Annotated in this window: 97 protein-coding genes, 1 pseudogene and 1 CRISPR repeat array (1 of these 99 running past the window's edge); of the genes and pseudogenes, 55 read left to right on the top strand and 43 right to left on the bottom strand. The window is 38.1% G+C overall.

Annotation, left to right across the window (positions count from 1 at the left end; translation table 11 throughout):
* Window positions 1-636: pseudogene (locus ACM03V_RS07165) on the top strand (iron uptake porin); it begins 1,070 nt to the left of the window's first position.
* A 219-nt stretch (window positions 637-855) separates the two neighbouring features.
* Here the strand turns inward: ACM03V_RS07165 and ACM03V_RS07160 are convergent.
* The gene (locus tag ACM03V_RS07160) at window positions 856-3,429 is read right to left on the bottom strand and encodes a penicillin acylase family protein (protein WP_414620075.1); all 2,574 of its coding nucleotides are present in this window, start codon (window positions 3,427-3,429) and stop codon (window positions 856-858) included.
* A 500-nt stretch (window positions 3,430-3,929) separates the two neighbouring features.
* On the bottom strand, window positions 3,930-5,066 hold the full coding sequence (locus ACM03V_RS07155) for a cob(I)yrinic acid a,c-diamide adenosyltransferase (protein ID WP_414620074.1): 1,137 nt from the start codon (window positions 5,064-5,066) through the stop codon (window positions 3,930-3,932).
* Window positions 5,067-5,510: 444 nt separating this feature from the next.
* Between ACM03V_RS07155 and fraC the strand changes: the two genes are divergently transcribed.
* From fraC to ACM03V_RS07140, 3 genes are all read left to right on the top strand, one after another.
* Window positions 5,511-6,089 carry a filament integrity protein FraC gene (gene fraC, locus ACM03V_RS07150; protein WP_414620073.1) on the top strand — a complete coding sequence of 193 codons (579 nt, stop codon included), beginning with the start codon at window positions 5,511-5,513 and terminating at the stop codon, window positions 6,087-6,089.
* A 300-nt stretch (window positions 6,090-6,389) separates the two neighbouring features.
* Window positions 6,390-7,451: a septal junction protein FraD gene (fraD, locus tag ACM03V_RS07145; protein WP_414620072.1), complete on the top strand. Its 1,062-nt coding sequence runs from the start codon at window positions 6,390-6,392 to the stop codon at window positions 7,449-7,451.
* Window positions 7,452-7,522: 71 nt separating this feature from the next.
* A complete protein-coding gene (locus tag ACM03V_RS07140; protein ID WP_414620071.1) occupies window positions 7,523-8,302 on the top strand; it encodes an ABC transporter permease in 780 nt (259 codons plus the stop codon).
* Window positions 8,303-8,605: 303 nt separating this feature from the next.
* Here ACM03V_RS07140 and ACM03V_RS07135 read toward each other — a convergent pair whose 3' ends face one another.
* From ACM03V_RS07135 to ACM03V_RS07115, 5 genes are all read right to left on the bottom strand, one after another.
* Window positions 8,606-8,986: a hypothetical protein gene (locus ACM03V_RS07135; protein WP_414620070.1), complete on the bottom strand. Its 381-nt coding sequence runs from the start codon at window positions 8,984-8,986 to the stop codon at window positions 8,606-8,608.
* A 202-nt stretch (window positions 8,987-9,188) separates the two neighbouring features.
* A complete protein-coding gene (locus tag ACM03V_RS07130; protein WP_414620069.1) occupies window positions 9,189-9,845 on the bottom strand; it encodes a pentapeptide repeat-containing protein in 657 nt (218 codons plus the stop codon).
* 561 nt (window positions 9,846-10,406) lie between these two features.
* Window positions 10,407-11,381, bottom strand: a complete 975-nt coding sequence (locus ACM03V_RS07125; protein WP_414620068.1) for a glycosyltransferase family A protein — start codon at window positions 11,379-11,381, stop codon at window positions 10,407-10,409.
* Between the two features lie 614 nt (window positions 11,382-11,995).
* Window positions 11,996-12,628, bottom strand: a complete 633-nt coding sequence (locus tag ACM03V_RS07120) for a TetR/AcrR family transcriptional regulator (protein WP_414620067.1) — start codon at window positions 12,626-12,628, stop codon at window positions 11,996-11,998.
* A 106-nt stretch (window positions 12,629-12,734) separates the two neighbouring features.
* On the bottom strand, window positions 12,735-13,361 hold the full coding sequence (locus ACM03V_RS07115; protein ID WP_414620066.1) for a TetR/AcrR family transcriptional regulator: 627 nt from the start codon (window positions 13,359-13,361) through the stop codon (window positions 12,735-12,737).
* 85 nt (window positions 13,362-13,446) lie between these two features.
* On the opposite strand from ACM03V_RS07115, the gene ACM03V_RS07110 reads away from it, so the two are divergent.
* From ACM03V_RS07110 to ACM03V_RS07100, 3 genes are all read left to right on the top strand, one after another.
* On the top strand, window positions 13,447-13,854 hold the full coding sequence (locus ACM03V_RS07110) for a (2Fe-2S) ferredoxin domain-containing protein (protein ID WP_414620065.1): 408 nt from the start codon (window positions 13,447-13,449) through the stop codon (window positions 13,852-13,854).
* Window positions 13,855-13,937: 83 nt separating this feature from the next.
* The gene (locus tag ACM03V_RS07105) at window positions 13,938-15,386 is read left to right on the top strand and encodes an efflux RND transporter periplasmic adaptor subunit (RefSeq protein ID WP_414620064.1); all 1,449 of its coding nucleotides are present in this window, start codon (window positions 13,938-13,940) and stop codon (window positions 15,384-15,386) included.
* Window positions 15,387-15,500: 114 nt separating this feature from the next.
* A complete protein-coding gene (locus ACM03V_RS07100) occupies window positions 15,501-18,695 on the top strand; it encodes an efflux RND transporter permease subunit (protein ID WP_414620063.1) in 3,195 nt (1,064 codons plus the stop codon).
* Window positions 18,696-18,894: 199 nt separating this feature from the next.
* Here ACM03V_RS07100 and ACM03V_RS07095 read toward each other — a convergent pair whose 3' ends face one another.
* A complete protein-coding gene (locus ACM03V_RS07095) occupies window positions 18,895-19,779 on the bottom strand; it encodes a LysR family transcriptional regulator (RefSeq protein ID WP_414620163.1) in 885 nt (294 codons plus the stop codon).
* Between the two features lie 119 nt (window positions 19,780-19,898).
* On the opposite strand from ACM03V_RS07095, the gene ACM03V_RS07090 reads away from it, so the two are divergent.
* Entirely contained in the window at window positions 19,899-20,495 is a 597-nt protein-coding gene (locus tag ACM03V_RS07090; RefSeq protein WP_414620062.1) for an SDR family NAD(P)-dependent oxidoreductase, read from the top strand.
* 397 nt (window positions 20,496-20,892) lie between these two features.
* On the top strand, window positions 20,893-21,468 hold the full coding sequence (locus ACM03V_RS07085) for a Uma2 family endonuclease (RefSeq protein ID WP_414620061.1): 576 nt from the start codon (window positions 20,893-20,895) through the stop codon (window positions 21,466-21,468).
* A gap of 60 nt (window positions 21,469-21,528) precedes the next feature.
* Here ACM03V_RS07085 and ACM03V_RS07080 read toward each other — a convergent pair whose 3' ends face one another.
* The gene (locus ACM03V_RS07080; protein ID WP_414620060.1) at window positions 21,529-22,917 is read right to left on the bottom strand and encodes a 1-acyl-sn-glycerol-3-phosphate acyltransferase; all 1,389 of its coding nucleotides are present in this window, start codon (window positions 22,915-22,917) and stop codon (window positions 21,529-21,531) included.
* Window positions 22,918-23,280: 363 nt separating this feature from the next.
* Here ACM03V_RS07080 and ACM03V_RS07075 point away from each other — a divergent pair, with 363 nt between their 5' ends.
* Together ACM03V_RS07075 and ACM03V_RS07070 are read left to right on the top strand one after the other, a co-directional pair.
* Window positions 23,281-25,095 (top strand): proline--tRNA ligase, encoded by a 1,815-nt coding sequence (locus ACM03V_RS07075; RefSeq protein WP_414620059.1) that lies wholly within the window; start codon window positions 23,281-23,283, stop codon window positions 25,093-25,095.
* A gap of 568 nt (window positions 25,096-25,663) precedes the next feature.
* Window positions 25,664-26,269, top strand: a complete 606-nt coding sequence (locus ACM03V_RS07070; RefSeq protein ID WP_414620162.1) for a GerMN domain-containing protein — start codon at window positions 25,664-25,666, stop codon at window positions 26,267-26,269.
* A gap of 269 nt (window positions 26,270-26,538) precedes the next feature.
* Here ACM03V_RS07070 and ACM03V_RS07065 read toward each other — a convergent pair whose 3' ends face one another.
* The 4 genes from ACM03V_RS07065 to purN all read right to left on the bottom strand — a co-directional run bounded on the left by ACM03V_RS07065 (window position 26,539) and on the right by purN (window position 29,005).
* Window positions 26,539-26,886 carry an ArsR/SmtB family transcription factor gene (locus tag ACM03V_RS07065; RefSeq protein ID WP_414620058.1) on the bottom strand — a complete coding sequence of 116 codons (348 nt, stop codon included), beginning with the start codon at window positions 26,884-26,886 and terminating at the stop codon, window positions 26,539-26,541.
* 69 nt (window positions 26,887-26,955) lie between these two features.
* Complete coding sequence (accB, locus tag ACM03V_RS07060; protein WP_414620057.1) at window positions 26,956-27,474, bottom strand: acetyl-CoA carboxylase biotin carboxyl carrier protein; 519 nt, start codon at window positions 27,472-27,474, stop codon at window positions 26,956-26,958.
* 126 nt (window positions 27,475-27,600) lie between these two features.
* A complete protein-coding gene (gene efp, locus ACM03V_RS07055; RefSeq protein WP_414620161.1) occupies window positions 27,601-28,167 on the bottom strand; it encodes an elongation factor P in 567 nt (188 codons plus the stop codon).
* A gap of 199 nt (window positions 28,168-28,366) precedes the next feature.
* Window positions 28,367-29,005, bottom strand: a complete 639-nt coding sequence (purN, locus tag ACM03V_RS07050; RefSeq protein ID WP_414620056.1) for a phosphoribosylglycinamide formyltransferase — start codon at window positions 29,003-29,005, stop codon at window positions 28,367-28,369.
* Between the two features lie 481 nt (window positions 29,006-29,486).
* On the opposite strand from purN, the gene ACM03V_RS07045 reads away from it, so the two are divergent.
* A complete protein-coding gene (locus ACM03V_RS07045) occupies window positions 29,487-30,389 on the top strand; it encodes a carbohydrate ABC transporter permease (protein WP_414620055.1) in 903 nt (300 codons plus the stop codon).
* A gap of 111 nt (window positions 30,390-30,500) precedes the next feature.
* Here ACM03V_RS07045 and ACM03V_RS07040 read toward each other — a convergent pair whose 3' ends face one another.
* Entirely contained in the window at window positions 30,501-31,133 is a 633-nt protein-coding gene (locus ACM03V_RS07040) for an SGNH/GDSL hydrolase family protein (RefSeq protein ID WP_414620054.1), read from the bottom strand.
* Window positions 31,134-31,677: 544 nt separating this feature from the next.
* Here ACM03V_RS07040 and typA point away from each other — a divergent pair.
* The 5 genes from typA (at window position 31,678) to ACM03V_RS07015 (ending at window position 37,081) form a co-directional block, all read left to right on the top strand.
* The gene (gene typA / locus ACM03V_RS07035) at window positions 31,678-33,468 is read left to right on the top strand and encodes a translational GTPase TypA (protein WP_414620053.1); all 1,791 of its coding nucleotides are present in this window, start codon (window positions 31,678-31,680) and stop codon (window positions 33,466-33,468) included.
* A gap of 327 nt (window positions 33,469-33,795) precedes the next feature.
* Window positions 33,796-33,990: a 50S ribosomal protein L33 gene (gene rpmG, locus ACM03V_RS07030; RefSeq protein WP_015116211.1), complete on the top strand. Its 195-nt coding sequence runs from the start codon at window positions 33,796-33,798 to the stop codon at window positions 33,988-33,990.
* Between the two features lie 2 nt (window positions 33,991-33,992).
* Complete coding sequence (gene rpsR / locus ACM03V_RS07025) at window positions 33,993-34,208, top strand: 30S ribosomal protein S18 (protein ID WP_414620052.1); 216 nt, start codon at window positions 33,993-33,995, stop codon at window positions 34,206-34,208.
* Window positions 34,209-34,461: 253 nt separating this feature from the next.
* The gene (locus tag ACM03V_RS07020) at window positions 34,462-36,507 is read left to right on the top strand and encodes a ribonuclease catalytic domain-containing protein (protein ID WP_414620051.1); all 2,046 of its coding nucleotides are present in this window, start codon (window positions 34,462-34,464) and stop codon (window positions 36,505-36,507) included.
* A gap of 226 nt (window positions 36,508-36,733) precedes the next feature.
* Window positions 36,734-37,081, top strand: a complete 348-nt coding sequence (locus tag ACM03V_RS07015; protein ID WP_414620050.1) for a DUF952 domain-containing protein — start codon at window positions 36,734-36,736, stop codon at window positions 37,079-37,081.
* Here the strand turns inward: ACM03V_RS07015 and ACM03V_RS07010 are convergent.
* The gene (locus tag ACM03V_RS07010; protein ID WP_414620049.1) at window positions 37,069-37,842 is read right to left on the bottom strand and encodes a circadian clock KaiB family protein; all 774 of its coding nucleotides are present in this window, start codon (window positions 37,840-37,842) and stop codon (window positions 37,069-37,071) included. The two genes, ACM03V_RS07015 and ACM03V_RS07010, sit on opposite strands and share 13 nt — an antisense overlap.
* Before the next feature lie 85 nt (window positions 37,843-37,927).
* Window positions 37,928-39,217 (bottom strand): type IV pilus twitching motility protein PilT, encoded by a 1,290-nt coding sequence (locus tag ACM03V_RS07005; protein WP_414620048.1) that lies wholly within the window; start codon window positions 39,215-39,217, stop codon window positions 37,928-37,930.
* Window positions 39,218-39,741: 524 nt separating this feature from the next.
* On the opposite strand from ACM03V_RS07005, the gene recQ reads away from it, so the two are divergent.
* Window positions 39,742-41,904 carry a DNA helicase RecQ gene (gene recQ / locus ACM03V_RS07000; RefSeq protein WP_414620047.1) on the top strand — a complete coding sequence of 721 codons (2,163 nt, stop codon included), beginning with the start codon at window positions 39,742-39,744 and terminating at the stop codon, window positions 41,902-41,904.
* A 141-nt stretch (window positions 41,905-42,045) separates the two neighbouring features.
* Here recQ and ACM03V_RS06995 read toward each other — a convergent pair whose 3' ends face one another.
* Genes ACM03V_RS06995 through ACM03V_RS06965 form a run of 7 tightly spaced genes read right to left on the bottom strand, consistent with a single transcriptional unit; the run spans window position 42,046 to window position 51,518 of the window.
* Entirely contained in the window at window positions 42,046-45,201 is a 3,156-nt protein-coding gene (locus tag ACM03V_RS06995; protein ID WP_414620046.1) for an AAA family ATPase, read from the bottom strand.
* Window positions 45,198-46,433, bottom strand: coding sequence for a metallophosphoesterase family protein (locus ACM03V_RS06990; protein WP_414620045.1), 1,236 nt, complete (start codon window positions 46,431-46,433; stop codon window positions 45,198-45,200). The genes ACM03V_RS06995 and ACM03V_RS06990 overlap by 4 nt, the downstream gene beginning before the upstream one ends.
* A gap of 11 nt (window positions 46,434-46,444) precedes the next feature.
* Window positions 46,445-48,310 carry an ATP-binding protein gene (locus ACM03V_RS06985; RefSeq protein ID WP_414620044.1) on the bottom strand — a complete coding sequence of 622 codons (1,866 nt, stop codon included), beginning with the start codon at window positions 48,308-48,310 and terminating at the stop codon, window positions 46,445-46,447.
* Between the two features lie 21 nt (window positions 48,311-48,331).
* The gene (locus tag ACM03V_RS06980) at window positions 48,332-49,390 is read right to left on the bottom strand and encodes a hypothetical protein (RefSeq protein WP_414620043.1); all 1,059 of its coding nucleotides are present in this window, start codon (window positions 49,388-49,390) and stop codon (window positions 48,332-48,334) included.
* 31 nt (window positions 49,391-49,421) lie between these two features.
* Window positions 49,422-50,213 carry an ImmA/IrrE family metallo-endopeptidase gene (locus ACM03V_RS06975; RefSeq protein WP_414620042.1) on the bottom strand — a complete coding sequence of 264 codons (792 nt, stop codon included), beginning with the start codon at window positions 50,211-50,213 and terminating at the stop codon, window positions 49,422-49,424.
* Window positions 50,210-50,863 carry a hypothetical protein gene (locus ACM03V_RS06970; protein ID WP_414620041.1) on the bottom strand — a complete coding sequence of 218 codons (654 nt, stop codon included), beginning with the start codon at window positions 50,861-50,863 and terminating at the stop codon, window positions 50,210-50,212. The genes ACM03V_RS06975 and ACM03V_RS06970 overlap by 4 nt, the downstream gene beginning before the upstream one ends.
* Before the next feature lies 1 nt (window position 50,864).
* Entirely contained in the window at window positions 50,865-51,518 is a 654-nt protein-coding gene (locus tag ACM03V_RS06965) for an RNA polymerase sigma factor (RefSeq protein ID WP_414620040.1), read from the bottom strand.
* Window positions 51,519-52,365: 847 nt separating this feature from the next.
* Here ACM03V_RS06965 and ACM03V_RS06960 point away from each other — a divergent pair.
* The 6 genes from ACM03V_RS06960 to ACM03V_RS06935 all read left to right on the top strand — a co-directional run bounded on the left by ACM03V_RS06960 (window position 52,366) and on the right by ACM03V_RS06935 (window position 60,422).
* The gene (locus ACM03V_RS06960) at window positions 52,366-53,610 is read left to right on the top strand and encodes a DUF4912 domain-containing protein (protein ID WP_414620039.1); all 1,245 of its coding nucleotides are present in this window, start codon (window positions 52,366-52,368) and stop codon (window positions 53,608-53,610) included.
* Between the two features lie 316 nt (window positions 53,611-53,926).
* The gene (locus ACM03V_RS06955; RefSeq protein ID WP_414620038.1) at window positions 53,927-54,928 is read left to right on the top strand and encodes a phosphodiester glycosidase family protein; all 1,002 of its coding nucleotides are present in this window, start codon (window positions 53,927-53,929) and stop codon (window positions 54,926-54,928) included.
* Between the two features lie 243 nt (window positions 54,929-55,171).
* A complete protein-coding gene (locus tag ACM03V_RS06950) occupies window positions 55,172-55,735 on the top strand; it encodes a hypothetical protein (protein WP_414620037.1) in 564 nt (187 codons plus the stop codon).
* Window positions 55,736-55,836: 101 nt separating this feature from the next.
* Window positions 55,837-56,226 (top strand): DUF2358 domain-containing protein, encoded by a 390-nt coding sequence (locus tag ACM03V_RS06945; RefSeq protein WP_414620036.1) that lies wholly within the window; start codon window positions 55,837-55,839, stop codon window positions 56,224-56,226.
* A gap of 54 nt (window positions 56,227-56,280) precedes the next feature.
* On the top strand, window positions 56,281-57,468 hold the full coding sequence (locus ACM03V_RS06940; protein WP_414620035.1) for a TRC40/GET3/ArsA family transport-energizing ATPase: 1,188 nt from the start codon (window positions 56,281-56,283) through the stop codon (window positions 57,466-57,468).
* Window positions 57,469-57,680: 212 nt separating this feature from the next.
* Window positions 57,681-60,422, top strand: a complete 2,742-nt coding sequence (locus tag ACM03V_RS06935) for a GAF domain-containing protein (protein ID WP_414620034.1) — start codon at window positions 57,681-57,683, stop codon at window positions 60,420-60,422.
* A gap of 115 nt (window positions 60,423-60,537) precedes the next feature.
* On the opposite strand, the gene dnaN is transcribed toward ACM03V_RS06935, so the two are convergent.
* Both dnaN and dnaA read right to left on the bottom strand, forming a co-directional pair.
* Window positions 60,538-61,713 carry a DNA polymerase III subunit beta gene (dnaN, locus tag ACM03V_RS06930; protein WP_414620033.1) on the bottom strand — a complete coding sequence of 392 codons (1,176 nt, stop codon included), beginning with the start codon at window positions 61,711-61,713 and terminating at the stop codon, window positions 60,538-60,540.
* Window positions 61,714-62,369: 656 nt separating this feature from the next.
* Complete coding sequence (dnaA, locus tag ACM03V_RS06925) at window positions 62,370-63,737, bottom strand: chromosomal replication initiator protein DnaA (RefSeq protein ID WP_414620032.1); 1,368 nt, start codon at window positions 63,735-63,737, stop codon at window positions 62,370-62,372.
* A gap of 184 nt (window positions 63,738-63,921) precedes the next feature.
* Between dnaA and ACM03V_RS06920 the strand changes: the two genes are divergently transcribed.
* Together ACM03V_RS06920 and def are read left to right on the top strand one after the other, a co-directional pair.
* Window positions 63,922-65,184, top strand: coding sequence for an HhoA/HhoB/HtrA family serine endopeptidase (locus ACM03V_RS06920; protein WP_414620031.1), 1,263 nt, complete (start codon window positions 63,922-63,924; stop codon window positions 65,182-65,184).
* 98 nt (window positions 65,185-65,282) lie between these two features.
* Window positions 65,283-65,816 (top strand): peptide deformylase, encoded by a 534-nt coding sequence (gene def, locus ACM03V_RS06915; RefSeq protein ID WP_414620030.1) that lies wholly within the window; start codon window positions 65,283-65,285, stop codon window positions 65,814-65,816.
* Window positions 65,817-65,955: 139 nt separating this feature from the next.
* Here def and ACM03V_RS06910 read toward each other — a convergent pair whose 3' ends face one another.
* From ACM03V_RS06910 to ACM03V_RS06895, 4 genes are all read right to left on the bottom strand, one after another.
* Complete coding sequence (locus tag ACM03V_RS06910) at window positions 65,956-66,132, bottom strand: hypothetical protein (RefSeq protein WP_414620029.1); 177 nt, start codon at window positions 66,130-66,132, stop codon at window positions 65,956-65,958.
* A 107-nt stretch (window positions 66,133-66,239) separates the two neighbouring features.
* Window positions 66,240-66,551 carry a hypothetical protein gene (locus ACM03V_RS06905; RefSeq protein WP_414620028.1) on the bottom strand — a complete coding sequence of 104 codons (312 nt, stop codon included), beginning with the start codon at window positions 66,549-66,551 and terminating at the stop codon, window positions 66,240-66,242.
* Window positions 66,552-67,059: 508 nt separating this feature from the next.
* Window positions 67,060-68,424 (bottom strand): alkaline phosphatase family protein, encoded by a 1,365-nt coding sequence (locus tag ACM03V_RS06900; protein ID WP_414620027.1) that lies wholly within the window; start codon window positions 68,422-68,424, stop codon window positions 67,060-67,062.
* Window positions 68,425-68,534: 110 nt separating this feature from the next.
* Window positions 68,535-69,416, bottom strand: a complete 882-nt coding sequence (locus tag ACM03V_RS06895) for a DUF5995 family protein (RefSeq protein ID WP_414620026.1) — start codon at window positions 69,414-69,416, stop codon at window positions 68,535-68,537.
* A 132-nt stretch (window positions 69,417-69,548) separates the two neighbouring features.
* On the opposite strand from ACM03V_RS06895, the gene ACM03V_RS06890 reads away from it, so the two are divergent.
* Window positions 69,549-70,310, top strand: coding sequence for a Uma2 family endonuclease (locus tag ACM03V_RS06890; RefSeq protein ID WP_414620025.1), 762 nt, complete (start codon window positions 69,549-69,551; stop codon window positions 70,308-70,310).
* A 199-nt stretch (window positions 70,311-70,509) separates the two neighbouring features.
* Here the strand turns inward: ACM03V_RS06890 and ACM03V_RS06885 are convergent, their stop codons facing one another.
* Window positions 70,510-70,713, bottom strand: a complete 204-nt coding sequence (locus tag ACM03V_RS06885; RefSeq protein WP_414620024.1) for a hypothetical protein — start codon at window positions 70,711-70,713, stop codon at window positions 70,510-70,512.
* A gap of 256 nt (window positions 70,714-70,969) precedes the next feature.
* On the opposite strand from ACM03V_RS06885, the gene mnmE reads away from it, so the two are divergent.
* From mnmE to ACM03V_RS06860, 5 genes are all read left to right on the top strand, one after another.
* On the top strand, window positions 70,970-72,385 hold the full coding sequence (gene mnmE, locus ACM03V_RS06880) for a tRNA uridine-5-carboxymethylaminomethyl(34) synthesis GTPase MnmE (protein WP_414620023.1): 1,416 nt from the start codon (window positions 70,970-70,972) through the stop codon (window positions 72,383-72,385).
* A gap of 418 nt (window positions 72,386-72,803) precedes the next feature.
* Window positions 72,804-73,433 carry a helix-turn-helix domain-containing protein gene (locus ACM03V_RS06875; RefSeq protein ID WP_414620022.1) on the top strand — a complete coding sequence of 210 codons (630 nt, stop codon included), beginning with the start codon at window positions 72,804-72,806 and terminating at the stop codon, window positions 73,431-73,433.
* Window positions 73,420-76,167 carry a peptidase domain-containing ABC transporter gene (locus tag ACM03V_RS06870; protein ID WP_414620021.1) on the top strand — a complete coding sequence of 916 codons (2,748 nt, stop codon included), beginning with the start codon at window positions 73,420-73,422 and terminating at the stop codon, window positions 76,165-76,167. The genes ACM03V_RS06875 and ACM03V_RS06870 overlap by 14 nt, the downstream gene beginning before the upstream one ends.
* Before the next feature lie 142 nt (window positions 76,168-76,309).
* Window positions 76,310-77,851 (top strand): HlyD family efflux transporter periplasmic adaptor subunit, encoded by a 1,542-nt coding sequence (locus ACM03V_RS06865; protein ID WP_414620020.1) that lies wholly within the window; start codon window positions 76,310-76,312, stop codon window positions 77,849-77,851.
* Between the two features lie 196 nt (window positions 77,852-78,047).
* Window positions 78,048-78,785, top strand: coding sequence for a peptidylprolyl isomerase (locus ACM03V_RS06860; RefSeq protein WP_414620019.1), 738 nt, complete (start codon window positions 78,048-78,050; stop codon window positions 78,783-78,785).
* Window positions 78,786-78,914: 129 nt separating this feature from the next.
* On the opposite strand, the gene ACM03V_RS06855 is transcribed toward ACM03V_RS06860, so the two are convergent.
* From ACM03V_RS06855 to ACM03V_RS06840, 4 genes are all read right to left on the bottom strand, one after another.
* Window positions 78,915-79,100, bottom strand: a complete 186-nt coding sequence (locus ACM03V_RS06855) for a hypothetical protein (RefSeq protein WP_414620018.1) — start codon at window positions 79,098-79,100, stop codon at window positions 78,915-78,917.
* A 115-nt stretch (window positions 79,101-79,215) separates the two neighbouring features.
* Window positions 79,216-79,398, bottom strand: a complete 183-nt coding sequence (locus ACM03V_RS06850) for a class IIb bacteriocin, lactobin A/cerein 7B family (protein WP_414620017.1) — start codon at window positions 79,396-79,398, stop codon at window positions 79,216-79,218.
* A gap of 372 nt (window positions 79,399-79,770) precedes the next feature.
* Complete coding sequence (locus ACM03V_RS06845; RefSeq protein WP_414620016.1) at window positions 79,771-80,874, bottom strand: T3SS effector HopA1 family protein; 1,104 nt, start codon at window positions 80,872-80,874, stop codon at window positions 79,771-79,773.
* A 36-nt stretch (window positions 80,875-80,910) separates the two neighbouring features.
* Entirely contained in the window at window positions 80,911-82,086 is a 1,176-nt protein-coding gene (locus ACM03V_RS06840; RefSeq protein ID WP_414620015.1) for a phosphotransferase family protein, read from the bottom strand.
* Window positions 82,087-82,462: 376 nt separating this feature from the next.
* Between ACM03V_RS06840 and ACM03V_RS06835 the strand changes: the two genes are divergently transcribed.
* The 6 genes from ACM03V_RS06835 (at window position 82,463) to nblB (ending at window position 88,303) form a co-directional block, all read left to right on the top strand.
* A complete protein-coding gene (locus tag ACM03V_RS06835; RefSeq protein WP_414620014.1) occupies window positions 82,463-83,782 on the top strand; it encodes an S-layer homology domain-containing protein in 1,320 nt (439 codons plus the stop codon).
* Between the two features lie 338 nt (window positions 83,783-84,120).
* Window positions 84,121-85,095 (top strand): SGNH/GDSL hydrolase family protein, encoded by a 975-nt coding sequence (locus ACM03V_RS06830; RefSeq protein ID WP_414620013.1) that lies wholly within the window; start codon window positions 84,121-84,123, stop codon window positions 85,093-85,095.
* Window positions 85,096-85,436: 341 nt separating this feature from the next.
* On the top strand, window positions 85,437-85,814 hold the full coding sequence (locus ACM03V_RS06825) for a hypothetical protein (protein WP_414620012.1): 378 nt from the start codon (window positions 85,437-85,439) through the stop codon (window positions 85,812-85,814).
* Between the two features lie 114 nt (window positions 85,815-85,928).
* Complete coding sequence (locus ACM03V_RS06820) at window positions 85,929-86,975, top strand: M42 family metallopeptidase (RefSeq protein WP_414620011.1); 1,047 nt, start codon at window positions 85,929-85,931, stop codon at window positions 86,973-86,975.
* Between the two features lie 108 nt (window positions 86,976-87,083).
* Window positions 87,084-87,548 carry a CBS domain-containing protein gene (locus ACM03V_RS06815; protein ID WP_414620010.1) on the top strand — a complete coding sequence of 155 codons (465 nt, stop codon included), beginning with the start codon at window positions 87,084-87,086 and terminating at the stop codon, window positions 87,546-87,548.
* Between the two features lie 98 nt (window positions 87,549-87,646).
* Window positions 87,647-88,303 carry a phycobilisome degradation protein NblB gene (nblB, locus tag ACM03V_RS06810; RefSeq protein WP_414620009.1) on the top strand — a complete coding sequence of 219 codons (657 nt, stop codon included), beginning with the start codon at window positions 87,647-87,649 and terminating at the stop codon, window positions 88,301-88,303.
* A 237-nt stretch (window positions 88,304-88,540) separates the two neighbouring features.
* Here nblB and ACM03V_RS06805 read toward each other — a convergent pair whose 3' ends face one another.
* Window positions 88,541-88,927 carry a hypothetical protein gene (locus tag ACM03V_RS06805; protein ID WP_414620008.1) on the bottom strand — a complete coding sequence of 129 codons (387 nt, stop codon included), beginning with the start codon at window positions 88,925-88,927 and terminating at the stop codon, window positions 88,541-88,543.
* Between the two features lie 275 nt (window positions 88,928-89,202).
* Here ACM03V_RS06805 and hslO point away from each other — a divergent pair, with 275 nt between their 5' ends.
* Window positions 89,203-90,108, top strand: coding sequence for an Hsp33 family molecular chaperone HslO (hslO, locus tag ACM03V_RS06800; RefSeq protein ID WP_414620007.1), 906 nt, complete (start codon window positions 89,203-89,205; stop codon window positions 90,106-90,108).
* Window positions 90,109-90,266: 158 nt separating this feature from the next.
* The gene (locus ACM03V_RS06795; RefSeq protein WP_414620006.1) at window positions 90,267-92,324 is read left to right on the top strand and encodes a chromosome segregation ATPase; all 2,058 of its coding nucleotides are present in this window, start codon (window positions 90,267-90,269) and stop codon (window positions 92,322-92,324) included.
* A gap of 209 nt (window positions 92,325-92,533) precedes the next feature.
* Here ACM03V_RS06795 and crtD read toward each other — a convergent pair whose 3' ends face one another.
* The 4 genes from crtD to ACM03V_RS06775 all read right to left on the bottom strand — a co-directional run bounded on the left by crtD (window position 92,534) and on the right by ACM03V_RS06775 (window position 95,389).
* A complete protein-coding gene (gene crtD / locus ACM03V_RS06790; protein WP_414620005.1) occupies window positions 92,534-94,033 on the bottom strand; it encodes a C-3',4' desaturase CrtD in 1,500 nt (499 codons plus the stop codon).
* A gap of 92 nt (window positions 94,034-94,125) precedes the next feature.
* Window positions 94,126-94,689, bottom strand: a complete 564-nt coding sequence (locus tag ACM03V_RS06785) for a Uma2 family endonuclease (protein WP_414620004.1) — start codon at window positions 94,687-94,689, stop codon at window positions 94,126-94,128.
* Between the two features lie 62 nt (window positions 94,690-94,751).
* Window positions 94,752-95,069 carry a hypothetical protein gene (locus ACM03V_RS06780; protein WP_414620003.1) on the bottom strand — a complete coding sequence of 106 codons (318 nt, stop codon included), beginning with the start codon at window positions 95,067-95,069 and terminating at the stop codon, window positions 94,752-94,754.
* Between the two features lie 11 nt (window positions 95,070-95,080).
* Entirely contained in the window at window positions 95,081-95,389 is a 309-nt protein-coding gene (locus ACM03V_RS06775) for a hypothetical protein (protein ID WP_414620002.1), read from the bottom strand.
* A gap of 436 nt (window positions 95,390-95,825) precedes the next feature.
* Here ACM03V_RS06775 and ACM03V_RS06770 point away from each other — a divergent pair, with 436 nt between their 5' ends.
* Together ACM03V_RS06770 and ACM03V_RS06765 are read left to right on the top strand one after the other, a co-directional pair.
* Window positions 95,826-97,115: a M16 family metallopeptidase gene (locus ACM03V_RS06770; RefSeq protein ID WP_414620001.1), complete on the top strand. Its 1,290-nt coding sequence runs from the start codon at window positions 95,826-95,828 to the stop codon at window positions 97,113-97,115.
* Between the two features lie 237 nt (window positions 97,116-97,352).
* On the top strand, window positions 97,353-98,219 hold the full coding sequence (locus tag ACM03V_RS06765) for a fructosamine kinase family protein (RefSeq protein WP_414620000.1): 867 nt from the start codon (window positions 97,353-97,355) through the stop codon (window positions 98,217-98,219).
* Window positions 98,220-98,308: 89 nt separating this feature from the next.
* Here the strand turns inward: ACM03V_RS06765 and ACM03V_RS06760 are convergent, their stop codons facing one another.
* On the bottom strand, window positions 98,309-99,175 hold the full coding sequence (locus tag ACM03V_RS06760) for a WYL domain-containing protein (RefSeq protein WP_414619999.1): 867 nt from the start codon (window positions 99,173-99,175) through the stop codon (window positions 98,309-98,311).
* Between the two features lie 216 nt (window positions 99,176-99,391).
* Between ACM03V_RS06760 and ACM03V_RS06755 the strand changes: the two genes are divergently transcribed.
* Genes ACM03V_RS06755 through cas3 form a run of 4 tightly spaced genes read left to right on the top strand, consistent with a single transcriptional unit; the run spans window position 99,392 to window position 102,198 of the window.
* A complete protein-coding gene (locus ACM03V_RS06755; RefSeq protein WP_414619998.1) occupies window positions 99,392-99,649 on the top strand; it encodes a DUF433 domain-containing protein in 258 nt (85 codons plus the stop codon).
* Window positions 99,646-99,774: a DUF5615 family PIN-like protein gene (locus tag ACM03V_RS06750; protein ID WP_414619997.1), complete on the top strand. Its 129-nt coding sequence runs from the start codon at window positions 99,646-99,648 to the stop codon at window positions 99,772-99,774. The genes ACM03V_RS06755 and ACM03V_RS06750 overlap by 4 nt, the downstream gene beginning before the upstream one ends.
* Window positions 99,770-100,024: a DUF5615 family PIN-like protein gene (locus ACM03V_RS06745; RefSeq protein WP_414620160.1), complete on the top strand. Its 255-nt coding sequence runs from the start codon at window positions 99,770-99,772 to the stop codon at window positions 100,022-100,024. Before ACM03V_RS06750 ends, ACM03V_RS06745 begins: the two co-directional genes overlap by 5 nt.
* The gene (gene cas3, locus ACM03V_RS06740; protein WP_414619996.1) at window positions 100,024-102,198 is read left to right on the top strand and encodes a type I-D CRISPR-associated helicase Cas3'; all 2,175 of its coding nucleotides are present in this window, start codon (window positions 100,024-100,026) and stop codon (window positions 102,196-102,198) included. The genes ACM03V_RS06745 and cas3 overlap by 1 nt, the downstream gene beginning before the upstream one ends.
* 40 nt (window positions 102,199-102,238) lie before the next feature.
* On the opposite strand, the gene ACM03V_RS06735 is transcribed toward cas3, so the two are convergent.
* Complete coding sequence (locus tag ACM03V_RS06735) at window positions 102,239-102,523, bottom strand: hypothetical protein (RefSeq protein WP_414619995.1); 285 nt, start codon at window positions 102,521-102,523, stop codon at window positions 102,239-102,241.
* A 16-nt stretch (window positions 102,524-102,539) separates the two neighbouring features.
* On the bottom strand, window positions 102,540-103,118 hold the full coding sequence (locus tag ACM03V_RS06730) for a hypothetical protein (protein ID WP_414619994.1): 579 nt from the start codon (window positions 103,116-103,118) through the stop codon (window positions 102,540-102,542).
* A gap of 243 nt (window positions 103,119-103,361) precedes the next feature.
* Here ACM03V_RS06730 and ACM03V_RS06725 point away from each other — a divergent pair, with 243 nt between their 5' ends.
* The 9 genes from ACM03V_RS06725 to cas2 all read left to right on the top strand — a co-directional run bounded on the left by ACM03V_RS06725 (window position 103,362) and on the right by cas2 (window position 112,325).
* Window positions 103,362-103,607, top strand: a complete 246-nt coding sequence (locus ACM03V_RS06725) for a DUF433 domain-containing protein (protein WP_414619993.1) — start codon at window positions 103,362-103,364, stop codon at window positions 103,605-103,607.
* Window positions 103,608-103,609: 2 nt separating this feature from the next.
* Window positions 103,610-103,933, top strand: a complete 324-nt coding sequence (locus ACM03V_RS06720) for a DUF5615 family PIN-like protein (protein ID WP_414619992.1) — start codon at window positions 103,610-103,612, stop codon at window positions 103,931-103,933.
* Window positions 103,934-103,983: 50 nt separating this feature from the next.
* A complete protein-coding gene (gene cas10d / locus ACM03V_RS06715; RefSeq protein ID WP_414619991.1) occupies window positions 103,984-107,373 on the top strand; it encodes a type I-D CRISPR-associated protein Cas10d/Csc3 in 3,390 nt (1,129 codons plus the stop codon).
* A gap of 76 nt (window positions 107,374-107,449) precedes the next feature.
* On the top strand, window positions 107,450-108,475 hold the full coding sequence (gene cas7d / locus ACM03V_RS06710; RefSeq protein WP_414619990.1) for a type I-D CRISPR-associated protein Cas7/Csc2: 1,026 nt from the start codon (window positions 107,450-107,452) through the stop codon (window positions 108,473-108,475).
* 5 nt (window positions 108,476-108,480) lie between these two features.
* On the top strand, window positions 108,481-109,212 hold the full coding sequence (gene cas5d / locus ACM03V_RS06705) for a type I-D CRISPR-associated protein Cas5/Csc1 (protein ID WP_414619989.1): 732 nt from the start codon (window positions 108,481-108,483) through the stop codon (window positions 109,210-109,212).
* 81 nt (window positions 109,213-109,293) lie between these two features.
* Window positions 109,294-110,124 (top strand): CRISPR-associated endoribonuclease Cas6, encoded by an 831-nt coding sequence (cas6, locus tag ACM03V_RS06700; protein WP_414619988.1) that lies wholly within the window; start codon window positions 109,294-109,296, stop codon window positions 110,122-110,124.
* Window positions 110,125-110,367: 243 nt separating this feature from the next.
* Window positions 110,368-110,958 carry a CRISPR-associated protein Cas4 gene (gene cas4, locus ACM03V_RS06695; RefSeq protein WP_414619987.1) on the top strand — a complete coding sequence of 197 codons (591 nt, stop codon included), beginning with the start codon at window positions 110,368-110,370 and terminating at the stop codon, window positions 110,956-110,958.
* A 41-nt stretch (window positions 110,959-110,999) separates the two neighbouring features.
* Window positions 111,000-112,004 (top strand): type I-D CRISPR-associated endonuclease Cas1d, encoded by a 1,005-nt coding sequence (gene cas1d / locus ACM03V_RS06690; RefSeq protein WP_414619986.1) that lies wholly within the window; start codon window positions 111,000-111,002, stop codon window positions 112,002-112,004.
* 45 nt (window positions 112,005-112,049) lie between these two features.
* Window positions 112,050-112,325, top strand: coding sequence for a CRISPR-associated endonuclease Cas2 (gene cas2, locus ACM03V_RS06685; RefSeq protein WP_414619985.1), 276 nt, complete (start codon window positions 112,050-112,052; stop codon window positions 112,323-112,325).
* Window positions 112,326-112,550: 225 nt separating this feature from the next.
* Window positions 112,551-113,509: a CRISPR direct-repeat array (repeat unit 37 nt; unit sequence GTTGAAATCAACTCTAATCCCTATCAGGGATTGAAAC).
* Window positions 113,510-114,044: 535 nt separating this feature from the next.
* Here cas2 and ACM03V_RS06680 read toward each other — a convergent pair.
* Window positions 114,045-115,157, bottom strand: coding sequence for a hybrid sensor histidine kinase/response regulator (locus ACM03V_RS06680; protein ID WP_414619984.1), 1,113 nt, complete (start codon window positions 115,155-115,157; stop codon window positions 114,045-114,047).
* Window positions 115,158-115,343 lie beyond the last annotated feature (186 nt).

The raw sequence follows: 115,343 nt of genomic DNA, 5'->3' as shown, positions 1-115,343 counted from the left end.
GTGAGCTACTTCACAACTTCCGGCGATGATGTGGATGAAGGATTATTTGGGGAGCAATTCAGTTCCTTGTCTCAGTTAACTTATACTCCATCAGATAAACTGGCGATCGCCTTGACTTACGGACGTTACTATGCACCACAACCGGATTCGAGCATCAATGTAACTGGTGGTAAAGGTAGTAGATTTGCTCAATTACCTTTCGGGGATTCAGCAACTTCTACCAACGGTTTTGGTTTGCAGTTTACTTATAAGTTAAGCAAAAAGTTAATTTTAGGAGGTTGGGGTAGCTATCTGAGTGCGAATGCAGAAGCTTCACCAAATGTTAATAGCGTAAATGCTTCTCAAGGTGCCGACGCTGATATTTTGAGTTGGGCTGTTACGGCAGCTTTACCGGATTTAGGTAAAAAAGGTAGTCAGTTAAATTTCGTTTTTGGTATGCCTCCAAAAGTAACCAACAATGATATTTCTGAACGCGAAGATAAAGATACTTCCTTACACTTTGAATTGTCTTACAACTATCCTGTAAATGATAATATTTCTATCACTCCCGGAGTTGTAATGATTACCAACCCGGAACACAATGCAGATAACGATACTATTGTGGTTGGTTTGATGCGGACTACTTTTAAGTTTTAATAAGTTAGGAATTAGGAAAATATTTGGAGTGACAATCAAGTTTGTAGTAAGAGTTTTAACTCTAATGTTGAGGATTAAAATCTTCACTACAAACTAATTAAAATTAATCTGGTTAAATACTAGCATTTTAGAAACCGGGTTTCTCTTTAAATCGTTTCTCACGTCTCAACGTTCGCTTCATAAATAACTTTTAACTCCTAACTCCTAACTCCTAACTCTTTATTCAGGCATCAAAAACAATGTTGATTCACCCCTTTCATCAATTTTTTCATCTTCCCAAAGCATCAAATGATATTTAACATCGCGCCAAGGTTCAATCATATCGGTGTAATGACGGTTGAATGCGTGCCCCGATTGCCCGGTGCTATGCATTGCTTGCGAATTATCGAATTTTGCTAAGTCTACAATCATCCGCAATGAAGGAATATGGGTAACTTCAAAAGAAGATTTATTGGCTTTCCAACGATTGGCATTAATGGTTTCTCCGTCACCTGCTGCTTGATATGTACCCCGATTAAATAATCTTTCAATCGCAGCTACTCCAGATTTTCCTAAAGTGACGTTGCGAAAGTTGATTTTATGCAGCTTTCCCCAAGTCCATTTTTCTGGGCTATTTCCTAAAGTGTTTTCAAGTTGATTAACTGCTTCTACAAAAGCTAGTTTGAACATTTGATCTCGGTTTTCCACCTCCAAGGTATTGCGATTATCCCACCACAAATTATTCGGTTGTTCGACCAAATTTTTCACTACCGCATACCATCTGTCGCTACCACCAGGATAATAATCTTCGGGTAGTTCGTCGTGAAATGTTACCGCCAGTAATTTTTTCCAAAATGTTTCAAATAGGGCGGATGCGGGTGATTCTATTTGCAGTTTAAAATCCCAATCCACTAATAATTGACGAGCATTTTCTATACGGGAATCGTCGAAAGAGATTGACTTTAATATTGGTACCAAATCCCGCGCATTCAAATTAAGATTATCAGCTTGGATCGACTTAATATCGGCTAAAGTTAATGGCCAATCTGCTGATAAAATGATTTCTTCAATACGTTTTGCACGGTACCCGCGAACCCAATCTTTGGTAATAACGTAAGGATAACTTTCATCAACTACGGCATTATTTGCAGTAATAATATATCCCCGCGCTGGATTCAAACTATGAGGTAATTCTTCAAAATCAATATAGCCTTGCCATTCATATTTATTATTCCAACCTGGCACCGGATAACGTCCATCTGCTTTTTGACGTATAGGAGTTTTACCGGGCATTTGATAGCCAATATTTCCATCAACGTCTGCATATATTAAATTCTGAGCCGCAATATCAAATTTACTTGCAGCAACGCGGAATTCCTGCCAATTTTGAGCGCGATTTATTTCTGGAAGAGCCGCAATTAATGTGGAAGGTTCTAAAGCAGTCCAACGCAAGGAAACGGCGTAATTCGTAGTAATTTGAATTGATGAATTTTTCGCTAATTTTTCTAATTGGGGAAGAACATCAGAAAGAATTGGACCATGTTTAGTGTAGCGGATAATTTGAAAAACTGGTTCAGAAGAAGCAACTTGAATTTCTTCTTTTACAAGCTGCATATCTACCCATTTACCATTTATTTCATATTGATTGGGGTTTTCAGGATTAATCTTTTCTATATACAAATCCATCGTATCGGACATGACATTTGTTACACCCCACGCAATGCGGTTATTATGTCCGACAATTACCCCCGGTACTCCTGCGAAGGTAAAGCCCGTGACGTTATAAGGGCATTTTTTATTTATTAAATTGCTTGTTGAATTGCTTGTTGAATTACAGTGCAAACCTAATTCATACCAAATCGAAGGCATTTGCACGGCTAAATGCGGATCATCGGCTACAATCGGTTTACCAGTAATAGTGCGTTTACCCGAAATAGTCCAACTGTTGGAACCTACACCCATTCCTGTCGTACCGAGAATTTCTTCCATCCCAGTTACGTTAGTGGCAATAGATTTCAAGGAAGGAGTAATATCTTTTAGAGCAAGTAAATTTCTATCTTCTTCTGTATTCATTACTTGCTTTCTTGCAAGTTTTTCTGAGACTTTAAAATCGGGTACAATTACGGGGAAATCTTGGGGATAAAGTGGAAAAAGTTCGTCTACTCGCGCTTCAGGAAAAGATTTTAAAAGAATACTACGTTCAATCTCATCACCAAGATTTGTACTTAAATCGTAAGCCATTACTTTACCCCAGAGGATAGAGTGAATTGGCTGCCAAGGTTCGGGATTATAGTTACGATTAAGAAGTTTTAATACGGCATATTCCAAACTTAAAGCACTACCTTGATGATTTGCTAAATAAGCATTTACACCTTCAGCATAAGCCTGTAAATTTTCTTTTGTTTGAGCATCTAAAGTTTCGTCAAACTCTTGCTGAGCTAACTTCTTCCATCCCATCGTTCGCAGGAATTTATCTTTATCTAACTGCGACTCACCAAACATTTCCGACAATCTTCCAGCGCCGATATGTCGCCAAAAATCCATTTGCCAGAAGCGATCTTGAGCGTGGACGTAACCTTCTGCTAAAAACAAATCGTGAGAAGAATCAGCGTAAATTTGCGGGATTCCCCATTTATCCCGCTGGACTTTTACTTGCGAATCAAGTCCCGGAATTACAATAATGCCGCTTGCTTGGGGAAAAGAATTTCTAACCGTGTAAATAGTTAATCCTACTAAAGTTATAAATAATACTAGGACAATTATGCCAATATTCCTCAATACCGCCCCAAGCTTAGCTTCCTTCAAATTATCCATCTATTCCCCACTGGCTGAAATTCCGGTTAAACAAGCGACATTATATACCTTTGTGGGTAGTGTTGAAGGAGAAATTGAGAGGGGTGATCGGGGATGGGGAGATGGGGGGATAGGCTAGATAATTTGTAACTCCTAACTCCTAACTCTTAACTCTTAACTTTTATTTCCCTTTGGTGGTGAAAACTGTGGTGTACATCATTAACATTCCACCTACAAAAATGAATAAGGCGATTCCTGCTGTAACTAAGTCGAGTGTGTTGGTGTTTTCCATAATTAATATTTTGATTTTGCTGATTTTTATTTTGGGTTGTTAGTTAATAGTTTATGGCTGGGAATCTTTTAAATAAACCCGGTTGTTATCAAAATTATGATTTGTTGTTGATAGGTTCGTAGTTGGGACTAAAGTCCTCAACAAGAGCGTTAAAACGCTTACTACGAACCTTCGACAATCTAAAAGCAACTAACTACTAACCACTAACTACTAACCACTAACAACTAATTCAAAAATCAACACCGCGCTTGGGTTCTACTCCATGATTGGCGTAATGTTTATGACAGTAGACTTCTGAGTGAACGCTGGCCAGTTCAAAGTATTCTGGTTGATTTTGGCAGCGCCCGGTGATAATAACTTCTGTATGCCGAGGTTTGCGAAGTAATGCTTCGACTATTGGCTCTACTGGAAGTAATTCTAAATCTACTGTGGGATTGAGTTCGTCAAGAATAATTGTTTTATAGAGTCCCGAAGCTATGGCTGTTTTGGCTATTTCCCAACCTCTTTCGGCTTCTATATAGTCCAATTCTTGCCGAGAGTTTCGCCACACTATGGCATCTCCACCGCAGCGTTGATGGTCTACTACTTCGGGATAAGATTGCTGTAATGCGGCGATCGCTTCATCTTCGGTGTATCCAGTACCACCTTTAAGCCACTGCATAATTAATACGCGAGTGGAACCCGGATGGTTGATTCCTCTACCTATGGCTTTTAAAGCTTTACCTAAAGCGCTGGTAGATTTTCCTTTACCCGAACCAGTGTATATTTCAATACCTGATATACCATGTAGTTCGGCACTGGAATGGTGTTGGGGCTTCATTTCTGAATGTAAATCAGCGATATCTAACAGCTTTTGTGGGGCACCTCTTCCCGTGGCAATAACTTCTAAATCTTCAGGTTTGGATTTTAAGGTTTTTACTACTTCATCAACTTCTAGCAAGCCCAAATCTAATACGGGGTTAATTTCATCCAATACAACTACTGAATATAAGCCAGAAGCTATAGCACCTTTAGCAACATCCCAACCTCTGATAGCTTCCTGTCTATCGAAAGTAGTAATTTCATTCTTGTCAAAAAATTCTGCTCTACCAGTACGTACCTGATCGATTAAATGAGGAAAACCTCTTTGTAAAGCTGCGATCGCACCATCTTCGTCATAATCTCTTTCTGGCCCCTTAAGAAACCGTAGTAGCAAGACACGATTGTAATTATTTGAATTCTTTATACCTAAACCAATTGAACGTAAAACTACTCCTAAAGCCGCTTGCGATTTACCTTTACCTGCACCATCATAAATATGAATTTGACCCTTAAGCCTTACGGGGCGCAATTGTGCTGTGCGAATACCGATGCCGTTCCTTGTCATCTCAACTCAAACCGCTCTAATATGGCAGTCTTTTATCTTACCGAAATCCAGGTACCATCAGGAAGGGGGTATGGGGAGATCGCACAGCCACTCTCGTGGCTTGTCTCCCGCAGTACGAGAGAAGTGGCGCAACCCGTTCACCCGCAAGGGTGCGGCTCAGGGGGAGATGGGGGACAAGGTGAGTATAATTCGTGAAGAATAAATAATTTATTTGCTATTTGCTACTCCTAATTTCTAACTCCTAACTCCTAATTCCCTACCTTTAAGTAGCGATAGCGCGATCGAACATCATAAGCTACCTTACGTTTAAGAATTATTTCCCTTTATGCTGATTCCAGTATAAAAATGGTAAAAGACATAAATTCCGTTTAATATTATTTACTGTTAAAGGCTTTATATTACAAAAGTAGTGCGTAAAAAAACATTGAGTGGAGTAACAAGCAGATGTTAGATGGCTTTGACTTTTCCGCGCCTTTCCGAGTTGTTCCTTTTGGTGTAATCTTATTTGACTTTCTATTTTTATTAGTAGCAATTCCGGTCGAGGCATTCATTCTGAATAGAAGATTGAAGTTCGATAAAAGGACTTGTTCTTTTTACGCTATTGCGATGAATCTCTTTTCTAACGTTATCGGTTGGGTAGTTTTTTTTATTTTGGAGCCAACGAACTTCTTTGTTAGTTACAAATCGCAATTGATTAGTTTTTTGTTATACAATCGCCTAAACAATCAAGTTTATGGTGGTATTGTCATGGCAGGTTTTACTACCTTCTTTGGAACTTTGATGGTAAAGTTTGTCTTATTAAGGCTATTGATTATATCCTTAAGCAACCCTGGAGAAAAAAAGGCAGTACCGGAACCCGAAGATACTATTTTATTGAAGCGAAAATCGCGTCGAGGTAATAGAAAAGGATGGCAAAGTACAAGTTTATTTACTACTACACTAATTGCTAATTCACTTAGCTATAGTGCAATTACTTTGGTTGTATTATTTCGCATATTTGCGAGAACAAACAATGTTTACTAATAGTTTATAATTAGTATCCGAAATGGAAAGTTGCGAAAAAATATGTTCGTGTAAGTAGGTAGGCGTTGAAATTTGTCATTATTAAGAAGGGAGTAGCTAACAGCTAATAAAGTTTTAGGAAGTTATGTTTGTGCTTATTATAAGATGATAATTAATACTCCTATCTGCTTAGAAGTAACTTTTTTATAGGAGGCAAATAAAGAAAAATTATACAGACAATTTGTTTAACGCCTTAGCAGTAATCTTCGTATTCAGCTATTGTATTTAGCTATTAAATAATAGTAATTAATAGGAGGAAAAATGAGTTTAGTAGATGATGCTCTTAGCTTAATTGGTTTCGCAACAATACTTGATTTCTTCAAAGATATTTTCGCAAGGATTAGAGACTTTTTTGTACCGGATAAAGCTTTTAGCTGGCAAACATTAATTTATCTTAGTTTATTTTCTTGGTTGATGTCATCTTTATCCAATGATGGTCCAATCCAAGATATTATTGCATTTTTAGGTTGGGTATTTTTAATAGCTGGAACTTCTTGGTATACCACGGATAAACCTTTATATATTCCCGGTACTATTATGCCTGTTGGAGCAGTAATCACTGGAGGTATAGTCAGTGTTTTTGCTTTTCAGCAAAACGAAGAACTTATAACCAGAACAATTGTTTTTTGGCCAACAATATCGGCTTTAATCAGTGCTATTCCCGAATTTTTTGAAGGAAGCGGTACCGATGTAAAAACTCAGTTACCAGAATTAAAAGACCGCGAAAGTGTGATAATTTTAATTGGCTGCTGTATGTTGTTAAGTTGCTGGTTGAATCTCTACGGAGTTACAGATACATGGTTAAACGAATATCCTAGTGCAAGATATCCGGTTTATCAAGATGAAACTGCTCGGCGCAACGATTTGTTGACGGTAATCGAACCCCAAGATAAAATTCCTCAAAACGGGGTGGTAATTCTTAACAAGCTTCAGTCAGCAGTAGAAACAGCATTAGATGGAAAATCTTGGTCTGAAGTTGAATTATGGTTAAAAAATGCCAATCGAAAAGCTAGTCAGCTTGGTGAAAAAATCATAGAAATTAATCTGGCAAAGTTTGAAGAAAAAGATTTTTGGAAAGCGGAAGCTAATGTGCAGAATATCGATCCAAAAGATTATAATTCCGGATACAGACTAGATTTATATAGTGTTTGGCAAGGTCCAAGTGCTACCGAAAATGGATATTATCTCAAAAGATCCTGTCAAATTGAACCCATCGCAGTGCGTGATGAATCAATTAGCTCTAAAGGTGAAAAAATAACTGTTGCAGAATTAGAGTGTTTGCCAAAAATTTCCTATATTGCAGGACAACCTCCCCGAAATTAAAGTAAAAAATTGACAATCAATAATTGATAAATCATAACTGAGAAGTGATCTTGATCAAGTTTTAAATCAATATGAATGTCAACAGAGTAATTGCGATCGCGAATAATTCTTTTCGAGAAGTAGTGCGCGATCGCATTTTGTATATTATCGGTTTTTACGCAGTTATATTAGCTGCTGCGGCTATGTTGCTACCACAGCTAGCAGCAGCTACCGAAGACAAAATGTTTTTAGACTTGGGTTTAGCGGTGATGAGCATCCTTAGTCTAATTATTGCAGTATTTGTAGGTACGGGATTAGTTAGCAAGGAAATAGAAAAACGCACCATTTTAATGTTAATTGCTAAACCTATAAGCCGTCCGGAGTTTATTCTCGGTAAATATTTAGGCTTATCTACTGTTTTAGCATTACTTGTCGTGGCGATGAGTGCTATTTATCTGATATTTTTACAAGTAAATAATATTAGTTATTCAGCCACAAGTATTGTTATAAATGGAATATTTTTAATTTTGCAGCTATCTTTGATTAGCGCTATAGCTATTGCTTTTGGCGTATTCACGGGTTCTATGTTAGCAACTGCCTTAACATTCGCAGTCTATTTAATGGGAAACATAACCCAAGATTTATTAAAACTTGCTCGTATTAGCGAAAATCCTGGCTTGGAAAGAATAACCCAAGGTTTATATTTACTTTTACCAGATTTATCTCGGTTAGATTTAAAAAACGAAGCTGTATATGGTTTCTCAGCATTACCCGACTCTACAACACTATTTCTAAATGCTGGCTACAGTTTACTTTACAGCGCGATGCTTTTAGCTATAGCTGCTTGGATTTTTTCGCAGAGAGAATTTTGATCGGAGTTAGCAATTAGAAAACCCGACTTAAAAAAAAATCGGGTTTCAAAGGATGTTTTAGAAATTATAAATTAAGACCCCTCCCTATACTTTCTAGATCCCCCTAAATCCCCCTTATAAAGGGGGACTTTAACCCCCCTTTTTAAGGGGGGAAGGGGGGATAAAAGCAATAATAGAGTTAAGAACGATACTTTTCAAACTTCCTATGAGGATTGCTAATTTACTTTTTTATCAAGTTAATTTTCACTATTTCAAAATCAAATAAAGGGTAACATAATAGCAATATTGCTGCTTTGCTTTAATTTATCTATAATTTACAGTTCCTTGCTCTCGAAGTATCAGTTTTTTACCTTTATAAACAAGCAACTCATTTTCTGCTGTGACTCTATAACGATAGTTATAATTACGAAATTCATAGCCAAGAAAGCGACCTGGTGTAACACCATCAGCACCTTTAGAATGAATTGTTTTACCAGTTAAGCGAATCGAGTTGCCAGTTCTTAAATGTTTGCCTACATATGTAACATCATTGCAAGTTACATATCCTTCCGGGCAATTTCTGGTAATTTCAACATTAAAATTTTTGGTCTTTAAGGTTTCTGCATTCGCTGAACTTGCGAATACTGCAATACTAGCAACTGGTAACAAAATAAAGCTAAAAATAGATTTTTTAAGGTTTAACATCTAGACTCACATATTTGATTAAATTTGATGAGAATAGATACACACAGGCTTAGATGCATTCCAGAAAAAGCTTGTATTAATTTCGTTCAGTTGCAATTAATGCTTGTTATAGAGAAACACTGCGGGAACCCAAACCCTCTTCAATGCCTTAAAGAGGGAAAAGGAATTATCTTAAATTTCTATTACGATTGATTCTGAAATATCAACTAAAACAGAAAATTTGAACTAGTTGAATTTTTCCATCAGGCATAATTGCTCTATCTAGATTAGTATTTTGGAAATTTGTTCCCTGTAAATTTGCTTCTTTCAAATTTGCTTGAGTTAAATTAGCCCAGCTTAAATCGGCATTAGTTAAATCTGCTTGATTCAAATTCGCCTCTAATAAATTCGCACCACATAATCTTGCTTGTTGAAGATTCGCTTGAAACAAATTCGCTTCTATCAAAGATGCTTCTATAAACTGGGCTTTTTTTAAATTCGCTTTCCGCAAATCCGTATCGCACAATGAAGCTTCCTGTAAATTGCTACAAGAAAGGTTTGCACCTGCAAATTTTGCGCCACACAGTGAAGCTCTTGTTAAATCGGTATTGCTTAAATTAGCTTTTATCAAAGATGCTTCGTGCATATGTACTTCTCGTAAACTAGCCTGACTTAAATTTGCATTATCCAATCTTGCATTAGTAAGAATCGCTCCCGTAAAGTTCGCATTACTTAAATCTGCTCCAGTAAAGTTGACTCCACTTAAATCAACTTCTCTAAAATCGATTCCACTTAAACTGTATCCGCTAAAGTCTCTCTGCCCAAAACGATCGGTAATTTGACTTAAGACGAATTCTTGCTTCTCAACGCGATCTATCATAATATTTGCCTCAACGGTGTAAAATTTTTAAATCGCCATCCTGACAATTACTGTATTTCGAGGTTACACCCTAAAAGCAAATGATTCTATTAATCAAATTTTAAATTTTTGCAAAAAAATGATTAAAGTAACCATAAATACTATAAAGCAGCTAGTTTACAGCAAAATCAATTGTCAAAACATCCTGATAAAATCATCAAAACCTTATAAAAAAATACATATAAATATAATAAGTCAGAGAATTGTGACTTTTAAATCTTTAAAATTTAACTTCTTTAATTTTTGATTGTGCTATTAATTGAAGGTTGAGATTAAATAAATAAAAGTCTATTGATACTGTTATTTTAATTTATCAAACCTATAATCAAAATTTAATGTTTTTAGGACTTACGCAAAGCCCCCCTTAGTAAGGGGAGCCACTCCGTTGCTCTGGTTCCCAGAGTTGTAGGAAGTGGCGTGGGTTGGGGGGATCTTAATATTGAGAACACTTAATTTTATCTTTCTTGCAAGACACGCTATACGCTTCGTTACCGTTGCGTAAATCCCGATGTAATTTTTGCTTTAATATTTGCGAGTTGATAACATATACTTTGTCATAATCAATGAACTTTTAATTTTGGCAGGTATTTGTAAATTAGAATTCCAAAGTAAATTGAGGTATCCCCGAAAGTCTTTTGAATCGGGCTGGGGTATAGTTTTAAATTCAAATGGGATCAGAGATGTCAGTTCGTTCTTATCAAGATAGTTCATTTGTTGAGAAAATAAGTTGAATAGACGATTCAAAGCCAGCTTCCTCTGATAATGAGCTAATATTTCTTTGCGCTCTTTTGCATCTTCTTGAGTTTTATTAGCATAGTTGTTTCTTGTATGCATTCTGTATTGAACTAAGTTTAAAGATAATGTAAATTTGACTGCCCCAACTAAAGAAGCTCCGTAAACTAAGCAATCATCTGCTCTAATTCTCCAATCTTCTAAGTAAGGGAAAGGTAAGATTTTTTCAGCCGTTTTACGTCGCATTGATAAAGTAGAAGTAGGAGCGCCTATATACCGTTTTGTATGAAGGGTGAAAACAGCTGAACAGCCTCTATTTCTGACATACTTCAAAATATCAATTTGACTTTCTTGCTGCGAAGTTATTTGATCCGAACTCGATGCATCTAAATCTTGAAATTTTTGATATCCACAAAATAAAAAATCACATTCTGGATATAAATTATAAATTTTGAGAATGCTTTCAAGATAATTTTGTTGATATTTATCATCTGAATCAAGAAAACAAATGATGTCGCCATTTGAAGCTGAATGTCCTAGATTAAAACTAGATAATTGACCTTCATTCTGTTCTTTGATAATTAATTTGACTTGAGAATTTTGACCATATTTTTCCTGAAGGATTTGAACAGAATTATCAGTAGAACCGTCATCAACTACAATCACTTCATTGAACTCTACAGTTTGCCCAAGCGCGCTTTCTACTGCTTCTATTATGAAATCACCATAGTTAAAGTTATTAATTAAGCAAGTTGTTTTAAGCATAAATGTTTGCAATATTTAATAATTGTAGTATTCTTTGATTGTTTAAATTAAGTAACTATTGAAAATTTGCAATCTGCGTCAAAATTAGATAATTTCCTATATTCTTGTAGATGGTAGATTATTATTAATCGCAAAACTAAAAAATCAAGCTCAATCGGTTTATTTATCGCATTTTATCAAGACTGCTATCTAAGACGTACCCGTATAAATAACGAAAAGTTTAAAGATTAGCCCAGAAACTAATTTTTATATTAGTTTATATCCCTAAGTTGCCGCAATTATATATAAATCACAATATTCTATAAGAGCTTTTTTTAAACAAAATTCTCTTGACTGCATATAGCATTACAAAATAAAAACTCAATCACAGCTTTGGTATTGAAAAGAAGCAAGCTTTATTCATTGTATATTTATTTATTTGGTTCTTCAGTACCTAGTATGCCAAATTATTAGTTAAAAACTAAAATATTCTTTTTTAGCCTGGGTTTAAAGCTCAAAACTGTAAAAAAGGTAAAAATGTTAGTTAAAAAATCTAAATTTATTACATGGTAAGACTTACAATGTTTCTGCGAGTGTTTTTAGCATAGTAAGTACTGAAGAGCCATTTATTTTGCTCAATCAAAATTTTTCATCCCCTGAGCAACGAATTTCACTAAACGAGAAATCGCAATTTCTACTTCTTCTACGGAACTTCCGGTTATCAACTGCCCTGATTGACCAACTTGATTTAAAGTACGAATTATTATTGCGATCGCCAAATCTAATTTCCACTGTAATTCTGTGCGTGTTTGATTGGGAAGCGCTCGTTGTAAAATATCCAGAAAGCGTTGTTGACTTTCATTAAATTCCTTGTCTGCAAGTTGCTGTATTGGTAAAGGCTCCGCACGACAACGCCCCATAAATTGAGCGCGAATCAATCCGGGTTCCCCCATCTGGGTTATTACTCTCAAAGGAGGAGCATAAAATGCTTCTAAAATATTCTCTACTGATGGCGGCTCTGCTTGATTTTCATATTTCGCTAACTGCTGTAATTGAGATTGCACAACTTGCTTGGCAACTCTTCGCACGACGGCAATAAACAGTTCTTCTTTTGAGCCAAAATGGTAGTGAATGGCTGCAATATTTACTTCTGCTTCTCGGATAACGCCCCTCAGAGTTGTCCCTGAAAAGCCTTTTTCGGCGAACTGTTGCTCGGCAACGTTGAGTATTTGCTCTTTTGTATCTATAACTGTTACAGTATTTTTCATTTCAATAAAACGTTTGAATATATAATATATTACTAAAATTGTTTATGCAACAGACATATCGGTTAAGACAGTTCAAATGCAAAACCGATCGCACTTAGAAGAAACTTCACTCTGGCTTCTTTGTCAGGTAAGAAATTAAAAGATTAGATACCTCGACAGCAAAATCATTATTACTTACAAATTTGGGATGTTCAATAACCGCTGAATGACACAAAGACTCAACCGTGCAACTAAGAATAAATACGGTCATTTCCAGGTTTTGAGGTTGAATATAATCGCTCCATCGTGCAAGATACGCTTTTAATAATTCTATGATGCGTTGATCTGCTTTTTGAATCTGCTGTAATAGTTCCGAGCGCGGGATTTCTTCGTGCAGTACTTGGTGTAGTCGCGGATCGATCGCATGAGCTGCTATTACAGCTTTCACTAGTTCAGGAATTGCAATTTCTAAGCTTGTATCGAACAAATGATTCAGTTTCGATTCCACTAATAGCGCGATTTCGTTTGAATGCTGCTCCATTAAGGCAGCCATCAGCGATTCTTTGTTGGGAAAATATTGATACAACGAGCCAATGCTGATACCCGCTCGCTCTGCAATCCGGTTTGTATTAGTTTTGTCATAGCCTTCTTCAGTCAAAATGCGAGCAGTCGCCTTTAAAATTGCTTCAACGGTGATTCGAGAACGTTCTTGAGAAGGCAGCTTGCGGGGTTTTGGGGACACTTTGTGCGGCATCGCAACACCTTAATAAAATGCGAGTTGGCAATATAATTATTTGCCCATATTATACGAGTTATAACTCATATTTTTACTGGTCATTATGCCATTACCTCAATATCGTGTTTTTGTATGTACCAAACAGCGCTCTGAAAATGACCCCGAAGGCTGTTGCACTAATGCGGGTGCGCTAGATATTTATCAAACATTTCAGGATGAAATTACTCGTTTAGATTTGGGCTCGCGCGTTCAAGTTCGCAAATCTGGATGTCTGGATCAATGTCAAGCCGGAGCAGTTGCGTTAGTTTGTCAGCCTAATCGCAGCGAGTTTTCCTGGCTACCGACTAAATTAAGAATGAAATTACGACGAGTTTTATTTCCGAATCGTTATTTATACGGTTATTTGACTTGTGCCGATGTTAACGCAATTGTAGAAAGTCATTTGATTAAAGGACAACCAGTAAAGCGATGTCAGATTCCGACTACTGAAAAGAACAAATCAAACGTATGATTGACTAAAATTAAAACGTGTGTTTGAATCGTAGGTGTGAGAAATTTTTTTAAAAAACGTAAGCTCCTACTAAAGACAAACCCATGAACCCAGATTTTACTCCGCATTCCCAAATATCAGGTGATGAAATACTTGATGATGGGGAATATTCCCAAGATTTAGAAAATCAGCATCGAGATTATTCCAAATTACTTCGTTATGGAATGTTAGGGGTGCTTGGGTTGATGGTGGCAGTGGGGGCTGTGTTTGGTGCTAAGAATTTGACCAAGACAAAACCTGAAACCAAGGAAGTTGCTGTTGCTCGTCCATTACCAGTAATCACTTTACAAGCAAAACCAGTACAATCTTACCAGGTATTGCGGACTTACACTGGTGAAATTGCCGCAATTCGGACTAGTGAATTGGGATTCGAGCGCGGTGGGAAGCTGATTCAAGTTTTTGTGAAAGAGGGCGATCGCGTTAAATCGGGACAGCCGATCGCCAAGCTTGATGTAAGTAATTTGCAGATGCAAAAGTTGCAATTAGAAGCTCAAAAAGCCCAAGCACAAGCGAGATTGGATGAATTTATTGCAGGCCCACGCGAGCAAGATATTGCAGCAGCACAAGCAGCCGTTGACGATATCAAACAGCAATTGCAATTGCAGAAAACCAAACTTAAGAGACGGAAGTATCTATATGGTGAAGGTGCGATCGCGCGAGAACAACTTGATGAAATTGCTTTTGGCGAAAACTCCTTAAACGCTCGTTTGCGACAAGCCCAAAGTAATTTAGATCAACTCTTAGCAGGAACTCGTACTGAACAAGTAGCCGCACAACGAGCCGCTGTAAAACAATTAGAAGCAAGTATATCAGACTTAGAAATTAATATAGCTAAAAGTACAATTAAAGCACCGTTTGCAGGTATAGTTTCCGCTCGCCAAATTGATGAAGGAACCGTAGTAAATACAGGTCAAGCAGTGGTGCGTTTGGTTGAAAATACCAGCCCAGAAGCCAGAATTGGAATACCTGCAATAGTTGTAAATAAACTGCAAGTGGGTAGCCCTCAAACGGTAGAGATTAACAACCAGACTTACTCCGCAAGAGTAGCTTCAATTTTGCCAGTAGTTAATCCCAGTACCCGAACTCAAATAGTCGTATTGAAATTAGAATCTTCCTTAATATCTCAAATTAATCCCGGTGAAACAGTTAGGTTAAAGCTGACAGATACAATTCCTACAGAAGGATTTTGGTTGCCGAATAAAGCTTTAACTCAGGGATTGCGAGGACTTTGGACAAGTTATGTATTAGCTAAACCAAAATTAGAGGGAGTAGGAAGTAAGGAGCAGGGATTAGAAAAAAATTCATTTGTACTCGAACAGCGCAGTGTAGAAATATTGCATCAAGAAAGCGACAGAGTTTTAGTAAGGGGTACTTTGCAACCCGGCGACAGAATTGTTGCTAACGGAGTTCATCGTTTAGTTCCCGGTCAGATGGTGCGTCCGATTGGGGAGACGGGAAGACAAAGGGACAGGGAGATAGAAATTCTTGACTGATAAAGACTCTGCGTGCATTCGCATTCGCCTTTTCGCTCCTCTACGTTTAAAAATATAATTCCTAACTCATAACTCCTAACTCCTAACTCCTAACTCCTAACTCCTAAGCTAATCATGGTTCTTCCTTTTTTCCGCAATATCCGTCTGCTAATCCTAACTTTTGTATTAATAATATTTTGGGGACTTTCGGCGTTTCAATCTTTACCGCGTCAGGAAGATCCTACACAAGTAGCTCGGACTGCTATTGTTACTACTGTTTTTCCAGGAGCTAGTGCAGAGCGGGTAGAAGCGCTGGTAACGGAAGTTATTGAATCGGAAATGTCTGAGATTGAGGAAATTGATACTATTACTTCCGATTCTCGGGTTGGTTTATCTACGGTTTCGATTGAATTAAAACAGACTGTAGCTAATACTCAGCCTATTTGGACACGGGTACGAGATAAGTTGGCAGACGCATCTCCACAATTTCCACCGGGAGTGCTGGAACCAGATTTGAATGAAACCGAGACGCGAGCTTATGCTGTAATTGCATCTTTGGTTTGGCAAGGACAAACCGAACCTAATTATGCAATTTTACGCCGTTTCGCTGAGGAACTTGATGTTCAACTTCGGGGTGTGGGAGGAACTGAAAAGGTGGATACTTTCGGTTTTCCTTCAGAGGAGGTAACTGTTGAAATCAATCCATCGGATTTAGCATCTGTAGGTTTAACCACTCAACAATTATCCCAACAAATACTGCTTAGTGATGCTAAAACTAGTGCTGGACAACTTCGCAGTCCGAATAATACTTTAGCTATTGAGGTGGAAGGGGAACTTGATTCTCTGGAACGAATTCGTCAAATTCCGATTTCTTCAACTAACAACGGACAGTTTACTCGCTTGGGAGATATTGCACGAGTTACTAGAGGTGTCAGACTACCAGTAACAGACTTAGCTTTGATTGGTAGCAAACCCGCTGTGGCTTTGGGAGTGCTGATGGAATCTGGAAATCGGATTGATTTATGGGCTACGCAAATTCGCACACTATTAGATGATTTTCGGACGCGGCTTCCTAATAAAGTCAAGTTAGAAGTAATTTTTGACCAAAGTGGTTATGTGGAAACGCGTTTGAATAACCTCATATCTAATTTGCTATTTAGTGCTTTCCTTGTAGTTGTGGTTACTTTTGTGGGGATGGGTTGGCGCTCTTCTATTATTGTTGGTGCTGCACTACCATTAACGGTATTTGCGGTATTTGGTGAATTACAGGTTTTTAATATTCCTATTCACCAGATGTCTGTCTCGGGATTAATTATTGCTTTGGGATTGTTGATTGATAATGCGATTGTAGTTGTAGACGAAATTCAGGTAGAACTAGAAGCAGGATTAAAACCGAAAGATGCCGTAGTGAAAACTGTTGATTATTTAACAGTTCCTCTGCTGACATCGAGTTTAACCACAATACTCACCTTTTTACCAATTGGTTTATTGCCGGGGGGAGCAGGGGAATTTGTTGGTTCCATCGCTTGGGGGGTAATTATGTCCCTGGTTTCTTCTCTGGCAATTTCTTTGACTGTTATTGCAGCACTTTCCGGTCGTTTTCTCGGAAAAACTATAACTAAGAATCATCATTCTCCTCCGAAGCGCGAATCTCGTAAATTTTTAACATCAAAATTATCAAAACTTTTATCAATATTAAAAAATCCCCATGCTTGGTGGAATTCGGGGTTTTCTTCACCTTTTTTAGGTCGGATTTATCGTAAAACTTTAGACTGGGCTACAGCAAAACCTTTAATTGCGATTGTTTTAACGATGATATTACCCGTAATAGGTTTTATGAATGTAAGCTCTCTACCAACGCAGTTTTTCCCTTCCCTAGCCCGCGATCAATTTCAAATCGAAGTCGAGTTTCCCGCTCAAACTTCCATTGCTCAAAGTCGCGAAGATGTATTATTAGCTCGTAAATTAATTAGCGAACATTCCCAGGTTGAGGAAGTTCACTGGTTTGTCGGAGAAAGCGCTCCTAAGTTTTACTACAACTTTACTGGTGGAATCAAAAATGCTGCTTACTACGCTCAAGCAATGGTACAGCTAAATACTGATAAAGGGGTTCCGCAACTAATTCGGACTTTACAAAATGAGTTAGATTCAGCATTCCCTAGCGCTAGAGTCTTAGTGAAACAATTAGAGCAAGGGCCACCATTTGAAGCTCCAGTGGAAATGCGAATTTTTGGCCCCGATATCCAACAATTACGAATATTGGGCGCTCAAGTCAGAGGTCTTTTAACACAGATACCCGATGTAACTCATGTAAGAGATGATTTGACGGAGACTTTACCTAAGTTGGGATTAAAAGTAGACGAAGAACAAGCACGGTTAGTAGGACTTGATAATACGGCGATCGCCCAACAGTTACAAAGTTATTTAGAAGGCTCCGTAGGTGGTTCAATTCTTGAATCTACTGAAAATTTACCCGTAAGAGTAAGGATTGCAAATTCCAACCGAGGAGATTTATCTCAAATTGCTTCTCTTAATTTACAACCAAATCAACAAGGTGGTACGGAAACAAATTTGCGTCCTTTATCAGCATTAGGTAATTTTAATCTGGTTCCACAATTAGCAAGTATTTCCAGACGCAATGAGCAAAGAGTTAACACCGTCCAAGCTTTTATTTCTGCTGGAGTCTTACCCTCAGTAGTTTTGGGAGAATTGCAAGAACGTTTGGAAGCAGAAAAATTTGAACTTCCTCCAGGATACAGATATGAATTTGGTGGAGAACAAGCTGAAAGTGGGGAAGCTACCGGAAATCTAATGTCTACCGTGGGATTGTTGGGGTTAATTATGGTCATTACCCTAGTGCTATCCTTGGGTTCCTTCCGAATGGCTGGTATCGTGTTTGCTGTTGGGGTTGGTTCCGTTGGTTTAGCTTTATTTGCTCTATGGGCTTTTGGCTCGGTAATGGGATTCATGGCAATTGTCGGGACAATGGGTTTAATTGGTATTGCAATTAACGGTGCCATTATTATTTTGTCAGCCTTTAACGAAGATGAAGGAGCTAAGAAAGGTGATGTCAAAGCAGTGCGGGAAGTTGTAGTAAAAGCTACTCGTCACGTTTTAACTACAACTATTACAACAATGGTAGGTTTTATTCCGCTGATTGCCGAAGGCGACCCTTTCTGGCTACCTTTGGCAATTGCGATCGCGGGTGGTATTGGTGGCTCTCCGTTACTGGCGCTTTATTTTACCCCTGCGGCTTATTTGTTAGTGAAAGGACGGAGGAAGAATAGTCGTAAGCGAAAGCAGCTTTTGCTTCCTCCGGCGGTTTCTTGATTTTGGAAAGACAACTTTACTTAATTAATTATTCTTAACAATTATAAAAAGGGCTAATTTTACCGATTGGTTTTAGTAGTACTAAATTACTGGTAAATAGCGATCGCAATGTGCCAGTTGCGTAAGTCCTGATAAATACACAGAAGTGCAATTTTTCAGTAATGCTTCCAGATTTACTTTACCCCTAGTGTCAGCTACGCTATACTTGCCCCGTCTTCTGTGCCAAGCCGAGAAATGTTTTTATTACTGGAGATAAATCATACTGCCGCCAAGCAAGATAAAGTCCAGAGGACGGTGTTTGCTCTTGTAAAGGTCTGTAAACAACTCCGCTTCTGTGGAAATTTTGCATGGAGGTGGGAACGAAAGCGATACCCAATCCTGCTGCAACTAAGCCGATGATAGTTTGCATCTGAACTGCCTCTTGAGCGACTTTCGGACGAAATCCAGCTTGTTGACACATATTTATAATCTGATCGTAAAAGACAGGCCCCAGTTTGGCAGGAAATAGAATAAATGATTCCGAAGCCAAAGTAGAGAGAGACACCTTGTTTTGGGCAGACAGCGGATGGGTTTGTGGCAATGCCAATACCAATGATTCTTGCAAAAGGCATTCCACACTTAAACCTGGCTCGATGATGGCAGAACGAACAATGCCGACATCAACCTGTTTGAGATGCAGGGCTTGAATTTGTTGAGCAGTCGTCATTTCATGCAATCGCAGTTCTACAGCAGGAAACTGTTCTCGAAAGACACTTAAAATATCTGGTAGTACGGTATACGTTGCAGAATCGACAAAGGCGATCGCCAACCGTCCAACTTCACCCCGCCCTATCCGTTGCGTCACTTCAATTGCCTGTTCGAGTTGCGCTAACACCAGATAGGAATGCTCCAAAAACGCTTTGCCTGCTTTAGTAAGCTGCACTTGCCGCTTCGTTCGTTCAAACAGCTTGACTCCTAGTTGCTCTTCCAAAACGCGAATCTGCTGACTAAGCGGAGGTTGGGAAATATGCAACCGCTCTGCTGCTCGACTAAAGTGCAGTTCCTCAGCCACCGCGACGAAGTAGTGTAGATGCCGTAGTTCTATCACACTTATATCTCTAACCTATTAATCTTAATTAAATATATATTAGACAGTCATACAGTTGTCTCCTATCGTAAGAAATATAAGGCGCGTCTCATCACTCTTCGTATTGGAGAAAACAAATGAACTTAGACAAAAATCAAAATGGTCTTGTTCCTAAAGTTTGGTTAATTACAGGATGTTCAACAGGGCTCGGACGAGCCTTAGCAGAAGCTGTGTTAAAGAAGGGCGACTACCTGGTTGCTACTGCTCGCAGACCAGAGCAACTTTACGCTTTAATTAAGCATTATCCACAGACTGTAAAGGTTGTACGTCTGGATGTAACGTTATCCCAAGACATAAAAGCAGCGGTTGATACAGCGATCGCCACATTTGGTCGAATTGATGTGCTGGTTAACAATGCTGGACATGGACTAATTGCCTCACTTGAAGAAGTCAGTGATGTTGATATTCACCAATATTTTGAAACCAACTTTTTTGGGGCATTTCGTCTGATGCGAACTGTCTTGCCTATGATGCGTCAGCAAGGCAGCGGTCACATTGTGAATATATCATCCACAGCAGGATTAGTGGGATTTGGTGGAAGCAGCCTCTACTGTGGCACTAAATTTGCCTTGGAAGGCACGTCTGAAGCCCTGGCTAAGGAGGTTGAATCCTTTGGAATTAAAGTGACTTTAATTGAGTCAATTAAATCAAACGTTTTATCTTACTATCGTTAACACACACTTTACAAACTTCTTGCAGAAGTTAAAGAGAAGAGTAAAAAATCTAATGCCTATTTCTTTACTCTTTCTCTTTTTCTAGCTTTCGCAAAAACTGATTACTAAACTCAAAAGGAACCATTCTTTGGAAACTGATACGTTAGCGCTGCATTATGCCTTGGTTTAGATAGTAAAGCGTTGCTGACTCGAAATATCGCGTGGTGATTTTGCATTGCTGGAGACGTAGCATTGCTACGTCTCTACATTATCAATACAATTATTGTTTCGGATTAGCTTGTGGCATACTTTCTTTCATCGGCTTATAAGGAGTCAAGTTCAAAATTACTACTTTGTCAAAGATGCAGGAATTCTGTTTAAAATTGAAATACAACTCCACTGCCATTGCTCAAATGCTATGACCATAATTACAGCTAAACGATTTACTATAGATGAATACAACCGTTTAGCAGAACTCGGATTTTTTCATGAAGACGATCGAGTTGAGCTAATTAGGGGAGAAATCATTTCAATGGCAGCCAAAGGAACACTTCATTCAACTTTTAGTAGAAGATTGATAAGAGAATTATCAAAATTGATTGTTAATCGGGGTACTTTACAAAGCCAAGATCCTATTAGTATAAATCCTGATAGCGAACCCGAACCAGATGTAGCAATTCTTCAAAATAAAGATGATGATTATCTAAATTCTCATCCAACTTCGCAAGATGTATTGCTTCTAATTGAAATCGCCGATTCTTCCTTAAAATACGACCAAGAAGTTAAATTACAACTTTATGCTGAAGCTGGTATTTCCGATTATTGGATATTTAATTTAATCGAAAATTGCTTAGAAACTTACAACGAACCTTATCAAGATTTACAAGGTAAATTTGGCTATCGTCGAAAAGTTATTTATCTCCCCAACGAAACAATTAATCTACCTTGTTTTCCAGAATTAGCATTAGATTTATCAAAGATATTTCCAGGATAAATCCTCAGCGTACCTCCGCGCTAAACTCCGCGAACCTTTGCGTTAAAACCTTAAATTACCTCATATCAACCCTTCCATCGCCCGTTGCAAATCACTAGTAAAATCCCCAACCGTAATTCTTGCAGCTTTACGATTCGCTTTATAATCCCCAAACCTGTCAGAAATAGAAAGCGGTTCTCCAATAGTAATTTTCGCTCTTTGCTTACCCAACTTTGGACGCTTAAAAGGATTGCTACCTGTAATTCGAGCTACCATATCCCATAAAAGCAAAGTTATTTCGGCAAATCTTTCCGCTGTGGGTTTTTCTCTAACATATTTACCAGTCACCGCCACAAAGCTTTCTACCAAACGCATATGCCACATTCGTAAATTAGCTTCTTCTGCAACTCTATCGGCTAATCTTTTTTCGATGGTAGATAATGATTTAATATCTCTAAAATCTTCTCTAAAGATATAGTTCCAACCAGCTTGCTCTACTCTCCGACAGCGGTCGTTAAAGTTACCTTTTGGCTGTAAATCAAAGTAATCTTCGGATACTTTTAAAGCACTATCTAATAATGATTTTAAACGTGCGGCAATCGCTTCGTTGCCGTCGCTAGTTTGTGTATCTGGTATTTTTAATTCTGGTGAATAATGGTAAAAACGTTTATAAAAATCTTCCATAATAGACAATAAATGCTCTGCCAAACGAATTAATCTTGGATAAAGCGTTTCTTGCGGTAAAGCTTGATCAAAACTAGTTTCATTTACAGGTAAACCACTAGCTTCTTCCAATTCGCTTAATAACTTTTCTATCGATTCCCAAGGCGGATTGACATAACTATATTTAATTCCAACTGGTAAAATAAAAACTTGTTCGCTGCGTCTGGCTTTTTCTAAATCTTCCGCACACCAAAAGCCTAATTGTGCGATTCCCGGTTCCAAAGGACTAATCATCTCGGAAAGTCCATTTGTACCTCCTTCAGGTGCAGCACCAATGGGAAAATCTGCTTCAGCAAACAAATTACGAGCCGATCTTAACCCCGTCCAATCTGCCTTACCTCGCTGTATTGAGGTACCGCCCATGCGTGATAGAAACCAGCCAATATGGGAACCAGCCCAAAGGGGAATTCCTCTATCGTAAATAAAATGGGCATGAACCGGATAATTTAATTTAATTCCTTCTTGTCGAGCTACTTTCGGTACGATATTAAATAACAAATAACCCAATGAAAAAGGATCTTCTACTTGAGGATGGCGGAATGCTATCAGGAAACGAATCTTTTTTTGCTGAAATTCGTTGATTAATTTTACTAAAGTTTTGACGTTTTCTGCTTCAATTTGACTAAGGATGGTTTGCGAACGTATCCATGCTGGCAATAATAGCTGGGTGATTCGTAATACAAATGGGTTTAACGCCGGAGGAATAAATTCTAGAGGTGCCTGTGCTTGATTAATATCGAGAGACAAAGTTTGTTTTCTCCTGGAACAGTTATCAGTGAACAGCGAACAGTTAATAAGTAGAAGTGGTTGATAGTTATTTTTAGCACTGATTATACGTCTGGCAACTATCAAGTTTTGGACAAATCAAAAAATAATTAATATCTGTGGAAATTAAAAATGTTTTTTAATCAAGTGGAAAAATAATTTATTCAAAAAAATAAAAATAGTTATAATCTAAAATTCTTGTGGGATAAGCATCCTGCCCGTCCTAATTATAGGAATTGCATTTAAAGTGGCGATCGCACTTAGGTTTACATAAAAGTCATTTCCTGAGTATATTCGCTCTCATGCATGAAACAAAAATTATCAAACCCGTAAAGAGGAGACGCGATGCGACTGTCAAAAATGTTATTTGTTACGCTTCGAGACGATCCAGCCGATGCTGAAATCCCCAGTCATAAATTATTGGTTCGCGCTGGTTACATTCGTCGCATCGGTAGCGGTGTCTATGCTTATCTTCCTTTGATGTGGAGGGTTTTGCAAAAGGTAAGCCAGATTGTTCGCGAGGAAATGAATGCTACTGGGGCACAAGAATGTCTTTTACCTCAAATACAACCTGCCGATTTATGGAAGGAATCGGGACGCTGGGATACTTACACTAAGGCTGAGGGTATCATGTTTTCCCTTACCGATCGCCGCGAACAACAATTAGCACTTGGTCCCACTCATGAAGAAGTAATTACTACAATTGCGCGAGATACGATTCGCTCTTACCGTCAGTTACCTGTTCATCTCTACCAAATTCAAACTAAATTCCGCGATGAAATTCGTCCCCGTTTTGGTTTAATGCGCGGCAGAGAATTTATCATGAAAGATGGCTATTCTTTCCACACTGATGAAGAAAGCCTGAAAGCAACTTATCAAGATATGTATCAAGCCTACAGCAATATGTTACGGCGTTGTGGCTTGGAATTCCGTGCTGTAGAAGCAGATTCTGGTGCAATTGGTGGTTCTGGTTCGACGGAATTTATGGTTTTAGCCGAAGCTGGGGAAGATGAAGTTCTGTATACCGATGATGGAAAGTACGCTGCAAACGTAGAGAAGGCTGTTTCTTCACCTCCAGACGCAGAAACTTCTAATTTTACTAATTACGAAAAAGTAGAAACTCCTAAAACCGAGACAATCGAAAAGCTTTGCAAAATCCTCGAATGTTCTCCTACCCAAATAGTCAAAAACGTGCTTTACCAAGCAGTTTACGATAACGGTACTACTGTATTAGTTTTAGTAAATATTCGTGGCGACCAAGATGTGAATGAAGTTAAGTTATATAACGAATTAACTAAATTAGCTTCTACTTATAAAGCAAATTCTATTCTTGGTTTAGAAGTACCCAGCCCGGAAGCACAAGAAAAATGGGCGGCGAAATCTTTACCTTTGGGTTATATCGCGCCAGATATTGGTGATGATTACATAAAATCTTCTAAGGAAGTTCACTCCAAATTTTTACGCTTCGTAGATAAAACCGCAGTCGATCTAAAGAATTTTGTTACTGGTGCCAACGAATCCGGTTTTCACGTAATAGGGGCAAACTGGGGAGAACAATTTAAGTTACCGGAATTAGTAGTAGATATACGCACCGCAAAAGTTGGCGATCGCTCAGTCCATAATCCAGCCCAAACCCTTAAATCTGCTCGCGGTATAGAAGTCGGACACATATTTCAATTAGGCAGCAAATATTCCCAAGCAATGGGAGCAACTTATACCACCGAACAAGGTAAAGATCGAGCTTTAGAGATGGGTTGCTATGGTGTAGGTGTTTCGCGCATGGCTCAAGCTGCTGTAGAGCAATCCTACGACAAAGATGGAATTATTTGGCCTGTGGCAATTGCGCCTTATCATGCAATTGTGACTATCCCTAATATTAAGGATGCTCAACAGGTAGAAGTAGCCGAGAAACTTTACACAGAAATGAATCAAGCAGGTATTGAAACCCTTCTCGATGATCGAACCGAACGTGCGGGAGCTAAATTTAAAGATGCCGATTTGATCGGTATTCCTTATCGGATTGTCACGGGAAGGGCGATCGCTAACGGTAAAGTTGAAGTTGCAGAGCGAAAAAGTAGCGAGTCTTACGAAATTGCTATTGATGAAGTTGTATCTACTTTAATGCAGAAGATAAAGGATGAATTGTTGACTAAAAATTAAAAATCTTGCGAAATTAGCAGTTAATCTGAGGATATAAAGAGAGGTGCGTTGCGCGGAGCGACAGCGCACCCTACAAATTTACTGTTGCCCGTTCCCCGTTCCCTTTTTGATAATTTATGGAATTCATTTTCTTTGTGCAATTCAAAAGATGAATTAAGTATAGATAACAATCGCTTGTAATTTCAAATTGAATTACGTTCGGAAAATGAAGAAAAACCTTTGTTAATAAAGGTAGAAACGGAAATAAATATAAAAAAAGGCAGACAAATTAGCATTATTGAAACAGCGGTAACTGTAAATGAGGAGCAAGTTGCGCCACAATTCGTTGAAGGAATTATAAAAAACCTTAATCAAAGACTGGATTTACGTAAGGCAGGAAGGTGACGGAATTTTAATCCGAATTCTAAAATTGAATATAAAACCGTCCGAATTAGAAATTGCGGCTTTTGTACAAATAAAACCGTCTTCCTTTCTTAGTGGAAAAGTCCCTTTCCCCATCAACAGCGTTGTCTACCAAGCCCCTCACACAGTTACAGGTACTATCTCAGCCCATAAGCGAAGGTGTCAGATGACAGAGCAAAGAAAAAATAATGGTATATCTTCCGGTGTAGCAGCAGCAGTTGCAGCGGTAACAGTTGCATTAGCTGGTGTTACGGGTTATTTCGCGATGAATAACACTACCCCATCTCCCGGTCCAAGACCGCCGCAACCAACACCAACAAAGCCAGCAGTGCCTACCGAGAAAAAGGCTACAGTCTATTGGCTTGAATCGAGCGGTACCAGCTTTAATTTGGTTCCTCAAGGCATTCAAGTTCAAGCGGATATTAATCAGCCTTCAGAGTTTTTAGAAGCTGCTTTTAACAGCTTATTAGCTGGGCCTACAGAAGGAAGTGGTGGTTCTTCAGCGATACCCAAGCAAACTAAATTACTAGGTATTAAAGCTGAAGGAGACGAAGTAAGAGTTAATTTATCGGATGATTTTCAATTTGGTGGTGGTAGCGCTGGGATGATTGGGCGTGTAGGACAAGTTGTATACACGGCTACAGCTTTGAATCCTAACGCTAAAGTCTACCTCGAACTGAACGGCGAACAAATTGAAGTTCTTGGTGGTGAAGGCTTAGAGCTAGAGCAGCCGCTAACTCGTGAGAATTTCATGAAAAACTTTGAACTTTAAACCGCTCAGGCGATCGCCTTATCTTTAGATTCCCAACAACCCCCCCCTTATAGAAGGGGGGCTATTTATTTGTTAAAAAATATAGGGAATAGGGAATAGGGAATGGGGAACAATAATTAATTACAATCCAAAATCCAAAATCCAAAATCCAAAATCCGTCTTGAAAAGTTTGCTCAACGGGGCGGCAGTCACTACAACGGGGGGAACCCCCGCAACGTGCTGCCTTGGGAACCCCCGCACCGCAACTTTCCGCAAAATCTAAAATCTAATCATCTTTCATTTAAAACCCGAAAGCTGCGGGCTTGCTGTTCCAACCTAGTTGCGAGACGATCGCAAACTTGGTTGCACAGTTCAAAAATCATGTGATCTTCAACTCGATAGTAGGCACAAGTCCCTTCACTGCGGCGGCTAAGAATTCCCGCTTGCCACATTACCTTAAGGTGTTTTGATACATTAGCCTGAGAAGTATGGGTTGCCTCTACCAACTCTTGCACGCATTTTTCTTCTTGCCGAAGCAGATGCAGCAACCGCAGACGCATTGGTTCGCTCAACAGACTGAAGTATTCAGCTACTTGTTGCACCACTTCTGGATGGGGTACAGGCAACATTTGTTTCATCAGAATTGACCCGCCACGAATGGAACTAACTTTTTTTAACAATGACACATTCGTTATATAGATTAATACTTAATCGGGGTTAATTCGCATCAAAGCTTGACCATATTCTACAGAAGCACCATTTTCCACCAAAATTTCCATTACTTGACCCGATAAATCCGCTTCGATTTCGTTCATCAACTTCATGGCTTCAATGATACATACCGTATCGTTTTTACGGATGCGATCGCCTACTTCTACAAATGCCGATTCACCTGGTGCGGGAGCGCGGTAAAAGGTTCCTACCATTGGCGAAAAAATTTCTACAAACTTCGATTCCTTGCCTGTAGAACTTGCGTTTCCTTGTCCTCCGTTTACACTCTCCGAACCACCGCGATTGAGATTTTCTGCCGTTGACGAAATATCATGTGATGAAATACCAACATTCGTGGATGGTAATGTAACGGCTTCTGGTGTAACCTGATGTACAAAGTTAACACCCTTACGTACAGTTAGCTCAAAATTTTCGCTTTTAAGATTTACTTCTGAAATATCTGTTTGTGCAATAGTTGCTAAAAGTTGGCGGATTTCGTTAAAGTCTAATGACACAGTTAAAATGACCTCATGGGATTAGTTTATAGATAATCAATTGATATATTAGAATTTCTGAAAACGGTAGGGATAGATATCCCCCCGTAGTAAGATGACAAAAGAACGTTTTCTTCAAGCGGAAAATTAACTTCCAGTTTCTCTACCTAGATATTTATCGTCACGGGTATCGATACGAATACGTTCTCCTTGAGAAATAAATAAAGGAACCATAACAGTTGCTCCACTTTCGAGTGTTGCAGGTTTAGTACCGCCTGTCGCGGTATCACCTTTTACACCAGGGTCAGTTTCCGTTACTTCAAGTACCACAGCATTGGGCAATTCTACCTCTAGCACTTCCTCATTCCAACGAACAACATTCACTTCCATACCTTCGTTAAGATATTTAACGCGATCGCCAATTTGTTCGGAACTTAAACGGCTCTCTTCATAGGTTTCCATATCCATAAAGACGAAATCATCACCTTCTTTATAGGTATGTTGCATGGTACTTTTTTCCAAAGTAGCTTGAGGAACAGTTTCCCCAGCCCGGAAGGTTTTTTCTACAGTATTACCACTCGTCACACTCTTTAGTTTGGTGCGTACAAAAGCAGAACCTTTACCTGGCTTAACGTGAAGGAATTCTACTACTCGCCATACCGTGCCATCTAATACAATCGAAACACCAGTACGAAAATCGTTACTCGAAATCATGAAATTTTCTATATGTGGGAAGACAATCGGCATTTATTGTACCCCCCTATAGCAAAAATAGGATAATTCGTAATTTGTAATTCGTAATTTGTAATTGGCCGTGGGGGATTGGGCATTGGGCATTGGATATAAAAAAAGGGAGCTTTTCGGCTCCCACTACAGATGGTTTTACAACTCCTAACTCCTAACTGCTCACTGTTCACTGTTCATTGCTCACTGCTATGGCGATCGCTGCGGGCAAAATCCGATGCTCTTGAATTTGAATTCTGTTGTGGAGTGTTTCGGGGGTATCGTCGGGCAATACTGGTACTGCTGCTTGCATGAGAATTTTGCCGCTATCCATTTCTAACGAAACTAAATGCACGGTACAGCCAGTTATTTTGACTTGAGCTTCAATTGCTTGCTCTATTGCTCCTACTCCTTTAAAACTGGGTAACAAGCTGGGATGAATATTAATAATTTTTTGAGGAAATGCGTCGATTAGTACTTGAGTTACTAAACGCATCCAGCCAGCCATAATTACCCATTCCACACCATGTTGATGCAGTGTTTGTACAATTTGCTTATCTAATTCTTCCCGGTGCTTGTAGTCGCGATGATTGATGAGTACGGCTTTGATATTCCACTTATCTGCACGTACTGCGGCATAAGCATCGGGATTATTGTAAATTAAAACTTGAATTTCAGCGTTTAATTGTCCGTTTTGAATCGCTTCGGCAACTGCTTCAAAATTACTACCACTACCAGAAGCCATAATTCCTAGTTTTAAAGGCTTACTTGATACCTGTGAATGTGTAGGGATATCGGGAGATAACAAACTTGGGGAGACAGAAGTCATATTTGTATATAAATCGGTAGCAAAAAAATATTATCGCTTTTTAGGCTTTGCTACCAAAGATGTATATTTTTCCTACTTTGATTACTTATTTGTAGGGTGCTGTTAGCCGTATTCGTAACGCACCAAACTACTGTTTGACTACTTCAACAACAATCTCCGGCTCTTGTTTCTGGTTCCGAGTTTCAACCTGGGAACTAAGGCTTGGAGGCTCTGGCTCCAGCTACTAAGAATGGTGCAAAATGTAAGTTTAATCTACTAAAAGCCTTACCCAGTCTGATTTATCAGATTTTGCTTTTGAGTCTGGGAATTTATTCCAAGGTGGTTGTTGAAAATGGTGCAAGAAGTCAGATTCATAGGAATTTTGCTATTAACTCGGCGTTTGCAACAAGACAACGGGTGTGTAAGAAAACCTGATAATTAATTCAAAATAGACTGACCGCATTTGAGTAAAATAGCTTTAAGCTAAATATCACCGCATCAAATGCAGCAAAATACTAAAAATTCCAACTCTTCTTTCAAAGAATTACTTGATAATGAAACCTTCGCAGCTTGGTTTTTCCTAACTCCGGCACTTATACTACTAGGAGTCTTTGTAATCGGTCCCATTGGTTATTTGTTTTACCTGAGCTTCACCAATGGTAGTTTTACTAAAGACGGTACAACTTGGGTAGGATTCAAAAATTATCTACGTTTAATACTTAATCCGGATTTTTCACAAGTTATGTGGAATACCGTTTATTTTACAGTTGCTACGGTGATACCCAGTATCGTAATTCCTTTATTCTTAGCAGTTTTATTAAACACTAATATAGTCTTGCGGGGATTTTTACGAACTTCTTATTTTTTACCTTCAATTATTTCTTTAGTCGCTGCTGGCTTGGGATTTCGCTGGTTATTTCAAAATGAAGGCCCCGTTAATGCACTTTTAAATAGTATTGGAATTGATTCTATATCTTGGTTAAGCAGTACCGTATGGGCAATGCCAGTAATAATTTTACTCAGTATTTGGAAGCAGCTTGGTTTCAATATGGTAGTGTTTCTAGCTGGTTTGCAAGCGATTCCAGTTAGTCGTTATGAAGCAGCAGAACTCGATGGTGCTAATAGTTGGGAGCAGTTTTGGTTCGTTACTTTACCAGGATTGCGACCAACTTTGATATTTGCGACGATAACTACCGTTATTTTCACTTTACGCAGTTTTGAACAAGTTTACGTAATTAGTGGTGGTGGCCCTTTAAATTCTACAAATTTACTGGTTTATTACATCTATCAAGAAGCTTTCGGTCAATTTGATTTCGGTTATGCTGCTGCTGCTGCAACCGTTTTATTAGCAATAACAATGGTGTTGGTTTACTTTCAATTACGGACTTGGGATAAAGATAGTTAGTGTAAATAGATAAGTCGGCACAAATAAACCGGGGCTATGTAACAGAATATGCACGGAGTATATAAGCCTTACCTCTACTGCCCACTCCCTATTCTCTACTCCCTGATTAAATTAATAAAAAACTTGAGTATAGCGTTTACTAAAATTATGCTCTAATACAGCATTAACAATCGCATTCACAATTTTTTCACCACCAGCGCATGAAGGTTCAATGGGATTTGCGTAATCTGTGGCTTCGTTGCAGGTTAATCTTAGATCGATCAGCGGAATACCATTTTGAAAAGCTTGCCTAATAATTACATCGTTGAAAATTGTTAAAGCAGTAACTCCAATTCTTTGATAAGTTGACTCTGGATAATTCGGATTATAAATAGTACACAGAGCAGTAGGAAGCTTAAGACTTAAAATACTCTGCAATAACTTCTGATATTGTTGTTCAAAGTCTTCTCTCAAATTAGCAAGTTTAATAAATACTTCAGCAGAAGAAGCCACTTTTTCATTCAAAATGCCGATACAGCAAAGTGCATCATTTCCTCCGATACTTAAAACCAAATGAGTCGTATCTTTGGGTAATTGTTCTAGTTGAGCGTAAACATCATCAACCTTATTACCATCAATCGCTTTTAAGCTAGCATTCCAATTTTCAGGAACTTTCATTCGTAACTGCGTAATCACATCAGGATCTTCGCCGACGTAAGTAGCATTATCGAAAATTGAATCACCAAGTAGAACTATGTGGGGCATTTTTTAAATAGGTAATAGGTAATGGGATAAATAACCGCGAGTAATAAATTTATAACTCTTGGTATTTTACTTCTAACTATTCCCCATGCCCAATGTCCAATTCCCAATTACCCATTACCAAATCTTTCTTGAAACGGAAAGAGTAAGATAGAATTGTTAAGGGATGTTTACAGAGTTAGCATTTTTTTCCGAATTCTGTTAATACAGCCTTCACAAGTTTACAATATAAAACCCGCAGTTCATCGGACGAACTTGTCAGTAACTCAGGTTTAAAGAAACTGAACTTGTAAGAACCAAATCTTACGTGTCTGACTAGCTCATAGAACCGCTAACTAGTACAAACTTCCGGCGTGCTTCCGTAGCGCGGATTATCTTTAAAACTGTTTGGTCAGTTGCCTTAAGAGAAGACTAAAACAGGTTTACTGGTTCCTGGGATTATCTCCATTCAAAAACCAGTATTTTAACCACGGCGCTTTATTCCTGCACAAGGCGTTTTTCATCTCAGAAGCGAAAGCACTGAGTTTCAAAACTACCGAGATTTTTTATGACGCTCCCAATCCGTAACGTCGCTATTATCGCTCACGTAGACCACGGCAAAACAACTCTCGTTGATTCCCTACTCAAACAATCTGGCATTTTCCGTGAAGGGGAAGACGTTCCGGATTGCGTTATGGATTCAAACGATTTGGAAAGAGAAAGAGGAATTACGATTCTTTCCAAAAATACGGCCGTTCGCTACAAAGAAACTTTAATCAATATTGTTGATACTCCCGGACACGCTGACTTCGGTGGCGAAGTTGAGCGAGTCTTGGGCATGGTGGACGGTTGCGTCCTGATTGTGGATGCAAATGAAGGCCCCATGCCTCAAACGCGCTTTGTGTTGAAGAAAGCTTTGGAAAAAGGATTGCGTCCGATTGTTGTAGTTAACAAAATCGACCGTCCCCGAGCAGATCCCCATGTCGCAGTTGATAAAGTATTGGATTTGTTCTTGGAATTAGGAGCAGATGATGACCAATGCGATTTCCCCTATTTGTTCGCTTCTGGTTTAGCTGGTTTCGCTAAAAATAAACTGGAAGATGAAGATAAGGATATGCAGCCTTTATTTGATGGAATTTTACGCCACGTTCCACCACCAGTAGGCGATCCAGAGAAGCCTTTGCAGTTACAAGTTACAACTCTGGATTATTCTGATTATTTGGGAAGAATTGTCATTGGTAGAATTCACAACGGTACCATCAACGCCGGACAGCAAGCTGCTTTAATTAAGGAAGATGGCAAAATTGTCAAATCTAAAATTAGTAAGTTGATGGGTTTTGAAGGTTTAGCGCGAGTTGAATTAGAAGAATCATCCGCCGGTAATCTTGTTGCAGTCGCTGGTTTTGCCGATGCCAATATTGGAGAAACCATCACCTGTCCTAACGAACCCCAAGCATTGCCACTTATTAAAGTGGACGAACCGACTTTACAAATGACCTTTTCGGTGAATGATTCACCATTCTGCGGACAGGAAGGTGATTTTGTCACTTCTCGGCAAATTAGAGATCGTTTGATGCGCGAATTGCAAACCAACGTAGCTTTGCGCGTCGAAGAAACCGATTCTCCCGATAGATTTGGGGTTTGCGGACGTGGTGAACTTCACTTGGGTATCTTAATTGAAACCATGCGTCGCGAAGGTTATGAGTTTCAGGTATCCCAGCCACAGGTAATTTATCGCGAAGTTAACGGACAACCTTGCGAACCTTACGAACTCTTGGCTTTAGACGTTTCCGAAGAAGGCGTTGGTGGCTGTATCGAACGACTCGGACAGCGCAAAGGTGAAATGCAGGATATGCAAATGGGTGGTAACGGGCGATCGCAATTAGAATTCATCATTCCTGCTCGTGGTTTGATTGGCTTCCGTGGTGAATTCATGCGTATCACTCGCGGTGACGGCATCATGAACCACAGTTTCCTCGATTACCGTCCGATTCTTGGCGATATTTCTGCTCGTCGCAATGGTGTACTAATATCTTTTGAAGAAGGTGTTGCTACCTTCTATGCAATGAAAAATGCTGAAGATAGAGGTTCTTTCTTCATTACTCCCGGTACCAAAGTTTATAAAGGTATGATTATTGGAGAAAATAATCGTCCTCAAGACTTGGAATTGAACGTTTGTAAAACCAAGCAGTTGACAAACCATCGTGCTGCTAGTGGTGATGAATTAGTTCAATTACAAGCACCAGTAGACATGAGTTTGGAAAGGGCTTTGGAATATATTGGGCCAGATGAATTAGTGGAAGTTACACCAGAATCAATTCGCTTGCGGAAGATGTCGAAGAAATTTGCCAAGCGGTAGTTTAGGTTAAAGGTTAAAGGTTTATCAATTAGCTTAACAATAGGTTTCTTGGGGAACGGGCATCCTGCCCGTTTTTTCATGAATTAAATATTTTTGAAACTTTGGAGTAAAGTGCCTGCTATACTTAAGCGTGATTCCTAAGCGCAATTGATAGTGGTACAGAGTTTGCATCGCAGCAATTCTGGAATTATTATAATTTCGTCACCCTACAACTATTTCTGTTTCTGTTTTCATGCTTGATTCGGCAAATAGTTGAAATTGGGCGAATGAATGTGAGACAATGATTATTTGTGTTATTATCTGCTAGCTTAAATTGTTTGTCTTATTATGGCTAAAAGTAAAGGTGTCCGTATAATAGTGACACTAGAATGTACTGAGTGTCGCAGCAACGCTAACAAGCGTTCGCCTGGAGTTTCTCGTTATACGAGTACTAAGAATCGTCGAAATACAACTAACCGTTTGGAACTTAAAAAGTTCTGCACGCATTGCAACACGCATACCGTTCACAAGGAAATTAAGTAAAAATGGCTTATTATCGTCGTCGTCTTTCTCCCATCAAACCAGGGGAACCTATAGATTATAAAGACGTTGATTTATTACGTAAATTTATTACCGAACGCGGTAAAATACTTCCACGTCGAATTACTGGTTTAACTTCTCAGCAACAACGAGCTTTAACTGCATCAATTAAACGCGCCAGACTTTTGGCTTTATTGCCTTTTGTGAATGCTGAAGCTTAAATTGATTATTTCAAGCATAAAGTAAAAGGGGAGGCCTTCTAAGCATCATAGCGGTGGGTTGCCTCCCATGCTACTTTTATATTTAAGCTTACAACTAGGTTTACAACTTTGATATAAGTGGCAATCAAACCGTGAAGGCAGCGGATGTTTTTGAATTTTTTGTATTGAAGACGAGCATGATTTTAGGATTTTATCTTTTATCTTAGATAATCCAAAATCTAATAACTGAAAACTTGAATGAATTACAAGGCTTGTGGAAAAGGGGACGCTGGTAGAATTTAGAAATCAAGGCGATCGCCGTTTGGGTGTGGTAGAGCGTCCAGACGGAAAAAATCGTTTTATTGTGTTAGATGAACGAGGACAATCCACAAGTCTCGCGCCGAGACAATTTACTTACAAAGTTGTCGGACAAACTTACGATGCATCAGAGATACCGGATTTTCTGCAACAGGTAGAGTCGTATTTAGATCCTTCCAGTTTAGAGGTGGCTTGGGAATTACTGGTAGAAGATGGTGCGTCTGCAACTCCAGAAGAAATGGCGAATTTGCTGTTTTCTGAAGCAGAACCACCTCAAGTTTATGCAGCTCACTGCTTGTTATCGGATGACAAAGTTTATTTCAAGCAAAAAGGTGACGGTTACGAACCACGAAGCGCGAGTGCCGTTGCAGAACGCAAGCACCAAATAGAAGTAGAAGCGCTCAAAGCTAAAGGACAGCAAGAATTTTTAACAAGGGTACAGCAGGCACTTGATGGTGAAGCTGTAGAATGGCAAAAGCACGATCGCCACAGACTTGAAGCCTTAGAAAAATATGCGGCGTTATTAGCAGACGTAACGCGGGGTGGAGTGAAATACGATTCTTTGGCTCAAGCTTATCCCCCACCCGCACAAGTTTTAGAAACCATGACGATGCTCGGACGTACCGCAACTCCTCAAGGAGCGTTCGGGTTGCTCGTTGATTTGGGTTGGTGGAGTCCAAATGAAAACCTGTTTCTACGTCGTTCCTCAATTCCGGTTCAATTTCCTACTAAGGTAACAGATGTGGCCCATGAACGCTTAAACTCTCCTCCTCCAGATCTAGATATTAACCGTTTGGACTTAACTCATCTAAAAGTTTATACGGTTGATGATGAAACAACGACTGAAATTGATGATGGTTTAAGTTGGGAAATGCTCCCCGACAATCGAGAAAAATTGTGGGTACACATTGCAGATCCGACGCGATGGCTTGTACCTGAAGATGAATTAGATTTGGATGCCAGAAAGCGCGGAAGTACCGTATATTTACCTACGGGAATGATTCCTATGTTTCCCGAAATATTGGCAACCGGGCCAATGAGTTTGATACAGGGAGAAATCTGTTGTGCTTTAAGTTTCGGAATTATTTTAGATGAAACAGGTGGAGTCGAAGATTACAGCATTCATGCAAGTTTAATCAAGCCTACTTATCGTCTTACTTATGAAGATGTAAACGATATTTTGGAATCGGGAGTGCGAGAAGAACCCGAAATAGCAGCCCTTGGTAAATGGGCTTTGAAGCGTAAATCTTGGCGCTACAAACAAGGAGCCATCAGCATAAATATGCCCGAGGCTACCATCAAGGTTAAAGATGACGAAGTTAATATAGATTTATTAGATGATTCTCGTTCGCGACAACTAGTAGCTGAAATGATGATTCTTGCTGGTGAAGTCGCGGCTCGTTATGGTAAAACTCATAGCATTCCTTTACCTTTTCGCGGGCAGCCGCAGCCGGAATTACCACCAGAAGAAGAATTACTATTATTACCAGCAGGTTTTGTTCGTGCCTGTGCCATGCGTCGCTGTATGCCAAAGAGCGAAATGAGCATTAATCCGTTGCGTCATGCAGGTTTGGGACTAGAAACTTATACACAAGCAACTTCTCCGATTCGTCGTTACAGCGACTTACTTACTCACTTTCAAATCAAAGCTCATCTTCGAGGTGATGTTCTGCCCTTCTCCGCAGACGAATTGAAAGAAGTAATGATGACTGTTACTAGTATTACTCAAGAAGTGGTAATGGTGGAACGACAAACTAATAGATATTGGGCATTAGAATACTTACGTCGTCATTTAGATAAAGCTTGGGATACAACAGTTTTGATGTGGTTGAGAGAAGATAGTAACTTAGCGCTTATTTTATTAGAAGATTTAGGTTTGCAGTTACCCATGTTCTTTAAACGTGCTGTAGATTTAGGTGAAGAAATTTTAGTCAAAGTAACTCATTCAGATCCTCAAAAAGATGTGATTCAGTTTCAAGAGATAGTTTATCAAGAAGCTTAGTTGGGAATAGAATATTGGGGATTATATCCAATGTAAGGTGTGTTATAGCGCGACAGCTAATTTCGATGATAAAAAATATCTGTTTTGTGCTTAACGCAGCGTTTTTATATTAGATTTTAAGTCAGGATTCTCTGGTGAAATTTGGAGGTGCATTGAACACACCTTACTAGTATGCTTTTAAATTAATTTTGCACGGGTACTTAAACTATTAACAACTAACTTATAAATGAAACCTATTTTCCATATCACTCCCCGTCAAGACTGGGAAAAAGCTTCTTCAGAAGGAATTTACCGTGCTGACTCGCTGGAAACTGAAGGGTTTATCCATTGTTCGACATCAGCGCAACTTGTAAAAGTCGCAAATAATTTTTTTAGAAACCAAAAAGATTTACTGCTTCTTTTCATCGATTCCGATCAAGTCAAACCGGAAATTCGTTATGATTCTGTCACAGAAAATGAGAAATTTCCCCACATTTATGGTGCTTTGAATAATGATGCGGTATTTAAAGTAATCGAATTTGAAGCTGGTAAAAACGGTTTATTTGAGCTACCATCAGAAATTCAATTCGAGTAATTAAATTTATTTAAGATACCTAACATATGTAGAATCTTCTCTGTATTATCCATATCCCCAACAATTCTTTTTGTTGGTTTGGGTAAAATTCTAACTAAAGTAGGAGTTGCACTAACTTGATAGATTTCTGCTTGTTCGGGATGAGTTAATACATCAACAACTCTCAGAGTATAAGGGCTTCCCAAGTATTTTTCTAACAATTCATGCAGGCTCTGAAGTATATTCTCAGTATTAGGAGTATGTCCTGCAACAAATAAACGTAGAATATAAGGTTGATTTTGAGACGGCATTTTTGGTGCAGTTAATAGCGGTTGAGAATCAATAGGAGGTTCTTCGGATACTTCTAAACGCACAATTAAATCGTGATTTACCCACAACTGCTCAAAGCTCGAACGATAAGTTGATAATACTATGCTATCGCATAAATCATCATTCCAAGGAGTTGTTTGCCAAGCTAAATTACCAGTATTAAAAACGGCATTTAACAAAGCTTGATAACGGATCGCCGCTGGATAAGCCTCTGCAAAAGTTCTGACTTTTTCCGTGCGTGGATCTAGCCAGTGGTCAATTGTTGCTGTATATAATGGTACCAAAAAATGAGGTGGTTCTGGTAAATCTAAAATTTCCTGTAAAGCACTGCATAAATGTGAATGCCATCTACCTTTTTTACTAGGATCGATACAGTAAATTAAATCTCCCCCTGGTGTAAATAATGCAATACCTTTAAATAACTTCGGAAAAGGTGTTTTTTTTGAATTCAATGGTTTATAGGATTTTGGATTTTAGATTTGTAGAGACGTAAAATTTTACGTCTCTACATTTAGCGGAATAACCAATTACTTAAACTTATACTCTGCCTCGAAGCATCTGCGCCATCTCGTTTGGAGTTGGTGACATTTCCAATGCAGTTTCTTCTGTAATCTTACCTTCTTGGTAAAGGTTAAATAGAGACTGATTCATGGTAATCATGCCGTCGAAACTCGCTTGCTTCATCAACTCGCTCATTTCATCGTATTTCGAGTCTTTAATCCAATCTTTAACTGCTTCAGTGTTTATTAGAATATCGTGGAAAGCTGCACGTTTACCATCTGTCGTGCGACACAAACCTTGAGAAATAACTGCCACTAAAGATTCAGATATTGCTACCCGCATCGGATCTTGTTCTTCACCGGGGAAAAGATTGAGAATACGCTCGATGGTTTTTACCGCGCTGTTGGTGTGGAGTGTTCCCATTACTAAGTGACCTGTTTGAGCGGCTTTCATCGCCGTATTAACTGTTTCTTTATCCCGCATTTCTCCCACAAGAATCAAATCTGGATCTTCTCGCAAAGCTGCTTTCAAAGCGTTGTCAAATTTGCGGGTATGCATTCCGACTTCCCGCTGTTTAACTAAAGATTTTCTACTTTGATGAACGAATTCAACCGGATCTTCGATGGTAATAATATGTTTCGACATCTCTCGATTGATATAGTCAATCATCGCCGCCATCGTGGTTGATTTACCAGAACCAGTGGGGCCTGTAACTAAAACCAATCCTTTGTGATAGTGGCAAATATCTCTAAAAACAGGAGGTAAATTTAACTGCTCCATTGATAATATTTTCACTGGAATCAATCGCAATACCATCGCGTAACCCTTCAGAGAATCAAAAATATTGATCCGCACGCGGGCAAAATCGAACTGAGTTGCTCCATCAAAATCTAAGGTTTCTTGAAAACGCTTAATTTCCTCTTCTGTTAGGGTTTCACGCAACCAACTCATAAAAGTTTCTCTATCCGTTTCTGGATAATCGGTTGTGTCTATTTCTCCTCGGTTGCGGAAGCGGGGTATTTCACCTACTCCTAAGTGGATATCGGAAAACCCTTTTTCGTTCGCTTCCAAAATTAATTGCTTAAAAGTTGGTTGCGAATTTGTAGAGGGTATATTTTTAGCCATCGGTGGCGGCGCTCCCGGACGATGAGCGGCAGGATTCGTCAAACCACGACTACCGTTAGGCATTTCTATCGTTTGTTGACTAGATTGGCGCTGAGTACTTAGTGTAGACGCTGGTGGCGGTGGTGGCATTGGAGGGGCACTTGGGGCACCTGTACGATTTGTAGCAGTATTAGTTGGCGGACGCTGTGGAGTTTGTGTCATATATCTTCTACGATTTGAAAATCAGTTTTAATGGGTTAAGAATTTGAATTAGTCAAAAGTATTTGTAAAGGCGAGTTTTATGCTTTTACGCTCTATATCTGTAAAATTCAACTTAGAATCTATGCCAAAGCAGTAAAAATTATTCTGCCGATTTCTTAGAAAACAGCGGCTCTTTTTCTCGTTCACTTACTTGTATTACTTTTATATTTAACTAATTCATAGCAATCAGTGATATAAACATTTTTCCCTGATACTCTAATATTTAACACGCTTTTAGCCTCAAAAAAGTTCAGTAGAAAAACGTATATTACAAATATAAAATATTACTTTATAACTTAACGATTAGAGAATCATAATTTTAAAGATTAAAATTTATTTAAAATTTAATGTAATTAATTAAGCAAACAGGACTTTAGGTAGATAAAATAAATAAATATGTATGTAAGATGTAAGCCCAAAACAATATAGGATTTCTTCTATCCTCCCTCAAAAAGCTTACCGATAATTGATAACTGACCGATAATATGTCTGTGTATCCCCATCTAGAAAACGCTCTTAAACATCACTTCGGTTATGACAGCTTTCGCTCACCGCAGCGAGAAATTATTATTGAGGCGTTAGAAAATCGCGATTTATTGGTTATTATGCCGACGGGTGGGGGTAAATCACTGTGTTTTCAACTGCCTGCGTTAATGAAAGATGGATTAACGGTAGTAGTATCGCCGTTGATTGCTTTGATGCAAGATCAAGTAGATGGATTGCGAAAAAACGGAATTCCGGCAACTTTTCTTAATAGCAGTGTTAGCCCTCATAAAGTGAGGATGCGCGAGCAAGCAATTCTGGCTGGCAAAATCAAATTACTTTATGTTGCACCAGAGCGTTTACTTAGCGAAAGATTTTTACCTTTACTTGATTTAGTACATCATCAAATTGGTATTTCGGCTTTCGCGATCGATGAAGCTCATTGTGTTTCTGAATGGGGACATGATTTTCGTCCCGAATATCGACAAATGATATCGCTGCGACAGCGTTACCCGAATGTACCAATTTGGGGGCTTACCGCTACCGCTACAGAAAGAGTCCGTGCCGATATTATTAAACAATTAGGATTAAATCAACCTAGCGTTCATATCGCTTCTTTTAATCGTCAAAACCTTTATTACGAAGTTCGTCCAAAAAAGAAGAATTCTTATGCCGAACTTTTAGAACTTATTCGAGAAAATGAAGATTCAGGAATAATTTATTGTTTAACGCGCAAAAAGGTTGAAGAATTAGCTTTTAAATTGCAGCACGATAACATTTCTGCTTTACCTTATCATGCCGGTTTAAGCGATATAGAACGTAGCGAAAATCAAACCAAGTTTATTCGAGATGATGCGAGGATAATAGTCGCAACTATTGCTTTTGGCATGGGGATTAATAAACCCGACGTGCGTTTCGTAGTTCACTTTGATATTTCACGGAATTTAGAAAGTTACTATCAAGAGTCGGGTAGAGCGGGGAGAGATAGTGAATTGTCGAAGTGCCTGCTGTTTTTGAGTTACAGCGATGTCAAAACTATCGAATGGCTTATAGAGCAAAAAACTGACGAGCAAGAACAAAAAATCGCCAAGCATCAATTGCGTCAGATGATAGATTATGCAGAAGGTACAGACTGCCGTCGCGCAATTCAATTAAGTTATTTTGGAGAGAGATTTTCGGGTAATTGTGGTAACTGCGATAACTGCTGCAATCCCAAGCCAGTTGAAGATTGGACGATTGAAGCAATGAAATTTTTGTCTTGCGTAGCACGTTGCAAGCAAAGATTTGGGATGAAACACGTTATAGATATTTTGCAAGGAAGAAAAACTCAGAAAATTCTCAGCAAAGAACACGATAAACTTTCTACTTACGGTATTGGTAAAGATAGAACCCTTGATGAATGGCGAATGTTAGGGCGTTCTTTATTGCACCAAGGTTTACTCGAACAAACTACCGATGGTTATGCAGTATTAAAGTTAAATTCTTTGAGTTGGGAGGTAATGCGGAAACAGCGTTCGGTTTCGATTGTTGTTTCTCTAAAAGAAAAAACTGTTGGCAAAGAGCGAAGCGAGAAAGCAGAACAAGCAGATGTACTATTTCAAAAATTGCGCGAACTTCGCAAGCAGCTTGCAGATATTCAATCCGTTCCCCCTTACGTGATTTTCGGTGATTCAACTTTAAAACTGATGACACAGATGAAACCGAAAACTAGAGATGAATTTAGTAAACTTGCCGGAGTTGGTAGCCATAAACTTAATCAATATGGCGATAAATTTATTAAAGTCATTAAAGCTTATTTACAAGAAAATAGTTCGGTTTCATCAAAATCAACTTCTTCAAGTGGAGATATTTCATACACTGAATTACAAACTTTTGAGTTGCACAAAGAAGGATTGAGCATCAAAGAAATTGCTCAACAGCGCAACCTTCGTTCTACTACAGTTACCCGTCATCTTTCCGACTTGATTGAAAAAGATAAACCTGTAGATTTGAATTTATTAGTCACACTTGAGAAGCAGAAAAAAATTATTCAAGTGCTGGATGCATTGGGAGATATAGCGTTAACACCTATTAAAGAATATTTGGGTGATAGTTATAGCTTTGACGAAATCCGCTTGGTTAGAGGTAGGTGGAGGAAGCAAACTAATAAGTCTGGGAAGAGATAATTATTTTTAATCCCATAGGGGGGTTTGCTTCCCTTCAGACTAATACCACCAACAATTTGCATCAACAGGCAATCTAAGCAACTTAATTTAGTTTTGCATAAAGAGTTTCTATTTCATGACTAAGAATTTAGTCTTTGTGTATTACACAGATTCTAAAAGTTTTACTTTTGAAGCTTGATTAACTAATTCGATAGAATAACCATTGGAAAAAGCAGATGAAAAATCTTCAAGATGCGAAACTAAAATAATGCGTGCTAATCGATGCTGTAACTCGTTAAGTTCTTGAATCATATCATCGCGCCCGTTTTTATCTAAACTACCAAATCCTTCATCAATGATTACAGATTCTATCTGGCGTGCGCCTTGCCCTGCATATTGACCAATAGCTAGTGCTAAACTAACAGCAACTCTAAATCGTTGACTACCACTAATTTGAGCTATTGGTGTAGGATAAGATCCAATTTCTTGGTTATATGCCACTAAATCAAGTGCTGTGCTAGACTCTGCGCTAGATTCTTCTGCTTCTCCACGTAATTCCAATCGCATTTTTCCGCGTGATAAACCATCTAAAATTTCATTAGCAAGCTGCACAATTGCTTGTTCTGCATCGCGCAACAATTTTAATTGCAGACCTTGTTTCCCATTACCTAGCAAATCACAAAGTATTTTGTATAAGCTCTGATTGCGTTCTGCATCAAGCTTTTGTTTTTCAAGTTGCTGGTACAGATTACGTTTGTTAGTAAGTTCATGAAAGCTATTTTGAGCATTTTGTCGTTTTACATAAAGGGTGTCTCGTTCGGATTTAGCAGTTGTAAGTTCTTGCTCGACTTCTTGAGAAGCACGTTTTGCTTCGTTGGGTAATTGTTCAATCTGATTAGTAGTTTTACTAATTTCTTGTTGAAGAAACGCTACTTGTCCGCTAGCAGTATTTAATTGGTTAGATAAAATCTCGTATTCTGTTAGCCCTTTTCTTTCACTATCCAACTCTTCTAGCTTTTCTTCATCAATGTTTGTTACTGATTCTTGCCACTGAGATGGTAAGCTTTCTAAATCAGATTTTAAGTGCCATTTAATTTCATTTTGAGAACCTTTTTTATCACCTAAATCGATTTCATGCTGTCGTAGTTTATTTGACAATATATTCACATCTCGATCAACTTTTTTCTTTTTGTTAAATATCAGGTTTTGTTCTTCCTTGAGTTTTTCAAGGGTTAATTTTAGGTTATTTTGTGATACTTGTAACTTGTTTTTCTCACTACGTGCTTCTTGAGCCTCAGATATTGAGAAACTTTCCTCAAGTTCTGCTAACTGTTTAATATAAGTTTGTTGTTGAGTATTGAAACCCTTCCACTCAGAGAATTGATTGCGTAGTTGGTTTAAGTTTTGAGTCTGAGTTTGCCGATTATCTAGCCGTTGATTTAATTCTTTCAAATCTAGTTCTGTTGGGTAACTAGTATCAACCCAATTAAAATCCGAGTCTATGCTATCTGGAGAAATATTTATCTGATAAGCTGCTGGTAAGTTGATAAATGTATTCTTAATTTGTTCCGTATACTGTTTAACATCTCTTTGTGCTTGACTTAGTTGATTTTGATTTTGGTTACAATTATTCTTTTTGACTTGGATTTGCTTGTTTAAACTATCTAATTCTGTTGAAAGCAAATTAAGATTCTCCTCTGCTTTTTCGTATTCATTATTAAGTCTACTTAAATCAGTTTCTTTGTTTGCTATCTGAGTATCTAAACTTGTTTTCTCCGCTTGAGCGTGTTCGGGTGTAATCTTTTGACCGCATAATTCACAAATGGGTTGATGAGATGCTTCCTCAAAGTTATCACGTCTTTTAATAACAGCTTTATGCTCAGTTTGAATGCGAATTATATTGTCAGATAATTTTTTCTCAATTTCACGAACATCTGTAACATTAATAATTAGTTTTTCTTGTTGAGTTTGATATTCTTTTAACTGAGCTTGCAAAAACTCTGAATTTTTATTAGCTTCTTTTTCTTCTTGTACCGCGTCTACTAATTTATTACGCTCTTGAGCTAGCTGTTTTAACCAAGGCAATGTTTTCCTAATATCTTCTAATTGGTTATCTTCTGATTCTGCTTTTTGCAATAATTCATCTAAATTAGAAGGAAAAGCTGCCGAAGTTTTATTTAAACCTTGTATTTTTTTTTGAATCGACTCTACTTGTGATAGCTTTTCAACGACGGGTATTAATTTAACTAACCGATTAACAATATTATCACTATCCTTTTGTTGATTTTCAATTTTGTGTTTAATTTGTAAAATGTTATTATTAAGTTCATTTTTTTTCGCAGATGTTAGCTCTAAATCATCATTTAGTTGTTGACAGTTTCGGTTAAGTTTTTCAATTTCATTCTCGTTATCAATAATACGTTGACGTGACTTAATAACAGAACTTAGTAAAGGTAACACAGTTTTTAGTTCGTTGGATCGTGTTAATTGCTGTTCTATCTCATCAGTCCGAGCTAGTAATTCTTGGGATTTTTTTACTTCACTTTGTAGTTCTAATATTTTGCAATTTAGTTGCTGCCACTGTTTAGATTGTTCAAGTATAATTCCTAAATTATCTAATTTTTGCTGTGCTTTTTTACAATTTTCATTAGTTAATTTTAGTACTTCTTGAGACGCATTAAATTCTGCATCACTTACTGCATCTGATGATTCCAATTGGGATTTAAGATTTTTTAGCTGCGCTTCATAATGTTTACGGCGTTCATTTGCTAGTTTATGTAACTTATCGTATGCTGTTAAATCTATTAATTGCTTTAGTATTTCGTAACGTCCAGATGGCGGAGCTTCTATCAATTTGTCACTTTTACCTTGGATAAGTAGTATACATGATGTAAAGGCTTTATCATCTAAACCAATAGCACGTTTTACCCAGTCTTTAAAACCTGAATCACTATCTGTATTTTCTACTGGTTTAATCCGGGGATTTCCTTTTGATGACGAATTAATTAAACGAAAAACTTCTCGTGTTGCTCTTCCTCTCTTGGGAACTGTTCTACTAATACGATAAGTTTCCTCATTGATAAGAAAATCAAATTCAACAGTTAAAGCATCAGCTTGATGATTAATTAAGTCCTTTTGATTTTTTGAACTCCCACCACGATGACTTCCGTATAAAGCAAACCTAATCGCATCAAAAATTGTCGATTTTCCTGTACCATTTTCTCCAGATAAGACCCATAGAGGAGCGCCATCAAAGAGCAATTCTTGTCCTTCACGATAGCTCATGAAATTTTCTACATAGACTCGAACCGGAATCATATTTCTACCTCAGAATTATTAAATGTTTCGTCAGCTAATAGTTGCTCTGCCAATTTTAATACAGCATCTTTATCTTTATTACCTGCTAATTGCTGCTCTAAATATGTGCGTACAGTTGTTTCTACATCTTGTGTATTAGCTACTAAAGTAGAACTTTTTAAAGATATTGATGAACCGTCAGTCATTATTTCCCGGTTGTACCAACGGGGGAATATTTTATCCAATTCGCGGCAAATTGCATCGCGGTTATGCTCGCCGGGTTTGTAGGTTAATTCGTAATCAACTAAAGCTCTATCTAATTCGGAATATTTATCTTTTAAGCTGGCAATTTCTTCAGGATTGTTAATTTCTACCCGATATATTGGTGTGGCATTAAGCGATAAACATACAGGTTCTTGAGTCCTACCTTTAGCCCCAATTTCAACTAAAACAACGCTTTTTTCATCATCTCTTTCCCCATAATCAAGACGTTCAATACTACCTGAATAACGTACATGGATAGTACCTGCTAAAGCTTGTGGTTTGTGAATATGACCGTAAGCAGCATATGCCCAATTCGTAGGTATGTCTCCTGCATCGAAAACAACATCTTCGCGCTCGCTGATACGATAAAGATTATGTAGTTGACTACCGCGAATGTGTGCATGACCAACCAGTACACTTGGTAATTGCGGATTGATAAATTTATTCTTTATACGGTCAATTTTTTGAAGCATAGATTCATGAAGTAAACGATTTTTTTCATCTAAACTGCCGTATTTTGTTTTTTGATCTTTCAAATAACGTGATGAAGTTGGATAAGGCATCAAAATAAATTGAACTTGTTGACCAGCTTTATCTTGTAGTAATAAATAAGTTGGTTGTGCTGCTAAGTATAGCCTTCCGGTTGGTCTTGCTCCTGATTTATTCAGGTCAATTGGATCGGCTAAATCGAGAGCAGAGTGCATTAAATCAAAGAAGGCTTCGTTATCATGATTGCCGCTAATGGTGATAATTGTGCCACCCCCTAAAAGAAAAGGCTGAAAAATATCCCTCATTTTCCCAACGGCAGATTTTAATTCATCAAGTCGGTTGTACTGGCTAAATAAATCACCAGCAACAATCATTACATCAACTTTATGTTCGTCTAAATAATTTGCTATTTCCTCCAATCGTTTTACTATGTCGTCTTGACGAGATATTCGCCCCAATCTATCGTTTAAATGCCAGTCAGATGTGTGTAAAATTCGCATCTTATCTTCTCCTAGTGAGTAGCAATATCATCGTCATCGTCTTCTTCGACAGTTGTTGCGTCAACATCAATCACTGGATTACCTGTTGCTTCTCTGGGATTCATTGCCCAAGGAGGAAGCGGTACTCGGACGTGCATCGGTTCGTTGTCCTGAATCACCATTTTTTCGCTGACAGTTAGTTCCACAGCTTTGCGCTGGTTGCTTTTACTTAAAAAACGCCAGATAGATTGGGAAAGTTCAAGACTTCCACTACGACCAATTACGCGAATGCTTGAGTTCTCAATTACTTTGTCGGAAACTTTTGAGGCTTGTTGTTGGGCACCAAGTAAAATGATTCCTTGCGATCGCATTTCAGCCGCGACGTTTTCTATTAATTTTGTAATAGGGTCTTTGGAACCACGAGGAGCAAAACGGTTAAGTTCATCTAAAGCAATTAGGTAAACTAAGCCTTTAACAGAATTAGTTCCAGTGCGTTCGTTAATTAATTGTTGGAGAATTGTGGCGACAACAAACCGTTGTAAAGATGGAACTCGCGTTAAGGCGTTTAAATCAATAACTGTCGGGTCTGTTGTTTGTCGTTGACCCAAATTGAGAGGATGACCGTTTTGGTCGTCACGTCGAAGTACCCCATTTCCTTCATGTACTAGCAATAAAAGTTTGCGGCGTAACTTACTCCAAGTGGCTCTGTGATGGTCGGGAGATAATTGATTGCGATTTTCTGGATCTGATATCCAATCTAGAAGTAGTTGGAAAGTTCGAGGTGCATTATTTCGTAAACTGCGGTTTACAGTACCATCGTTTGCGACTCTTTCATCTGTTAGGTAAGCTTCTAAATCCAGAACTAAAACTCTAAAGTTGTCGTTAATGGAATCATCATCAGCAAATAAATAAGTAAATAAGCCTTTTTCAATAATGTTGCCAAGACTCCAACTGTAAGGCTGCACTTCGCTACGACATCGAGTTGCAACTCCTATATTCCCACCAGGCATTTGTGGAGCAAAAAAAGTAACATTTTCAAAAGGTTTTGGATTCTCAACACCCAATCTTTGCCAGTCCGCTAAATGTTCTTCACGTCTGTATCTATTACTCCAGCGATTAATATGAAATAAATCGTATCCCTTGACGTTAAGAATTATAGGAACAACCATTAGGGGATTTGGATCTGATGGATATTCCTCTGCACGATAACGCGCTTTCCGCAATAATTGATAAATAAGAAATAGCAGAAAACTGGATTTTGTTCCTCGACCGGCAACACCGTTAACGTTCATGTGTCCGCCATTGATGCCAAGTAGATAGTCTAGGTCTATCATCCCCGATCCGGCGATCGCGCTTCCACCATTTTTAATCAAACCAATTGCTAAGGAATTATCAATTTCATCTGCTCTGTAAGCAAGTCGAGCATCGGAGTCATCCCCTAAGAAAACCGAACTTTGTTCTAAAGGTGGGGCTAAAACAGGAGGTTCGGTACGTAAAATTGTAGCAGTAGCAAAAGTAACCCCTTCACCAAGAAATTGCGGTTGGTAATTAACATCACCGTCAAAAGCGTCAAATTCTTCGCCAATATCTTTTTTACGGCTTTGTCGGTAAACCTCTTCTACAATTGCGTAAAAATTTATTGTTATACCGCCAACATGACTTTCAGTACGAACAATTTGAGTTTTTTCAACCAGTTTGTCTTGTCGCACCCAAAAATGAAATTGTTCTGAGGTAGATTCTTTCTGTGGTGGTGATGCTACTTTACCGATAATTCTGTTAAAGGAATTAGCTGATGCATTTGTATCTTCTGTCCTATTTGCTTGATCGGCATTAGGTATACCTGTATGGGAACCGTTTCCGTTAACATCGAATTCAGGAATTAATATTTCGTCAGTCATATTTTGTTTGAGTTTTATACTTTATAACTGGGTTAAACGGTAAAAACGATTAGATAGGATACTTGATGGTAGGAAAAGGGAACCTAAACTTTCTTCGGCTCGCACAATTGGATGTAAGGAAATAGCAGCGCGTCCATAACTGCGCTCTCGACAGCGGTACTCATATATAGTTTGGGATAACTTATCCACAAAATCCCAATTGCGCTTGTGATGCTTCTCGAACCAGCTTTTTGATGCTTCCACACGAACAATTCCGGTACTAGGAGTTGTCCTGCCATTTCCAGAAAGACGTACAAACCAAGAAATAACAGGTAGCCATCCTCTGCAAATGGTAAACACTGGTGTACGTTGACCAGCTTCGAGTCCGTACAGAACTTGAATCCCTTTGATATGTAAGTAATTTTGGCGTTGAGTTTTAATTACACCAAAAACGGGGGATTCATTAATATCAAAACCTCCTATACGCGATTGCAGTCGTCCGTCTACCACAGTTGGTTTTTCGACACTATAGGAAATTGCTGATTCCTCCAATGCTTCCATTTCAGTATTAGAACGTTGTTGAGTTCGCTTTCGCATGATTTCAAAATCGTAGGAAGAGATCCCATTAGGAGGACGAACTGGTAACAAACGAAATCCAGTGTCTTGTAAAGCAGCAGCAAAACTTTCTACTTCATTCCAAGGAAAAAGGTCTACTGCCATCGAAACTACGCGATCTACGACCTCAAATTCGCGCCGACATTCTCCGTTTTCTTCCCGCATAGTGATACTGCCAATCTGGGAAAGACGGATAGGAACTAATTGACCGCTTGGAGAACGCACGGAAGCTACTGTTTCCCCCACATCTTTACCATCGACAAAACGAGTTGGTCGTTCATTCCAATGGCTAGGTCGCCAGTTAGGCAATGTGTTCAAATTAATCGGTTCCCAATCAATTGTCCGAGGTTTTACTTCATAATCTAAATCCACTTTTTCTGGAGTTAGTTCTAAATCTTCATCAGTTTCTTCTGACAATAAAGGAAACTGTGTATCATATTGTTCAACACGAGAACCATCATAATTTTTCAGAAAATCTAATCCCATTTTTTAACTAAATTCTCCTACCTGTAGGTTTTTATGAATGAGCATCTAAGAGTATTTCTGGTAACTGTAAATCTTTTAAACGTCGCTTTATGGCTTCTTTACTGACTAAAAACTCAGTTGCTAATCGTTTTGCTAAAACATCTCTTTTCGTACCAAATCGACCCCGAAACTTCCTAGCTAATGTAAAACAAGCCGAAGCTGGCATTAAAAGTTCAGCAGCAAATTGGTCAGCTTCTTCTTCCATTTGTTTCTCATCTATCCCAAGATAATCAATGACTGCTTGTATCCCATTTGTAAAAGTAAATTGCGCTGTTGATTTATCATTATCTTCTTTTGTGTCATCTTGATTTTCATTTTTATCTTGATTTGGAATATACAAGCCTTCGGTTAAAATTAAAGGTTCCTGAACAGTATTTTTGTGATGACTTTCAAGTAAAGAAATAAAATGTAACAAATAATGTCCTAGCTCATGGGCTGCTGAAAATCGCCGACGTGAAATAGGAGCTAATAATGGTTTTTGCTCTACTAAAATGCAGCCATAAAAAAAACCTTTGTATTCCTGCAAATATAAATATCCTGCTAACTTTGAATCTTGGCTTTCATTATCAGTTACAGCTAATTTTTGTCCTGTTTCTGCTTCCAAAAAATCGGCGACACTTTGAATAGTCATGTCTGTAATTTCTGCAACCCTAATTGGGTAAGTCCGAATTAGGTCATACAATGGTACAACACCAGGTTTTAAATTTTCTAATTCCAGTCCAGCTTCTCGATATACCAGTTCTACAGCCTGCGAAATTGCCATACGACGATGTTCTTGGATCATCTATTTTTATCAACCTCAGTATTATTTTTAACTTTTCTTTCTATTGGTTGGCGATTTTTTAATGTGGATTTATACCGACCTTTTTGTTCGCGTGCTGCTGCTAATCGTGCCCTACTATGGCTGTGTCCCATTGATAAAGTAATCGCTGTATCTCGAAATATATCTAAGAATCTTTCGCTCGCATTAATTCTTAATTCAATTGCTAGTTGTCTAACCGCTTGAATACTAAGTTTGACAGGGAGCGGTACAGAACTATAAAGTAATTTACTAATAATTTCTTTATCTGCTGATGGTACGCGGTTTATCTGTTGCAAACGCTTCATAACATCGCCAACAGTTACTGATTTTTCTTCTTCATCAATATCTTCAAAAATTAAAGGTTTTTCCTCTTCTTGAATAATTTCAAATGCACTATATAAATGCTTGCGTAATAAATTTCTAATAATTTCCGCATCGGTTGCGATTGGTGTTAGCTGTTCTTCTTCCTGGTAAGCTGAATTAATTTCCGTAATAATTCGCTCTAATTTGGGGTCATCGCAAGCGGCATCAAGTATTTGCGCTACTACTTCCATGTCACCCCTATCTAAAGCCTGTACATATAAATGGATAGCTTTTTCACGGGAGTAGGGCTGCTGATTTTGATTTTGCATCTTATTCCTCAGATGACTTGTGACTTTGGGCATAAGCTTGGCGCAACTGTGCGATCGCACGATGCTTTTTGGTGTAAGCCGCTCCTACTGTTGTCCCTAATGCAGCAGCTAAGGACTCTCCATCCAAACCCTCAACAAAACCTAGTTTAAGTACTTCTCGATTAGCGTCATTTACCAAAGACAGTAAATATTCCAACATTTCAGGGTCGGACGAATTTGATGACTCGTATAATATTCCTAAAATTTCCTCTTCTGAATTTTGTTGCTTAAGTTTACGAGCTAAGGGGAGTTCGGCAATAGGTGTAATTCGCTTATTTTGCTGGATTTTTTGACGTTGCCACCGTTGTATTTTTTTAACCGCAAAACCTAATAACCAGAGACGAGCCGAACGATTAGGGTCAAATTTATCAGCTTTTTTAAGAGCCGTTTCAACAGTTTCGTGGAAAATTTCTTCTGCTAATGTTGCAGTAAAATTGCGATCTCGACTGTTACCTAACGTATCACCCGATTTTTTTATCGTTTGAATAACATAAAGTTGAATTGTATTTTGAAGAACTTGCCACTCTTCCTGAACTGCCTGACTTAGTAACTGCTGCTTCTGGAGCAATACAGGGTCATAGGACGGGTCTATTTGTTGTCCTAATTGTCGTTTCAATGTGACCTCCTAAACATCACCCCTAATATGTAATTGCCATAAACAAGGCAAATTCTTACAGTAGTTATCAAAAAATATCCGCACTTCGCGCATTCAGTATGCTGCTAATATTGAATTGCCATGAGATATCCAGAATCTTACACTCAAAGTACATTTATTTTAATGTGTCTAATGTATCACTGTCTTAAGTACTTTTATGCATTATCTAAGTTAATACAACAACAGATGTAATTAGCTGTCTGGCAGAGGCAGAAAATTGGTTTAAGTTCGTCGGCATTCACAACAAGGGGTTAAAAGAAAAAGTAGATATGCCAACTGCCTAAATACTCTTTTCCATAAGCAATCATACTCATTTGTCAAATTTTCATGACAAATAAAGTATTTGGAAAGTCTTGCGATGCCTGTTTGAGTCCCATATGTCAACTAATAATGACATTGCGATCCCCGAATAGCCTATAAATTCGTAATTGAGTTAAAAAAGTCTTCTTTACCCCCTTGATCCCTACCAAGGTGTTGAAGTTAATATAAATAGCAAGTGATTCTTCTGTTGTTAGGAATGCTTATAGCTCAGATTAAAAAAACTTTTACTTAACTGTGAAAGTTGTGAAAACAGAAGAAATAAAAGGTAGGGGTTAACGATTTAAGTTTCCCAAGGAAAAAGAATGTTTAACTTTGAACCCCATATTCCAAACGGTAATATTCTCATTGAGAATAGAGCCAATTAAAAATTGAAAGTTTGGCATAAAGCTAACAATTTGATTAAAAAAGATTTGGGGTAGATGTAATTAGACCGACCTCTCCTTAAACAAAATAAATTTCTTAAATAAAATTTAGGAGGTCTTTACTCATGGCAAAAGAACGCCCACCGTTAGAAGAAATGACATTACGGCAGCTACGTAAAGTTGCCAGCGAATACGGCATATCTCGCTATAGCCGAATGCGTAAATCTCAGTTACTCGCAGCAGTTCAAGAAGCAGAAAGCAAGAAATTATCCAGACAGGAATCTCGTTCATTGGAGGCACAGGAAACAGTGGAAGCAGCAAAATTCGAGTTGGGACAAGAAGATAAAACTGGCGGTAATCTGGCTTCGGTTGATGAAGGGCTTGCGGATTTACCTAATGGTTATGGTGAGAGTCGTGTTGTACTAATGCCTCGCGATCCACAATGGGCTTATGCTTACTGGGATATTTCCAACGAGCATAAAGAAGATTTACGCAAACAAGGCGGACAACAATTAGCACTAAGAATTTATGATGTTACTGACATCAATTTAGATAACCAAAGTGCCCATAATCTTCAAGAGTATCCTTGTGATGAAATGGCACGGGAATGGTATTTACCAATTCCTGTTAGCGATCGCGATTATGTAATTGACATCGGTTATCGTTGCGCTGACGGCCGTTGGTTGACATTGGCTCGCAGTGCTAGAGTACACGTTCCTCCCGTGTATCCTTCTGACTGGATTGAAGATGTTTTTATCACCGTTGATTTTCAAGAAGATTTACGCGGCGAGACTAAGTACGAATTAGTACCACCTGCGAAGAAAATCTCGGAAACCGCAGAAGCAGGTAATGTGAATGGTAATGGTAATCCCATTTACGAACAAATATTTGGCATGGCTGAATCCGCAGAAACAATGCGGGTAGCGGGTTCTATCTTCGGTTCTCAACATCAAGTTCCTGGTTCGATGTCTCCAGAGCAAGCTATTAGTTCCTATATTTTCCCATCTGGCGTGGGTATGTGGGCGCTTCCTACAGCATCGGGTGTAAATATGTCTGGCGTTGGTATGGGTGCATCGGTAGCTCCACAAAGTCCACGCAAATTCTGGTTAATTGCTGACGCTGAGTTGATTGTTTACGGTGCAACCGAACCAGATGCTACCGTTACAATTGGCGATCGCGAAATCAAACTAAATCCTGACGGTACATTCCGCTTCCAAATGTCCTTCCAAGACGGTTTGATTGATTATCCAATTAAAGCAGTTGCAGTTGACGGCGAGCAAACCCGCTCGATTCAGATGAAGTTTAATCGCGAAACTCCATCACGCAATACCAATACTAAGGATGAAGCTGTTTTAGAATGGTTTGCTTAAATTTGAGATTCCGAAAATAGAATTTTGAATTAACTCGAATTAATCTTAATTATCTCCCCGCAAAATTATTTCTGCGGGGAGTTTTTTTATCTGAGATAAAATGCAGCGATTAATAATAATAAATAGTTATCTTAGATGAAGTTTTAATCAATGGTGGTTAAGCCTACCGAATCGAAAACTCTTCCTGAGAAGCATTCATCTTCTCGGTAAGGGGAAAAGAGAAGCCATCATCGCAAAGTGTTTTCTTTGGCAACGACATAGAAGATAAGATACCCGTAAGGGTGCAGGTAATATTTTATTAGTTAATTGTCTAGTTATGTTCAACAAAAATTTTATCGGCTTAATATTAATAGCTGCCGGTGTATTCTTTTTCCGCTCTTATAATCAAAGTAATGATAATTTGCCATTAGCCCAGAAGCCATTAATAATTACGCAAGCAAAAGAAAATACATCACGAAAGGATATACCGCAAAAAATAGTCAAAGAATCTTCGGTTAATTGTCCGGGGAAAGATAGAAATTTTAGTATTGAATTCTTCAAAACCAATAATTTAGGTAAAAAATTTGATAGAGGGATTAATCATGTAATTATTTTTAATCCGAAATCAGAAGAATTAGATTTTAAAGTAAATGTAGGTTTAGATCACAAAATTTACGCCAAAAACGATAGCGGAAAATTGCGTAAAGAATACGTTCCCAAACTATTTCGCGAAATAATCGGTGACGAAAATGCTTTGTTGAATGGTAAAAAACCTATAGCCGCAATTAATGCCGATTATATTGATGTAGATGACAAACCCCAGGGCTTGAATATTTCGCGAGGAATTAGCTATTCGGGAGATTTTAGAAATAGCCGTTCTTCTTTCGGAGTATCTGGGGGTAAACCGTTATCACGTCAAGCGACTATTGCAAAAGGTAGAAGAAATCGTGATATTTTAAACTACAACATAGTCGGAGGTAACGGTAGATTTTATCGTAACGGCGAATTCAAAGATATTTGTGAAGCTTTAGGAGAATTTGCTTGTAAAAAAGCCATAAATCGTTCGATGGCTGCGACTACAAGCAAAGGTTATGTAATTTTATTAGTAAATGATTCTAGAGCAAATTCCGATATTGAAATAACAGAACTTAATCGAGAACTTTTACCAGATATGTTTGATGATGTTTTAGAAGGAATTGCTCGAAATAACTGTTTGGGTAAAGTTCAAGAAGGAATATTATTTGATGGAGGTGAATCTCCCGGATTATTTTACGACGGTAAAACCTATGTAGAAAATTTCGGCGCTATTGGTTCGGTATTTTTAATTTATAAAAAATAGAGTGTTGGGGATAGGGGCATTGGGAATTGGGCATAGGAGATCAAAAATAATCTAAAATCTAAAACTCCTAACTTTTTTAATCCAAAATCCCTGCACATTAAAATCTAGAATTCCTAACTCCTAACCTTTGACCTTAATTACTCCTAACTATTCCCTATTTTTAAGATACGGCATAAGTCTTAGGGAAGATAAAGCATGATACCCCCAAGCGGTAGGCTGGAGTAATAGCTCAAATGCCATAATATGACACATAACGAAATTGCCGATACGCTTGCGGATTTATTTGGTACATCTAGGATACAAGTGCTTGCACCAGGCTCTTGGCAAATTGAAACTCCTACTTTTCGACTGTTGACACTACTTAGCGAAGACCAAACTTGGTTGCGAGTTTTGTTACCGATTATGCCAGCACAGCAAGCGCAACCGTTTTTACAGCAGTTTTTTGATGCCAATTTTGATGATACTCAACAAGTACGCTACGCATTACATCAAGATGTTTTGTGGGGAGTATTTCAGCACAGTTGCGCCAGCTTGGTTGTAGAAGATTTACGCGATGCGATCGCCAGATTAATTTCTCTGTATGAACTAGGTGTAAATGATGCTTTTAGTCGCTTAACTGAAACCAAGATTAAAGAAATTGTTCAAGCTTCTAAACAGCAAGGAAAATCTTTAGAAGCAACAATGCAAAATCTGGAGCGTTTTTATGCTGAAGGTTTAATGGGTGAAATGGATCAAAGTCCCGAAGCACGAGAAAGAGTTTTAACTGCTTGGCGAGGACAATTAGAAAGATTGTGGAATGAACAGTAATCAGTTAACAGTGAGCAGTGAGCAGTGAACAACTATGTAATTAATAAACGCTCGTTTTTTACGATAACTGGTAATTGGTAATTGGTAATTGGTAATTGATTATGAATGTTTTAGAAATTTTAAAGGAAGATTATCATCGTTTTCCTAAAAATCAAACTTATAGTCTTTATGCGGAGGATGTTTATTTCAAAGATCCGATGAATGAGTTTAATGGGGTTAGACGCTATAAGTTGATGATTAAGTTTATTGAAACTTTCTTTCTTAACCCTAAGATGGATTTGCATGATATTCGCAGAGAAGGAGACACCATCAAAATGGAATGGACTCTTAACTGGAATACTCCTGTACCCTGGAAACCGCGAATTTCTATCCCTGGATGGAGTACCTTGGGGATAAATTCTGATGGTTTAATAATTTCTCACGTTGATTACTGGAAATGTTCGCGATTGGATGTAGTTAAACAGCATTTCTCATCCTCAAAGAGTTCATAATATATATATGTATGTAAATAAATGTAAAAGCTTCTCAGGAAATAAAGATTATTCATGCGCGTAATTTTAATGACAGGTAAAGGTGGTGTGGGTAAAACTTCGGTTGCTGCCGCTACTGGACTGCGTTGTGCTGAATTGGGTTATCGCACTCTTGTCTTAAGTACAGATCCAGCCCATTCTCTAGCTGACAGTTTTGATATGGAACTCGGACACGAAGCGCAAGAAGTTCGTCCAAATTTGTGGGGTGCGGAATTAGATGCGCTGTTGGAACTTGAGGGAAACTGGGGTGCTGTAAAGCGCTATATTACTCAAGTTTTGCAGGCTAGGGGATTGGAGGGAATACAGGCTGAAGAGTTGGCGATTCTACCGGGGATGGATGAAATTTTCGGTTTGGTAAGAATGAAACGTCATTATGATGATGGTGAATATGATGTTTTAATTATTGACTCTGCTCCTACTGGTACGGCTTTACGGTTGCTGAGTTTACCAGAAGTTGGCGGTTGGTATATGCGGCGTTTTTACAAGCCATTTCAAAATATTTCGGTAGCGTTGCGTCCTTTAGTAGAGCCGATTTTTAGACCTATCGCTGGTTTTTCGCTACCGGATAGAGAGGTGATGGATGCACCTTATGAGTTTTATCAGCAAATCGAAGCGTTAGAAAAAGTATTAACTGATAATACTCAAACTTCGGTACGTCTTGTTGCAAATCCAGAAAAGATGGTAATTAAAGAATCTCTTCGCGCTCATGCTTACTTAAGCTTGTATAATGTCTCAACAGATTTAGTCATAGCAAATCGGATTATTCCTCAAGAAGTGCAAGATCCATTCTTTCAAAGGTGGAAAGAAAATCAAGAACAATATCGTCAAGAATTACATGATAACTTTCATCCTTTACCAGTAAAGGAAGTTCCGCTTTATTCGGAAGAAATGTGTGGTTTAGAAGCTTTAGAAAGACTCAAGGAAACGCTTTATAAAGACGAAGATCCAACTCAAGTTTATTACAAAGAAAATACTATTCGAGTTGTCCAAGATCAAAATCAATACAGCTTAGAGTTATATTTGCCCGGCATTCCTAAAGACCAAGTAAATTTAAGCAAAAGCGGAGATGAATTAAATATTACTATTGGCAATCATCGCCGTAATCTAGTGCTTCCACAAGCCTTAGCGGCACTCCAACCATCTGGGGCCAAGATGGAAGATGATTATTTGAAAATTCGTTTTTCTGAAGTTGTAAAGGCTTAATTATAATGATTACAGGTGGGTATTATCCCACCTTTACTTATATACGTATCTTAATAAGCTAATATTTTTATTAAAAAGAATCAGTTATTTGATTAGAGAATTAAGTTTTATTAAGAAATAAGGCAGTATTCTCACGGAAGACATTGTAAGCAATCATATTTCACAATGTTTTTAGATTTAAAATAAAAATTCGCTGTTCCCTCTTATTAAAAATGACTTTATCTCAGGAGAAACTCTTGCGGAAGAATATCGAGCAAGATGATTTTATCTACCGAATTACAAATTGTATTCGTAGTTCATTAGAATTAAAAGAAACCTTTACAAGAATAGTAGCAGAAGTGAGATTTTTTCTTGCTATTGATCGAGTAATGGTTTATCAGTTTCATCCTGATGGTAGCGGTAAAGTTGTTGCTGAATCAATTCATGATAATATACTGCCTTCTTTGTTGGGACTGAATTTTCCCGCAGATGATATTCCCGCTCATGCTCGGGAAATGTTTGTTAAGTCGCGGGTGCGTTCTATTGTTAATGTAGAAACGGGACAAATTGGTAAAAGTGCGGTATATGAAAGGGAAACCGGAGAAATTATTTCAGAAGATATCTCTTATCGTAATGTCGATCCATGCCATATAGAATATCTGACGGCAATGGGCGTAAAGTCTTCTGTTGTCACACCAATTTTTCATCAAGAGCAGCTTTGGGGATTATTAGTATCTCATCATTCGGAATCCCGCTCGGTTTCGGAACAAGAATTAAAAGTAATGCAAATGCTTGTAGCACAACTATCACTAGCTATTACTCAAGATTTTCTTCTTACCGAAGCTCGCTCTCAAGCTAAACGAGAAGCGATTATTAATAATATCGCAACCTTACTGCATTCACTCAAAGATATTCCATTGCAAGCAGCTTTAGAAAAAACTGTTGCAGCTTTTGAAGGTTGCGGAGGTAGGCTTTGTATTGGAAATCCAAATTTTAAAAGTTTCACGGAATGCTTAGAAACTGGCAGCGAACTAATAAAACTTTATACCGACGGTAAGCAACCAGTAATGCCAGACTTATCAAAATATTCTTTGATGGAACAGTATAGTATTTGGAAAGAATATTATAAGTCTAATAATTATAATGTTTGGGCAATTTCCGATATAAATCAAATCCCCGGCTTACGAAATTTACAAACTGCTTTTCAGGGAACTAAAATTCGTAGCATTTTGATGATTCCCCTCCAATATCATCAGCAACTGCTCGGTTACTTAAGCATTTTTCGCGAAGAAATAGATACAGAAACCCTTTGGGCTGGACGATTTGACTCAGATGAAAGGCAAATTTATCCACGACAATCATTTGAAATATGGCGAGAATCGAAAACCGCACAAGCTCGTCAATGGACAAAGGAAGAGATAGAATTAGCCGAAAAATTAGGAACTCAATTTTCTACAGCAATTCATCAATACGACTTACACCAACAACTACAAGATTTTAATTCCAATTTAGAAAAACAAGTAAAACAGCGTACAGATGCATTACAACAAGCAGCTAAACAGCGAAAAATATTGTTTGAAGTAGTTACTAAAATTAGAGAATCTCTGGATTTAGACGTTATTTTTCAAACTACAACTCAAGAAGTCTGTCAATGGTTGCAAGCCGATAGAGTCGCGGTGTATCGTTTTAATGCTGATTGGAGTGGTGAGTTTATTGCTGAGTTTGTCAATGAAGGTTGGGTAAAACTGGTAGGTTCAAATATTGTAAAGCTTTGGAAAGATAGTTATATACAAGAAACCCAAGGCGGGCGATGTCGCTTCAATCAAAGCATTGCAGTAGATGATATCTATCAAGCAGATTACGCCGATTGTCATATAGAACTTTTGGAGCGATTTCAAGCAAAAGCATATGCGATCGCGCCAATCTTTATTGGTGAAAAACTTTGGGGAATGCTCGCAGCTTATCAAAACTCTGCCCCCCGTCACTGGCAAGGATCGGAAATAAAATTCTTGTGTCAAACGGCGATTCAATTTGGTGTAGCACTCCAGCAAGCAGAATTATTAAATCAAAGCAGATTGCAAACCGAACAAATAGCACAAACACTTAATAATTTAAGAAAAGCTCAAACTCAATTAGTTCAAAGCGAAAAAATGTCTTCTTTGGGACAATTAGTTGCAGGAATAGCACACGAAATTAACAATCCAGTTAACTTTATTTACGGCAATATCAATCATATTCATCAATATACAAAAGATTTGCTGGGTCTTTTAGAACTTTATCAAGATTGTAACGGAAATAATTGCGAAATTAGCGAGCGAGCAGATGAAATTGATTTAGAATTTTTAGTTGATGATTTACCAAAGATGCTCTCTTCGATGAAGATAGGAGCCTCGCGCATTCGCGAAATTGTTTTATCGCTACGTAATTTTTCTCGACTTGACGAAGCAGATTTAAAAGGTGCCGATATTCATCAAGGTATTGAAAGTACATTATTAATTTTGCAATACCGCTTAAAAGCAAAACCAGATAGTCCCGGTATTGAAGTAATTAAAGAATACGGCAACTTACCAGAAGTAGAATGTTATGCGGGACAGCTAAATCAAGTATTAATGAATGTTTTGAGCAATGCAATTGATGCATTAGAAGAGGGAATTAGCAGCAGTTTTTGGGAAATAGAAAGTGACAATAAACAATCTTTAATTCCTAAAATTAGGATTTGTACTCAGATTAGCGAAGATAATAATCAACTTGTAATTCGTATCGCTGACAACGGGTTAGGAATGACTGAAACAGTTATGAAAAGAATGTTTGACCCATTTTTTACAACTAAACCAGTAGGAAAAGGAACTGGTTTAGGATTATCAATTAGCTATCAGATAATAGTTGATAAACATGATGGAATTTTCAACTGTAAATCTTTACCTAATAAAGGCACAGAATTCTCAATTGAAATTCCGATTAAGCAAAGTAGATAAATTGGGAATGGGGCATTGGTAATTGTTAAGAGTTAAAAGAATTTTCTACCCCCTCTTCCCACTCTACTACCCCCTCTCTCCCAATCCCACATCCCCTATGCCCAACACCCAATTCTTAGCTTCTCAACTGCACTGGCATTGCTAAATAAGTCATCTTAATTCCTCCAACGGGGGAAAAGATAACGGGAGCTAAATTATTATTTAACTGCATTTGAATTTCTACTGAAGGTAACGCTTTTAAACCTTCCATCAAATATTTAATATTAAAAGCAATATCAATATCATCTCCTTTTATTTGCGCTGGCATAGATTCCATTCCGCTACCAATTTCTTGGGTTTCTACTGACAATGTAATTTCTTGAGATTCGCTATCGATGCTAAGTTTGGCAATATTGTTTTTTTGGTCGGCTAATACGGCAATTCTTTCTAATGCGCTAATGAGTTGTCTTCTATCTAAAGTTAATTCTCGTTCAAATGAATTAGGTATAAGTTGACGGTAAGCGGGATATTGTCCTTCTAATGTTCTGCTGGTTAAACGCTGATTTTGCCATTCAAACACTACTTGCCCACTATCGAAATACATTGCTACAGGCTCATCTTCTTTTGAACTATGAGCCAACATTCTTTCCAATTCTCGTAAAGCTTTGCTTGGTAGCGTTACCTGTACGGAATCTGGTTGCTCATCATCATTTAGATTTTCGTTTGTAGTTTCTACTACTGCTAAACGATGTCCGTCTGTAGCTGCAAATTCTAAAGTGTCTTGCTTTACCGTTAAATGTACTCCTGTAAGAACTTGCTTGCTTTCATCTGCACTTGTAGCAAACAAACAACCTCCCAAGCCTTCAATTAATGCACTAATAGGAAGATGAATTGCTTTATCGTTTTCGGTTACGGGTAGTTCGGGAAATTCCTCCGCACCCATTGCCCGTACCTGATAGCGTCCGCTTTTTGGCTTTAGGGTGACGGTTAAACCGTTATCCACTGGTTGCTGCCCATCAACTTTATCTGGAATTGTATCATCAAGGATAATTTCTCCTTCTGGTAAACGAGAAACTATATCATTAAGTAGCTTGGCTGGAAGAGTTATTGTTCCTCCTTCTAGAACTTCGGCATTGAAACTGGTACGAATTCCCAAACTTAAATCGAAAGCTGTTAAGCTCACTTGACTATTTGCAGCATCTGCTTGCAGAAGCACGTTGGCAAGTATGGGATGAGTCGGGCGCGAAGGAACAGCACGGAAAGTCAGTGAGAGATGAGTGTTTAAATCGCTTTGGCTGCAAACTATTTTCATAATGGGATGCTCTCGATATTCTCAAAAAATATATCAAACAACAAGATACTCCTGTTTGATTTCTAAACAAACAATCATCTTACAAGAATATTCTTTTTTGCCGCCCCCATCGCTGCTATTAATAAGTTATTTTGCGGTAAAAGCTAATAGATCGCAATTAATATTTTCATATAAAAACATTTTTAATTTAGAAAAATGAATTTATTTTTATAACTAATCAGAAGCTTTAAGTTAGATATTGCTTCGTTTTTCTCGTCCAACATAAAAATAAAGACTAGTTATTGAAACTCGCTGCGCTAAGTTCTAAATCGCATATTTGTAGCTAGAAAAAAATTATTGCTATTTTAATAGCCATATTTGGGGAAGTTGTGGAAAACTCATCACAGCCTTTCTCGAAGAAGGTTCTATAAACAACTAATTGTGGAAAAACCTGTGGAAAAAGAGTTAGTTTTTCCACAGGCAGTTAGTAAATAGCTGAGTTTTCCACAAATTTGCCAAAAGTTTTCCACAATCTTGTTTGTTGTTAATGACTTTTTATACAGTGCTTAACCTTCATAATACTCTTAAATTATTACAGAAAATCAGAAGATTAGTTTTTTGGGCAAACTAATGCAGGAAAATGCTTTTTTGCCAGTTGACTTCGATATGATTCATTTTCATTTGGATCTGTTCATGCCGATGCGATCGCTAAGTTGACGCAGGGTTTGCGCTAAATTACGATCGGTTTCTTTGAGTTGAGCAATTTTGTCACAACTGTAGATAACTGTAGTATGGTCTTTGCCACCAAATTCTTCGCCGATTCGAGGGAAACTTAAATCGGTGTATTGCCGCATCAGGTACATTCCGATTTGTCTAGCCCAACTAATTTCTCGTCGTCGCGAATTGCTTTTCAAATCTTCAATCGAAAGGTTAAAGGTATCGGCTACTATGCTTAAAATTGCCACTGGAGTTGCTTCCACCTGCTCAACTTGTGGTTCTAAAACCGAGCCGATATTTTCCACCGTCATGGGTAAACCCCAAATGGAAATATACGCCATTGCCCGAATTAATGCGCCTTCCAATTCACGAATATTTGAAGTGTAGTTAGAAGCAATGTATTCTATGACATCTTTAGGCAAATTAAGATTTTCATATTCGGCCTTTTTTTGTAAAATAGCCATTCTGGTTTCTAAGTCTGGTGCCTGAATATCGGCAATTAATCCCATTGAGAAGCGCGAAGATAATCTTTCTTGCAAACGAGGTATTTGATTCGGTGGACGATCTGATGCGATAACTACTTGTTTACCTGCTTGATATAAAGTATTGAAGGTGTGGAAAAACTCTTCTTGAGTGGATTCTTTGCCTTCAATAAACTGTATATCATCTACTAAAAGTACATCAGCAGCCCTGTAGTGTTCTCGAAGGCTTTGTCTGCTGTCATTACGAATAGCGCTAATTACATCATTAGTGAACTGTTCGGTAGAAACGTAAAATATTTTTGCCGATGGGAAAATTTCTAAGCGATAATTACCTATAGCCTGCATTAGATGGGTTTTTCCCAATCCCACACCGCCATATAAAAATAAAGGATTAAATTCCTTGCCGGGAGATTCAGCTACTGCTAAAGATGCAGCATGAGCCAAGCGATTGTTTGCACCAACTACAAAACGGGAAAATACATATTTTAGATTTAAAATTGATGTTTTTTGTCCGTTTATGTCAATATTTTTGGGAATATTCGTCTTAGGTGTTTGAATCCCTGGTTCATTGTCGTTGATGTTAACAACATTATCGCCGCTCGTAACCGTAAAATAAATACCTACCGGATGACCAAGTATATCCTGTACTACCGAAGCTATAGTTTTTATGTAATACTTTTGTAACCAATTGCGAGCAAAGGGATTGGGAGTACGAATTACCAAACAGTTATTTTCCAATTTTTCGGCGATCGCTGTTTTAATCCAAGTTTCAAAGGTGGGACGCGAAAGTTCTAATTGTAAACGTTCCAATACCTCAGACCATAAATTTTCTATCTTGTCAGACATTATCAACCACCGATTGTTAGGTAATCGTCGTTTGGAGAAGATATTTGTAAAAGTAGTTTTGCTGCTTTCATGGCAACTCCAGCAATCTATACCGGAAACTAGGTTTTACACTGTAATTATTTTTAGATTCATCCGGTAGGCAATATCCTACCATTCACGCAATCATACGGAGAAATAAAATCACATGAATAAAAAAGAGCATCAACCGCGATTAAGTAATATTTATATCAAAAACAAGGCTCAACAATTTTGGGCAAAAAACTTTATATTAACTTTTCTTGTTACCTTAAGCACAGCTTTTATTAGCGGTTGTTCTTTGCCCAGTAAGATTATGGGTAGCAGAACACAAGAGCGGACAGCGCAAGCCCAAGGTCAAAATGATAATGTTGCTAAAATAGCTCCGCCGCCAATCTTTAGAGAGTCAAGAGACCCTAACTTTGTGGTTTCTGTAGTCCAAGAAGTAGGCCCCGCTGTAGTTCGTATTGATACTTCCAGAACAGTCACTTCCAGCGTTCCAGATGAATTTAACGACCCATTTTTTCGGAGATTTTTTGGAAGTAGAGTTCCAACACAACCCACAGAAAGAGAGCAAAGAGGAAACGGTTCTGGGTTTATTATCAATTCTAATGGTGAAATATTAACTAATGCTCACGTAGTCGATGGTGCCGATCGCGTAACCGTTGAATTGAAAGATGGTCGTAAATTTAAGGGTCAGGTATTAGGTGAAGATCCGGTAACAGATGTTGCCGTAATTAAAATTGATGCAGATCAACTACCCACAGTTTCTTTAGGAGATTCGGAAACATTGCAGCCAGGAGAAGCCGTAATTGCCATCGGTAATCCTTTGGGTTTAAACTACACGGTAACTTCTGGAATTATTAGCGCTACTGGGCGTTCCAGCAGCGATATTGGTGCATCTGATAAGCGAGTTGATTATATTCAAACCGATGCTGCAATCAACCCCGGCAATTCCGGCGGCCCTTTATTAAGCGCTCAAGGACGAGTAATAGGTATGAATACCGCTATTATTCGAGGCGCGCAAGGTTTAGGATTTGCTATTCCTGTCAACACAGTTAAAAGAATTTCTCAAGAATTAATAGCTAAAGGGAGAGTAGATCATCCCTATCTAGGAATTCAGATGGTGACGCTGACACCAGAGGTTAAAGAAAAACTGAACAGTGAAATCGGGAATCCTAGCATTTCGGCTTCGGAAGGCGTTTTATTAATACGTATCATGAGCGGTTCACCAGCTTCTCAAGGTGGATTAAAAGCAGGAGACGTTATTGTAAGTATCAATAACCAATCCGTGAAACGTAATGAAGACGTACAAAAATTAGTAGAAGAAAGTAAAATCGGTCAGCAATTGAATGTAGAAGTCAAACGCAACGGCACAACTGTAAACTTAGCAGTTACACCTGCACCTTTACCACCAGCTGAGGGGAATTAGGAGATGGGGAGATGGGGAGAGGGGGGGACAAGGAGAGAGGGGGTAGAATAAACAATTACCAATCCCCAATTCCCAATTCCCAATTCCCAATTTATTTTATGTCTGAAAAACTTTCTATCATTCAATTAGGTAATCCGATTCTGCGGCAGAAAGCAGAATTTGTTAAAGACATTCATTCCGAAAGTATTCAAAAGCTGATTGATGATTTGTTGGCAACAGTGAAAGATGCTAACGGTGTTGGTATTGCAGCGCCGCAAGTTGCTAGTAGCTCTCGCGTTTTTATCGTTGCTTCTCGTCCTAATCTTAGGTATCCAAAGGCTCCTTTGATGCAACCTACAGCAATGATTAATCCTCGAATTGTCGATTTTTCTAATCAGTTAGTTAAAGATTGGGAAGGTTGTTTGAGTATTCCGGGAATTAGAGGATTAGTTCCGAGATATCGGACTATTGAAGTTGAATATACTGATAAATACGGTAATTTAGTGCATCAACAATTAACAGATTTTGTTGCTCGTATTTTTCAGCATGAATACGACCATTTTGAAGGGTTAGTATTTTTAGATAAAGTTGAAAGCACTTTGGACATTGTTACCGAGCAAGAATATCAAAGTTTGATGTTTGATAAGTTGTGAAAAGAAAGTAGGGAGCAGGGAGTAGGGAATGGGGAGTAGGGAGTAGTGGGAAAAGATAAATTCGTAGTGCGAGCAAGATGTTCCCTAGTACAGGAAATTAACTGGAACTACAAATTAATATTCCCCATTCCCTACTCACTTATTCTTCTTCAGGATCGCGATATCGCTTATAAACTTCCATCGCAGCTAAATAACATTCATCAGCTTTTTGCAAGTTTTCATTATTGTCACCCCGAATGCGCTGTTTATAGGCATTGCCCAAATTATATTGATTGACATGCCTCCTCGTCTTAAAAGAGCGAGGATTCCTTGACACTTCGCCCGGATGCGCTAATTAAATTAGTCTTACCTTCCCTCCATGTCCGTTTAAAGTCTCCCAATGCCCTATAGCGACTAGTTCGATTTTACCAGAAAGCCGATGCTTTAGCACGGGGCTTGTATCCCATTATTTTCGGTCATTGCCCATTGCTGGGGAACTAGATTTAGTTGATACACTTCCAAGGCTGCATTGTAAGATAATATGGCTATTTCCATATTCTCAGCCTTTTCACCAGTAACGCGATCGCAATACACATTGCCCAAGTTATATTGAATTGTCGCCCATTGATACGGAAATACCGAACGTTGGTATACGTCAAGTGCGGCAAAATAGTGTTGAATTGCGATTTCGATATTTTCCGATTTATCGCCGTTTTTGCGAGTTTTATAAGCCGTACCCAAATTGTTTTGAGTCATAGCCCAATCTTCGGGAAATGTATCGCGTTAGTAGACTTCTAATTCCATTTGATAACAATCTATAGGTCAAGGATTATGTCCATTTGAAAGAAAGGAGGCCAAATTTGTTGTTGGTATTGACGATATTACTTTTAAGCCAGAACAAATTATTGAGCGGATAAAACAAGCCCTCCATGTTTTTTCTAATTGGGAATACACTTTTACAGGCTGGAATTGCGAACATCTTGGTCGATTAATTGCAACTGATCGCCCAAGATGTTACCAAAGCAGTTTTTTATGGTGGATGTGTAATATGTCTCCAGAGGGCGATCATAAAACTGCACATCAAATATTTCAGGATTATCTTATGAGAGTCAATCCTAGTCTTGCTAGATAACTATACGCTATCTATTATGATGCAAATACTATCGTCGCCATCCGGTGAATTTAAACTTTAAAAACAGCGAAATTATCACAATACTGTCATTTATAAAGGTTCTATTTCCTAATTACCCATCCCCCAATCTCCCTAAAACCGATAAGCAAGAAACGGAATCAACATTTCAGCACTACTTAAACCAGCATGAACTCCAAGATGTCCTTTATAGCGTTCTTCATTAGTTATATGCTGCCGACATATCCAGTCTTTAGGTGAAATAAGTAGTAAATCACCAATTCTATCTTCAGCTTCTATGCTCAAAGGTTTACCTGGAATTCCAAATAATCCTAATTCCACCGCAACTGATGGGGTTATGGCAAAAAAGTTTTCGCTAAAATTCTGCTTAATATAATCTGCAACAGCAGCTTGTTTATCGTGCTTAATATGTAAATAACGAACTCGCGCTTCACCCGTTGCTGGAGCAAATAAATTTTGAGTTAATTCGGGATGCTGTTCTAACCAAAGCGTATTTTCTAAGGGATTATACCTTTGTCCGTGGTCTGCTGTTAGTAATAAAACGGTATCATTACGACCCGCTAAAGGTTCGATAAGTTGTTTTTTTAAAGCAAAATCTAAAGTAGCGACTTCCGCTTTATAAGAAGAACTCAGCGGCCCATAACGGTGAGAAACTGAATCTATAGTAGGTACGTATAAATAAGTAAAACTTTTCTGCTGGCAGCTTCTTGCTAACAAACGTTCGCGCAGTTGAGAAAAAGCATCTGAGGGTGTGCGATAACCTTTAAAATTATTAGTTCCTGCTTCTGCACCAGCGCTGGTAAATCTACTGATACTTGTTTGTTTAAACTGGTCAAAATTGATAATTTCTACATCTATCCCCGCTTTTTCCATGCGTAAATATATATTTGGTACGGGAAGCAAAGTTTCGGGGTTAAATATTGTATCTGGGAAAGAGCCTCTACTAGCAGCAACTTGGGGACTAAAGCCAATAAAATTAACTATGGTGCCAATTTCGCGCATATAAAGATTAGTTGCCATCATCCCATGCTGTGCGGGAGCGTAACCAGTCGCAGCAGAAGTTAAAGCTGTCACGGTAGTGCTAGGGTAAACCGATGTTGCAGGCATGAAAAAAGCTTCAGGGCTATCGCGCGCTTGGGCTATGTTCGGAGCATCCTTAGAATTTGCAAGACTTTGTAATTGTTCGTAACCAAATCCATCCAAAATTAACAGCACCACATGATTGATTGGTGCTTGATTCTGCCAAGATTTCCAAGCTTCAGATATTTCAGATACTCCTAATAATTCTGGATTGAAAGCAGGTGTTGCTGTTTCTTCGCTCAAAGTTGGAGCATCAGGAGCCAGCCATTCAATTGCTAAGGAAGCAATATTACTCAAACCAAGTCCGTCGTAGCTGGGTTTTACTGCTTCGGTACCGAAAAAATCCGGTAGCTTTTGACGAGCAAGTAATTTTTCTAAAGCTATAGCTGATATTCCCATGATTGTTATAGTTTGCGATACGCCGCAATTATTCTATCTTCTAGGTTTGAAGCTGGTATGGGATATTGTAGTTTTCTTTATATATTTGATTGATAAAGCTTTTTATGTACTTATAATTGATTACGACGTGTCTTCTTAATATGCAAAACTGCACCATAAGTACCGATGAAAAGTAAAAAAAGCGTAGAAGATGGTTCCGGTACAGATATGGGTGGTGTGGGATTTTTGAATTGCTCAAACAGTGATGTTGCAGTCGCTGCTGATAAACCTTCTATTTCTGCTGCTACTTGTGCCAGCGATGCATCATTTGGAGCATCTCGTAATTTTTCATAATTACGCCATGTTAGTTCGCGCCATAATGCTACGACTTGAAATCTTTCCAAATCATCAGAAGTACCTGGCAAATCGTCATCATCAATTGTTGGATCGAATTTTTGTGCTAGTTCTCCTAATACATCTACCTGTAGAAGGACTTCGTTAAAAAGATTGTGGTCTGTAAGACTTATGGGAGTTCCTTTTTGGTCGAGTTCATATAACACAAAAGGTAAGTCGCGTAAGATGTGGGCGCTAGTTCCTAAAACCAAATTTCCCGTACCAGATACCGATTGATTTTCTGCTGCATCAAAAGCTATTTGCCAAGCAGTTGGAACATTACCCGTACCAAGGTGATAGTTATCATAAGCTTCAAAATAATAATCTGCAAAAAGTGCATCTTCTCTAATTATTGATGCAGGATTCTCAAAACCAACGGTATCAAACAATTGCTGCAATTTTTCAGTGGTTCGTAAATAACTAAGAGCAAAAATCCCATCTCGATCGCGTTGTGCTTCGAGTGGTTCGTATCTGCGCTCCATTTCTTGAATAACAAGCTCTAAACATTCTGGTTTACCTTCCTGACAAACTGTTTGGCTCGATAATCTTTGAGAAACAGCTAAGGCTGAACTTTGTATTGAAAGTAAAAGTGCAACGCTTCCTAATAAAAGGTTTTTCATTAACTTTATCTTCAGCTTAGTTTCGGTTAACTTAAGCATACGTGAAATTACCCAAATTAGGAATAGTCTTGTCAGTAGGTGATGGCGGTTCTCACGCTACGCTAGACTTATAGCACTTCTATACTTGCCACTATGTCTGTCGCCAAACAATTAAAAACGCCAGAATTAGAAACTCCAGAATTAGATATCCCAAATGATGTAATATTTCCTCCAGGAGATTTATATAGCGACGAGCCACCTTTGGAAAGCGATTTACATTTAAAGCAAATGATTCTGCTGATACAGTGCTTAGAATTATTTTGGCAAAACCGCAATGACTTTTACGTTGCCGGGAATTTGACGATATACTACAGTAACCGTCAGCTTAAGTCAGAAAAGTTTCGCGGGCCAGATTTTTTCGCAGTATTGGGAACCGAACGCAAACCGCGTAAAAGTTGGGTAGTGTGGGAAGAAGACGGCAAGTATCCAAATATTATCGTCGAAATACTTTCCGATTCCACCGCAGCAACAGATAGAGATTTAAAGAAGAAAATTTATCAGGATACCTTTCGCACTCCAGATTATTTCTGGTTTGACCCAAATAGTTTAGAATTCAAAGGATTCTACTTATCTCGTGGTGAATATCAGCCACTTGAAGCCTCGGAGCAAGGTTGGTTATGGAGCGAGCAGTTAGGTTTATTTCTCGGAATTTATGAAGAAAAATTACGTTATTTTACTCCTGAAGGGGAACTTCTTCCGACTCCACAAGAATTAGCACAGCAAGAAACACAACGAGCAAATCAAGAAGCTCAAAGAGCAAATCAAGAAACTCAAAGAGCAAATCAAGAAGCTCAAAGAGCCGAACGTCTAGCAGCAAAATTAAGAGAATTGAATATAGATGTGGATGATTTATAAAATAAATTTAAAATAAAAATTTGGGAATTACTCCTATTCCGCTCTAAGATTACCTATCTCTTTTTACCTCTTTCCTCTGCGCTCTCTGCGTCTCTGCGGTTTTTTTTATCGGTAATCTTCTGCCGGGAAGGGAGTAAGACAGCCACTTTGGGCTGTCCTATAATTTGTCCTATAATTCAACTAATTGAACTAAAATTAATCAAATTTCATCGGGAATCACCCATTTAGGCGGCTCCGACAATTTTTTCATTCTAGCGATTTCCGCCATTTCGAGCATTTTGTCTAAAGAAGTATCTTGAATAAATTGTGATGCTTCTTGCCCATACTCTTTATTCGGGCATTTGTCTCCTAAAACACAGCCATTAACGCAGGCTTCAGCGCAATTGATTTTTTGTTCTTCCATAGTGTCTCCCCTCTTAACTAATACTTTTTCAAGCAGATATTAGCTTCTGGATAAATATTAACGCGCAATCCGATTTTGGATTTTAGATTTTAACAACGGATGCGTTTCTTTTAGATTTTGGATTCAAGAGGGAGAGTTAGGAGTCAAGAGTTAATAGTTAAGAGTTAAGAGTTAAGAGTTAATAGTTAATAATTATAAATTTCCCCTTGTCTCCCCATCCCCCCATCCCCCATCCCTCCTCTCATCCCAACTCCCAATGCCTCAAACCTTTGCTACAACTGGAACTATCGCGGCGATCGCCACTGCTGTTGTCCCTCAACAGGGTAGTGTGGGAATTGTGCGGGTTTCTGGAGAAGAAGCTTTACAAATTGCTGATTCTATTTTCCACGCTCCGGGAAAACAAGTTGTAGAATCGCACCGGATTCTTTACGGTTATATTCGTCATCCCCAAACGCAAAAATTGGTAGATGAAGCGCTTTTGTTAGTCATGAAAGCCCCTCGCTCGTATACCCGCGAAGATGTTGTAGAATTCCACTGTCACGGGGGAATTATGGCGGTGCAGCAGGTATTAAAATTATGTCTGGAAGGCGGCGCAAGACTCGCACAACCGGGAGAATTTACGCTCAGAGCCTTTTTGAACGGACGCATCGATTTATCTCAAGCCGAGAGCATTTCCGATTTGGTTGGTGCAAAATCTCCTCAAGCTGCTCAAACAGCACTGGCTGGTTTGCAAGGAAAATTAGCCGATTCTATCCGTCAGTTACGCGCTAAATGTTTGGATATTGTGGCAGAAATTGAAGCACGGATTGATTTTGAGGAAGATTTACCTCCTTTAGATGCTGAAGCAATAGTCTCGGAGATTGAAAAAGTCATCTTAAAAATGACCGAATTAATTGCAACAGCCGATAAAGGCGAACTGTTACGCACGGGTTTAAAAGTCGCTATTGTTGGTCGTCCGAATGTGGGAAAATCAAGTTTATTAAATGCTTGGAGTCGTAGCGATCGCGCAATTGTCACGGAATTACCGGGAACCACTCGCGATGTAGTTGAATCGCAGTTAGTTGTGGGCGGCATACCCGTACAAGTACTAGATACAGCAGGTATTCGCGATACCGAAGATCGAGTAGAAAAAATTGGTGTCGAACGTTCGCGGAGTGCCGCACAAGCAGCCGATTTAGTATTATTTACCATCGATGCAACAACGGGATGGACAAAGGATGACGAAATAATTTACGAACAAGTAAAGCATCGTCCTGTGATATTAGTAATTAATAAAATTGATTTGGTAGAAGATAGTCAAAATAAATTAACTCAAAATCAAATTGCAAATATCAAACAAAAACATCCGTTGTTAAAATCTCAAATTTTGACGGCAGCAGCAAAAAATCAAGGAATTGAAGCATTAGAAACAGCGATTTTAGAACAGGTAGAAATTGGCAATATAGAAGCTTCAGATATGGATATAGCAATTAACCAACGTCAAGCTGCTGCATTAATCAAAGCGAAATCATCTTTAGAACAAGTGCAAATCACAATTGAGCAAGAACTACCCTTTGATTTTTGGACAATAGATTTACGGGGTGCAATTAACGCTTTAGGAGAAATTACCGGAGAAGAAGCAACAGAATCTGTTTTAGATCGGATTTTTAGTAAGTTTTGTATTGGGAAATAAATCGGCTCATTCAATAGTATTGTTAAGCAACGAGTCATACGCTTAGTTTCTTTATGTTGTGCTGCCCCAACCCTCTTATTAATGATATCTCTCCACTCGACCGATCGACCGCATTACTTTTAATCAGCCGTAAAGCATTGGTGAATGGTTTTTAGTAAGGACTTCAGTCCTTAGATTAAGAGCTAAAGCTCTTACTACAAACAATTTGCACAACTTCATTACCCCATTTCACTTTTGATTTTTCATAAATTGTTAAAAGCACTCAAATTTTGGGAATACTTGAATTAAAAGTACTTTTATATACAGATAAATCTGCTTTCAGGTTAATATTTTGTTCTTTTCGGGAGTTTCCGTATTCTCCGAAAAGTTTTCAAAATCGTGACTTTGCTTTGATATCAAACATTCTAATTTTCACAATATGTCTGATTCCAAACCAATTTTCGATCCCAATTATTCAGAAGAAACTGATAGCCAATTACTGAGTGCATTTCAAAGGAAATTTCTACTCAACAATTTATACACTGATTTACCATCATCTTACCGTCAACGCATCGAAATCATGCTGTTAGCGGATGAAGGGAAATCTCAAGCAGAAATTTGTCGAACTTTGGGATGTTCTCCAGCTACGGTACGCTATTGGATGCATATAGCCCGCTCCGGAATGGCGCATCAATGGCAAGATTGTCCGATCGGTCGTCCGAAAGTAGTAAATGACGAATATTTACAACGTTTGCAAGAACTGCTCAAGGGTAGTCCCCGTGACTACGGTTACAGCTTTCAACGATGGACGACAAACTGGTTGAGCAAACATCTTTTCAAAGAATTAGGAATTCAAGTTAGCGATCGCCACATTAAACGACTGCTCAAACAATTAGGTTTATCTACTCGTTCAAAGCCTAATACTTGTCTTGATAGTACGACTGAGACAAAAAGTAGCAAAATCTCGATTCGCGAACTTAAATCGGCTTCTTTGACTGATAGCGTCGAATTTTTGCCCCTTCACTTCACAAAATTAGAAACAGTTTTGGAAATTGATGATGGACAATGAACCGTTAATTTCCCCAGAACAGCTAAATAAAACTTTGGGATACTCTCTATCTGAAGATGAGTTTGAAACTTGTCTGCAACAAGCTAAATTCTTACAGCCCAAAGTTGGAAAGTTTTGGCAAGGAACTGAGGTTAAAGCCGGTATTTACATTGTCATTGCTGGTAAGGTCAGATTACTCGATGATACTGATGAGTTAATTACTACACTCGAAGCTGGGACTTCATTCGGAGAGTTTACCTTATTTCCTGATGATAATTTTAGTCCTTATGCAGCCAGAGCCTCAGTAAATTTACAGTTGTGTTTTATTCCGGTTGAAGCTTTATTACTGCTACTTAATAAGTATCCTCAAATCCGGGAATATTTGTGGGAAAAAGCGCGTTCAGCCGCACGGCTGTGCCCATCGCTAAATTCTCTGTTGTCTAATTCCGAAGAAACAACAGTTGCCCAAACTGATATACCTGAAATTCAAGTAGATGATGTTTGGTCAACAGCAGAGCCACAATTTGAGTCTCAAAAAAAGATTAGTAAAGCCTATTTACCCCAACCAACTCAGCGAGTAGGGCATTTATTACAAAAAGTAACTCATCGCTATCCGTATTTTGCTCAACAAAGTGGATCGGATTGCGGTGCTGCTTGTTTGGTAATGGTATCTCGATATTGGGGAAAACGTTTTAGCGTCAATCGTTTACGAGATGTTGCGAATGTTGACCGTAATGGAGCCTCTTTGCGGGGGTTAGCAGCGGCAGCAGAAAGTATAGGTTTTAACACCAAACCAGTAAAAGCGAGTCTGGACAAATTAGCGCAGCAAGATTTACCTGCAATTATCCATTGGGAGGGGAAACATTACATAGTTGTGTATGAAATTACACGAAAACACGTAATTGTATGTGACCCTGGTATCGGTCAACTTAGCCTCACCCATGAAGAATTTAACGATAAATGGACGAACTATGCGCTGTTATTGCAACCTACAGCCTTTTTGAAGGATGCGAAAGAAGCGACAACTCCCTTTTGGCAATTCTTTGAATTAATGAAACCTCATTCTTTGGTAATGTTTGAGGTGTTTGTTGCTTCTTTATTTATTCAAATTTTTGGACTAATTACACCATTATTTACCCAGTTAATTTTAGATAGGGTGGTGGTACAGCGTTCGGAATTAACTTTATTTGCAGTTGGTTTAGGGCTGTTAATTTTTAGCTTGTTTCGGGTAGCAATTACGGGGTTGCGACAATATCTATTAGATCACACCGCAAATAAGGTTGATTTAGCATTAATTGTTGCTTTTGTTCGTCATACATTGCGGCTACCACTGAGTTATTTTGAGAATCGCTATGTGGGGGATATTATCTCTCGTGTTCAGGAAAATCGTAAAATACAACGGTTTTTATCTGGAGAAGCTTTATCAATTCTACTAGATTTATTGACGGTATTTATTTATGTAGGATTGATGTTTTGGTACAGTTGGAAAATGGCGTTACTGACTTTAGTAATTGTCCCTCCTTTTGCGTTATTAGCCTTGATTGCTACACCATTTTTGCAACGCAAATCTAGAGAAATTTTTAATGCTATTGCTACCGAAAGCAGTTATTTAATTGAAGCTCTTAGTGGGGTGCGGACAATTAAATCGACAGCAGTAGAACAGACGGTACGTTGGCATTGGGAAGATTTATTAGCTAAGGAAGTTAAAACAAACTTTTCTTTAGAAATTATCAGCAATCGGCTACAAATTTTCAGTAATACAATTGAAGCTGTAGTTACTACCGCGTTATTGTGGTTTGGAGCGCATTTAGTAATTAATAATCAGTTAACTATTGGGCAATTAGTTGCATTTAATATGCTGTTAGGTAATATTATTCAGCCTTTTCAAAGACTAACAGTATTGTGGAATCAATTGCAGGAAGTAGTAATTGCAGTAGAACGAATTAATGATGTATTAGATGCGGAGCCAGAGGAAGATTTACAGCAACAAGTACGGCAAAACTTACCAGAAATAAAAGGTAATATTCGCTTTGAAAAAGTGACATTTCGCTATCATGCAGAAGGAGATACTAATGTCATTGAAAATCTTAGCTTTGAAGTGAAACCCGGTCAAATGGTAGCTTTGGTAGGGCGTAGTGGTTCGGGGAAAACCACCATTTCTAAATTAGTTTTGGGATTGTATCCATCTACAGATGGGACGATTTTTATTGATGGACAAGATATTAATAGTATTTCATTGCGCTCCTTACGTCAGCAAATAGGAGTAGTCGATCAAGATACCTTTTTATTTGGTGGAACAATTCGGGAAAACATTAGTTTGGCATACCCTGGTGCAAATTTATCAGAAATTATCGAAGCAGCAAGATTAGCAGGTGCAGATGAGTTTATAAAAAAATTACCAATGGGATATGAAACCCAAATTGGTGAAGGAGGGGGAATGCTTTCGGGTGGACAAAGGCAAAGAATTGCTATTGCCAGAGCATTATTAGGTAATCCTAGATTACTGATTTTCGATGAAGCAACTTCCCATTTAGATACTGAATCAGAAAGGATTATTCAAAAGAATTTAAATACGATTCTCAAAGGTAGAACTTCTCTAATAATTGCCCATAGACTTTCTACCGTCAGAAATGCTGATTTGATTTTGGTACTAGATAAAGGTGTATTAATTGAAAGTGGAAGTCATGATGAATTAATGGCAAAAAAAGGACATTTTTATTATCTCAATCACCAGCAATTAAATGTTGCAGCATAAAAATCTTCTGGTTCCCAGGCTGAGCCTGGGAACTAGATATAAAGGCTCTGCCTTTTATTGCAACTGACGCAAGATATTAACAATAAGCACTGATGTTTTATTTTTAAAACAAACATTTTAATAAACAAAGGATAAATAATTCATGCCAAATCCATTAAATGAACGGGTAGAAAAGCCGATAGTCGAAGAAGAAATCAAGGAACCAAATTTAAAAAATATTGATAATATTAACTCTACAAATCCAGCTAAAACCCCTGAAGATTGGTCGAATACAACAAAGGAATTACTTGATAGTTTACCTAAAGTTTGGACAAGAGGATTACTCTATTTTTTAGTAGTATTTATATCAATAATTTTACCTTGGGCAATGCTATCAAAAGTCGATGAAACTGGTGCGGCTAGAGGAAGACTGGAACCCAAAGGAAAGACAGTTAAATTAGATTCTGCTGTATCGGGTACTGTTGCTGAAATACGCGTTAAAGAAGGCGAACTAGTACAAGCAGGACAGACATTATTAGTATTAGAATCAGAATTAGTTAAAGCCGAATTACAACAGGTTCAACAAAGACTGGAAGGACAGTTAAATCGGCTTGCTCAGTTGAATTTATTAAAAAATCAGTTAGTAGTCACATTAGCAACTCAAAGGCAACAAAATCAAGCTCAAGAATTAGAAAAACAGGCTCAAATTGACCAAGCAAGACAGAATGTTCGGACAATTGTTAATTCTTATAATTTACAAAAAGAAGAAAAATTAGCTCAGGTAAATCAAGCACGAAAAACTCTCGAACACAGTTTAACTGCTAAAACATTAATGCAAAGTAGCTTAAGGAGTAGCCAGCGAGAGGTAACAAGATATCAGATGCTTTTAAAACAAGGAGTTGTGCCAGAAATTAATCTTGTAGATAAGCAAGATGTCGCAAAAGATAAGCAAAGATTGTACGAACAAAGTGAGTCAGATATCGAGCAAGCGAAATTACGTTTAGCAGAACAACAGAGTAGTTATCAGCGGACTATTCGTCAAACTAAAGCAGATATTGAACAAGCAAAATTACGGTTAAAAGAGCAGGAAAGAAGCTATCAGACTTTGACTCATTCTGGTAAACTCGCCATGTTAAAAACTGAAGAACAGTTGAAAAACTTAGATACAGAAGTTACAACAGTAAAAGCAGAAATAGCTCAAAGTAAAAGTCAAATTAAAGCTTTAGAATTTCAGATAAGTCAACGAGATGTCAAAGCAACCGTTAGCGGAATATTATTTCAGCTACCAATTGAAAAATCTGGTTCTGTAGTGCAGCCAGGAACAATGGTAGCCGAAATTGCACCCCAAGATTCACCTTTAATTGTTCGGGCACAAATGGCAACTAGTCAAAGTGGTTCTTTGCGAAAAGGACTAGCTGTAAAAGTAAAATTTGATGCTTATCCTTTTCAAGATTATGGAGTTATAGAAGGTAAACTTTTACAAATTTCTCCTACCACCTTGGAGGTAAATACACCAAACGGTAAAGTTGCAGCTTATGACTTAGAAATTGCTCTGAATCAGAATTGTATTCCCAGTGCTAATAAATGTATTGCTTTACGCCCTGGAGATACAGCAACCGCTGAAGTTATAGTACGTCAGCGACGGATTATTGATTTTCTGCTCGATCCGTTTAAGCAATTACAAAAAGGTGGAGTGAAATTGTAGAAAAAATCCGGTTTTATACTGTTTTAAATATCATCATAATTGATTTATAAAAGAATAAATATTGCTAATTCAAGCAATTAAATGTTTCGCAAAGCTTCAAATTTATTAGTATTACTGTAGAGTCTATTGGAAGATAGAGAAAAAATTCACAGAAACAGAATAATACTAATATTGCATAAAAACTAGGAGTTAAACCATGTCGCAAACTATAACTATTAGCAAAGAAGATATTCTCGAACAAGTTAAGCTATCTGGCAGAATTACCGAAATAATAGACGAAATTTTACAGCGAAAAATGATTGTAGAATCAGCTCAAGAAGCTGGAATTAAGCTACGAGATGAAGCATTACAAAAAACAGCGGATGCTATGCGATTAATGAATGGACTTGAAGGTGTTGAAGACACTTGGGCATGGTTAGAAAAAAATTATATATCTATAGATGATTTTGAACAAATTGCTTACAATGGTCTGATTTCTGCAAATTTAGCAAAACATCTTTTTGCTGATAAAGTCGAACCTTACTTTTATGAGAACCAACTCGACTATGCTGGGGTGGTTATGTATGAAGTTATTTTTGATGATGAAGATTTGGCAATGGAACTCTTCTACACAATTAAAGAAGGTGAAATGAGCTTTTATGATGTTGCTCACAAATATATCCAAGATACAGAGTTACGCAGAAAAGGTGGATATCAAGGAATAGTTAATCGTAAAAATTTAAAAGCAGAGATTTCCGCAGCGGTTTTTGCTGCGAAACCACCCCAGCTTCTGAAACCAATTTTAACTTCTAAGGGAGTACACCTAATTTTAGTAGAAGAAATAATTCAGCCTGAATTGAATGAAAGTCTACATAATAAAATACTTGCGGATTTATTCGATAATTGGCTTAAAAAACAAGCTGAAGAACTTAAGATTATGCCAGTAATTAAATAGGTATTTTAACTTGAAAATATCAGTTAAACCTTCTAATTAAACAAAGACCTGCATCTAAGTCAAAAAGATGCAGGTCTTTATTTAGTAAAAATTAGACAAGTTTGATAAAAATTCAAATTGTATCAATTATTAAGAAACAGGAATCTGTGGAGTTAAAATAGGAACAATATAAGGAGAAATACTAGGTAAAAGTGGAGTCATCCCACCTTTATTTGCATCAAGTTCGGCATCTGTTAACTCTTGAAGAAAACTTTCAGAGTCTTCAAATAATTGAACACCAACGGGTTGTAATTCAGAAATTGCAATTTTAGCCATTTTTAATTTTTTACTAATTCAATTTTTGTTATTAGTGATGAGTATTGTATTTTCCTCATCACATTGTTAAAAGCGAAATGAGTTTTCTACAACTTCAGCAAATGGAAGTTGAAATTTATCTGGCGTTGCAATAGCGTGCGCTAATCAAAATACCAACAGCAACACCAGCTAAGAAGGGAGTGAGTCCACCTTTAGTTGCATTAAGTTCATTATCTGTTAACTCTTGAAGAAAGCTTTCAGAACCATCAAACAATTCAGCACCAGCGGGACGTAATTCAGAGATTGCAATCTTAGCCATTTTTAATCTGTTCCTAATTAAATGTGTTTTCTTTTTTGTGATTGGGTGTTTGTTTCCCTCTCACATTTATATAATGTCTCATCTCATCTACGATTGCCAAGAGGTTTGATAATAGACAATGTGACATAAATAATTTATTTTTATTCGGAAAAAGATTAAAAAATATGGGGTTATGTATCGGTTCAATTAAGGAACAATGAGGTTAAATTAAAGAGAGCTATTTTTAGTGACATAATATTGTTAGTTTTGTCATTTTTTGTTTGTATTTTTCCTATTTTCAAAGCGAAAACCTGGACTTCTTATCGAAATCCAGGTTCCAAGTTAATTTCCTTACTTGCTACTTACTACTCCCTACTCCCTACTCCCTACTCCCTAAAAAGAATCCAGCGAAGCATATATATCCTCAGAATTAGCATTTAAATAAGGATGTTCCAAATCAATCCCTAAATGCGAGAATTGCCCGCGAATAGCCTGCATCCGCGCTTCTGGAGAATTATCCCCTTCCAACCAAGCCTGTAACAACCCATTCGCAACGATTTGACAGCGATTCATTCCAAAACTTTCTTGCTGAGCAAATTTGTTATCTGGCTCCTCAGCTAAACCCAAACCCGGTGCTAGCTGCTTGGTAAATAAGGGAAGCTCTAATTTAAAATGAGATTTATTTTCGGAATAAACCGTCTCAAGTACTTTTCTTACAGCTTCATAATTGGATTTATCAATGTACAACACCCCAGAATCATGACGCTTATATTCTGCTGGGTTGTATAGCACCTTAAAGTGGAAGTAAATCGGAATTGCGTTGAGCATCTGTGTCAAACGATGCATCACAGCTACAGCCCCGGCAGGTGTAAAATTAAAATACACCCTAACCATATTTTCATGACTTTCGGGTTCGGTATTACTAACCGCTAGATAAAAGCCATTTTGCACCAAGTTTTTGGGCATTCGGATAGCAACGCGATCGCCAACTACAGCATTTTGCTCGCAATCTTGAAGATGCTTCTCTCGCTCAATATGTAGCGTTAAACTACTCTTCTTTACTGCTAAACTGCCATCAGTCTCTTCGCGTAAAATTAACCAACCAGCATCAAAATATCCTTCTCCACAATTACTTTCATCTAATTGCGAATAAAAATCTACATCTATTCCTAAAATACTATTATTGTCTAAATCTATCGGTAAATTATTGTCTTGATTATCTAGTGCTAGCTGACTTCGCAAGAAACCGTTATAGTAAATACCGTAGATAAAATTTTGTAATTGTAGACTCAAATATTTCTGCTGCATTTGATTTGATAAATTCTCAAAACGAGCAACGGTTTCCTCTGGAAGTTCTAGAGGTTGATAATTCGGGTGACAAATACAAAAATTAGATTTAATTTCAATATTGCTAGCAATATCTTGTAAAACATCTATTAATTCTGTATTTACCTCAGTAATTAGCTGATTTTGATTAGAATCTAGTAATTGTGTCATTGTATTGTTTTATTTGATTTCTTTGCAAATATTCTATTAGGCAGGAATTTTAATTTTTGAAGGGTTCAATTCCGCCGCTGTAACACCAAAAATAGTTGGTACCGATCGCTCTGGATGACACAACAATGTCTTAGCTACCTGAAGCATGGCAATCCCAGTGTTATCAAAGGTTTTTTGATACTGAATCATCGCTTGAATTTGTTGAATTAAACCAAAACCTACAAACTGGACAACTCTTTCTAAAAAGTCTGGACGCTGTTCTAAAATTTCGGTAAATGTCTCGAAATAAGCTTTGGTTAATGATGCAATTGAAGGCTGAAGTTCTTCTAAAGGTGTCATTGCTAAACGCAAAGATTCCTCTATACTCAATGATTTGCTAATCACCAAACTAGTTAACCAAATGATTACGTAGCTGCCGATAGTCGTTCCTAAATCAAAAGCTGGATCTCCCCAATTTGAACGCTCCCAATCTATTAACCGTACAATGTTATTACTAGAACTATTATCCAATTCTTGCCAATTATTATGTAAAAGAATATTATTTAGCTTCAAGTCATTATGTGTCACACAAGAAGGTAAAAAAGCGTCACCTACATTTGCTAAACCTTCCCCTAAACTTTCAAACTTTTGATAAAGCGAAAAAAACTTGAACCCATCAACAGGTACAATACTAAAAACGTCTGGACTAATTCTTTCTAAACCATCAATTAAATTTTTTACCATACTATCTGCATTCTGTTCGGAATTTTGCAAGAATAATTCTTCATATTCTTGACGCTGAAAAGTACAACGATGGATAGTTCCAAGAAGAGTACCAATTGCTGTAGAAATTTGTGGATGAAAATTATTTTCTTTTTGATAAAAATCCATTACATCACGATAATCATCCAAGTAACGAAAGATAATTATCGAATTATCGCTATCAAAATGCAGCAACTCCGGCAACAATTGACGCAGGTGATTTAGTTGGGAAAACTTCTGCAACAACTCCTGAATTTGCCACTCACTCAAAAACTCACCCGCAGTTTCACCTTTATGATTGTGTCGCTCCTGCTTCACCAGCAGTTTACTACCATCTGCTAAAGTCACCAATAAATTAAAATTCTTGGCTGCAATTGGTTCTATATTATTTAGTGTTTGCTGTGGTGATTTGCATAGCTCATGCTCCACTAAATAATCAAAAACATTATCGCGATTCAATTTTGATTTCATAATACATTCAATTTCAAGCAGGTTTTTACATGAATTATTTATAGTTAGCAGCATTTATCTGAATAAATCTGATTCAATCAAAATATTGAATATTCAATGCTTTACCGCTAACTTTAAAAGTCAATTTCAAGGAACAATATGTTTTTGTTCAGATTCATTTTAAGCAACAATAAATTTATCTACCTGCTTTTTAGAAAGATTGAAAAGACATAACTAACTTTTTTTTGTCCCTCAGATGGAAAAGATATTGTTATACTGCTTCTTTAGAGAAATTTCGTTTCACAACAAATTAATTCATATATCGTTAGGAGCAACCTCAGAAAATTACTTGCAGTCTGCGCTAGTGTAATAGTTGAAGTCTTATAAATAATTTCTTGTGCTGCACTGTAAATATCCAGGTGTATTTTTAAGTTTGGTTGTCTTACTCTCAATAACGGGTTGTGCAAACACTCCGTTTGCGAAAAATCTGGAGAAATCCCTGCAAGCTGACTCTAGACTCGAAGATAACTCAGCTATTTTCGGTGCTAAGCAAGTAAATGATAATCAACAGCAACCAGAAAAAAGCTTACCAGCTGATTTCCCTAAAGAAATTCCCATATATCCCAATGCACAATTACAGTCAGTTACCCCAAGTAACGATAATACGGGAAAAATATCCGCTCGTTGGACTAGTTCAGATCCCAGTAACTTTATAGTTGATTTTTATCGCAGTCAGTTTAGAACGAATAAATGGGAAGTTACAAAATCACCTACAGATGAAGAAGGAGAATTTGAAGCACAACGCGATAATTCACAGGTAAAAGTTTCTGTTGAACCCAAAACCGTAACCAACCCACAACCAAATCAACCACAAATAAATACTGAATTAGTAATCGAGTACTCATCTAGTACAAGCGTTTCTCAAACTACCTCAAATTCAACTCCTTCAACCACAACAAACCCAGATTTTATTGGCCCGGTACAACCCGCAGATACAGCCCAAAATACTCCTCAAACTAGTTTTGAGTCGCAAGAATTTGACGATTTAAACAAAGCACCTCAAGAATTACAGCCATATATCCAGGATTTAGCAACATTAGGTGTTTTATCCGCTCCCACTAATACAGCTAAAACTAATAATCCTGCAAACCAGTTTCAACCCAATACAAATATTACCCGTCGGCAATATGCTCGCTGGTTAGTTACTGCTAATAATGCAATATACGCTAACGTGCCTTCTAAACAAATTCGCTTAGCTGGGGCAAGTAATAAAAGTGCTTTTAGCGATGTAAAAAATTCAGATCCAGATTTTGCTGCAATTCAAGGATTAGCCGAAACTGGATTGATTCCTAGTTCTTTATCAGGTGATTCTACACAAGTTTTGTTTCGTCCCGATGCACCGTTAACGCGAGAACAATTGCTTTTATGGAAAATTCCTCTTGATACTCGTCAAGGTTTACCTAATGCTTCCTTAGATGCAGTCAAACAAACTTGGGGTTTTCAAGATACAGCAAAAATTGACCCCAAAGCTTTACGTGCAGTATTAGCAGATTATCAAAATGGCGAAAACTCAAACATCCGCCGTGTGTTCGGTTATACAACCTTATTTCAACCGAAAAAGGCAGTAACTCGCGCTGAAGCTGCTGCTGCTTTATGGTATTTCGGCACGGAAAGCGAAGGCATATCGGCACAAGAAGCTTTGAAGTTAAAGCAATAACGAGTAATTGAAAATTTAAAATGTAATGACATAACAACTACAGAGGTTTTTAACTAACCTCGTGATTCACGCATAAAATGTGAATTTTTAACCATATCTTCATAAATAATTCATAAATTATAAAAACCTTGTAAGTATGTCACAACATAGTGATTATACTGTGGTTTATATGATATCAATAACAGAAGCTATTAGTACGTAAATCGTAAATGGAAACCCCTTTAAAATTCTGCTTTTAAGGGGATTTGATTAATATATTAAGGAATAAAATTAGTATGAAAAAAGCATTAACAACGGCAGGATTCGTTCTCTTCTCATTTATGCTGCCTGGTAGAGCCATGGCTAGTAATTTTAGCCAATTCTACGTATTTGGCGATAGTTTATCAGACACGGGTAACATTTTTACTGCTACAGAAGGTTTAGAAAATCCTGAAACTGCATTTCCTCCCAATCCTCCTTACTCCGAAGGACGTTTTTCTAATGGTCCTATATGGGTAAATTTTGTTGGAGATGAGATAGGATTAACTCCAACTCAATTCATCCCAACACCAGCAAATATTCCCACCGAAGGTATTAACTTTGCCATTGGTGGTTCTTCTTCTGGTTTAAATAACGCTTTTTTCCCAGATTTACCTTTTTTACCTGGAGTTTCAGGACAAGTCAATTTATTTACCCGAACCTTAGAAGCAAATAATCAAAAAGCAGACCCCAATGCACTTTATACGGTGTGGGGAGGTGCGAATGATTACCTGTTTGCTGGTGTAACAGACCCCAATCAAACAGTTAACAATTTATCAAATGCAGTTGGAGCGTTAACTCAAGCAGGTGCTAAGAATATTGCCGTATTTAACTTACCGGATTTAGGTCAAACTCCATTTGCGATCGCTAATGGAATTTCCCCAGAATTAACTCAACTAACTCTCGGTCATAACGCAGCATTAAAGCAAGCTTTAAATAGTTTGAGTGCAAATACAGATGTTAATATTATTCCCGTTGACATCAATTCTGCATTTAAACAGGTAGTAGCGAATCCAGGAGAATTTGGTTTCACACAAAATCCAGCGATTCCTTGTGTAGTGGGAGACTTCAATAATATTAGTAGCGTATGCGATAACCCCGATGAATTTATCTTCTTCGACGCAGTACATCCAAGTTCAAAAAGTCATCGCTTAGTAGCAGATGCAACTTTAAGTGCAATTAAGCATCAAACCGTACCCGAACCTTCTACAGTGTTAAGTACGTTTGCTATTGGTGCAATGGGTTCGGTAGGAGTATTGAAGCGCAAAAGTAAGAAGTTATCAAGCCCTAAATAAATAATTTCAATTTTATATCTTTTCTGGGTTAGCTTCACGGTGCATTTTATTTTAAGCACCGTAACCCAACATTACAAGGTTGGTGTTTTTTCTATTCACCGTGTCTAACCCAAACGACAAAATCATTAAAAATTAATAATGCCCGATTAGCCCGAAGGCAATCAACCCTAATCAAGGCGTACCATAACCCATGCTTAAAAATAATCGTTGTTGATAAAAGTTCAATGAATCGGTAATCCCAAACATTGATTAAATTTATCCTTGATGATTAGTAGTCACTGTGTCACAATAGTATTAATTAAAAATACTTAGTTCCTTAGAATACCGTTATTACAAAAATAATGAAAACATTACTAAAAAGATTCCCATTACTCGTTGCTCTGGCAATGTGTGCTTCAGCTAGTTTCCCCTTAAGAGCCTCTGCTGATTCTACTGCTGGCTTAATCCTCAGTATGAAATGCAACGGCGGATACAATGTCAATATTTGGAAAAACAATTATACAGGTGAACTTTTATACCGCTCAACAAGTTCCAATGGGAATTTGAGTTTAGGCAAAGGAACTAGCAAAGCTACAGAAGGGGTTCGAGTGTATAAGTTTCGCAATGGCAATTATAACTATTGGGTGTGGGATGGCACACTCGATAGTCAGCAGTCTGGAACTTTAGAGGTGTATAAAAACAATCGTATTCTAATGCAGCAAGCTTGTAGAAAAAGTTAATGGGGCGGGCGATCGCTCCATTTGGGTTACGACACGATATTATATATTGTCGTTACAAATCAAATTTAGTTTTCGTGTCTAACCCAACCTCCAAGTAATCAAGAATTAATAATAATGCAGGATTACGAGCAATTATTTAAAACAATTGAAGAATTAGTAATGCATCATTCTCCTAGTGGTGCGGAAACTGAAATTAATCAATATTTAATGCAGCGATTTACGGCTTTAGGAGTAGAAGTATGCCTTGATAGAGCCGATAATATTATTGCTAAAATTCCGGGAAAAACAAGCGAATATCCAATTGCAATTACCGCTCATAAAGATGAAATTGGCGCAATTGTCAAAACTATTGGTGAAGCAGGTAAAGTTGAAGTTCGTAAATTGGGAGGTGCTTTTCCCTGGGTTTACGGTGAAGGTGTAGTAGATTTATTAGGTGACAAAGAAACCATTCACGGTGTTCTTAGTTTTGGTTCCCGTCATGTATCCCACGAATCGCCGCAAAAAAAGTTTCACCAAGATGTTGCATTAAAATGGGAAGATGCTTGGATTGAAACTAAATGTACCACCCAAGAGTTAGAAAATGCCGGAATTCGTCCGGGAACCAGAATGGTTATAAGCAAACACCGTAAGCATCCCATTCGTTTAAAAGACCATATTGCCAGCTATACATTAGATAATAAAGCTTCGGTGACTATATTATTAGCTTTAGCAGAAAAGATAAAACAGCCAGCAGTAGACGTATATTTAGTAGCTTCCGCAAAAGAAGAAGTAGGGGCAATCGGAGCGCTTTATTTTTCTCAAAATCAGCGATTAGATGCAATGATTGCTTTAGAAATTTGTCCGCTTTCTGATGAATATCCGATAGAAGACGGTGAAAACCCGGTAATACTTTCTCAAGACAGTTACGGAATCTACGACGAAAATCTCAACGCACAACTTCGCGATTGTGCCAAAAAATTAAATATGTCCGTACAATTAGCGACTTTGAGCCAGTTTGGTAGTGACGCTTCAATTGCCATGAAATTCGGTCATGTTCCCCGTGGTGCCTGCTTAAGCTTTCCCACTCAAAACACCCACGGATATGAAATTGCACATTTAGGGGCGATCGCCAACTGTATCGATTTGTTGAAAGAATTTTGCGAGACTGAGTTTGAGCAGTGAACAGTTAGCAGTTACCAATAAGTAACGATGTATTAACCCCCTGAGCTTCAGAGCCGTAATTCTCTACAATTATTACAGAGAAAATGAAATGAAAACAAATATTTGTATATGTTAAAAAGCGTTGCTGAAGTAATGACTCGCGAGCCAATAACGGTTAAGGCAGAAACTCCTTTGCGCGAAGCAATTAAAATTCTTGCCGAAAAAGGTATTAGCGGCTTACCTGTTGTCGATGATGCAGGCCATTTAATCGGCATTATTTCGGAAACTGACTTGATGTGGCAACAAGCCGGTGTTACACCACCGGCATACTTTGTGATATTTGATAGTGTTATTTATTTAAAAAATCCTGTCGAATACGAACGCGAATTACACAAAGCTTTGGGACAAACCGTTGGGGAAGTGATGAATGAAAAACCGATTACTATTTCACCCGATAAACCTTTGAGAGAAGCTGCGAAAATTATGCGCGATCGCAAAATTCATCGCTTGCCAGTTATCGATGATTCCCAGCAGATTGTCGGTATTCTATCATTAAGCGATATTATTCGCGATATGGCAAACTCTCAAAGTTAGAAACTTAGATAGTAAAAAATAAGCAACTAACAACTAACAACTAACAACTAACAACTAACAACCAATAACTAATAATTTAATAACCGAGAATAATTAATATGAGTATTACTCCCGATTCAGTAAAAAAACAGCTAGAAAGCGAAGATTTAGGCGATCGATTGCGGGGAGTCAACGAAATTAGAGAATTAGAACCAGCAATAGGTTTTGAGTTAATTCAAGCTGCGATTACAGATGAAAACGCTCGCGTGCGATATTCTGCTGTAAGTCAGTTCGATACTTTGGGTACCCAAGATTTAGATAAATCGCTAAATTTATTACGGGGATTGCTTCAAGATCCCGAAGCCGATGTCAAAGCAGCAGCCGCAGACTGTTTGGGAGGTTTGAAGTTAGTAGCCGCTTTTGACGATTTGCAACAACTTTATCAAACTACAGGTGATTGGATTATCAAATTAAGTGTAGTTGCGGCTTTAGGGGAATTAGGGGAACCACGGGGGTTTGAAATTCTTAAGCAAGCATTGTCAGAAGATAACGATTTAGTGAAAACTGCTGCAATTAGTTCTATGGGGGAATTAGGAAATACTGAAGCAGTATCGATTTTAGCTCCCTATGCTTCAGATTCAGATTGGCAAATTCGTTACAGAGTTGCTCAGGCTTTGAATAGGTTGGGAACTCCAGAAGCTAAATCTATTTTAGAAAGTTTGGCAAAAGATGAAGTTGAAGCAGTTGCAGAAGAAGCGAAAAAAAATCATGGTTAGTGGTTAGTTGTTAGTTGAAGAATACGGAACATTTAATTCTTTTCATAGAGCTAAAACTGGCGGTTAAAACCGCAGCTAAACAGGCAAAACCCACCTGCGTGGGTTAAGAATTTATTAGTCCAGGTCGCCGGACTTAGTTTGTGTAGTAGCGGTTTCAACCGCCGGATACTTTTCCGCCCATCCTATAAGGAGCATTGTTTTTCGTACTTTTAACCACTAACTACTAACTACTAACCACTAACTTTGTTTTGATTTTAAATACTGACGTAAACTAAACAAACTTGCCGTTTGACTTAAAGAAAGAGGCAGCATAGATATTCCTTCCAAACGAGACTGCACCCAACCTTCTCCCCAATACCACTCATGGAAGCCGTCAATTCCCTGACTCAGTAGTAAACGTAAGCTATTCTCAGAAGCTACATCTACTTGGCTTAGAATTGTAATCGGTCCGATATGGGTGGTAAACTCAAATCCAGAATTTAGCTGTTCTGGCATTCCAGTAGGAAATTTACCGCTAGGCAACCATTTTCCTAATTGCATTGGTTGCAACAGGCTTTCACCAATTGCTTGTTGCGATGCATCGACCTCTATCCGCAGTTGACTTGTCTGAAAGCTACCGAGCATTTTTCCCTCCGGGTGAAGCAATTACTCAGTTGTGGTTCTACCTAACTGAGGTAACTGCCTCACAAAATTATTTAACTTAATTAATATAGTATGGCAAATATATACATATTCTTGAGGAGAACGCTGTTTAATGCTCTGGGATTAAAAGAACAATTTTTAGAAGGTAGAGTTGAGTTTTTTTGTATTTTATGAGCGTTTTGATAATATCCTATTCTGGGAAAGTAAACATCTTACAATAGTTATAATTTGTATATTAAGAAGTGTAAGGTTGATTAATGGCGGATCAGTTAATTCGCGCCACAGCAGCGGACGGTGGAATTCGTGCAGTAGGTGCTATTACTACAAAGTTGACTTCTGTTGCGCGAGAACGTCACAAACTTTCCTATGTGGCAACAGCGGCTTTAGGTAGGACAATGACGGCAGGTTTATTAATGGCTTCTAGTATGAAGCGGGTAGACTCAAGGGTCAACGTCCGAATTAAAGGTGATGGCCCTTTAGGTGGTATTTTGGTTGATGCAGGATTAGATGGAACTGTACGCGGCTATGTCGGAAACCCCAGTGTAGAATTACCTCCTAACCGATACGGTAAATTAGATGTTGGGGGTGCCGTTGGTAAAGGTTTTCTATATGTAGTTCGCGATATTGGTTACGGTTATCCTTATTCGAGTACGGTAGAACTCGTTTCTGGAGAAGTGGGAGAGGACATAGCTCATTATTTAGTAACTTCCGAACAAACACCCTCCGCTATTGTTTTAGGCGTATTTGTAGGAGCGCAAGGAGTCACTGCATCGGGAGGTTTCCTAGTTCAAGTTTTACCTAAAGCCGCTAGAGATGATGCTTTAGTAGAAACATTGGAATCGCGTGTATCAGCCCTTCAAGGATTTACGCCTTTGTTGCAAGCTGGAAAAAATCTTACAGAAATCTTTCAAGATTTATTAGGAGACATGGGGCTGCATATATTTCCAGAATCCCAAATGTTACGGTTTCATTGTGGCTGTTCTTTTGACAGAATGTTAGGAGCTTTAAAAATATTGGGAGAAGCCGAACTGCAAGATATGATTGCTAAAGACGATGGTGCGGAAGCAACTTGTGATTTTTGTGGCGAGGTATACCAAGCTAACAGCGATCAATTAGCCCAGCTAGTTGCCGATCTGCAAGCTGAGTCTTCCGTTTCCCAGTAGACGTATAAAAAAGTACTGATAAAAGTTAGGAAGTAATGGTATCTATGGAGATATAATACTGTAAAAACAGCTTTTTCTATTCAAGGAAAATTGCTATAGTAACAGCTTACCGCTTCCTCAAGTCAACAAACCCCTGTTAATATAATTTGGTGTGAGAGATGGCAGAACGGGATATTCCAGATGGCTGGTCATCAGCTAGAAGAACTCAGTCAGATGAAATGGCTCGATTATTCAATACGGAACAATCCGCTAATCATGAGTATGGTGTCCCGGTAACTGGTTCTAGCTCTAAATCAGTGTTAAGTAAAAACAAAAGCAATTCAAAAAAAAATTTACCGGCAAAGGCTAGTTCTGGAAAATTACCGCGCTGGCTTACAAGTTGGGTTTTATGGGCATTTTTGCTCGCTTTCGTACCCGGTACGATTGGATTTATGGCAATGGCAATTTTGTTCAAGTTGCCTACAGCGCCCAACTGTCCTAGTATTTTCTGGCCTTTAGCTAGTGCCTCTGTACGAATACACTGCGCTCAGTTAGCGGCTTCTAAAGAAACGGTGAAAGATTTACTCCAAGCAATTGATTTAGTCAAAAAGTTGCCGCAAACTCATCCATTGCGTTCTGAGATTGACCGTAATGTGGAAGATTGGTCTCGTACTGTATTGCAGCTTGCCGACGAAAGTTTCCAAGCAGGTAGATTAGAGGAAGCGATTGAAATTGCTCGCAAGCTACCTGAAGATGTTTCTGTTTATAAATTAGTAGAAGATCAGATTGACAGTTGGAAATTAACTTGGGCTAAGGCTACTGATATTTATAAGGAAGCTGAAGGTGAATTGCGCGAACAGCGTTGGCAATCTGCTTTTATGCAATCGGCTAAGTTGCTACGTCTAAATAATAGATTTTGGTCTAGTACGAAGTACGAAGAGTTAAATAACCTGATTATAACTGCCAGAGAAGATGGCGAAAAGTTAGCAAAAGCTGAAGATTTATCTAAGACTAGAAATGTAGATCAAATACTCGAAGCAATTAAGCTGGCGCGATCGATCGGAAAAAATAGCTACGTTTATCAGAAAGCTCAAGAAGCAATTCCAGATTTTGGGCTGAGAATGCTGGCATTAGCTGAGAACAAATTAGAGCAAAGGGATGCAGATGAAGCTATATACATTGCTCAAAGAATTCCACCAATTTCTTCAATAGAACCGGAAACTACAGATTTTATATCTTTAGCTGAAGCGCAAAGAAATGCTTGGACGGGCACGATATCTGGTTTAGAAGCCGCAGTTGCTTCCGCACAGCAAATTGATTCCAATCGACCAATTTATCAAAAAGCGCAAAAACTGATTGCTAGTTGGCAATTAGAAATAGAGGACGTGTCTCGTTTAGAAAGAGCGCGAACCCTTGCTTCTCAAGGTTCAATCGGCGATTTATCCGCCGCGATCGCCGAAGCAAAAATGATTCCGTCTAATAATCCTCGCGGTAGAGAAGCCAGAAAAGAAATTAACAATTGGGCTTCACAAGTACAGACAATTGAAGACAGACCATATTTAGAACGTGCCGAAGAACTTGCACTATATGGTGATACTTCTTCCTTAAAAGGGGCGATCGCCGAAGCAAGTAGAATTGGTCGCGGACGTTCTTTGTATCGAGAAGCACAGAAAAAGATAGCCGCTTGGAACTCAAAAGTTCAGCGAATTGAAGACCAGCCTTACTTAGACCAAGCACGCTCGCTAGCAAACAGTGGTGATTTAATAGCTGCAATTGGCACGGCAAAGCAAATTAGATCCGGAAGAGTACTGTCGCGACAAGCTCAAAGAGACATAAATGAATGGCAAGCTGAAGTCTCTGCTAGAGACAATTGGAGGAGAGCGCGAGAAGTCGCATTAGGTGGAACTCCAAATGCCTTGTCGCAAGCAATTAACTTAGCTCGGCGCGTACCTAGAGGTACTGGCTTACGTTCCGATGCTAGGATTGCAATGGATCAATGGAGTCAACAATTATTCGATATTGCTCGTACTCAAAGCCAATCCGATATTGTTCGGGCTATTGAAACAGCTAAGTTGGTTCCCAAAGGTACCCAAGCTTACAGTGCAGCGCAACAGCAAATTGGTACCTGGCGCGATTATCTTAATCCCCCCGAACCAGAACCAATACCAGAACCAGAACCACAGACAGTTGAGCCATCAGCCCCCGAACCTTTACCAATAACTGGTAATACTTTGTAATCAGTGAGCAGTTAACACTTAGCAGTTTTTATGTAGAAGGTTAGAAAATATCTGTTCTAGCATTTATTCAAAATATAAATTATGCCTCCTTTTTAAGGGGGTTTTTTATTGTTTATAAATTAATCATTGTTCGTAGTAGCGCTTCAGCGCCTCCGAATCCCGGATTATGAGGCGCTAAAGCGCTACTACGAACCTATAAAAGCTAACTGTTACCTGTCAATCTGCCTGACCACTGTCAAAGCCGAATAACTGACTCCCGCAGTACCTTCACCGGGATGAGTTGAATCACCTACCAGCCACAAATTATTTATTGGTGTACGATTGGCAAATCTAAATGGGCCGAAAGTCGGGACTCTTTGCTCTATACCGCCGACAATACCTTTATCTCTAGCGGTAAAAGTGTAAAAAGTACGGGGTGTTGCGGCTTCTATATGAATGATGGTTTCTGGTTTTAGGTAGAAAAATTTCTCAAGTTTAGTCAAAGCTTCTTGCGTAAATTGGTGTTTTAAATCATCGTAATTATCTTCATTCCACCACCTATCTGGATTTACAAACGAAGAAGCAATAATAGTAGCTTTACCCGTAGGGGCACGGCCATCGTTAGGACGACTTACGGAAACAAATAAGGAATTATTTTCACCGATTGGGCCGTTTGCATCATAGAGAAACTGTAGATGTGGCGGACATCCTAGAGGAATCGCACTTTGATCAACTCCTAAATAAATTACAAATGCACCAGATGAAGCAGGTAACTTTTCAACTCGTTTTTTGTAACCTTGAGGAGCTTTTTCTCCCAACAACTGCATCAAGTTTTGAACTGTAACATTAGCCACTACGTGGTCTGCTGTTTCTGTGCTAATTTCCCCAGTTTTTTGATTGCGAATGGTAACAGCGCTAACTCGATTATTTTCTAGCTCAATTTGTTCTACCGTATGACGCATTAATAATTTACCGCCATCTCTTTTCAAGGATTTTACAAGGCGATCGCTCAATACCTGCATACTTCCTTGAAGATGGTACAATCCTTGCGGTTCCTGGGATACGCTTAATGCAGTAGCCGCATAAAGTAGCGCCGTTTCCTCTGCATCCACCTGGGAATACAGCTTTAATTGCAAATCTAAAAACGTTCGCAAACGTGTATTATTACCTTGTCCGGTAAAGCGTAAAGCATCTCCGACAGTAGATAAAGTATAGGGAACCGTGACTAAAGTATCCGGACGCAACGCAGTAGTTAACTGTAGTAAATCCCACCAGTTACGTGGTGGTAATACGGGGTCGCGGGCTTGAAATTTCCAGCTTGCTTTAAATAAAGTTGACAGTAAATTCCAAAAAGGTTCGCTACCCGGAAACTGTCTTAAACGTTCCTCGTGCCATTTTTCCGGGTTGCGCCAAACGTTAATAGGAGTACTTTCTCCCGGTAAGTATACCGCACAAGCAGGGTCGCAAGGAGTAGCTTGTGGTAATTCAATTTCTAACTCAGAAAAAATCCGATGATGAATTCCTCCTGGCTCTAAACCCGCTACCTGAGTAGCACCAACATCAAAAGTAAAACCTTTGCGTTTGAAAGTAGAAGCACAACCTCCCGGTACAAGCGCTTGATCTAAAATTAATACTTCGTAACCTTTATTTGCGAGTAAAGCGCCAGCAGTTAATCCGCCAATCCCAGCCCCGACAACAACTACACGGGATTTCGCAGTCGCATTTGACATTGATATTTTGTTTATGTTTCTTAATATATATTTATTATTTTATAACTTTTGGGGTGTATTGGGGGTTTTGGGTTATTTCGCAAAATACAAAGTTAATTTTTCATCTTTAACCAATCGAAAACCTCTTCTGCTCTTAACTCAAGATCGATACCATCTAACATCGTTAATTTATCGCTACCTTTAAATAATTCCGGTTGTTGATTGGGTAGAAAAACTAAGATAGATTTATCATCCGGATCTACTAGCCATTCTAGTTGACAATCGTGGCTCAAACAGTGAAGAATATTTCCCGTAACTCTATTAGAACTTTGTTCTGGAGATAAAATTTCTATTGTCCAATCTGGAGCAACAAACACATCATCTACAGGTTCTCCCTCTTCATTAAATTCAATTTTATTCCAGCGAAGAATTGCAACATCAGGAACAATCGAACGTCCTCCAAAAGTGCATCGCAACTCTGGAAATGCATAAGCGATTTGTTCTTCTTCAGTAACATGATTAATTTTAGTAGTAAATTTTGCTTGAAGTCTTGAGTGACGAGCTTTTGGCATAGGTTTTTGAACAATTTCACCGTTGATATAAACGCTTGCAGGTTTAGTTTCTGGAAGCTTGAGAAATTCTTCTAAGGTTAGAGGCTTTGAAAATGTCTTTACCATTGATTGCTGACGATAAAGATAATGAGATTATTTGCATTATATTATAATTTCAAACACGAACTTTAATTAAAAGACGGGCAAATACTATTGCTCTTACCTAGTTGCCCTGCAACACAACCAGCGTATTTTCCTGTGGGCTTGTTCGATGTAGTATAAACCAGCAATGCTTCTGAATTCGATACGTCTGCGTGTTTAATCAATAAATTACCATCTATAAATCCGATTCTGTTAATTCTCCCTAAAGGATATGTAGAAAATCTATTATTGATTTGCCTTTTTCCGGGAACTGCTACCCGATGAACAATATAATTATTCCAATTAGGTTTGGGTTGAATGATAAATACTGCACTAATATTTTGTTGGGAGCAATTTTGTAGCAATACTCCAACAGCTAAATTCCCAGTTTTTTGTCTAACTTAATTGGTTCGGGAGAGAATTTTTTACCAGATAATGTTCGGCGTTTAACTAGTTCTCCTTCACAATTTAGCGAGTCTAATACTCTTACTTTTAAACTGTTAGCTTGAATGGTTTTAATGATTTTTCCATCGTAGATTCTTAGTTTGGCTCCATTTCTGACAACACGCACTTTTGGAACGCTACCATTTTGTATTTTTACAGGGGTAGGTTGAATTAATTGAGCAGTAGCTGAAGTTGCTATCGATAGACTTGCAATAGTTGCAATAATCGGTAAAAATTTCATTTATATTTCGGTTTAATTATTAAGTGATGGAGATAGCTACCCTTAATACAAACCAAATTCCAGACAACTTAGATTTGATAACTGTTTCTTCATCAAATATAAGAGATTTTATAAGCTAAAAAATGAATTTCAAATAACTTTCACAAACAATTTAAATAAAAAATAAAATAACACTTAGGAAAATAATTAGAACTTTATCTGTCTGGGTTTTAAAACAGTAATTTCTCTCACAAAAAAAGATGAAATGGATAAGGCGTAAGTCCTAAATTCTATCTTTGTATCGCAACTGACTTTAGCTACGCCGTGACATAAGCATTGCTATATATGAAATTTAATCTAAATCTCCCCTAAAAGCCCGCGATCGAGCATTATTTTCGGTAAAAAAATAAGTCCTAGTTATCATAAAGAAGTAAGATGCTCCGATCAATAACTGCAAATGTCCTCAACTCTGCTAAAATTCCCTCGTCTGAATGCGCCGAAGCTACGACAATTACCCAATGGGTTGACGATAGTAGTAGAGCAAATGCCAGTAGAAGCTGTTAACCTCAATTTATGGATTGATGTAGGTTCAACAGCCGAAAGTGATGCTATTAACGGGATGGCTCACTTTTTAGAGCATATGATTTTTAAAGGAACTAAACGACTAGCAAGCGGAGAGTTTGAACGTAAAATTGAAGAGCGTGGTGCCGTAACAAATGCCGCTACTAGCCAAGACTATACTCATTACTATGTAACTACGGCTCCTAAGGATTTTGCAAAACTTGCACCCTTGCAAATCGATATAGTAATGAATGCTTGTATTCCCGATGATGCTTTTGAACGGGAACGTATGGTGGTGCTTGAAGAAATTAGACGCAGCGATGATAACCCCCAACGCCGTACTTTTGCAACTGCAATGGAAACTGCTTTTGAAAAATTACCATATCGCCGTCCGGTATTAGGGCCAGAAGCCGTAATTTCTCAACTTCAAGTGCAGCAAATGCGCTCTTTTCATGCTCAAAATTATCAACCAAAGTCTGTTACTGCTGTTGCTGTTGGTAATTTACCCGAAGAAGAGTTAATTGAAATTATTGCTGAGGGGTTTGCTAATGTTGAGACGCGAGATAATGGTAAAGTAGAAACTCAAGATATAACTTCTTTAAAACAAGAACCACCTTTTACAGAAATTGTACGTAAAGAATCTGTTGACGAAAGCCTCCAGCAAGCAAGATTGATTATGCTGTGGCGGGTTCCTGGATTAATGCAGCTAAGTCAAACCTATGCGCTAGACGTACTTTCAGCGATTTTAGGACATGGGCGTACATCTAGATTGTGGCGCGATTTAAGGGAAGAACGCGAGTTGGTTAACTATATATCTGTAAGTAATATGACTAATTATTTACAGGGAACCTTTTTAATTGCAGCCCATTGTGAAGTAGAAAATTTAGCTGCAACAGAAGAAGCAATCGTTCAACACATACGTAAAATTCAAACAGAAATAGAAGAATCAGAAATCAGCCGAATTCGCAAACGTGTAGCCAACAGGTTTATTTTTGCTAACGAAAGACCTAGCGATCGCGCTAATTTGTACGGCTACTATCAAACTTTAATCGGCGATTTAGAACCAGCCTTTGATTTTCCCCATCATATCCAAGCGCAAGATAGAGAAACTTTGATTCAAGCTGCTAGAACATATCTTTCCCCAGATGCTTATGGGGTAGTGGTGATGAAACCGAAAGAAAGTTAGAAGTTAGGAGTTAAGAGTTATAAGTTATGTCCGATATCAATTAAGATTTTATTGTTATGAGTTACAAGTTGATTTCTAATTTCTGATATTACAGCATAGTTATTTAATTACAACCAGACGGGCAACGATGCACGTATCGCAAGACTTTTGATCAAATGTTGTTTTTAATTTGGCTGTAAAATACTTTAAATTTCTAACTTTCAACTCATAACTCATAACTCATAACTCTTTCAAAAAATGTGGACTGAAATTGACGCTCAAATTAGCCAAGCTACTGGTGAAAAATTCCAAAACCACCAGCGAAAAAGTGTTTCGGGTGGGTGCATTAATCAAGGTTATTCTTTAACTGATGGTACGCGAACTTATTTTGTCAAGTTAAACCAAGCTTCCCAAGTAGCGATGTTTGAAGCGGAAGCTTTGGGCGTACAACAAATGTACGATACTGCTACTATCCGCGTTCCCAAACCTATTTGTTATGGTGTCGCGGAGAATTCCTGCTATATCGTTTTAGAATGGCTAGAAATGGGTAGAGGTGACAATAAATCTTCTGAGGAAATGGGTAGAAAGTTAGCCCAAATGCATCAGAAATCCCTAAGCGAAAAATTTGGTTGGGATATGAATAATACCATCGGTTCAACTCCACAAATTAATACTTGGACTGATGATTGGGTGGAGTTTTTTAGTAAACATCGTTTGGGATATCAGTTTGAATTGGGGAAGCGTCGCGGTGGTAGTTTTCCTCAAGCTGATGAATTATTAAAAGCGATTCCCGAATTGTTAGCAGGGCATAAAGTGCAGCCTTCCTTGGTACATGGCGATTTGTGGGGAGGAAATGCTGGGTTTACCGCAGAAGGAGAACCGATAATTTTCGATCCGGCAACTTATTATGGCGATAGGGAAGTTGATATTGCCATGACGGAGGTTTTTGGTGGTTTTCCTGGGGCTTTTTATCAAGGTTATGACGAGGTGTTTCCGTTAGATGATGGGTATGAACGGCGGAAAATTTTGTATAATCTTTATCACATTTTGAATCATTTTAATTTGTTTGGTGGTGGGTATGGCTCGCAAGCTAATGGGATGATTTCGAGGGTTTTGCGGGGTTAATATCTCAAGGAATCGCACCCTCAGACTGGAAGTCTGGGGCTATACAAACAAAGCCCACCGTAAGGTGGGCTAGATTTCAGTAATGAGATTTAGTCTTTAATTTCTAAATCGTAGGCTTGGCAAAGGGATTTTAGGTTTTCTTTGAAGCGCGATCGCACTTCGGAGGGTGAGACGATTACACAGTCTTTGCCGTATCTAGTAATTTCTCGTAAAAACCAAAATGTACCTGATATATTTCTGACAACTTTTCTTACAGGTGGCTCTCCTTCTAATTCGCTGACAAATATATCTTCAGTTTTTCGTTCGTAAGCAAAAGCTAGTCTACCTAATAAATGAAATTCTACTGCTATTCTTTCTAAATCTTCTAACCAAGGTTTATCAATAGAAACCACCGCAGCTTCTTGAATTCTATCTAAACGCAACGTCCAATTATGGCGCAATCCTTCTACATCTTGATTACCTTCGGATTCTTCGGCACGACACATTAAATACTGACGCTTTTCTATTGCTACAAGTTGAGCGTGTAAAACGGTGTAACTCCATAAACGCTCTGCTGCATCTTGATAGGATAACCGAAACGGTTGCTGTCGGTGAATCAAGTTATCTACCTGCTGTCGCCAAGCTGGTAAAGGATGTTTAAGGAAAGTTTCGATTTCTTCGCGGAAAGGAAGAGTTAATTCGCTCCTGGATTTTAATAACTGCGCTATTTGTTTCGCTTCATCGGTTTTACCTAAATCTATCAAGCCTTTACGGGCTGTTTCTAAAGCTTTGATGCGTTCGTTTGTCCAATCATTGTTAGGAGCAATAATTAACTGACGACGCGCTATTGATTCTACCAACTTGGAAATATTAGGGCGATCGCCCCAGTTACATCCAAATTCTAGCGCTAGGTTTTCTAACTCGGTTTTGTCTCGTTCTGAAACTGAAAGTGTTATAGATTTACCTTTTCTGCTCATTTATTTATACGGACACTTATATACGGATATCTCTTGTCAATCTTTATTTTGGATGTAATGATGTGAATTAACAACAAGTTACGGACACTGTTTGAGAACAAGTCTTCTTACACTATTACAGTTGAGTTTGCATTTAATAAATGGGAGTACATTGAAGTTATATTGACGGCGACTGGATTTGTTTAATCGCATTACGGAAAATCTGGAGGAATACCAATGGCTAAAGATAATCTGCTATCAAGAATTTCCATCGATCCGAATATTTGCTTCGGAAAACCCTGTATTCGCGGTCATCGCATTCATGTTTCTTTGATTTTGGACTATTTAGCGGGAGGAATGAATATTGAAGAAATTCTCGAAGGTTATCCCAGTATTGAAAGAGAAGATGTACTTGCTTGTATTGATTATGGGGCAGAAATGGCGAGAGATATTTTTGTGGAAATACCTTTGAGTACAAGGGAAGCGAGTGCATGAAGTTAAAGCTTGATGAAAATATAGATATTCGTGTTGTCACTTTTTTACGTTTAGCCGGACATGATGTTGCGACTGTACCCGGACAAGGTTTAACTTTAACCCCCGCCCGATCAGGAATTAATTAATATTTTTTCTGCCGAAGGTAGATGCTTCGTTACTTGCGATCGAGGTTTTGGAAATCGACTTAACTATAACCCCTTGGAGTATTCAGGAATTGTAGTAATTCGTTTATCGTCTCGTCCAAATTTTCAAGATTGGCGAGAAGTAATAGAAGTTCTAATTCAAGGTTTGGAAAAAGTAGAAGTTACAGGAAAGTTATGGATTATTAAAGGTGGAATTATTCAGGAGTATCAACCAATTGAACAAGAAACATAATGAATTACAAAGTTAGTCTCAAATCTGTATATTCTTGTCCTGCTGATGAGATACCCGAAGGTGTTAATCTACCTCATGGTTGGACACTTGCATGGCATCAACTAGAGACACTCAAAGCATTACGCAATCGGGAAATAGACGTTGTAATTAATACGGCGATGACGGGGGATGGTAAAAGTTTAGCGGCTTATCTGGAAGTACTTCAGGGAGATAGTTACGCTATCGGACTATACCCTACCAACGAATTAGCACGAGACCAAGAAATCCAGACGAAACGATATATTGAAACATTTCAACCGAAAAATAAACCGCGTGTTACAAGGTTAAGTGGTGCAGATTTAGAGATTTATGCAGAAAAAGAAGGTTTAAAAAAAAGTAGTGCAATTTCAACTCGCACTCATCAATCGGAAATCGTACTGACAAACCCCGATATCTTTCACTATTTGCATCGTGGTGCTTATTTGACTTCCGATGACAGTCCAGATAAATTATGGGGAAGGATTGATAAAGATTTTGATTTATTTATATTAGATGAATTTCACGTTTTTGCAGCGCCTCAAATTGCTAGCGTTATCAATACGATGCTGTTAATTCGGTTTACAAACCGTCGGAAGAAGTTTTTGTTTCTTTCAGCGACACCCGATGATAACTTGATCGGGAAGTTGCAAAAAGCAGGTTTTCGCTGCAAGGTTATTAATCCGCTTGAGGAAAATAAGTATCGATTTTCGGATACTTTGGAAGAATCACAAGAATTAGAAAATCAAAATTGGCGGCAAGTTTCGCGTCCAATTTCCTTAAATTTTATATCTTTAGAACCAAGTTTTAAAGCTTCGGAAACCTGGTTAAAGGAAAACAGCAATTTGATTTTAGAATACTTTCAACATCATCCAGGTAGTAAAGGTGCAATTATTCTTAATTCTATTGCAGCGGTTAAAAGATTGGTACCATTTTTTGAGGAATTATTACAAACTCATAATTTAACTGTTGGTGAAAATACAGGTTTATCTGGAAAAACACAGAAAGAGCTTTCTTTAGCAGCAGATTTAGTTTTAGGTACTAGTACGATTGATGTCGGTGTCGATTTTAAAATAAATTTTCTGATATTTGAATCAGCCGATGCGGGTAATTTTATTCAACGTTTGGGAAGATTGGGAAGACATGGTGGTTACGAGAAAGATGGTGAAGATATCAAATTTAATAACTATACAGCTTATGCGCTTATTCCTAACTTTTTAGTAGAACGTTTATTTCAAGGAGATTCACCACCGTTACAAGTAAACGGTATTTATAATCGTCCTTTCTTTCACAATACAATCATTGAAAATTATCGCCAAATCAACGATTTTAGCGGTTATTATCGTCGTTGGGCTGGGGTACAGTCAATTCAGCTTACTTGGAAATTGAAGCACAAAACGATTCAACAACAATATGCAGATAGCGTAAAAGTCTTTAGCCAGACTTGCGAATCAGTTTTTGATACTAAATTAAATCGTGTAGCTGGATGTATTAAAGAATGGGGGAAAACATGGTACGAACTTTCTGATAAAAATGGAAATCCCATTGCTGAAGATGCAGGAAGTTTTCGGGGTTCAAGTACTTTGCAATGTGGAATATATGATTTAACAGAAGAAAATGAAGCAGATAGATTTAAAACCTACGATTTACCGGGGATTGTTGCTAATTTAGATATTGAAATGTGGACAAAAGATGGATTTATAAGAACTTTAAAAGAAACCGCTGCTCGGATTAAACAACCAATTCCCAAAGGTAGATTTGCTCATTGTTTGGGATTTATGAAATTGCGTAACTACCGAGAGGAAAGACTCAATTGGAAGTTTATTTATCCTGAAGATTTACAATCGATAGCTGATGCTTGGAAAGTACAAGTATTAAAAGGTGTGGAAATTTGGCAACCGGATAACCCTTGGATTGGTGAGATAAATAAAAGGTTGAAGAAAAAGGGTTTAGTTTGTTATGTACTGCGTAATCCTGTTACAGAAATAAGGATGCGGTTACGATTACCGATGCATTTTCAGATATATCCGATTTGCGATAAGTACAGCATTAATGATGCAACCGCACCTTATTCTATAGCTTTTAGTCAGTCAGCGCTGTTGTTGGATACTTTGGCTTATACGTTTAAGGGTAAGGGAGATGAGACTTGGATTTGTTAGAAGTTTAACTACGGGAGAAATCAACCAGCTATCCCTTCGATCAATATTGCTTCTGCTGCTCTTCGAGTAATAGTTGCTCGTATTCTTGTGCCGATTTCAGGTTTTTCAAAAGCTTTGCTTTATGAGCGCGAACTTTCTCAAGCTGGTTAGCAACAAAATCAGTATGCAAAAACTCTTTTACAAGTCGGGCTTGTTCTTCTTCAGGTGGTAATAATCCTGCAATAGCTCCTGATTCAAGCTCATCGATTTCTTTCCACCTTGCCAATTGTTCTGGTGTAGGTTGATAATTTTTGGACTCTCCCGTATTTGGGAATTCTTGTGACATAAGCTGAAACCTTCTTCTAATCAAAAGCTGCGGAATTTCGTTTCTGCTCAAGGTCTAGAAGAAGCATTGATGCTGCAATAGAATCAAGTATCATCTCACCAGAGCCGTTTGTCTCATTAAATCCTATTTTCTGATAAAATCTCTTTGCTGCTGGAATTGTCATCAACTTAAATATGTTGCTTAATTCCCTTTCCTGACTTTCTATGATTATACTTTCGATTAGAGATGTAGCTGCGCCTTTCCTTTTTTCTGCTAATGGGTAATCTATCGTATTCCAAGGGCTATTTGTAAGACTTTCAATTTCAACACAATCTGTTAATTGCTCATCAATTAAAATTGAAGTTTCTTGGATTATACAAACGGAGGCTAATAAACCTTGGTCATCAATTACGCTTCTAAAACCGTCATCTTTCTCCAGCAGACTGTCTACAATTTGTCTCGATTTTAAAATACTCTGGTAAAACTTAGTACCTTTGGCGTTCTCTTCATCTCCTCGATAATAACTATCAGTATATTGCTTGGCTTTTCTAGCCCAAAAAATCAAACCTTGTTGCACTTCCCCTGTCACCCCAACAACATATCTAAACTCATTCATTCAATTTTTTCAATTAATTACATTAATTTGATTATTTTAAAATTTAACCAGTTACATTCTACAAAGAGATGAGCAGCTTGCGGTATTAAGTTCAGACGTAGGAATTCTTAACCCCCGAAAGTAGTTAAGCAAATGGGTGGTTGAGTACCTCAGCGAAGAACAAACCTAAAGCAACTTAATTTTAAACAAGCTTCCTTCCGTTTCTTTGAAAATTGAAAAATCCTAAATGACTTTGAATTAAACATGAACGAGCAAACACTTTTAAATAGAATAACAGTCAATCCCAAAATATTTGGAGGTAAACCCATAATTCGCGATCGCCGTCTTGCGGTTGAACACGTTTTAGGAATGCTAGCGGCAGGTGATACATTTGAAACTTTACTGGAGGGTTATCCGTGGCTAGAACCCGAAGATATACAAGCTTGTTTAGTTTACGCACGTAGATTAGTTGGTCATGAAAGAATTGAACTTTTATCCGTGGAGTCTTAAGGGTGAAGCTACTTTTAGACAGTTGCGTGCCAGGTGGGTTAAAAACTCAATTTCTCAATGCTGGCTACGATGTTGTCTGGACGGGAGATTGGAATGAAGACCCCGGAGATGAGGAGATTTTAGCGACAGCGTTCCGTGAAGGTCGAATTCTAATAACTTTATTATTACTCTATGTGTCACGCACCCTACAAAATTTATTCTTTAAAATACACGGACACTTTATCCGGATATTACTTGCCAATTCAAATTTTGAATGCCATGATGTAGCTAATCAACAGTTACGGACATTATTTACAGATATTTCCCAATACAGCAATAGAGCTTAAACAAAATTAAATATAACAACTATTCAGTGGGTGTATGAGAGATAGAAATAATGGCTAAAAAAACAAAAGATTCAGAAGAAAGCAAACAACTGTCACTATTTGATATAGAAGATAATTTTCAGCCAGAAGATTCAGATGATGATTGGTTGGATGATGAAGATGTAGATTTTAGCTTTGAAACATCAGACAGAACAATTGAAACAGCGCAAGAATTACTTACATACAAGCTGTTACGAGAAGCTATTGAAGCCGAAAATCCCGATGATGAAGTAATGGCAGATTTCGCAAAGTATGTATTGCCGAATCTTTTACAGATAGCTATCGGTGTCACGGCAAAAGGTGGTAAATATTTTGATGAATTAGATCAAAGAAATCAAGCTGAAGGGAAGGCTAAAGTTAGAAGGGATAATGCGGGAGATCAGTCTTTAAATACTCACTTACTTAACGGATTATTTCCTGCTAATTTAATTGAGCGCCGTTTAGTACAACTTAATACTACAGCCATGCGGGTAGTGCAAGAAAAAGAACGTCGTTTGGTAATTGCTGGGTTTATTCTCCACGACTTTGAAAAATTCCCAGATGTACCAGATGATTGTCGCAAGTTACCTATAGACAAACATCGTCAAATTATTGATGAAAAGGTGCGTCAGTTGGGTTTGGATAAGTTTATCAATCCCGATCAACCGGAAGCCTATAAAGAGTATCTAGATGATTTGTTGTGTATGGCTTACAATGCTCAACGACGCTGGGATACAAACTGGAATTTTTCGGAGTTTGGATTAAATCCAGTGATGCGCGATCGCACTCTTCGCTGTCTCTGGGAATTAACCTGTTTAGCTGATTCTTTGGCTTCTATTATCAAGCATCCTCAAGATGCACAAAGTTATAAATTTAAGGAACTTCTTTCAACTCTGAGTGATGGAGAGTTGCAGTTTACCTATCACAGCATTGCTGAGAATAGAGGGGTATTAACTAACGTCGTAAATAATGCTTTGATTGCGGCTCATACTAGTTTAAATACTGAAGATAATAAATATTATGAGCCGTTGCTATATTTACCGACGGGAGTTATTTATTTAGCTTTGCGGGATGCTCCTTCTATTTCTCAAGAAGATTTACCAGATAGAGTTATTAATACTATTAAATCTCTTTGTGCAAATCAATTGCGATTGCGGCAAACTGGTTTTGGTAGAGATGGGAAGGGGATGAAGTATGCTGACTATTACAACTTGTTTTTTGATGATATTAGTTTAATGCAAGTTGGTTTAGATGCTACTTTACGGATTTTACATCCGAAGAAAGATTCTGTTGCTAAAAGTCGTAGCGATAATTTAGTAAAGTTTCAGGAGAAAGATGTTTTACCGCCAGATTTTGATTTAAAATTTGCTGACGACATTAGAATTGACCAAATAGCAGAATTTGGGGATTTAGCTAGTAGAAAAATTTGGGGTGAAAAGGTTAAATTAATTGAAGCTGCACGGAAGAAAGATAATAATTTACCCGAATTACCTCAACTGGATTTAATTCACAAGGTTGCAGAATTTTGGAATTTAGCTGAATATTTACCGCAAATTAAAGCTGTTCAGGATATTAATAAAAGTCTCAAAGAGAATAAATTAAAAGGAAATACTGGGGGTGTTCCTTATGAATGGTATTATCTTGCTGCAAAATATCTAGAACATCATACCGGAATTGAAGATGTCAAAGAAATTTGTCAGCCAGTTATTGCTTATATCAAAACCTTAATTGAACCGATTACTTCTCAATATAAACTTGCAGATGGTTGGGATGATCTGAGGTTGTGGGTTCAACGGGTGGTAATGTTACCGGGTAGCGAGCAAGAAGTTGATGTAGAAAATCAAGTTGAAACGTTTCTTAATGAGTTAAGTAATTACAATACAGCGAAAAAATCCGGTAGAGGCAAGCAGTTAATTTGCTCGATTTCTCATTCTGCTTATACTGTTACCGAGCAAATGGAATCGGCTGTTTTATTTACACCTCAAGTTTATACAAATAAACAGATGCTAGGAGGTTCAAATGCTAAACGCAATATTTCCAGCATTGCGGGTTTAGAAATGATGCTGCGACAAATTTTGATGAATCAAACTCAAGCTGTTGGTAAACGGTTTGAAGATGGAAAATATCGCTATCTCTACTTTTATCCGACTTACTATTTTACCCCGGAAACTAATAAGTTTTTACAGATAGCTTATAGCGGTATTGCTCAAACTCGATTTGATACTAGCATTCGCAATCATTTTATTACTAAAGATTTGCAGGCTAATTTAACTAAAGATAAATATCAAAGTATCGATGCTTTCTTGATTGATGAAGACTTACAATATCAGAAAAGCCTACCAGAAGATGACCCAAATTATAAAAAAGATCGTACCTTTAAACTTTCTTATCCTGAAGACCAACCATTAACATTTTACTTCATGGCGTTACCACCGGGAAGGGATTCGGGCGATACTGAATCTTGGATAATGCCAACTTGGTTAGCTTTTGCTTTCCCAATGATTTTAGATGTTAAAACCGTAGTTTCTGAGTCTCCTATTCCCCCGTTTAATGATGGTGCAGAATTTGAAGAAAGCGTATTTCTTGATAGCGCTCCTCATGCATTCCGCGCTTTGGTAAAACAGGATAAGTTTCGGTTAGATTATATTCTGGAAGGTTGGCAAGATAATAATAAAAATTATTCTGCACCTCTTAATGTTTTAACCGCAGCTTATGCAATTCATCTTGATGTTAATGCCAAACAAGGTAAATCTGGTTACGATGCAAACTGGGGTAAATTCACAGAGTTAGCAAAGGACTTTGAAACTAGTCCGCTGTATGTGTTTTCTTATCTGAATCGCTGGGTGAGAAAGCAAGGAGTTGAAACCGCACGAATTGAGAAAATTAAACTTTATACTTATGACTTTTATCCGTGTTTTGACCCTTACGTTAAATATGATATCAAACAGGAGAAATTAATTGTGGAATCTGAATCAAATTTATGTCATACCCAAAAATTAACTGAACTTTATCGGAAGTTTTATAGAGCTAATAAGAAATATAATCCTAAGTCTAACGCAGTACTCAAACCGATTGATATTGCAGCCGAAACTATTCTCAAAGCTGAATTAAGCGTACATAGAGGAGAATGTTTGGTATTAGTAGTGGCAGCAGAAGTTTATAAATTAATGGATAGAGTTCACGCTTCCACTGCTGAGGGACGTTGGGTATTTAATAACAAAGAAAGAGAAGAAGAAAGACAAGCAGTACTTGAATTTGCTCGGTACTTTGTAGAGGATATCTTTGAAAAAGCATTTGCTGGCGATCGCGCTCGTTTAGCTGGTAGACAAATCAACTTAATTCGCGATACCTGTGAATTCCTTTATCGTCTTGAAAATGATAAAGAAAATCAACAAAACAATAACCAAGAAGAAACAGGTTAACCTTCCTAACCTCTTACCTCTGTGTTCTCTGCGTCTCTGCGGTTAATCAGCATTAAATCTATAACAGGACAAACTAATGACATTCTTAAAATCCATCGACTCAAAATTATTCCACACCGAAATTCCCTACAAACCAATGGGAAAATACGTTCACTTCCTCACAATTCGTGTCACCGAATCTTATCCATTATTTCAAACAGATGGAGAATTAAATAAATCACGAGTTAGAGCGGGTAAGAAAGATAAAAATACAATTAGTCGTCTTTCCATGTTCAAACGCAAACAATCGACACCAGAACGTTTAGTCGGTCGCGAATTAATGCGTAATTATGGTTTAGTAAAAGATGAAGAATGCGAGTATAACGTAAAATTTGCAATGGATAATCCCGATTGTATTATCTATGGTTTTGCAATTGGCGATTCTGGTTCCGAAAAATCAAAAGTTGTTGTAGATACCGCATTTTCAATTACCGCTTTTGATGAATCTCACGAAACATTTACTTTAAACGCTCCCTTTGAAAATGGTACAATGACATCCAAAGGTGAAAACGGTTCTAAACCTGGTGAAGTTACTAGTAGAATCAATCAACAAGACCATATTAGACCGCAAGTTTTCTTCCCTAGTATTGTGACATTAAAAGACCCTACAGAAGCAAGCTTTTTATATGTATTTAATAACATACTGCGTACCCGTCATTACGGAGCGCAAACCACCCGCACGGGAAGGGTAAGAAATGAATTAATTGGGGTAATTTTTGCTGATGGTGAAATTACAAGTAACTTACGCTGGACTCAAGCAATTTATGATGAAATGAAAGCTAATAATACTATCAACTCTCCGGAACCTTTGGATGAAGATGATGTAATTGCTGCGGCGAGAACTGCGATAGAATCACAAATGGCTGATGAATTTATTGTGCATCAAGATTATCTGAACGAGCAATTCGCAGCAGTACTTCAAGAAGTAAAAGCTATTACTGCCAACGAAGATGAACTAAAAAAACTTCTTAAAAAAGCTGATGATGAAGCAAAAGAATATGCCAAAGTTCACATCAAAATAAAAGATAAGAGCAAAGATAAAGATAAAGCAGCAACTAAGTAATAGCCATGACTATAATTTATTGCTGTCAATTAGAATTACACGACAGCGTTTATTTCGCAACCCGCGAAATCGGCAGACTCTACGAAACCGAACCTGTAATCCACAATTACGCATTGTGTTACGCATTAGGTTTAGTTGATAGCGAAATTTACGCTACTACCGTTGCTGAAGAACATTCCTACCGCTACTTCTGCTCCGAACAAGTTCCCAAATACGAACAACACTTAACACCATTAAATCAGCAAGGAATTTACGTTACTCCAGCGCATTCTATTCACCATACATCTGTTCTCAACACCTGGAAATATGCCAATAATAATTACCATGTTGAGATGCAGAAAACCCAAAAGAATATTCCCAGTTTTGGCAGAGCGAAAGAAATTGCACCGGAAAGCCAGTTTGAGTTTTTTATTATTTCCCAAAAGGATATTCAACTAAAAGATAAACTACCAAAATGGATTCGTTTGGGAAAGTGGATGAGTAAAGCTGAAGTTAATATTAAAGCAATAGACAAATTTGAATCGAAAACGAGTTATTTTACTTTTCCTCATCCTTTAAATCCCTTGGATGTCATGTTTACTCATCAAGTTGTCAGCTACGACGTTGTAAATATGCCTCCTGTAAGTTTGATTCAAAATGTCACTATTAAGGAAGGGCAGTTTTACCAATTTGAAAATCCCTTCACTTCCAAAAAATTAAAAATCCCTGCAAAAATGGAGTATCGATTTAAAGGTTAATAGTAGAAATGGTGCGTTGCGCTGAAGCAACAACGCACCCTACAACCTGGTTACTGCTCACTGTTAACTGTTAACTGTAAAATGCCTCACAGCCTAATCCTCAACCTCACCCCAAAATCCCCCATCTACCCGCAATTCCTCACCGGAAGACACTTACACGCTTTATTCCTCACCCTGGTAACTTCCGTTGATGCAGAATTGGGAGCCTATTTACACGACTCAAAAGCCGATAAAGCTTTTACGTTATCCCCTTTACAAATTAGTAAAAAGCATTCTCCCATTAATAAGGGATATAAATTGCAATCCCAACATCAAGAAATGATTCCGACGGGTACATCTTGCTGGTGGCGAATTTCTCTACTCGATGATGCGCTATTTGGTAAGTTAACCCAACTGTGGCTAAATATTAATCCACAACAGCCTTGGCATTTAGGCTCTGCCGATTTGTATATTACCAGCATTCAAGGTACTCCCCAATCTACCCAACCTTGGGCGAATGCTTGCACTTATACACAACTTTACGAGCAAGCCAGCGATTCGGAGCGGATTATTTCTATCAACTTCGCAACTCCTACCGCTTGGCGACAAGGTAAATACGACAGCACGCTACCAACAAGGGAATCTGTATTTAAATCTTTGCTTTCTCGGTGGAATAAATATAGCGGGATTGAGCTTGAAGGAATAAATTTTGATGCAATTTTTCCTAGTTTTATCAACATCCATACCGAAATAGTTCCCGATTCGCGCAGTAAATTCATTGGCATTATTGGTGAAGTTAACTATCGAATTATGGGTGATGTTGAAGCAACTCAAATCAAGCAAATTAATGTTTTAGCTGACTTTGCTTTATATACAGGAATTGGCAGAAAAACCACTATGGGAATGGGGATGGGGAGGAGAGTTAGGAGTTAAACAATTTTGGATTGTATGTAAATAAAAAAAGTTTCTTGTAGGGTGGAGAGCAGCTTGTAGATTGGGTTTCGTTCCTTAACCCAACTGTCTGGAGGACATAACCTAACTGTCCGGAGGACATAACCCAACTGTCCGGAGGACATAACCTAACTGTCCGGAGGACAATTTAATAATTAAGTTATTACCCGGAAATTGATTTCCGGGTAGGATCTGTTTACCAAAAAGTACATTTTAAATATACATATGAACAACACAGATTACATAACTATCGCTTCTTTAAACCAATTTTCATATTGTCCGCATCGTTGCTGGCGGATGTTTTGTTTAGGGGAATTTACAGACAATCAATACACGATTGAAGGCACAAGTTTACACGAACGAGTTCACACTGTTGGTGATGGTAATCAAGAAAATATTTGGCAAGTTCGCGCTATTTGGTTGAAGTCTGAGAAATATAAGTTAATCGGAAAATCAGATTTAATTGAGTTAGAAAATGATGAGTGGTATCCGGTGGAATACAAGCGGGGACGTAAGGGTGAATGGGATAACGATGAATTGCAGGTTTGCGCTCAGGCTTTGTGTTTGGAGGAAATGACGGGAAAAGAGATCGCAACTGGCTATGTTTATTATGCTCAAACTCATCAACGTCAGTTGGTAGAAATTAACGATGATTTGAGAGCAGAAACTATTGCCACGATTGCTGATGTTACTAATTTATTGGAAACCGGAAAAATGCCACCGGCTATTTATAGCAAACGCTGTAAAGGATGCAGTCTTTATTCACAATGCTTACCGATGGCTGTTGATAAAGTGAAACGCTATCAAGAAATTTAAAATTTGTTCGTTGTTCATTGTTCATTGATAATTGATTAATCATGGGTACAGTTTACGTTACGCAAATGGATTCTTTTGTAGGTAAAGTTGATGAACGTCTTACCGTTAAGTTTGAAAAAAAGTATATTTTAGATGTTCCTTTAATTAAGGTCGATGGTATCGTTGTTTTAGGACGAGCAACTATATCACCTGCGCTAGTTTACGAACTATTAGAACGCCATATTCCCCTGACATTTATGACAGAAACAGGTCGTTATTTAGGAAGATTAGAACCGGAATTTAGTAAAAATCTTTTTCTCCGCAGAGCGCAATGGCAAGCTCATGAAAATTCACAGACATCTGTTGGTGCGGTACAAAGCTTTGTTAGGGGTAAGCTGAAGAATTACCGCAATATTATGGTTCGTCGTCAAAGAGAATCAACCGAACTCGATTTATCTAAAAATATTACCCGCTTAGAAAACGCGATCGCACCAATTGACAACACTCAAAATATTGATTCTCTGCGAGGTTTGGAAGGTGCGGGTAGTGCGGCTTATTTCGGTGGTTTTGACCAAATGATTCGCGCTACAGAGTATAAATTTACTCGTCGGGTACGTCGTCCGCCAACAGATCCGGTGAATTCTTTACTCAGTTTTGGCTATTCGCTGCTACGTCACGATGTCCAAGGTGCAGTTAACATCGTTGGATTTGACCCATATCTAGGATATCTACATTGCGATCGCTATGGAAGACCTTCGCTAGCTTTGGATTTAATGGAAGAATTTCGCCCTTTGGTGGTAGATGCGATGGTGTTATCTACTTTAAATAAGGGCTTATTAAAACCAGAAGATTTTGAAACCGAACCCGTAAGCAATGCTGTTTCTCTGACTAAAGAAGGACGAAAAACGTTTCTCAAACTATACACTCAAAAGAAGCAAACTCGATTTACCCATCCGGTAATGAAGCGCAAATGTAGTTACCAAGAAGCTTTTGAAATCCAAGCCAGATTATTAGGGAAATACCTGATGGGTGAAACAGATAAATATCCACCGTTGGTGATGAAATAAAATTAAATTAAGCCCTCCTGTTTATTGGAGGGTTTGGGAGGATCTATGAACGTTGTTGTCAGTTACGATATTTCAGAAGACAATCGTCGCACAAAAATCCATAAAGTTCTCAAATCCTACGGACAATGGTTACAGTACAGCATTTTCGAGTGTCAACTCACTGATACTCAATATGCTAAGTTAAGAAGTCGCTTGAATAAATTAATCAAATCCGACACCGATAGCATCCGCTTTTATTTTTTATGCGCTTGCTGTTTTGGTAAAGTGGAACGTATTGGTGGTGAAAAACCTCGCGATGACAGCATTTTCTTCGCTGAATAGCGCGGATGGGTAGGTCTTGAAAAACAGGTTTGATAAAAAATGGCTGAATCTCAGAATACACAAGGCTTTGAGGATAAAAAACACTAGCACCCATCCGCGCCCCTTACTCAGAACGGGTTTCAGCCATTTACCCCCTTCTCAATTTCATTTTCTCATGCTATTATTAGACCATCCGCGCAACCGAACCTTGAAAACCTTATATTTAAAGGCTTCCAGATGCCCGGAGTTGAAATCAAGTCTAATCCCTATCAGGGATTGAAACACGTCCATAAAACCTGGACAGAAGAAAAAGCTGAGTTGAAATCAAGTCTAATCCCTATCAGGGATTGAAACACCTGACAAAAGCGGTACGATCGCGCTAACTTCGTTGAAATCAAGTCTAATCCCTATCAGGGATTGAAACATAGATTGATTTCTTCTCCTGCATCGAACAAAGCTGTTGAAATCAAGTCTAATCCCTATCAGGGATTGAAACTCCTGCGGGGCTGGCAGAAAAAATAATCTCAAAGTTGAAATCAAGTCTAATCCCTATCAGGGATTGAAACACAGCTTGCGACCCAAATTGCTTAAGGTAAATTCTAGTTGAAATCAAGTCTAATCCCTATCAGGGATTGAAACAGGATTTAACCAATCAATCAAGTCTTTGTAGAGTTGAAATCAACTCTAATCCCTATCAGGGATTGAAACCTTTTTTATTCCCGCCTTCTTTGATTCCCCCGCGGTTGAAATCAACTCTAATCCCTATCAGGGATTGAAACGAATTTGGCAGCGCGATCGCCGCCAAACTAATCCGTTGAAATCAACTCTAATCCCTATCAGGGATTGAAACACACGGATATTGCCAAAATCGAGAATCATTATAGGTTGAAATCAACTCTAATCCCTATCAGGGATTGAAACGGGCGACTTAAACAATATATTGAGGTGTGATAGGTTGAAATCAACTCTAATCCCTATCAGGGATTGAAACTTGCCAGTCTTTATGAAATCTGGGGCATACAAGGGTTGAAATCAACTCTAATCCCTATCAGGGATTGAAACACTTACGAAGTAATCTTTTCCTGCGCCTGGAACAGTTGAAATCAACTCTAATCCCTATCAGGGATTGAAACTAATTGACCAAAGTAACCTCCTAGACCAAAACTAAGTTGAAATCAACTCTAATCCCTATCAGGGATTGAAACGGTAGCAAAACAATACGGTCTAACACCAGATTTAAGTTTTGTGTAGCTGTTGTATAACCCTTTACTAACAAATAGCAATATTGATTATTAGTTAATAGCTCATAATTATGGTTCTTCATTTCCTCGTATGCTCAAGTTTCGGAGAAAATTTCCGTAAACTTTGCTATGCAAGGATTATTAACTTAAATAACTAAAAATAATTAGTAATGTCCTCTTTTAACTCTGTTGCCTATTCCCTATTCCCTGTTCCCTTATACAAGCTATCTAGTTAGCATTTGAGAGGATGTTTTAAAAGTATTATGTTTTATCTCAAAATACTGGAAACCTAACCCCCCTACCCCCCTTCCCTACGAGGGAATGGGGATTTTAAAGCATGAAATGGGGGCAAGTACAAACCCAATTTTTAGACCCCCCTACGAGGGAATGGGGATTTTAAAGCCTCTCTCCTTGTAGGAGAGAGGTTTGGAGAGAGGTTTTAGGTATATTTATAGACTTTCCAAACATCCTGTGAGAATACGCAATAACCATAATTATTTTATCCCCGTGGTAATAAAAAGGTAAATACACTACCTTTACCAAGTTCCGAAGCAAACTCTATTTTTCCATTGTGTGTTTCTGCAATCCACTTAGATAAATGAAGTCCCAAACCGCTACCAGAACGTTTATTTCTACCGGAACGAAAACGTTCAAATATAATTTTTTGGTCTTCTTGAGCAATGCCATAACCAGTATCTTCTACATCTAATTTTACCCAATCTTGAGTATTATCGGTAAATTCTGATAGACGTATCTCAATTTTACCTTCATCGGTAAACTTAATCGCATTTCCAATTAAGTTACTTACAACGCGCCGCAATTCTAATCGATCGCCATTAACTATACCAGCATCTTCGTTTTCTTCGGAAAAATCATTTTTAAATTCAACAGTTAATTCTCTTTCTTGCGCTAACGGGCTTAACTCTTGAACTACTTCCTCAACTATAGAATTCATCCTACAGCTTTCAAAATTCATGGTTTTTTTCCCTGCTTCAATGCGCGATACTTCTAACAGGGTATTTACCATTTCTAGTAAATTATTATTACTGCGAACCATTGCGGCGATCGCCTTTTTCATTTCTGGTGAAATTTTGCAGAATGTTTCTTGTAAAAACAGGTTTAACATTCTATCGGCAGCTACCAAAGGGGTTCGTAAATCGTGAGTTAAACGCGATACAAAGTCTTCACGTTGACGAGTCATTTTTTTCTGTGCGTCGATGCTGTGTTTAAGACGCAAAAGGCTGCGTACTCTTGCAAGTAACTCATCTGTATCAAAAGGTTTGCGGATAAAATCATCTGCACCTGCATCTAAACCTTCAACAACGCTAGCATCGTCGAAGGCTGTTACTAATAATATCGGAATATAATTATCATCAGCAATATTACGGATGCGCCGGGTGACTTCATAACCATCTATTTCCGGCATCATAACATCTAAAAGTATCAAGCTTGGCGGTAATTCCTCAACCTCTTTTAATGCTGTTTCACCATTGGTGACTAACTTAACTTCGTATCCTTCGCTTTCCAAAAGAGCCTGGACTAAAAACAGATTGTCAGGTATATCGTCAACCGCTAGTATACGATCTGCTATCTGCGAATCTTGAAGTGACATAATAAATTTTTCAAATATTGACGTTAAACAAGGTTATAGTTCATTTTCTAAATTGCGATAATCTTTACCGCTGCTGCTTTTTAAAATACAGTTATTATATGTAATCTCCTTGCTTATTGTTATTCATAAGTATTGTTAGAGTCGATGCCTGGTATTATCCAGGGCACCTCTCCTTCAGAACCGTGC

It is taken from the genome of Calothrix sp. CCY 0018, assembly GCF_963920925.1.
Lineage (GTDB): Bacteria > Cyanobacteriota > Cyanobacteriia > Cyanobacteriales > Nostocaceae > Rivularia.
The sequence above is the reverse complement of the archived record's forward strand: the minus strand, read 5'-3'. Positions and strand labels throughout refer to the sequence as shown.

What these genes read in the sequence shown, in the direction of transcription:
- ACM03V_RS07160 (WP_414620075.1), bottom strand. Translation starts at nt 3,429, where the DNA reads ATGGATAATTTGAAGGAAGCTAAGCTTGGGGCGGTATTGAGGAATATT.
- ACM03V_RS07155 (WP_414620074.1), bottom strand. Translation starts at nt 5,066, where the DNA reads ATGACAAGGAACGGCATCGGTATTCGCACAGCACAATTGCGCCCCGTA.
- fraC (WP_414620073.1), top strand. Translation starts at nt 5,511, where the DNA reads ATGTTAGATGGCTTTGACTTTTCCGCGCCTTTCCGAGTTGTTCCTTTT.
- fraD (WP_414620072.1), top strand. Translation starts at nt 6,390, where the DNA reads ATGAGTTTAGTAGATGATGCTCTTAGCTTAATTGGTTTCGCAACAATA.
- ACM03V_RS07140 (WP_414620071.1), top strand. Translation starts at nt 7,523, where the DNA reads ATGAATGTCAACAGAGTAATTGCGATCGCGAATAATTCTTTTCGAGAA.
- ACM03V_RS07135 (WP_414620070.1), bottom strand. Translation starts at nt 8,986, where the DNA reads ATGTTAAACCTTAAAAAATCTATTTTTAGCTTTATTTTGTTACCAGTT.
- ACM03V_RS07130 (WP_414620069.1), bottom strand. Translation starts at nt 9,845, where the DNA reads ATGATAGATCGCGTTGAGAAGCAAGAATTCGTCTTAAGTCAAATTACC.
- ACM03V_RS07125 (WP_414620068.1), bottom strand. Translation starts at nt 11,381, where the DNA reads ATGCTTAAAACAACTTGCTTAATTAATAACTTTAACTATGGTGATTTC.
- ACM03V_RS07120 (WP_414620067.1), bottom strand. Translation starts at nt 12,628, where the DNA reads ATGAAAAATACTGTAACAGTTATAGATACAAAAGAGCAAATACTCAAC.
- ACM03V_RS07115 (WP_414620066.1), bottom strand. Translation starts at nt 13,361, where the DNA reads ATGCCGCACAAAGTGTCCCCAAAACCCCGCAAGCTGCCTTCTCAAGAA.
- ACM03V_RS07110 (WP_414620065.1), top strand. Translation starts at nt 13,447, where the DNA reads ATGCCATTACCTCAATATCGTGTTTTTGTATGTACCAAACAGCGCTCT.
- ACM03V_RS07105 (WP_414620064.1), top strand. Translation starts at nt 13,938, where the DNA reads ATGAACCCAGATTTTACTCCGCATTCCCAAATATCAGGTGATGAAATA.
- ACM03V_RS07100 (WP_414620063.1), top strand. Translation starts at nt 15,501, where the DNA reads ATGGTTCTTCCTTTTTTCCGCAATATCCGTCTGCTAATCCTAACTTTT.
- ACM03V_RS07090 (WP_414620062.1), top strand. Translation starts at nt 19,899, where the DNA reads ATGAACTTAGACAAAAATCAAAATGGTCTTGTTCCTAAAGTTTGGTTA.
- ACM03V_RS07085 (WP_414620061.1), top strand. Translation starts at nt 20,893, where the DNA reads ATGACCATAATTACAGCTAAACGATTTACTATAGATGAATACAACCGT.
- ACM03V_RS07075 (WP_414620059.1), top strand. Translation starts at nt 23,281, where the DNA reads ATGCGACTGTCAAAAATGTTATTTGTTACGCTTCGAGACGATCCAGCC.
- ACM03V_RS07070 (WP_414620162.1), top strand. Translation starts at nt 25,664, where the DNA reads ATGACAGAGCAAAGAAAAAATAATGGTATATCTTCCGGTGTAGCAGCA.
- ACM03V_RS07065 (WP_414620058.1), bottom strand. Translation starts at nt 26,886, where the DNA reads ATGAAACAAATGTTGCCTGTACCCCATCCAGAAGTGGTGCAACAAGTA.
- efp (WP_414620161.1), bottom strand. Translation starts at nt 28,167, where the DNA reads ATGATTTCGAGTAACGATTTTCGTACTGGTGTTTCGATTGTATTAGAT.
- purN (WP_414620056.1), bottom strand. Translation starts at nt 29,005, where the DNA reads ATGACTTCTGTCTCCCCAAGTTTGTTATCTCCCGATATCCCTACACAT.
- ACM03V_RS07045 (WP_414620055.1), top strand. Translation starts at nt 29,487, where the DNA reads ATGCAGCAAAATACTAAAAATTCCAACTCTTCTTTCAAAGAATTACTT.
- ACM03V_RS07040 (WP_414620054.1), bottom strand. Translation starts at nt 31,133, where the DNA reads ATGCCCCACATAGTTCTACTTGGTGATTCAATTTTCGATAATGCTACT.
- typA (WP_414620053.1), top strand. Translation starts at nt 31,678, where the DNA reads ATGACGCTCCCAATCCGTAACGTCGCTATTATCGCTCACGTAGACCAC.
- rpmG (WP_015116211.1), top strand. Translation starts at nt 33,796, where the DNA reads ATGGCTAAAAGTAAAGGTGTCCGTATAATAGTGACACTAGAATGTACT.
- rpsR (WP_414620052.1), top strand. Translation starts at nt 33,993, where the DNA reads ATGGCTTATTATCGTCGTCGTCTTTCTCCCATCAAACCAGGGGAACCT.
- ACM03V_RS07015 (WP_414620050.1), top strand. Translation starts at nt 36,734, where the DNA reads ATGAAACCTATTTTCCATATCACTCCCCGTCAAGACTGGGAAAAAGCT.
- ACM03V_RS07005 (WP_414620048.1), bottom strand. Translation starts at nt 39,217, where the DNA reads ATGACACAAACTCCACAGCGTCCGCCAACTAATACTGCTACAAATCGT.
- recQ (WP_414620047.1), top strand. Translation starts at nt 39,742, where the DNA reads ATGTCTGTGTATCCCCATCTAGAAAACGCTCTTAAACATCACTTCGGT.
- ACM03V_RS06995 (WP_414620046.1), bottom strand. Translation starts at nt 45,201, where the DNA reads ATGATTCCGGTTCGAGTCTATGTAGAAAATTTCATGAGCTATCGTGAA.
- ACM03V_RS06990 (WP_414620045.1), bottom strand. Translation starts at nt 46,433, where the DNA reads ATGCGAATTTTACACACATCTGACTGGCATTTAAACGATAGATTGGGG.
- ACM03V_RS06985 (WP_414620044.1), bottom strand. Translation starts at nt 48,310, where the DNA reads ATGACTGACGAAATATTAATTCCTGAATTCGATGTTAACGGAAACGGT.
- ACM03V_RS06980 (WP_414620043.1), bottom strand. Translation starts at nt 49,390, where the DNA reads ATGGGATTAGATTTTCTGAAAAATTATGATGGTTCTCGTGTTGAACAA.
- ACM03V_RS06975 (WP_414620042.1), bottom strand. Translation starts at nt 50,213, where the DNA reads ATGATCCAAGAACATCGTCGTATGGCAATTTCGCAGGCTGTAGAACTG.
- ACM03V_RS06970 (WP_414620041.1), bottom strand. Translation starts at nt 50,863, where the DNA reads ATGCAAAATCAAAATCAGCAGCCCTACTCCCGTGAAAAAGCTATCCAT.
- ACM03V_RS06960 (WP_414620039.1), top strand. Translation starts at nt 52,366, where the DNA reads ATGGCAAAAGAACGCCCACCGTTAGAAGAAATGACATTACGGCAGCTA.
- ACM03V_RS06955 (WP_414620038.1), top strand. Translation starts at nt 53,927, where the DNA reads ATGTTCAACAAAAATTTTATCGGCTTAATATTAATAGCTGCCGGTGTA.
- ACM03V_RS06950 (WP_414620037.1), top strand. Translation starts at nt 55,172, where the DNA reads ATGACACATAACGAAATTGCCGATACGCTTGCGGATTTATTTGGTACA.
- ACM03V_RS06945 (WP_414620036.1), top strand. Translation starts at nt 55,837, where the DNA reads ATGAATGTTTTAGAAATTTTAAAGGAAGATTATCATCGTTTTCCTAAA.
- ACM03V_RS06940 (WP_414620035.1), top strand. Translation starts at nt 56,281, where the DNA reads ATGCGCGTAATTTTAATGACAGGTAAAGGTGGTGTGGGTAAAACTTCG.
- ACM03V_RS06935 (WP_414620034.1), top strand. Translation starts at nt 57,681, where the DNA reads ATGACTTTATCTCAGGAGAAACTCTTGCGGAAGAATATCGAGCAAGAT.
- dnaN (WP_414620033.1), bottom strand. Translation starts at nt 61,713, where the DNA reads ATGAAAATAGTTTGCAGCCAAAGCGATTTAAACACTCATCTCTCACTG.
- dnaA (WP_414620032.1), bottom strand. Translation starts at nt 63,737, where the DNA reads ATGTCTGACAAGATAGAAAATTTATGGTCTGAGGTATTGGAACGTTTA.
- ACM03V_RS06920 (WP_414620031.1), top strand. Translation starts at nt 63,922, where the DNA reads ATGAATAAAAAAGAGCATCAACCGCGATTAAGTAATATTTATATCAAA.
- def (WP_414620030.1), top strand. Translation starts at nt 65,283, where the DNA reads ATGTCTGAAAAACTTTCTATCATTCAATTAGGTAATCCGATTCTGCGG.
- ACM03V_RS06905 (WP_414620028.1), bottom strand. Translation starts at nt 66,551, where the DNA reads ATGACTCAAAACAATTTGGGTACGGCTTATAAAACTCGCAAAAACGGC.
- ACM03V_RS06900 (WP_414620027.1), bottom strand. Translation starts at nt 68,424, where the DNA reads ATGGGAATATCAGCTATAGCTTTAGAAAAATTACTTGCTCGTCAAAAG.
- ACM03V_RS06895 (WP_414620026.1), bottom strand. Translation starts at nt 69,416, where the DNA reads ATGAAAAACCTTTTATTAGGAAGCGTTGCACTTTTACTTTCAATACAA.
- ACM03V_RS06890 (WP_414620025.1), top strand. Translation starts at nt 69,549, where the DNA reads ATGTCTGTCGCCAAACAATTAAAAACGCCAGAATTAGAAACTCCAGAA.
- ACM03V_RS06885 (WP_414620024.1), bottom strand. Translation starts at nt 70,713, where the DNA reads ATGGAAGAACAAAAAATCAATTGCGCTGAAGCCTGCGTTAATGGCTGT.
- mnmE (WP_414620023.1), top strand. Translation starts at nt 70,970, where the DNA reads ATGCCTCAAACCTTTGCTACAACTGGAACTATCGCGGCGATCGCCACT.
- ACM03V_RS06875 (WP_414620022.1), top strand. Translation starts at nt 72,804, where the DNA reads ATGTCTGATTCCAAACCAATTTTCGATCCCAATTATTCAGAAGAAACT.
- ACM03V_RS06870 (WP_414620021.1), top strand. Translation starts at nt 73,420, where the DNA reads ATGATGGACAATGAACCGTTAATTTCCCCAGAACAGCTAAATAAAACT.
- ACM03V_RS06865 (WP_414620020.1), top strand. Translation starts at nt 76,310, where the DNA reads ATGCCAAATCCATTAAATGAACGGGTAGAAAAGCCGATAGTCGAAGAA.
- ACM03V_RS06860 (WP_414620019.1), top strand. Translation starts at nt 78,048, where the DNA reads ATGTCGCAAACTATAACTATTAGCAAAGAAGATATTCTCGAACAAGTT.
- ACM03V_RS06855 (WP_414620018.1), bottom strand. Translation starts at nt 79,100, where the DNA reads ATGGCTAAAATTGCAATTTCTGAATTACAACCCGTTGGTGTTCAATTA.
- ACM03V_RS06850 (WP_414620017.1), bottom strand. Translation starts at nt 79,398, where the DNA reads ATGGCTAAGATTGCAATCTCTGAATTACGTCCCGCTGGTGCTGAATTG.
- ACM03V_RS06845 (WP_414620016.1), bottom strand. Translation starts at nt 80,874, where the DNA reads ATGACACAATTACTAGATTCTAATCAAAATCAGCTAATTACTGAGGTA.
- ACM03V_RS06840 (WP_414620015.1), bottom strand. Translation starts at nt 82,086, where the DNA reads ATGAAATCAAAATTGAATCGCGATAATGTTTTTGATTATTTAGTGGAG.
- ACM03V_RS06830 (WP_414620013.1), top strand. Translation starts at nt 84,121, where the DNA reads ATGGCTAGTAATTTTAGCCAATTCTACGTATTTGGCGATAGTTTATCA.
- ACM03V_RS06825 (WP_414620012.1), top strand. Translation starts at nt 85,437, where the DNA reads ATGAAAACATTACTAAAAAGATTCCCATTACTCGTTGCTCTGGCAATG.
- ACM03V_RS06820 (WP_414620011.1), top strand. Translation starts at nt 85,929, where the DNA reads ATGCAGGATTACGAGCAATTATTTAAAACAATTGAAGAATTAGTAATG.
- ACM03V_RS06815 (WP_414620010.1), top strand. Translation starts at nt 87,084, where the DNA reads ATGTTAAAAAGCGTTGCTGAAGTAATGACTCGCGAGCCAATAACGGTT.
- nblB (WP_414620009.1), top strand. Translation starts at nt 87,647, where the DNA reads ATGAGTATTACTCCCGATTCAGTAAAAAAACAGCTAGAAAGCGAAGAT.
- ACM03V_RS06805 (WP_414620008.1), bottom strand. Translation starts at nt 88,927, where the DNA reads ATGCTCGGTAGCTTTCAGACAAGTCAACTGCGGATAGAGGTCGATGCA.
- hslO (WP_414620007.1), top strand. Translation starts at nt 89,203, where the DNA reads ATGGCGGATCAGTTAATTCGCGCCACAGCAGCGGACGGTGGAATTCGT.
- ACM03V_RS06795 (WP_414620006.1), top strand. Translation starts at nt 90,267, where the DNA reads ATGGCAGAACGGGATATTCCAGATGGCTGGTCATCAGCTAGAAGAACT.
- crtD (WP_414620005.1), bottom strand. Translation starts at nt 94,033, where the DNA reads ATGTCAAATGCGACTGCGAAATCCCGTGTAGTTGTTGTCGGGGCTGGG.
- ACM03V_RS06785 (WP_414620004.1), bottom strand. Translation starts at nt 94,689, where the DNA reads ATGGTAAAGACATTTTCAAAGCCTCTAACCTTAGAAGAATTTCTCAAG.
- ACM03V_RS06775 (WP_414620002.1), bottom strand. Translation starts at nt 95,389, where the DNA reads ATGAAATTTTTACCGATTATTGCAACTATTGCAAGTCTATCGATAGCA.
- ACM03V_RS06770 (WP_414620001.1), top strand. Translation starts at nt 95,826, where the DNA reads ATGTCCTCAACTCTGCTAAAATTCCCTCGTCTGAATGCGCCGAAGCTA.
- ACM03V_RS06765 (WP_414620000.1), top strand. Translation starts at nt 97,353, where the DNA reads ATGTGGACTGAAATTGACGCTCAAATTAGCCAAGCTACTGGTGAAAAA.
- ACM03V_RS06760 (WP_414619999.1), bottom strand. Translation starts at nt 99,175, where the DNA reads ATGAGCAGAAAAGGTAAATCTATAACACTTTCAGTTTCAGAACGAGAC.
- ACM03V_RS06755 (WP_414619998.1), top strand. Translation starts at nt 99,392, where the DNA reads ATGGCTAAAGATAATCTGCTATCAAGAATTTCCATCGATCCGAATATT.
- ACM03V_RS06750 (WP_414619997.1), top strand. Translation starts at nt 99,646, where the DNA reads ATGAAGTTAAAGCTTGATGAAAATATAGATATTCGTGTTGTCACTTTT.
- cas3 (WP_414619996.1), top strand. Translation starts at nt 100,024, where the DNA reads ATGAATTACAAAGTTAGTCTCAAATCTGTATATTCTTGTCCTGCTGAT.
- ACM03V_RS06735 (WP_414619995.1), bottom strand. Translation starts at nt 102,523, where the DNA reads ATGTCACAAGAATTCCCAAATACGGGAGAGTCCAAAAATTATCAACCT.
- ACM03V_RS06730 (WP_414619994.1), bottom strand. Translation starts at nt 103,118, where the DNA reads ATGAATGAGTTTAGATATGTTGTTGGGGTGACAGGGGAAGTGCAACAA.
- ACM03V_RS06725 (WP_414619993.1), top strand. Translation starts at nt 103,362, where the DNA reads ATGAACGAGCAAACACTTTTAAATAGAATAACAGTCAATCCCAAAATA.
- cas10d (WP_414619991.1), top strand. Translation starts at nt 103,984, where the DNA reads ATGGCTAAAAAAACAAAAGATTCAGAAGAAAGCAAACAACTGTCACTA.
- cas7d (WP_414619990.1), top strand. Translation starts at nt 107,450, where the DNA reads ATGACATTCTTAAAATCCATCGACTCAAAATTATTCCACACCGAAATT.
- cas5d (WP_414619989.1), top strand. Translation starts at nt 108,481, where the DNA reads ATGACTATAATTTATTGCTGTCAATTAGAATTACACGACAGCGTTTAT.
- cas6 (WP_414619988.1), top strand. Translation starts at nt 109,294, where the DNA reads ATGCCTCACAGCCTAATCCTCAACCTCACCCCAAAATCCCCCATCTAC.
- cas4 (WP_414619987.1), top strand. Translation starts at nt 110,368, where the DNA reads ATGAACAACACAGATTACATAACTATCGCTTCTTTAAACCAATTTTCA.
- cas1d (WP_414619986.1), top strand. Translation starts at nt 111,000, where the DNA reads ATGGGTACAGTTTACGTTACGCAAATGGATTCTTTTGTAGGTAAAGTT.
- cas2 (WP_414619985.1), top strand. Translation starts at nt 112,050, where the DNA reads ATGAACGTTGTTGTCAGTTACGATATTTCAGAAGACAATCGTCGCACA.
- ACM03V_RS06680 (WP_414619984.1), bottom strand. Translation starts at nt 115,157, where the DNA reads ATGTCACTTCAAGATTCGCAGATAGCAGATCGTATACTAGCGGTTGAC.